A 113,832-nucleotide genomic window follows, 5' to 3' on the forward strand; every position below is an offset into this window, starting at 1 on the left:
TGGCGGCACGAACTAGCGCCGCATTTCCAAAGTCCGCAACGACAGCGCGCTGGATCGCCATTCCAGAAAAGCCGTTCTATCCGGGCAACGAACTCTCGGAACATTCCCGGCATGAAGTCATTTCCGGCTGGTTGATAGACGATCTCCTCGACCCATTGCGCGGCGATCTCGGAAGGTTGGCCCCTGGCACACGCGTACGCGTTCGACCGATTGTCGCGTCGTCCCTGGCGCCCGAAGAGGTATGTGCGGGTATAGGAGAAAGACTTCGGGATTGGTTCCCTGACCTTTCCATAGCCATGTCGAAGGAGACCGACGCGCTCACGTTGTCCAACATCGACGCGTGGGCCGATGATCTTTCGCCAGCCCAAGCTCAACTGCTCGTCGCAATCCAACTGCGCCGGGCAATTAGTGAAGAGCTCCCCGAATGTTCCGCGGAAGCCGGTGTCGCGCTGCTCATCGGTCCACCATCCGATGACGTGTCGACTGCCGCCGGACTGCATCTGCACCGGCCCGCCATGGGCGATGCGACATCCGCAAGTGAGGTCAGTGCTTTGGCGACCCGATGGGGCCGGAGCAATGCCACCGACATTGGCGTCGTTTGGAGCAGTGCATTGACGAGCGAAGTCATGACACAACTCCGATCGACATCTGTTGCAGGTGACAACGCCACCTGGATCGATCTGCACAACACCATTGGTGACTGCGGCTACGCGGCGCCGTGGTTAGGTGTCGCGCTGGCCGCCGACCGAGCTGCACGGACGGGATCCTCCCAACTCTTTATCGCCCAGGAAGGCGACCAAATCACCGCACTTGTGTGCCGCAAGCAATCATGAACTCATCCAGGTCGTCAGGTGTGACGATTTACCTTCGACTCGCGATACTCGCCCTCTTCAGCGCCGTGGGCGCTGCGGTTTGGTTTGAAGGTGCGCGGCTCGGCTTGTCGCCGCTCCAAGCCAGAATGGCAGTCGGTGCCTTGGCGACAGCATGCGTCGTATCTCTGATCCTCGCTAGCTATTACGAGTGGGTCTTGCTCAAGGTACAGGAATTGCACGCCCGACTCGGGAGGCCCGATCAAGCGAGCGACCCGCAGATGAAGAGTTCCTCGCCCCCCTCTCGGGGCGACATCGCACAGGAGAGCGGGCTCCACGCGATGGTCAAAGCGCTTCAAGAGGAGCAACGTGACTGGCGCTATCACAAGCCGTGGTTCCTGCTCGCCGGCGATGCGCTAACAGTCAACCGGCTGCTTCCTGGACTTGTTCAGCAGGGCTGGCATAGTTCCGACGCGGCGGTCCTCTTGTGGAATCAAAGCAGCAAGGGAGGTGAACCTGACGCAGCACGGCTCAAGCAACTTCGGAGACTACGCCGTCGCCGTCCGCTCGATGCCGTCGTTATTGTGAGAGAGGGCACTCCCGAGAGCCAGAAGCGATGTATCGGCGGATTCGGTCTTTCGCGCATCGCCGAGCGTCTCTACTGGTCCGCGCCCGTCTATACACTCGAGGTCGCTCAGGCACCCGCCACTGATAAGCCGGTCTCGGTTGTTGGCTTCGACCTTCCCGCTCGTTCAAATTCCGTCGTAATCAACGCGGCGATCTTGAACCTACGCCACACCCTCGCCCGTCGCGGCACCACCCAACTGATGGCCGATCCCGCAGACAGCTACATCGCAACGCTGTCCCAGCAACTCGACAAGCGCATCAACGACCTGACCGAATGGGCGACAGGGTTGGCAAATTCCCGCAGCAGCCCTGTTCCGCTTGCCGGGATGGTGTTTTCTCCCTATCCAAACTCCGATACCACCACCCACCTCCCCCTCTGGCAACACATCGCCGATTCCGCCCGCCGTCATCCCGGCCGGCGTGTCGGCTTCCATCCCGTTACCGTGCTCTCGACCATCGCCCTCGGCGCCATCGGGCTGTGGACGGCCGGGATGCTCCTTTCAGGCTTCCAGAACGCCCGCAACATCCACGCCACGCAGTGGGCTATCGATGCCAACGCATCCGAGTTGAGCCCAGCCGGGCGCCTCCGCTCGCTCGTCGCCCTCCAACACCAGATCGAACGCTACGAACCGCGCCCCGGTCATCACGCGCCGCTCACCACCCGCTTCGGCCTGAACCGCGACGCCGCCCTGCTTGCGGCCATGTGGAAGCCCTATGCGGCGGCCAGCCGCGAGCTTCTCGTCAGTCCGATTCAGCAGGATCTGGAGGATGTGCTCGTCGATCTCTCCCAGATGCCGGTGGATGGGCTCGACGCGCAGGCCAGCCAGTGGGCGCTGGACGGCCATCACACGCTCAAGACCTATCTGATGCTGGCCAACCCGGAGCGTGCCGAGCCGGACTTCCTCGCGCCGCAGCTGGTCCGACACTGGCAGACGGAAGCCCGCATCACGCCCGGCGAGCGGGACGATCTGGCGGAGCGGCTGCTCACGTTCCATGCCGCCCGCGTCAAGGCCCATCCCGACTGGCGCATCGAGGCGAGCCCCGAGCTGGTGGCCGGCGCGCGGCGCACGGTGCTGGCGGTCATCGGCCAGCGCAACGCGCAGGACACGATCTACCGCCAGGTGATCGATGGCATCGGCAACAAGTACGCGGATCAGACGCTGGTGTCGCTCACCCCCGGCACCGACGCGCGCGGGCTGGTCCGAGCCAATGCGCTGGTGCCCGGCGCCTACACCCGGCAGGCCTACGAGGGCCACGTGGCCGAAGCCATCGCGCGGGCCGCCAAGCGCACGGAAGTCGCCAGCGATTGGGTGCTGTCAGACGGCGATGCCCAGCAGTCGGCCAGCCCAAATGACTTGCAGGCCACGCTCACCGCCCAGTATTTCGCCGATTACGCCGAGCAGTGGCAGCGCTTCATGAACAGCCTCCAGTGGGAGCCCGCGCCCACGTTGCCGGCAGCCATCGACCAGTTGAAGCTGATGGCCGATGCGCGCCAGTCGCCCGTGATCGCGCTAATGAAGTCGCTCGATTACCAGGGCGGCGCGGGCGCGCGGAAGGACTCGCTGTCCGACACGCTCGTCGCCAAGGCGCAGGACATGCTCGGCAAGAAGGCAGCCAGCGCCGGGATCGTCAAGCCCGACACCGCCGGCCCGCTGGGCTCGACCTTCGGACCCATCCAGCGGCTGATGGCCGTTGGTGAAGGTGCCGGCGGCGACATGAGCCTGCAGCGCTTCCTCGATCGCGCGACGGCCCTGCGGTTGCGGCTCCAGCAGGTCAGCCACAGCCCGGACGCCGACGCCCAGGCCCGCCAGATGGCGCAGGCGCTGTTCCAGGGCAAGGGCTCGGAATTGGCCGATACCCAGGCGTACGCGCAACTGATTGCCGCAAGCCTCGGCGCCGAGTGGGCCGGGATGGGGGAGGCGCTGTTCGTGCGTCCCATCGCCCAGGCGACCCAGACCGTGCTCCAGCCGGCGCAGGCCAGCCTGAACGCCGCCTGGCGAGACAGCATCGCCATGGCATGGGGCCGCGCCTTCGCCGGCCGCTACCCGTTTGCGGATACCGCCAACGACGCCTCGCTGCCGGAACTGGCCCGCTTCCTGCGTCCGCAGGGCGGGCTGATCCACGGCTTTCTCACGGCCCAGCTCGCCGGCGTGCTCGAACTGCAGGGCGATGCGTGGCAGCCGGCGGCGTCGGGCGGGCACGCGCTCGCGTTCGATCCGGCCTTCCTTGCGGCGATCAACCGGCTCCAGCGCATCGGCACGCGGCTGCTCACGCAAGGCGAGCCCCGCTACCAGTTCGAGATGAAGCCGATTCCCACGCCGGGCCTGACCGATACGCTACTGACCCTCGACGGCCAGACCCTCCACTACTACAACCAGCGCGAACACTGGCAAGCCATGACGTGGCCGGCGAGCAACCTGGAGAACCCCGGCACCCGGCTCCAGTGGCAGGCCGAGACGGCCGGCACCAACAAGCACTATGAGTTCACCGGACGATGGGGCCTCGTCAGGATGCTCGAGCGGGCCAGCATCGAGCCGATCGACAGCGCCACGTTCCAGCTCACATGGCAGGGCCAGCCGGATAGCCCCGTCGTGGCTGCGGCGCCGGACCCCGACAGCCTCACCGCGCGCCCGGCCATGCAGCCGCCGGCCAAGGACGTCACCTACCCCATCCGCTACCAGTTGCGCACCGAGCTTGGCCATGGGCCGCTCGAACTGCTCTCGCTGCGCGATTTCGTGCTGCCGTCCCGGATCTTCCTCGACAAGCCCCAACCATCCACCACCAAGGGGAACGATGTTTAACCAGTTGCTCAACGCGCTGTTCGGCACGCGCGCGCCGTCGGATCTGGCCCGGGCGGCCATCGCGCGATGGGAACCGTGGCTGCGGCCCATCCGCCCCGATGCGCCCGCCGGGGACGACCCCGGCTACGACGACGATTTCCTCGCCATCAAGGACGAAGTCGCCAAGCTGTCCGATGTCAACGACACGCTGATTGTCGAGACGGCGGAGCGTCTGCTCCAGGGCACCGCCAAGGATGCGCGGCTCGCCGCCTACTATCTCTACGCGCGCATGCGGCGGGACGGTGCGGAGGGCATCGCGTCCGGCTTCGAGCTGCTGGCGGCGCTGGTGGACCGCTTCGGCACGCAACTGCTGCCCGTCCGGGCCGAAAGCCGCAAGGCGTCGCTCGAATGGCTCGCCAGCGCAACGTTCACGGATCGGCTCGATCGCGTGCACGGGCTGACCGGGCTGCCGCTGGAGCGCACGCTGTCGGCGCTGGCGCTGATCCTCGAGCGCACCGCGCAGTGGCCGGAGGCCGCCCGGCCGGCGCTGGACGCCCTCTTCCGGCGCTTCGAGGGCCGCGTGGAATCGCCCGCCGCCCATGACACCGGCGCCGAGGCCGCCCCGTCCGCGACGCCAATGGCGCTGCCCACGGGCGATGTCTCCTCCTCGCGCGACCTGCTGGACCGCGCGCGCCAGATGGCCACGTTCCTGCGCGAGCAGCCGCAGGGCTATCTGGCCGCGTACCGGCTCATGCGCTGCGTCCGTTGGGACACCCTGACGGAGGCGCCGCCGCACGAGCCCAGCGGCAAGACGCGGCTGGTCGCCCCGCGCGCCGAGCTACGCGCCCAGCTCAAGCGCCTGCTGTTGCAGAAGCAGTGGCCGGAGTTGCTCGATCGACTTGAACGCGCCTTTGCGGAGGGCGCCAACCATTTCTGGCTGGACCTCCAGTACTACGCCTTCACGGCGCAGGATCAGGCCGGCGGCGACTACGCGCGCGTCCGGGACCTGCTGGCCACCGACTGCGCGCTGATGCTGGAGCGGCTGCCCGGCATCGAGCAACTGAGCTTTGCCGATGGCACGCCATTCGCCGACGACACCACGCTCGAGTGGATCGCGCGCCACGCCACCGTGCGCGATGTCGAGCGAGGCGAGGCCGTCGCGCCGGTGTCGGTCTCATCCGCCAGCACCGACTGGGCGGAAACCGAGGCCCAGGCCATCGATCTCTCCGCGCAGCAGAGTCTGGACGTGGCGTTCGCGTGGCTGCAAGGGCTGCCTTTGCCCGATGGCGAGCGCGACCGCTTCATCCGTCAACTGGTGATGGCGCGCGTGGCCGCCCGCGCGGATCGCGCCGATACGGCGCTGCACCTGCTCGCCACGCTGGAAGCCACCGCCGCGCGCTTCCAGCTGGCCGCGTGGGAGCCGGGCCTCGCGTTCGAGGCCAAGCAGCAACTGCTGCGGTTGCTCCGGGCGCGGCTGTCGCGCAAGGACGCCGACAAGCCCGCCATCGCCCACCGCATCGACACCCTGCTGGCCGATCTGATCGCCATCGACCCGGCGCGCGCCATCGCCACCGCCTAGCCTTTCCGAGACATGAAGCACCCGACCCAAGACAACGAGATCCTGCGCTACTACGAAGCGGAGATGCGCTACCTGCGCGAAGCGGGCACCGAGTTCGCCCAGGCCTACCCGGACCGCGCGCGCATGCTGAACCTGGACCGCATCGGCGAGCGCGACCCGCACGTCGAGCGGCTGTTCGAGGGCTTCGCCTTCCTGATGGGCCGCCTGCGTCACAAACTGGACGATGAACTGCCGGAATTGACCGAGGGCCTCGTCAGCATGCTGTGGCCCCACTACCTGCGCATGATCCCGTCGCTCTCGATCATCGAGATGTCCCCGGCCATGGGCACGCTGCAACGCCACGAGGTGCTGCCGGCCGGGCTGGAAGTCGTTTCCGACCCGGTGGCGCTCGGCGCGCAGCCGGGGCAAGGCCAGAGCAGTCAGGCCGACAGCGTTGCCTGCATCTACCGCACCACGCAGGCTGTAGACCTGTATCCGCTGCGCCTGACCGAAGCGGCCACCTATACCCGCGAGGACGGCCGCTCGGTGATCCGCCTGCGGCTGGCGTTGCAGGCGCAGGCCAAGATCGCGCTGCTGGAGGTGCCACGCCTGCGGCTGTTTCTCCATGCCGACCGCCCCTTGGCGCTCGCGCTCTATGCCGCGCTGACCGCCCAACCGGTGGCGATGCACGTCCGGGTGCCGGGTCACCCGGCCGACCGCCCCGGCACGCCCCTCCCGATGCCGGGCCTGTCGCTGCGGCCCGCCGGCTTCGCGGCCGACGAGCGGCTGTGGCCCAAGCCGGACAACGCCTTCGGCGGCTACCAACTGATGCTCGAGTACTTCACGTTCCCCGAGAAGTTCATGTTCGTGGACCTGTTCGGGCTCGACCTCCCCGCCATCGCCCGGCTGGCGCCGGAGGCGGAACAGTTCGATGTCGAGGTCGTGCTCGCCCGGCCGTTCCCGGACGACCTGCGCTTCTCCGCCGAGAATGTGCGGCTGCATTGCGCGCCGATCATCAACCTGTTCGAACTCGAGGCTGACCCGGTCACTCTTACGCACTGCGAGACCGAGTACCGCGTGCGGGCGATGGCGCAGCATGGCCGGCATGTCGAGGCGTACTCGGTGGACACCGTGCGCGGCTTCGAGCCCGCCAGCGGCGAGCGCTTCGAGTACGCACCATTCGCGGCGTTCCGGCATCGCGGCGGCATGCTGCGGCACGAGATGCCCGAGCGCTACTTCCACACGCGCGTGCGGCGCGGGCCGTCAGGCCGGGTGGACACCTGGCTGGTGCTCGGCGGCCATGCCTGGGAGCAGCAGGACACGCTGCCCGAGGAAACGCTGTCCCTGTCCGTCACCGGCACCCACGGCATGCTGCCGCGCAAGGGCCTGCGCGAGGCTGGCATCACGCAGATGCGCGGTGGCTTCACCAACGTGGCGTCGATCCGCAACCTCACGGCGCCGACGCTGCCCGTCTATCCGCCCACCGGCGACCGCTTCCACTGGCGCGTGCTCTCGCATCTGGCGCCGAACTACCTCTCGCTGCTCGACGCGGAGGTGCTGCGCGGCACGCTGGCGCTCTATGACTGGACGGACGGCGAGACCAACCGGCAACGGATCGACGCCATCGCCGAGGTGCGGCACCGCCCCTTGCAAAAACTGGAGAGCGGCGGCCTGCTGCGCGGCGTGGAGATCGAGGTCTGGCTGGACAGCACGCGCTTTGCCGGCGCGGGCGACCTCGAACTGTTCGGCGAGATGCTGAACCGCTTCCTGTCGCTGTACGCCACGCTCAATCTCTACACGCGGCTCGTGATTGTCTCGCAACCGTCCGGCCAGCGGCTGGCGTGGCCGGACAGCAAGGGCCAGGGGGCCCCGTTTTGAACGCACCGGACAACCGGGCGCCCCGCCCGCTGAGCGAGGCATTGCTGGCCGATGCCCCACGCATGAACTTCTTCCGCCTGTGCGAGTTGATCGAGCTGGCGGCGCCAGGCCACCCGCCGCTCGGCACCACCGATTCGCCGGCCAATGAGCCGGTACGCTTCCGCTCGAACGGCCGGCTCGGCTTTCCGGGGCGCGAGATCGACGCCGTGGAGCGTGACCCGGACCACCCCGGCGCCCCGCCCGTAGTGCGCACCAACTTCCTGGGGTTGTATGGCGTCGATGCCCGTATGCCATCGTATTTCGTCGACGAAGTGGCCCAGCGGCGCGATGGCGCGGAGCCGCTGGCGGCCTTCCTCGACCTGTTCCACCACCGCATCGTCACGCAGTTCTATCGTGTGGCGCGCAAGTACCGCTACCCGCTGGGCTTCCGGCGCGACGGCGGCGACGAGGTATCCCGCTACCTGCTCAGCCTGCTCGGGCTCGGTCTTGGCGGGTCCGCCGTCAGCAACACCGTGCCCACCCAGAAGCTGCTGTCGATGCTGGGGCTGGCCAGCCAGCGCACCCGCACGGCCGAGGGCCTGGCCGGCGTGCTGCAACACGCGGTGCCCGACGCCGGCGTGCGCGTGGATGAGTTCCATCCGGTCTGGACCCGCCTGCCGGCCGGCGCCGACGAACGCCGGCCGCTCGGGCAGAACTGCGTGCTCGGGCGCGGTTTTTTCGATCGCGCGAATGCCGTGCGGGTGGTCATCACGCCCCGCACGGCGGACCTCGTGCAGGGCCTGATGCCCGGCCACGCCCAGCACCGGGAGGTGATGGCCCTGTTGCGCTTCTACCTTGGGCACACCGCGCATGCCTGTATCGAAATGCACGTGCGCACGTCGCTGATGCCGGCGCCGGCGCTGAACGACGGGGCGGTGCGGCTGGGCTACTCCACCCAGCTGCCCGCGCCCGAGGAAGCCGTGACCCGGGTGCAACTGGGCATCTGGAACGGCATCGTCCAACCCGCCGCGCGCCCGGAGCGCCACCCCTCCAGCCACCACTAATCATGAGGACAAACACGATGAGACAGCCGTTCCGCACCGGGGCGATGTGCCTGTTCGCCACCCTCGCCACCAGCCTTGCCGGCTGCGGCATCGGCCAGGCCGTGAAAGACAACACCGTGGACGCCGCGAAGTGGGCCTTCACCACGCAGGTCAAGACGATGAATCTCGACCTCGCCAGCCGGTCGTCGCTGAACGCCACCGACGCCGGGAAATCGTTGTCGACGGTGGTCCGGGTCTACCAGCTGAAGACGCCCGACGCCTTCCGCGAACTGAGCTACGCCCAGATCCAGACCAACGACCTGGCAGCGCTGAAGCCCGACCTGCTGGCGCAGCGCGATGTCGTCCTGCGCCCGGACGAGCGGGTCAGCCTGGCCGAGCCGATGCATGCCGATGCCGAGTTCGTCGGCATCGTCGCCCTGTTCCGCAACCCGGACGAGGCAGCCGGCTGGAAGCTGGTGGTGCCCCGGCGGCAATGGAAGCAGACCGATCCGGTCAGGGTGGAAGTGCGCGCCAATACGCTGGCGCTGACTGCGCCGGCGAAGGGGTAGTTAGCGGATCGCTAAAGGGTAGCCCCCGGGCGGCGGCCATGTATCCCCCAATGTCCGCGTATCATCGACGCTCTTCGCCCCCCTGATGCCCCCGGATTCACCATGCCTGACCATTCGTTGCTGTCTGCCCTGCTCATCTTCGGACTTGGAGGGCTGCTCGGCGGGGTCGGAGGCTTGTTCGGCATCGGCGGCGGGCTGATCGCCATTCCGGCCCTCGGCCTGCTCTACGGGATGGACCAGCAGCTCGCCCAGGGCACCTCGCTGGTGATGATCGCGCCCAACGTGGTCATCGGCTTCTGGCAGTACCGCAAGCGGGCCGATATCGAACTGCGCACCGCCATCGTGCTCGGCCTCTCGGCCGTGCTGGCCACCTACTTCTCCGCCCGGCTGGCCACCGCCATGGACGCCCAGCTACTGCGCCGGATCTTCGCGATCTTCATGATCGGCCTTGCCCTGTATTTTTTGTGGCGCCTGATGCCCGGCCGGGCCGTGACCCAGCAGCAGGCGCGGCTGTCACCGCGCTGGATTCCGGCTGTGGGCGTGGTGGGTGGGCTCTTCTCGGGCTTCTTCAGCGTGGGCGGCGGCGTGGTAGCCGCGCCGGCGCTGGTCGGCCTGTTCGGCATGCGGCAGGCCGCCGCGCAGGGGCTGGCGCTGGCGCTGGTCACGCCGGGCGCCGTGGTCGCGCTGATGACCTATGCCCAGGCCGGGCATGTCGACTGGACCAGCGGCATCCCGCTCTCGCTCGGCGGCATGCTGACGATCTCCTGGGGCGTGGCGCTGGCGCACCGGATGCCGGAGCGCCGCCTGCGCGCCGCGTTCGCCGTCTGCCTGATCGTCACGGCGGTGATCATGCTCGTGCGCGGCTAGCCTGCCGCCGGCTTGCGGAAGACCAGGCTGAAGTTGTTCGCCGGCATCGGGATGGGCGCGTCGCAGGTCATGCCTTGGACAGCCCCGAGGGCGATCACCGCTTCCATGTCGCGCACGCCCCATTCGGCATCGGCGGCACGCAGCTGCGCGTCGAAGGCTTCGTTGCTGGGCGCCGTGTGGGCGCCGTCGCGCTTGTAGGGGCCGTAGAGATAGAGCACGCCGCCCGGCCCGAGCCGCTTGCCGGCGCCGGCGAACAGCGCCTCGGCGGCCGCCCACGGCGAGATGTGGACCATATTGATACAGACGATGGCGGCCACGGCGTCGATGCCCCAGGGTTCCGCGCGCACGTCGAGGGCCAGCGGCGGCAGCACGTTCGTCGCCCCGGCGTGGGCCGCCCAGGCCGCGATCGACTCGCGCCAGGTGGCATCGGGGTCGCTCGGCTGCCAGGTGATGCCCGGCAGCGCGGCGGCAAAGTGCGCGGCGTGCTGGCCGGTGCCGCTGGCAATCTCGAGCACCGTGCCGCTGGCCGGCAGCACCTGGCGCAGCACGGCAAGGATCGGCTCCCGGTTGCGCTCGGTGGCAGGCGCCATGCGGCGCGCGGCGAGGTCGGGGGACGGGCGGTTCATGGGCGCTCCTGTTTTCGCGGGTGACAGGCGCAAGGGTAGCAGGCGCGGCGCCCCGGCGCGGTCAGACCCGGACGGCGCAGCGCCCCGGCTGCGCTACACTCCCCTCCTGCCCAGTCACCCCGCCGGTTTCGGCCGATTTTCGCCGCCTTGCCCACCTACACGCTTGCCACCCCCGTCCACTCGGACCTCGAGATCCGCAAGAGCCGCTTTATCGGCCTGGCCACGCCCGTGCCGGACCGCGAGGCCGCCATGGCAGTGCTCCAGGACCTGCGCGCGCAGCACCCGGGGGCCACGCATGTGTGTTGGGCGCTGCTGGCGGGTGGACAGTCGGGCATGTCCGATGACGGCGAGCCGTCTGGCACGGCGGGCCGGCCGATCCTCGAAGTGCTGCGCCACCATGATCTCGATGGCGTGCTGGCGGCGGTGATCCGCTACTACGGCGGGGTCAAGCTCGGCGCGGGTGGACTCGTGCGCGCCTATACCGATGCGATCGCCGCCGCGCTCAAGGACGCCGAGCGCGTCGAGCGCATCGCCTACGCCACGCTGGATGTCGAGGTGGACTATGCCGACGAACCGCGCGTGCGCCGCTGGATCGAATCGATGGCTGGCGAGGGCTGCATGCTGGCCGACACCCAGTACGGCGCGCTGGCCCGGCTGGTGATCCGCCTGCCGGCCACGCTGCGCGATTCCGCCATCGCCACCCTGCGCGACGCCACCCATGGCCGCGCCCAGTTTCCGGAAGCCGATGCCTGATCCGGACGACATCACCACCCACGACAGCGCCGAATTCACCGCCCGCGTGCTGCCCGGCGAGACGCACTACGCCGCGCCGGCCGCGCTGAGCCTGTTGGAGGCGGCCTTGCTCGAAGGCGTCGCCCTGCCCAGCTCCTGCCGCAACGGCACCTGCCGGGCCTGCATCAGCCAGCTTCACGCGGGGAGCGTGCGCTATCGGATCGAATGGCCGGGACTCAGTGCGGATGAAAAGGACGAGGGCCTGATCCTGCCGTGCGTGGCGTGTCCGACCAGCGACGTGGCCTTCGAGCCGGTCGGCACGAACTAAACCCCGGGGTAAGTCACCCCATCAAGCCAGCCCGCGCCCGTTCACGGAGAAGAAGCGCAGGGCGATCTTCAGCGCATCGGGGCCGGTCGGGTCGGCGAAGGCCTGCCCCGGCGCGCCACCGCTCCAGGCGTGGCGCAGCCCCTCCACCTTGACCAGCCGCATAAAGGGCCGCACGCCGGCCTGCCAGTCGAAGACATCCACCGCACGCCGGGTGCCGCGCCGCACGCGCCGGGGCGGCATGGCCTTGGGGGCGGGCGCGCCGGGCGGCAGCAGCTCCAGCCACAGTGCAGCGGCCGACGTGGCGTTGTCGTAGGTGACCACGGTGTCGTCATCGCCATGCAACAGCAGCAGCGGGGGCGGTCGCCGGCCCGCCAGCGCCAGCCGGGCCGCCACGGCGTCCGGTACGCGCTCGCCGCGCATGGCTCGCGGGGCCTGGGCCGCGTTGACGGCGCTGTAGGGCACCGCGCCCGAGTGCGAACCCACGGCGGCAAAACGATCCGGATAGCGCAGGCCGAGCATCATCGCCATCGCCCCGCCCGCAGACAGCCCCAGCGTGCAGACCCGTTCGCCGATGATGGCGTAGCGCCGGCAGACATGGTCGATCATCGACATCAGCAGCGCCGCCTCGGATGCGCCCCGGGCGTCCGGCCGGAACCAGTTCCAGCAGCGCTGCGAGTTCGCCTGCACCGACTGCTCGGGCATCAGCACCACCCAGCGCGCATCGCGCGCCACGGTGGTCACGCGCGCGCAGGCGGCAAAGCTGGCGGCGTCCTGCCCGCAGCCGTGCAGCAGCACCAGCAGCGGCGCGGGTCGCGCGGCGCTCACGCCTGGCGGCACGAAGATCCGGTAGCGCCGCTGGCCCAGCGCGCCCAGGCCAAGGGTGAAGCCCCAGACCCCCTCCTCCCAGACCCCGCCGCCCTTGCTGACCGGCGACGGCGCCGGCGTGACCACGCCGGTCAGCGCCCTGTGCGCAGCCTTGCCCACGGCGCGGCCCACGGCCTCGCTGACCGCACTGCTTTGTTGCTTGGCCGTCTTCAGCACGGAATTGGTCACCGTGCGTTGCAGGCGCCGGGCGCTACGCGCCGCCTGCTTGCCCAGCGTTGCCCACAGTTGGGTAGTACCCCTGCGCCGTGTCATGCCGCATCGCCCTTTCGTCGTCTGGTGCCGTGGCGGATGCCACGCTGCGATCCTGCACCAGTATCGGGGGCGATTGTGTCAGGTTTTCATGCCATGTCCGGTCAGACGATGCCGCGCAGGGCCAGATCCGCCCCCAGCAACAGCAATCCGCAGAAGAACAGGCGCCGGAAGCGCTCCGCGCTGATCCGGTGCCGCAGCCACTGGCCGAGGAACATCCCGCCCAGCGCGGGCACCAGCGCCAGCAGCGAGGCCCCGAGCACCGGCGTATGGAGCAGCGCGCCGCCCAGCGCCAGGCTCACCGCCAGCGCGATGGTCGAGACCGTGAACGACAGCCCCAGCGCCTGCACCATGCTCTCCTTGTCGAGGCCGAGCCCCTGCAGGTAAGGCACGGCGGGAATGACGAAGACCCCGGTCACGGCGGTGATCGCCCCCGTAACCAGCCCGGCCAGCGGCGCCATCCAGCGTTCCGCCCGGGGCGGCACGACCAGCCGCACGGCGGCGAGGCCCATCACGGCATAGACGATCAGCGCCACGCCGAGCGCGTTGGTGGCGTGGTCCATCATCCTGGCCGGCACCAGCGCGGCGCAAAGCCACGTGCCGGCGCAGATGGTGACCAGCATCGGCCACAGCCGCAGCAGCAGCTGACCGAAGCGCGGGCCGCTGAACAGCTGCACGACGTTGGTCACCATGGACGGCGCCACCAGCAGCGCGGCGGCCTGCACGGGCGGCATGACCAGCCCGAGCAGGCCCACCGCCACGGTCGGCAGGCCAAGGCCCACCACGCCCTTGACGAAGCCGGCCAGCAGGAAGGTCAGGCCGATAAACGCGAATTCAGGACCTACGTGGAACATCGACAAACTCCTTCAGCGGGGGGCGGGCATGCCGGTGGGCACCTCGGCGTGGACCGCCCGGCTGTCCGCCGGCGCCTCGTCGCGCTCGTTCAGGCCGTAGTCGCGCAGCACCTGGGCCACGCGCAGCCGGTAGTTGGCGAACACGCCGCCGCGCCCGGCCGCCTGCGCCTGGCGGTGGTCTAGCGTGTTGCGCCATGCCATGACCGCCGCTTCGTCGCGGAAGAACGAGAGGGACAGCAGCTTGCCCGGCGTGGTCAGGCTCTGGAAGCGCTCCACCGAGATAAAGCCATCGATGGCCTCAAGCGTCGGCTTCAGGTGGGCGGCGATGTCGAGATAGGCGTCCTGGCGGCCCGGCGCGGGTTCGACTTCGAAAATCACGGCAATCATGGGGGCTCCTCTATTTATTAGTGGGATGGTGTGAACAGCGGAATGCGGGCGTTCACGGACGGACGATAGCGCAAGCCGGCCAGCAGGCGGCGCGGGTCGACATCGCGCTGGAGCAGGCTGTCGACGGTGGTTGCTGCTAGAAGACGCGCCAGCGCGTCGCCGGGGCAGCCGTGGCGGCCGGTGCCGAAGGTCCAGGGGCGGTCGGGGCGCGCCCCCGCCGGGTCGTGCGATGCGGCGGCCAGCAGCACCAGCACGGCATCGCCAGCCTTCAGGGATTCGCCGCAGAGCGTGGCGTCCGCCGCCGGGAAGCGGCGCGTGTTCTGCACCGGCGGATCGGTACGGGCGACGTCCGCGACAAGTTCGTCCAGATCGCCCGATGCTTCGCCCAACCGCCCCAGCCGCACCAGCGTATTCCCAACCAGCCCGGCCGTGGCCTCGCACGCCTGGATCATCAGGCCGATGGCGTTGGCCAGCAGCGTGGCGGGGTCGATATCGGCGTCGATAGCGGTGTCGATAGCGGCCTGCGACATCGCCGCGAGCAAGCCGCCGGGGGCGGCATGCTCCCCCGCCCAGCGCGTCAGCCATTGCGCGGCCACGGCGCCCGCCTCCACATCGGCAGGCCGGGCGAGCGGTGACATGGCCGCGGCGAACGTCGCCACGAAGCCCGCCACCCGCGTGGACACATGGCCGGCTTCGTCCCGCTCCAGCGGCAGCCCGAGCAGGTCCGCCACGCAGAGCACGGGCAGCGTGAACATCCAGCGATTGGCCTCGTGGGCGTCGTCCGCCTCCGCGCGCGGCAGGTGGGCGGCCAGCGCGCGGGCGCGGGTGCGGGCATCCGGAAGGTCGATGCCGGCCATCGCCCGCATGACCACGGCCTTGAGCGCCGCATGGGGCGCGCCGTCGGTCATGCGCACCAGCCGGCCGAACAGGGCGCCCGCCGGGGTGCCGGCCAGCGCGGGCGGCACCGGCTGGGCCACCGGGCGGACCCGGCAGTCGGGATGGGCGAGGACCTCGGCGGCCGCGTCGGCGCTGGCGGCCACCCACAGGCCCAGCCCGGCATCGTGGTGGAACGGCCGCGTGGCGGCCAGGTGCCGGTAGTACGGATAGGGGTCGGGATCGGTGACGGCGGCAATCGGATCGGCAACGTACATGGGGACGGCTCCGTGGCGAATGGATGCAGTGTGCGTCACGCCGTGCCGCCGATGCTTCATGGCGACGTGAAACGTCGAATGCCGGCGGGCAGGCCGGGCGAGGGCGCAGGCGGGCGCGGGCGGGCTCGGGCATGTTTTGTGCGCCGCTCTGCCCGCACTGGCAGCCGCCCCGCTCGGCCGGCCCGCGCCGTGTAATAACTGCGCGCAACCGTCGCCACATTGCAATTTCTGGCGTCCCCGCCCACGGACGATAACAAGGACCCCACCCCATGGAAGACTTCCGCGACCATCAGCCTCTCAAGCTATCGCGGCGCGAACTGCTCAAGGCGAGCGCGGTCACGGTGACCGCCGCCGCCGTGCCGGGCGCCGCCACCGGCCAGCCCGCCGCCGCGCCCTCCCCCGCCACCACGCGCCCGCCCATCTCCCACAAGGTGTCGCTGATCGTCAACGGCCAGCGGCGCGACCTCGACCTCGACACCCGCACCACGCTGCTGGACGCCCTGCGCGAACACCTGCACCTGACCGGCACCAAGAAAGGCTGCGACCACGGCCAGTGCGGCGCGTGCACGGTCATCGTCGATGGGCGCCGGCTGAACTCCTGCCTGACGCTCGCCGTGATGCACCACGAGGCCAAGATCACGACGATCGAGGGTCTGGGCACGCCCGAGCGCATGCATCCGATGCAGGTGGCCTTCGTGAAGCATGACGGCTACCAGTGCGGCTACTGCACGCCCGGCCAGATCTGTTCCGCCGTGGCCGTGCTCGACGAGATCCAGGCCGGCATCCCGAGCCACGTCAGCGCGGACCTCAACGCGCGCCCGCCCCTGAGCGCCGAGGAGATCCGCGAGCGGATGAGCGGCAACATCTGCCGCTGCGGCGCCTATTCCAACATCCTCGACGCCATCGGCGACGTCGCCGGGAGAAAAGCATGATCCCCTTTACCTACGAACGCGCCCAGTCGCCGGCGCAGGCCGCCGCGTCCGCCACGCGCATCCCGGGCAGCCGCTTCATCGCGGGCGGCACCAATCTGCTCGATCTGATGAAACTCGGCATCGAGACCCCGCTGCACCTGATCGACGTGAACGGCCTGGCGCTGGACAAGATCGAGGCCACCTCCCAGGGCGGGCTGCGCATCGGCGCGCTGGTCCGCAACACCGACCTCGCCGCCGACCCGCGCGTGCGGCGCGACTACGGCGTGCTGGCGCGCGCGCTGCTGGCCGGCGCCTCCGGGCAGCTGCGCAACCGCGCCACCACGGCGGGCAACCTGCTGCAACGCACGCGCTGCCCCTATTTCTACGATACCGACCAGCCCTGCAACAAGCGCGTGCCGGGCAGCGGCTGCGCGGCCATCGGCGGCGTGACGCGGCAGCATGCGGTCATCGGCGCCAGCAATGCGTGCATCGCCACGCATCCGAGCGACATGGCCGTGGCGATGCGCGTGCTCGACGCCTCGGTGGAGACTGTCAACCCGAAGGGCGCCGTGCGCGTCATCCCGATCCTCGATTTCCACAAGCTGCCGGGCAACACGCCGCATATCGAGACCGCGCTGGAGCCGGGCGAGCTGATCACCGCCGTGACGCTGCCCCCGCCCATCGGCGGCGCGCAGTTGTACCGGAAGGTGCGCGACCGGGCCTCGTACGCGTTCGCGCTGGTGTCCGTGGCCGCCATCGTGCAGCGCGACGGCACCGGCCGCGTGGCCGTGGGCGGCGTGGCGCACCGGCCGTGGCGCCTGGAAGCCGCCGAGACCGAGTTGCCGCGCGGCGCCCAGGCCGTGACCCAGCGCCTGTTCGCGGACGCCCGGCCCACCCACGACAACGCCTTCAAGGTGCCGCTGTTCCAGCGCACCCTCGCCGCCGTGCTGGCGCAGGCCCGCACCTGACCGGAGGAGACGGACGATGAAATTCGACACCCCCGCCACCACCAATCCGATCGACCAGCTTCGCGTGGTCGGCAAACCCACGGACCGTATCGACGGTCCCCACAAGGCCACCGGCACGGCGCCCTACGCCTACGAGCGGCACGACGTGGCGCGCAACCAGGCCTATGGCTATGTGCTGGGCGCCGGCATCGGACGCGGCCGCATCGTGTCGATGGACACCGCCACCGCGCGTCGCGCGCCCGGCGTGCTGGCCATCGTCACAGCCGCGAATGCCGGCAAGCTCGGCAAGGGCCAGCGCAATACCGCGAAGCTGCTCGGCGGCCCGGAGATCCAGCACTATCACCAGGCCGTGGCGCTGGTGGTAGCGGAGACCTTCGAGCAGGCCCGCGCGGCGGCGCAGATGATCCGCGTGCGCTATACCGCCGAGAAAGGCGCGTTCGACCTGGCCGCCGCGCGCGATACGGCCGTCGCGCCGAAGGGCGATGACTTTTCGGGCAAGCCGGAGACGGCCGTCGGCGACTTCGCCGGCAGCTTTGCGGCAGCGCCGGTGCAGCTGGACGCCACCTACACCACGCCCGACCAGTCGCACGCGATGATGGAGCCGCACGCCTCCATCGCCGCCTGGAACGGCGACAAGCTCACGTTGTGGACGGCCAACCAGATGATCGCCTGGGGCCGCGAAGACCTGGCGGCCACGCTCGGCATCCCCAAGGAGAACGTGCGCGTGATCTCGCCCTATATCGGCGGTGGCTTCGGCGGCAAGCTGTTCGTGCGGGCCGAGGCGCTGCTCGCGGCGCTGGGCGCGCGCGCGGCCAAGCGGCCCGTGAAGGTGGCGCTGACGCGGCCCCTGATGTTCAACAACACCACGCACCGGCCAGCGACGATCCAGCGCATCCGCATCGGCACCACGCGGGACGGCAAGATCACGGCCATCGCCCATGAAAGCTGGTCGGGCGACCTGCCCGGCGGCGGGCCCGAGACCGCCGTGCAGCAGACGCGCCTGCTCTACGCCGGCGCCAACCGGATGACCGCGCTGCGACTGGCCACGCTGGACCTGCCCGAAGGCAACGCCATGCGCGCGCCGGGCGAGGCGCCGGGCATGATGGCGCTGGAGATCGCCATCGACGAGATCGCCGAGAAGGCCGGCATCGACCCCGTGCAGTTCCGCATCCTCAACGACACGCAGGTCGATCCGGAGAAGCCGGCGCGGCCGTTCTCGCAGCGGCAGTTCGTCCAATGCCTGCGGCTGGGCGCCGAGCGCTTCGGCTGGCAGACGCGCAATCCCAAACCCGGTGCGACCAAGGCGGGGCAATGGCTGGTCGGCATGGGCGTGGCGTCGGCCTTCCGGAACAACCTCGTCATGAAGTCCGGCGCGCGCGTGGGGGTGGACAAGGGCGGCCGGGTCATCGTGGAGACCGATATGACCGATATCGGCACGGGCAGCTATACGGTCATCGCCCAGACGGCGGCCGAGATGCTGGGCGTGCCGATCGAACAGGTGGTGGTGCGGCTGGGCGATTCGTCGTTCCCGGTGTCGGCGGGGTCCGGCGGGCAGTGGGGCGCCAACAGTTCGACGTCAGGCGTCTATGCCGCCTGCGTGAAGCTGCGCCAACTGCTGGCCGAGCGTGCCGGCCTGAGCGGCACGGACGCGGTGTTCGAGGGTGGCCAGATTCGCGCCGGGGGCCGCAGCGTGCCGCTGGCACAGGCGGTGGGGGACGGCGTGACCGCTGAGGACACCCTGGAATTCGGCGATCTCGACAAGAAGTACCAGCAATCGACCTTCGGCGCGCATTTCGTCGAGGTGGGCGTGGACATGGCAACCGCCGAGATCCGCGTGCGCCGCATGCTGGCCGTCTGCGCGGCGGGGCGGATCCTGAATCCGAAGTCGGCACGCAGCCAGGTGATCGGCGCCATGACGATGGGCGTGGGCGCCGCCTTGATGGAGGAACTTGCCATCGACAAGCGCGTGGGCTTTTTCGTCAATCACGACCTCGCCGGCTACGAGGTGCCCGTGCACGCCGATATTCCCCACCAGGACGTGATTTTCCTGGACGAGGTGGATCCCATTTCCTCGCCGATGAAAGCGAAGGGCGTGGGAGAACTCGGCATTTGCGGGGTGGGCGCGGCGGTGGCCAATGCCATCTACCACGCCACCGGCGTGCGGGTGCGCGACTACCCGATCACGCTGGACAAACTCCTGGCGGGGATGCCGGCGATGGCCTGATTCGTCGCCATATGCCCGTCCACCCGTCCGTCAGGCCTTGCGCGACGGACGGGCATTGCGCAGTGCCGAAGGCCGCACTTCCTGCAGCGATCGCAGCGAGCGCTGTGCGTCCTCCACCGCTTCGAGCCCCTCCCGCAGCCGCGTGCAGGCGTAGCCAAGGCGCGCCTGCACCTCGGTATCCAGTGAAGACAGACGCTCCAGGGCGTCCAGTTCCGTCTGCAAGTGGCCAATCATTCTTCGTAATTGCGCCGTGCTATGAGATGCGAGTGACTGGATGGCCATTCGTAATCCCCTGTGGCTAAGGATGCAAAATGAGAAGGGCAGTGCCCATCCTAATACCCTAGGGCGAGCCACCCAGAATTCCAGCGCTGTTACATATATGTTGGGAGCGCTCCCCGGGTAATCCGGCATTGCGCTGGGAGTGAGCAGCCCCTTTCGCTGTCAAGCCTGCTGGCTCTGTATTTCTTGCATGGTCGACCGGCACATGGATAATAAATGACAATCGCGAGATTGCGTTATGTCGATCGGGAAAATAAATATCAGACTCCGCAGGAAAATAAATCCCCCGCCCTGACATTAATCCACTTTCCCAACCCCTTCGCATCACATACACTGCCCTTCAAATCCACCCGATAATCCTCTGATAATCCAATATCACCCATTATCAAACATATTGGATTCAGTTTCCGATCCATGGGAAATTGCCGATGCCCGTTCCGTCCCGAGTTCGCATCGCTGTACTCCTGTTGTTCGCCACCGCCTTCCGGCCCCTTCATGCGACTGACCTGACGAGTTCGGAGGTGGGCTACAAACTGAGCCGCGCCGACAACCCGTTCGTCGTGGTACCCGGCGCGATCATCGACACGCGTGGGAACGGCGCCGTTGCCATCGACGCATCGGGCAGCTCCGGCTGGGCACTGACCAACAACGGCACCGTCTATGGCGGCTACAACGCGGTGCACCTCCCCCTGGGCACCTTGACCAACTTCGGCGTGCTGGCGAGCCCCGGCACCACCGCGGTGGCGATGTTCGCTGGCGGCACCGTGGTGAACCACGCCGGCGCGGTGATCGCCGGCAAGCTCGACGGCATCTACCTCGGGCAGTCCGGCAGCATCGTGATCAATGCCGGCGACATCGCCGGCGATGTGTTCGACTACTCCAGCACGCAGGCCGCCATCCATTTCGCCGAGAGCGGCACCGTGGTCAATCTGGCGACGGGCCGCATCGTCGGGCATGCGCACGGCATCCTGGCCACGCCTGCCCTCACCCTCGACAACGCCGGCTTGATTGCGTCGGACGAGGGCGCAGCCATCGACCTGCACTCGGGCCCCAGCGCGCCGGCCTCCATCGTCAACAGCGGCACGATCAACGGGCGCAGCGGCGTGGCCATCGCCTTCGGCCCGGCGGACGACCGGCTCGAGATCAGCGGCACCTCGCGGATCACCGGCGTCGTGGACGGTGGCGCGGCGGGCAGCGCCGGCAACATGCTGGTGCTCGGCGGCGCCGACGCTGGCAGCTTCGACCTCTCCGCGCTCGGCCCCGCCGCGCAGTATCGGAACTTCGGCGTCCTCCAGAAACAGGGCACCAGCATCTGGACACTGACGGGCGCGAACCTCGACGAGCAGGCGTGGCAGGTCGGCGGCGGCGGCTTCGTGGTGGCCGGGCAGCTCACCGGCAGCCTGACCGCCCAGCCCGGCGTCACCGGCCTCTATATAGAAGTGGCGCGGGGCGGAGTGCTCCAGTCGCCGACAACCAGCGCCATCACCCTCAACGGCGGGAGCCAGATCGTCAATGCCGGCACGATCACGGCCAGCGGCGCGGGCGTCCCGGCCATCCGGATCGGTGGCGCGGATGGTCCCGCCAGCGTGGTCAACCAGCCGGGGGCGACGATTGCCGGCAGCCAGGGGCCGGCCATCGTGGCGGGCGCCAACGTCGCCATCGTCAACGCGGGCACGCTGAGCGGCAGCGGCGTCGCCGTGCAGTTCACCGGGGCAAATAGCACGTTGACGCTCGATACCGGCAGCGCCTTATCGGGCGACCTCGACGGTGGCAACGGCGCCGGCAACGCCCTGATTCTGCAGGGCAGCGGCAGCCTGCCCGGCCGCGCCTATAGCTTCCCCAATTTTTATATGCGCGGCACGGACTGGTTGCTCGACGGCACCGCGGAGATCGGGACATCGGCCACGGTCGAGACCGGCACCCTGCGCGTGAACGGCACGCTCGCCAGCCCGGCCGTGGCGGTGTCGCCCGGCGCGGCGCTGGCCGGCACGGGCACGGTACAGGGCGCCGTCAGCGTGCAGGGCATCGTCGCGCCCGGGAACACCGTCTTGCCGACTACGCCGAGGGCGCCGCTGTCGGTCGGCACGCTGTCTGTCGTGGGCAGCTACAGCCAGGCGGCCGGCGCCGTGTATCAGGTCGATGTCTCGCCCACCAGCAACGACCTGATCGACGTCACCGGCCCCGCCGCGCTGGCCGGCGGCATGGTGCAGGCCCGTCTGCGCGCGCTGTCGCTGCGTCCTGCCGATACGTACCGCATCCTGTCGGCCTCGGGCGGGCTGACCGGCACGTTCGCGGGCGTGACCACGCTCAATCCGTTCGCCACGCCGTCCCTGGCCTACGATGCCGGGAATGCCTACCTCGTGGTCGCACGCGGCTTCGCCCTGGCCGGCGGTACACCGAACGAGATCGCCGTGGAAACTGCCCTGGACCGCGACGCCTTCGCCGCAGGCACCAACAACGCGCCGAGCCGGGACTTCCTGTCGGTGGCGGTCGAACTGTTCAATCAGGAAGGTGCAGGAGCCTACGCGGCGATCAACCAGTTGAGCGCGGAAGCCTACGCCGCGCTGCCGAACGCCCACTACGCGGCGGCGCGGGCGGGCATGAACGCCATCGACACCCGGCTTGCGGACAACACCTGCACCGGCGCGGCACCGGCGGCGCGCTTCTGCGCATGGGCCACAGTGCTGGGCAACACCGGCCGCATCGGCGGGTATGACACGTGGCTGTCGCAGGACATCAACCTGGCGGGCGTCATGGCCGGGGTCGACTATCAATGGACGCCGGCGTTCACCGGCGGGATGGCATTCGGCTACCTCCACGGCAATACCTTCACCCACGGCCTGCCGGTGCACGGCCAGTTCGACAGCTATCAGGCCGTGCTCTATGGCCGCTACACAGCAGGCCGTTTCTGGTTCCGGCAGGCACTGGGCTACGCGCGCAATATCGACGATATGCGTCGCGACATCACGTTCACCGAGGTGCCCCGTACGGCCACGGGCGGCGCGCACGGCAATCAGTTCTTCACCGCCCTGCGCACCGGCGTGGACCTGCCGCTGGCCCTGCCCGGCGTGCTGTCACCGTTTGCCGGCGCGGAGTTGCAGTCTGTGAAGTTGTCCGGCACGGTGGAATCCGGGGCGGACAGCGTCAACCTTGTGCTGCCTTCGCGCACGACGCATTCGGTCCGGTCGCTGCTCGGCACCGAGTGGCGCCATCTGTTCGACGGACCGGGCGGCGCGTGGCGTATCGACGCCGCGGCGGCCTGGGTCCACACCTTCGGCACGAACACGCTGGCCATCAACGCGCGCTACGCCGGCGCCCCCGCCACCGACTTCACGGTGCACGGCAGCGGCCAGAACCGCAATGCCGCTCAACTGCGGCTGGGCATGAGCGTCAGTCCCACGCCGCGTAGCCGATTGTCCATTCGCTACGACGGCGAACTCGGCACCCACGGCAGCACGCATGGCGGCGCGGTGGGCTTCTCCTATCACTGGTAGGTCCAGCGACTCGCAGATTATTCAAATCGATGTCGACGAAGGGGGTGGCCTGACAGCAGAGAGATTGCATTTTCAGGAAACAGCGATGGTGACATCACGGCTAAGCGGCTAACGTAGGCCAACGGTGTTCACACAGATCGCATATGCAAACAAATATTCCGCTGGAGGTTGAGACAGACCATCCGAGCCACCTCGGCACCCATCCCGCCGAGATGGAGGCTGCCCTGCTCAGGAATCGGTACTGCAAGACCATGGCCGAGTTCTTCGAAGCACCGGCCACCGTATCGCTATCGCGCGTGGCGCGGGCGATGTACCGACTGGGCCGGGTTCGCCAATGGCAGGCCATCAATGCCACCGCGCGCGGTGCGCCCGCGCCGAATACGGCCAGCCTGCGGTCCGGCGTGCTCGAAAGCCTGGCCGGCTCGCACGCCATGGTCGTGCACCGCAAGCACTGGTACGGCACCCACTATAACAAGACCGATCTGTCCGATCTGGCGCTCCAGGTGGCGATGCTGCTTGCGCTCGACTGGCGCGATCTGGCGGCGTTCGCGCTGCGGGAATGGTTTGGCGAGCACTCCGAACTCGACAATCTCTACCAGCCCACGCTGAGCGGCGTCACCGGCATGATCATCCGGGTGGCCGGGCAGGCGCTCGATGTCGAGGTGCCCGGGGCCGCGTTCCGCCCCACGGAATCGCCGCTTGCCGATATGGCCTTGCACTGGCGCGACAACGAAACCGCGTTCGTGGAACTGGCGCTACAACTGGCCGACCGCCATCTCGCGCAAAGCCACGGCCATTCGCCCACGGCACTCGCGGACTTCGACCAGCCCATCGAACAGGCCGTGCCGGTGGAACTGCTGATGCTGCTGCGCCTGCGCGGCTATGCGGCCACGCCGCGCTGGCTGGCCGTCCATCCGGCGCTGGCGCATCCGGCCGCGGTGCTGTGCACGGCGGCCTCCCCGGTGCCCTCGCAGCGCTGCGAACAGTTCGTCATGCAGATGGTCCGCCTCCTGCCCGAGTACCAGGCATTGCGCACGGCCCTCGCGGCGCAGCAGGCCAGCCTGCGCGCCAATCGTCCCCGATAGCTCTCCCCCTCACCCGCCGGCCGCCACGCGCCGGCGGGGCCTTGACCACGCCAGCATGACCTGTTCGGAGACAACGTTATGACCTTGATGGCCAATCGCATCGCCGTCGCAGACGACCACCCTCTCATCCTCAAGGCATTGCATGACTGCCTCGCCGCCACGCCTGGGTTCGAGGTGATCTGCGCATGCGCAAACGGCGGCGCGTTGATCCATGCGCTGGCCGATGCCGAACTCGACATCATCGTGACAGACTTCGCCATGGGGCAGGCAGACCGCAGTGTCGACGGCTTCAACCTGCTGCGGCAGCTCATCGCGCGCCATCCCGACGCCCGCATCGTGGTGATCAGCGGCCAGATGAACCCGGGCATCGTGGCCCGTGCCATGCACCTCGGCGTGCGCGCGTTCGTCAGCAAGCAGGATGAACTCGACGAGGTGGTCCAGGCCTGCGTGCACGTGACCACCACGGACGAGTGCTTCTATTCCTCGACCATCCGCACGCTGCTGAACGCCTCCGGCGCCATGAAGAAGGCAGTCCACGACCTGACCCTGCGCGAGACGGAAGTGGTGCGCCTCTACGTCCAGGGCTTGCAGTTACAGGAGATCGCCACCCGGGTCGGGCGGTCGATCAGCACCGTCTCATCGCAGAAATCCACGGCCATGGACAAGCTCGGGGTCAAGAAGAACACCGACCTGATCCGCTACGCCTACGAACACGGTGTGATCTAGGCGCCGCGCCCTGCCGCGCGTTCCTGCAGGAACGCGATCAGCGTGGCCACGGCGCGCGTCTGGTAGCGCGCCGGCATGTAGAGCAGGTACATGGTGGTCCGGAGGAAAGATAAATCCTCCGGCGGCAGCGGCAGGCGCAGCAGCGCCCCCGTGGCGAGGTCCTGATCCACCATGTAGTGCGGCACCAGTCCCACCCCCAGCCCCTGGAGGATGGCATCGCGCAGGAAGAAGAAGTTCGCCGACATCAGCCTGGGCCGAATGTCGAGCTGCCGGCTTGCCGGGCCCGGCCTCCCCGCCGCGTGCAGCTTCTGGCCCGTCAGCTCCGAGGTGATCAGCGGCAGGTCCTTGAATTGCTCGAGGGTCTGCGGCATGCCGTAGGTGCGCACCAGATCCGGCGTCGCGCAGGCCACATATTCGACGTCGCCCAGGCTGCAGGCCACGGCGTTGGTGGGCGCGTCGCCCATCACGCGGACGGAGAAGTCCACCGCGCCCTTGATCAGGTCGTCGATGTCGTTGTCGAACACCACGTTCAGCGTGATGGCCGGATACAGGTTCATGAACGCGATGAACCACGCGGACATGGTGTGCTGGCCGAAGCCGCTCGGCACGCTGAGCCGGACCGTGCCGCTCAACCGCTTCCCCAGACTCTGGACCGACTCCTGCGCCGCCATCACTTCGTGGCGGATGGCCCGGGCATGCTCATACAACTGCCAGCCGAGTTCCGTCGGTTCCAGCTGCCGCGTGCTGCGTCGCAGCAATTCCGCGCCAATCTGCCGCTCGAAGTGGTTGAGGCGCTTGCTGACGTTGGCGCGGCTCATGCCGAGTTGCGCCGCGGCGCGGCTGAGATTGCCGGCCTCGATGATGTCCACGAGCAGGGACAGCCCGTTCAGGTCCATTGTCAACTTTCCGTAGTCATATGCGTTGCGGATTGGTAGCAATTGTCAAGCATACGGAACATATAGACAATGCGCTGACAGGAGACACAGACAATGGAATTACAGAATCAGGCCGCGCCGTTGCCGTTGGCAGGCGTGCGCATCCTTGACCTCTCGCGCGTACTGGCCGGGCCGATGTGTGCGATGGCGCTGGCAGACCTCGGCGCCGATGTCATCAAGGTCGAGCACCCCGCGCGCGGCGACGACACCCGAGACTGGGGCGTGCGGATCGGCACGCGCAATACCTCCTATTTCAATAGCGCCAACCGCAACAAGCGCTCGGTCACCCTGGACTTGCAGAGCGAAGAGGGCGTGCAGCTGGCGCGCCAGCTGGCCGCGCGCAGCGACGTGGTGATCCAGAACTTCAAGGTCGGTGGCGCCGAAAAGCTGGGCCTTGGCTACGAACAGCTCAGCGCGGACAATCCGGGCCTCGTCTATTGCTCGATCTCCGGCTACGCGCGCTTCACGCCGGAGGCCGAGCGTCCCGGCTACGACCTCGTGGTGCAGGGCGAAGCCGGCGTAATGGCCACCAACGGCGAGGCCGGGCAAGGTCCGCTGAAGTTTGGCGTCGCGGCCGTGGACATGTTCACCGGCATGTACGCCGGGCAGGCGATCCTGGCGGCGCTGTTCGCGCGCCACGCCACCGGACGCGGACGCCATGTGCAGATGGCCCTCTATGACTGCGGGCTGATGATCACGTCGTACTACGGCATGGAAGCGCTGCTCAAGGCCGGCGATCCGCCGAAGTTCGGCAACGCCCATCCGTCCATCGTTCCTTACGGCGTCTTCGAGGCCGCCGACGGCCCGCTCGTGATCACCGTGGGTAACAACGGCCAGTTCCAGCGATTCTGCCGCGAAGTCATCGGTCGTCCCGAATGGGCGGAAGATCCGCGATTTGCGACGAACACGACGCGCTCGGCCCATCGCGACACCCTACTGGCCGCACTGCGCGAGACCCTGCGGCGCTTCACCCGGGCCGAATTGCTGCAACGGCTGACCGCCGCGCAGATTCCGTGCGGCGAGGTGCTGGGCATGCTCGACGCGCTACAGTCCCAACGCACCGCCGACGCGGGGCTGCTGCACCATTTCCACGACACCGAGGCCGGCGCGCAGGCCGTGCTGGCCCCGCCCTATGCGATGGATGGCCAACGCCTGCCCGTGCGGCGCCCGCCGCCCCATATGGGCGAGCACACCACGGAAATCTTCAAGGAAGTGCTACAACTCGACGACAACGCTATCGCGGGCCTGCGATCCCGAGGCGTGATCTGATCCCGATATTTCGATTCAAAACTGGAGACAAAACCCATGACCAAGCTGCGACTCAGCCGCCGCCAGATCCTCAAGGCCGGCGCCGCGGCCTCCCTGGCATCGATGATGCCCGCCGTGCTCGCCAAGACCGGCTGGCCGGAGAAGTTCATCAAGATGACCGTCGCGTTCCCGGCGGGCGGCCCCACGGACACCGCCGCCCGGATCGTGGCCCAGAAGCTGTCGGAGCGGCTCGGGCAGCAGGTCATCATCGAGAACAAGCCGGGTGCGTCGGGTTCCATCGGCACGGCCAGCTTTATCAAGAGCCCGGCCGATGGCTACAGCCTGTCGATGTTCGGCATGCCGGCCCTGCTGGCACCGCTGATGTACAAGAACAACGCCTATGACGTGAAGAAGGACTTCCTGTCCGTGGCCACGGTCTATGTGCTGCCGATGGCCATCGTCATCAATCCCGCCGTGGTGCCCGGCGTGGAGACCCTGCCGGACCTGATCCGCTTCGCCAAGGCCAGCAAGACGCCGCTGAACTACACCAGCTCGGGCACCGGCAGCTTCGGGCACCTGGCCATGGAGCAGCTCAAGGACCTGGGCGGCTTCGACATGCAGCACGTGCCGTACCGCGGCAGTGCGCCGGCCGTTGCGGACCTGCTGGGCGGACAGGTGGGCATCATGTTCGCCGACGTAGTGGCCGCCCTGCCCCACATCCGCGCCGGCAAGCTCAAGGCGATCGCCCTGAGTTCGCCCAATGCCAAGGTACTGCTGACCGGCGTGAAGACGGTGTCCGAACAGGGCTTCCCGGGCTTCGACTTCGACTCCTGGGGCGGCCTGATCGCGCCGCTGGAGACGCCGCAGGCCATTGTGGACCGCATTGCCCGCGAGACCCGCGACATCGTCACCAGCGACAAGGAACTGCAGCAGAAGCTGGTAAGTGCCGGCGCCATCGCCTCGTTCCAGGACGGCAAGCAGATGCAGGCACGCCTGAACAAGGACTACGACCGCTGGAGCGCCATCGTCAAGGCGAAAAACATCACTGCCATGTAAGGCGAATTAAGCTGGCATCGCCCCGCCATCCACGGCCTCCGGGGAAAGCTGCTCGGCGTTTCGGATCCCGAACGGGATATGGACGCATGGCAGGGTCCCGGCGGCCGGTTCCAGATGCAGGCGCTGGTCGTCGAAAAAAATGTGCGGCTGGAGCACTTCCAGGACGAGCCGCTTCTCCACCCCGCCCAGAAAGAACGCCTCGTTGACCGAGATGCCCCAGTGGCGCATGGTGTTGACCACGCGTTCATGCGCCGGCGCGTTGCGCGCGGTGACGATCGCCACGCTCAACTTCTGCTTGTACTGCGGGTCCCGCTGCACGCGCTCGCTCTCGAGCGCCTGGATCACCGCCAGTTTCTTCAGGAACGGCGCCAGGGGTCCCGGATTGTGGGGGATGTCGATGTGTTTCTGCTCGTGCTGAAGGAATGCGTCGAGCTGGCCGTTGTGGAAAACGGCCTCGGCCGCATCGTCGGCAATCACCCCGTCAAAGTCGAAGGCCAGCCGTAGCTCGTCAGACTCCGTATCGGCGGGCAAGGTGCCAGCCAGAACCTGGCCGGCCGCATGCCCAGCCAGGATCGCCTGGCGGACATCGGTCTGATTTGCGGAAAGGAACAGGCTGATGTTCAGGGCTTCGATATAGCGCTGCGGCGCGCCGCCCTGCAGAAACAGGGCACGACTGATATCCAGCCCATGAGCCTTGATCGACTCCATCACCCGCATGCCGGTGTCGGGATCATTCCTGGAGAGCAGGATCACCTCCACCAGCGGATCACCCGGACGCAGTTCGTTGAGCGATAGCAGTCGTCGAATGAAGGGAAATGCCACGCCCGGGCGCAACGGCACGTGCTGGTGCTTGCGTTGGTAGTCGCGGTAGGCTTCCTCGCCGTCGCCGCGGAAAATCTTGTCGGACTCGTCGAGATCGAACAGCGCACTCGACGCGAGCCCCAGTACCAGCCGGTTGGTCAGATCGTAAGGCATAGGTGATTGTTGCTCGCAAGGGGTCAGGCCCCGCCGTGAAATCGAAAGATGCTAAGTCTATCCGGACAGCAAGCGCCATCAGTGCGAGGAGACGTACTCAGCGTCATGGAACACCGGGGGGACCGCAAACCCATCTCGCATTCGCTTCGCCTCCGCCGCCGGGGTCAAGCCAAAAAGTCTTCTAAATTCTCTGCTGAATTGTGATGGACTTGTGTAGCCCACGGCACGGCCAGCCGCTTCTGCGGTCAGATCTTGACGCACCATTAGCAGGCGAGCCTGATGCAGGCGCGTCGACTTTAGATACTGCATGGGTGACGTCTGCGTGATCTCCTTGAAATGGCTGTGGAAGGTAGGAATACTCATGCCGGCTTCCAGTGCGAGTTGCGACAGGTCGAGCGGTTCCGCGTAATCGGCGTGAATGCGGCGCAGCGCCCGGCCAATCTTTCCATACTGACCTTTCATCGCAAGCGCCTCTCGCATGGCGCTTCCCTGCTCCCCGGTGAGTACCCGGAAATACAGTTCTCGCAGCAGACCGGGACCCAACACGGCTGCCTCGAGCGGTCGGTTCATCGCCTCCAGGAAGCGCAATACCGATGCGCGCATGTCCGCATCCATTGGACTTGACATCATGGCCTGCGGTGGCTGCGCGCGCTCGGCCACCGACTGCCGGTCGATTTGCAGCATCAACTCGGCGGCGACCGCAAAATCCAGGTGCAAATACATCGCGAGAAGGGGATGCGCCGGCGTCGCGTCCGTCTCCATATCGAATGGAACGGGAACTGAGACGGCGAGGTAGTGCTGCGCGTCGTAGACATAGCGCTTGTCACCGAAGTAACCACGCTTGCGGCCCTGGCAAACGATGACAATTCCCGGATCGTAAAGAACCGGAGTACGCGACAAGGCGCGATCGGAGCGCAGTATTCGGACCCCGGGGAGCGCAGTGAGGTTGTATCCCTCGTTGTGCGCCAATGCGCCGAGCAGATCGACCAATCGTCGTTGCCCGCCGTCTGACGAAGACGGATGATTACCCGTATCACTCTTCGAATACATAGTTTTAGGCAAGAAAAACAGGAGATTGGCGCTTATATCACTGATTTCTGCAGAATAACATGCGCTCTCCAGTCTACCGAACGGAGAAGCTCAAATGGCATCCAGCAAACGCTTGCTCATTACCGGCGTCAGCAGCGGCTTTGGTCGTGCGCTCGCTCAAGAGGCGCTAGCGGCCGGCCACCGCGTGGTCGGCACGGTGAGAAGCGCGCAAGCGAAGCAAGACTTCGAAGCGCTATCCATCGACAGGGCTTTCGCCCGCATACTCGACGTGACCGAATTCGACGCCATCGACGGCGTCGTTGCGGAGATCGAATCGAACGTCGGCCCCATCGATGTCCTCGTCAACAACGCGGGCTACGGGCATGAGGGCATTCTGGAAGAGTCGCCTTTGTCCGAAATGCGCCGACAGTTCGACGTGAACGTGTTCGGCGCAGTCGCCATGATGAAGGCCGTGCTGCCTTTCATGCGTGAACGCCGGCGCGGTCATGTTCTTAACATTACGTCTATGGGCGGCTACATCACGATGCCCGGTATTGCTTACTACTGTGGGAGCAAGTTTGCTCTGGAAGGCATCTCGGACGCGCTTGCCAAGGAACTGCAGCCCTTCGGTATTGCGGTTACCGCTGTCGCGCCGGGCTCATTTCGCACCGACTGGGCGGGTCGATCGATGACCCGCACGCCACGCTCAATCCCCGACTACGACGCTATCTTCGAACCGGTTCGCGAGGCACGTATCGAGAAGAGCGGAAAGCAGTTGGGAGATCCCGCAAAGGCAGCGCGTGCGATGCTCGCCGTGATCGATGCAGATCAGCCGCCCGCGCATCTTCTGCTTGGTAGCGACGCACTCCAACTCGTGCGAAGCAAGCTGTCTGCTGCAGCAAGCGAACTCTGCGCCTGGGAACACGTCACAGTGTCGACCGACGGTTGAGCGGCCTTGAACGGGTCAACTCAATTCCTTGCCAGATATTCGCCAGTGCGGCTCGTCGCCACGCTGGTGATATCGGTGGGGCGGCCGCTAGCCACGACGCGGCCGCCCTGCTCTCCGGCGCCCGGACCCATGTCGATCACCCAATCCGCCTGGGCCACGACACGCATGTCGTGCTCGACAACGACCACGGTATTGCCCGCATCCACCAGCTCCTGTAGTTGCAGGAGCAGGCGGTCCACATCGGCCGGATGCAGTCCGTTGGTGGGTTCGTCCAGCACGTAGAGCGTGTCGCCGCGCTGGGCGCGCTGCAGTTCGGTGGCCAGTTTGATCCGCTGTGCCTCGCCACCCGACAGCTCGGTGGCCGGCTGCCCCAATCGAAGGTATCCCAATCCGATGTCCTGCAACGCCTTCAGCGATCGCATCACCGAAGGCTCATCCGCAAAGACTTCGCATGCCGCATCGACGGTCAGGTCGAGGATCTCGGCAATATTCCGGCCTTGCCAGGTGATTTCCAGCGTCTGCGCCTGATAGCGCGTGCCGTGGCAGGCGGTACACGGCGCATACACACTCGGCAGGAACAGCAGCTCCACGCTGACGAAGCCCTCGCCTTCACATGTGGGGCAACGGCCTTGGGCGACGTTGAAGGAAAAGCGTCCCGGCGTATAGCGCCGCTTGCGCGCGGCGGGGGTGTCGGCAAACAGCTTGCGGACATGATCGAACAGCCCGGTATAGGTAGCGAGGTTCGATCGCGGGGTGCGGCCAATGGGTTTCTGGTCGACGCGCACCAGACGGCGCACCGCCTCCAGGTCGCCCGCCACGCGCCCACTTGTCGGCGTATCCGTCACCGCGAACAGTGGATCGCGCTCCTCGTCGGCATCGCTATCGTTGGCGCGGCCAAGATGCCGGTTCACCAGCTCCGGCAGGGCCTGACTGATCAGGCTCGACTTCCCCGATCCCGAGACACCCGTCACCGCCACGAAGCACCCCAGTGGTATCGCCGCATCGATCTTGTGGAGATTGTTGCGGGCGACATGCACGAGCTTGAGCCACCCAGCGGGTTCGCGGGGTTCTCGCAGCGGCACCTGTTGCTCGCCAAACAGATACGCTGCGGTACGCGATGCCTGCACCGCGGCAAGCCCGTCGAGCGGCCCGCTGTAGAGCACGTGGCCGCCGCCCTCGCCAGCGGCCGGCCCCACGTCTACGATCCAGTCCGCGTGACGCATGGTCTGTGTGTCATGTTCGACCACGAACAGCGAGTTGCCGGCGGCCTTCAATCGTCGCAACGCCACCAGCAGCGCTTCGCCATCGGCGGGATGCAGCCCGGCCGAGGGCTCGTCGAGCACATAGACCACGCCGAACAGTTGGGAAGATAGCTGCGTGGCCAGCCGCAGCCGTTGCAATTCGCCCGATGACAGCGTCGGCGTGCTGCGGTCCAGCGACAGATACCCGAGCCCGAGATCGATGAGCGTGGAAACCCGCTCCATCAGCTCTTCCGCGATGCGCTGCGCGGCCAGCCGCTTTTCGTCGGAGAGGTTGGGCGTGCGTCGCACGTCGGGCGCCGCCTTGTGTGCGGATCCCCCTGCCGCCACGCGCCGCGCCGTGGCGGCGCGCATCGCCTTCGTGCTCAGCACCGCGCCGGAGATTGCCTCGGGGCTCGCCCACTCGCCGTGCGCAATCGGCCGCATGATCTCCGCCACGCGGGCAAGCGGAAGGTTCGCGAACGTGCCGATGTCCATGCCCGCAAACGTCACCGATAGCGCTTCCTTCTTGAGCCGCTTGCCGTGACAGGCCGGGCATTCGCGTCCAATCATGTATTGCGAAACGCGCTTCTTCATCAGCGCGCTCTGCGTCGTGGCGAAGGTCTGCAGAACATAGCGACGGGCGCCCGTGAACGTGCCCTGATAGCTCGGCTCCATCTTGCGCTTGAGCGCGGCGCGCACCTCCTTGGGCGTGAATCCTGCGTACACCGGCACCGTGGGCTGTTCTTCGGTGAACAGGATCCAGTCACGGTCCTTCTTCGGCAGCTCGCGCCACGGCTTGTCCACGTCGTAACCGAGCGTCACCAGGATGTCGCGCAGGTTCTGCCCGTGCCATGCGGGCGGCCACGCCGCGATGGCGCGCTCGCGTATCGACAAGGTATCGTCGGGCACCATCGACTGCTCGGTCACATCATAGATGCGCCCCAGACCATGGCACGTGGGGCAGGCGCCCTCCACCGTGTTGGGCGAGAAGTCCTCGGCGTACAGCATCGGCTGCCGGGACGGATAAGTGCCCGCGCGCGAATAGAGCATGCGGACAAGACTCCCCAGCGTGGCGACGCTTCCAACCGTGGAACGTGCATTCGGCGTACCGCGCTGCTGCTGGAGCGCGACGGCGGGCGGCAGCCCTTCGATCGCATCCACCTCCGGCACGCCAACCTGCTCGATCAGCCGTCTGGCATAGGGGGCCACCGACTCGAAGTAGCGCCGCTGCGCTTCCGCGTAAAGCGTACCGAATGCCAGGGAGGACTTGCCGGACCCCGAGACCCCGGTAAATACGACCAGCGCGTTGCGTGGGATATCGACATCGACGTTCTTGAGGTTGTGCTCACGGGCCCCGCGCACGCGGACGAAGTTGTCCGCCGCGTGACCGGACGCGGCCGGAAACGTGTCGTCGGGTGTCAGTGGGTGCCGGCGGTATTCATCCTTCATGCGATTTGTCTGTCTGAAAGCGGCGCCCTTGCAGAAATTTCCGACTGAATCTTCATCTTTCCTGCGGATCCGAGAGGGCGCTTGGCGATGGTCTCAACAAGGCAGGAAACATGCCAAATCGGTGGAGTGAAGAGACCGCCGCAAAGACGCCTGCTCGACATCTACTGCGGCCTGCCCCTACTCCTCGTCCATTTCGGCAAATCTCTCGACCAAAAACTCGATCAATGCGCGTACGGCTGGCAAAACGCCGCGCCGGGACGGGAATACGACGTGAAGCAGTTCGGCGCGAGGTGCCCAGTCCGGCAGGAGCCGTACCAGCTGCCCCGCGTTCAACTGCTCACGTACCATCATCACCGGCAGCTGGCCGATACCGACACCTGCCAGTGCTGCGGCTCGCAGTGCAATCATATCGCCTGTCACCAGGCGCGGGCGATGTCGCACCACCGCCTGCGCCCCATCCGGACCAAACAGCGTCCAGGCGTATTCCGCCTGCGTTGCGCCCAGTGCAAGGCTTGGCAGGTCGGCGAGATCAGCCGGCGCGCGTGGCAGCTCGCGCTGCCCTTCTACCAGGGCGCTACTGGCCACCAGACATTGCCTGCGTTCCGCCAGCACGCGGATGACAAGGTCGCTGTCTTGCAATGGCGCCGGCCTGACGCGGATGGAAACATCCACAGCATCGCCGACCGGATCCACGCGCCGATTGGTCGCTTCCAGATGCACGATCACCTGCGGGTGCGCGGCCATGAACCTGGCCAGCATGTCGCCGACGTGCGCGTGCAGCAATGCCACCGGACAGGTCACCCTGACGGTACCGCGCGGCTCGGCGCGCGTCAGCTCCACGGCTTCCTGTGCAGCCTCGGCCTCCATCAGCATCGCCTTGCAATGCTCGTAGTAGGTGCGGCCAATCTCGGTCATGGTGAAGCGGCGCGTCGAGCGCTGGATCAGCCGAACGCCGAGTCGTTCCTCCAGGACGGCGATGCGCCGGCTAAGCCGGGACTTGGGCATTCCCAGTGCGCGGCCAGCCGGCGCGAATCCGCCGTGCTCAACCGCCTGCACATAGAAGTAGAGGTCATTTAGGTCCTGCACGCCACTTCCTTCTCCCTTCATCGTTCACCAGATAGGACTATGACGTCCAATCTAGCACTCTAGTGCGTCCCGCGTCCCAATCCTATGCTTTCTCCATCCGACGAATGGTCGCGAGCGGCCAGACCTTCCCCACGGTGCGATGCCACCGCCCCTTACCCAGGAGACCCATCATGTCCCAACCCGCCAACTTCAACGGCAAGCGACCTGTCATCGACCCGGACGACTCGGCGATGCTGCTGATCGATCATCAGAGCGGTCTCTTCCAGACCGTAGGCGATATGCCCATGCCGGAACTGCGCCAGCGCGCCGCCGCCCTGGCAAAGATGGCGACGCTGTGCAAACTGCCGGTCATTACTACGGCTTCCGTGCCACAAGGGCCCAATGGCCCGCTGATTCCGGAGATTCACGAGAACGCACCGCACGCGAAGTACGTCGCGCGCAAAGGCGAAATCAATGCATGGGACAACCCCGAATTCGTCGCCGCCGTGGAAGCGACAGGCAAGAAAACCCTGATCATCGCCGGCACCATCACGAGTGTGTGCATGGCGTTCCCGTCCATCAGCGCCGTGGCTGACGGGTACCGGGTTTTCGCCGTAGTGGATGCTTCCGGCACCTACTCGAAGATGGCGCAGGAAATCACGCTGGCCCGCGTGGTGCAGGCCGGTGTGGTACCGATGGATACCGCCGGCGTGGCCTCCGAACTGCAACGCACGTGGCATCGCGATGACGCGCAGCAATGGGCGGAGATCTACACGAAGATCTTCCCGGCCTACCAGTTGCTGATTGAAAGCTACGCGAAGGCGCAAGACGTGCAGAAGAAGGGCGAGGCGCTGGACTCCGCGCGCTAAGCGTCGGAACCGGCATGGGCCTGGCGGCCCTGCCGGTTCCTTGATCGCAGGGGTGGTCAATGTCACGCATGTCGATAAGAGCGTCCGCGCCGCCGGTGGTACTGGCCTGCGTTCTCGCGGGCATGTCGTCCAATGGATGCGCCCAGCCGTCACCGCCCCCATACAATTTTCTTCGCTACGACGAGGATTACAGCTATCTGCGAGATCCGGCGCGCCGTAGCGACCCCTGGGACCCGATCAAGTATCGGCCGCTCGGTTCACCGGACATCTATCTGAGCCTGGGCGGAGAGATTCGAGAGCGCTTCGAATCCTACTCGGCGCCGAACTTCGGCGTGCCGGGCCCGTCGGCGGACGGCTACCTGTTGCATCGCCTCCTCCTCCATGCCAACGTGCATGCTGGCGACTATCTGCGCGCATTCGTGCAACTCGGCAATCATCTGGCGCCGGGCAAGGAAGTCGCCATACCGCCTTACGAAGACCGGGTGGACGTGCAACAGGCGTTTGTCGATGTGCATGTGCCGAAGGCAGGCAGCACGATGGACACCGCCTTGCTGCGGGTCGGGCGTCAGGAGATGGCATTCGGCGCGCAACGGCTGGTGTCGGTGCGGGATGCGCCAAACGTCCGGCGCGCCTTCGATGGTGTCCGCGTGGGTGGTGCTACAAACAGCGGTGTGAAGATCGATGCGTTTGCCACGCGGCCGGTGCTGCTGAAGGCGGGCGATTTCGACGATCGGCCCAATCAGTCGCAGGCCTTTTGGGGCGTCTACTCGACCTTCCCCAAAACCTTTGTGCCGTCATCGGGCATCGACGTCTACTACCTTGGCTTCGAGAACAACCACGCGCTGTACAGCATCGGAACCGGCGTGGAGCGACGGCATTCCGTTGGTGGGCGGGTCTTTGGCACGCACGGTCAGTGGGACTGGGATTGGGAAGCCCTGGGACAGTTTGGCAGTTTTGGCGCGCAGGACTTGCTTGCCTGGGGCTTCTCCACCGACACCGGCTATGGATTTTCCGTCGCCGACTGGAAGGCGCGTGCGGGCATCAAGGCCACCATCGGCAGTGGTGATACCAATCCGCGCGACGGAAAGCTGGGCACGTATGGCGGCCTGTTTCCAAAACTCGCGTACTTCAATCAGGCAGGACTACTGGGTGCATCGAATGTCATGGACCTACAGCCGTCCCTGACGCTAAAGCCGATTCCGCGACTCAAGCTGACCCTGTCCTGGGACTTTATCTGGCGACAGACGACCAACGATGCCGTCTACACGAGCGTGGCCACGCCCATTCCCGGCACGGCGGGTCGCGCCGGGCGCTACACGGGCAGCCAACTTGCCTTTGACGTGTACTGGCAGGTGGACCGGCACATTGTCATGAATGCCGGCCTGGTGCATGTCGACGTGGCAAAAGTCCTCAGCGCCGTGGGCGGCCACAATACAAACTTCGTCTACCTGTCGGCGGCGTACACGTTCTGAACCGTCTGATGGCCCCGCTGCGGGGTCAATGCGACTTTGCCTTGTGTTCCAGATGATCGAAAGCGACGTCCTCCACGCGGGAGACCTTGTTTGCCAGTCGGAACTGGAACCAGAAGAGGGCAACTACCGCCAACATCGCAAGGCCGCCAAGTGCAAATCTGAGCCACATCTTTATCCTCGATTGATATCGTACGGTGACAAATCAAGCGTATGCGGACTCAGATACAAGCTGCATCAAGATGGCGTCGAGCGCGATAAAAATCCTGTTAAGTTTGTCTCAATGCATCAACAAGCCGCGACAGAGCACCGAAACGCCGCTGATGCAGAGAAGGACCAAGAGCGCGCGACGCACCGCGTCGGGCGAGATCCGACGACGCAGGCGAGAACCTATCGCCAGGCCGACGAGGCCGAATGGCAGGGCGAACACGGCACTGCGCAGCAGATCACTCTGAAACAGCAATCCGCTGTATGCAAATGCTGTCAGGCGCACCAGCGCACTCACCATGATGACAGCCGCGATGGTCGAGCGAAACTCGTCGATCCGCGGAAGTCGCCGGGACAGGTACATGGTGTAGACCGGACCTCCGGTGCCGAACAATGCGCTGAACACACCGCCCACGACGCCGGCCGGCACTGACCACCCCCTCGCCGCCTCTTCCTCCCGATGCGCGCCGCCAAGGAGCGTCCGCCCCGTCATGATGAGCACAAAGAGTCCCAACCCGACAAGCAGCCAGCGGGACTCGACCTTGGCCAGTACGGTCGTACCGAGCGCCACGCCCACCATCATGAACGGGATCAGGCGGGACAGCTCTTGACGAGACACAGCGCTCCAGTTGCGCAGGCCAACCATTGTGGTCGTCACAAGATCGAGCAGAAGCAGCAGCGGCACCACGAACTGCAGCGGGATGAACTGCACCAGGATCGGCACGGCGACCATCGCCGCACCGAAGCCGGTGAGTCCGAACACCGTGTAGGCGCCAACCACTGTTGCCCCGAGGGCTGCGTAATGTTCAGTGCCCATGCCCTGTGCCCGTCCTAGTTGGCGGAGATCTTTCGCTTTGTCACCAGCGGCTTCCAGCGCCCCGATTCCTGGGCAATCTCCTCGGGAAGACGACCTTTCGGCGTGATCGTCCTGGCCATGCCTTGCGCGGCCAGATAGCGCTGCATGCCCGGTTCTGCAGCGGCGCGCTCCAGGTCGGCATACATTTTCGCCGTCAACGCCTTTGGCGTGCCGGCCGGCGCCATCAGCGCGAACCAGCCATAGAACGTAAAGCCCTCCAGCCCCGCCTCCGCGACAGTCGGCACGTCAGGAAGCAGCGCGGACCGTTCGTTGCCCGTCACGGCAAGCGCGCGAAGGCGGCCGCCCTTGAGGAGCGGGGAGATGGCATTGATGTTCCCCACTGTCATGTCTACCGTGCCCGCCATCAGGTCCGCATAGGCCGGTCCTTCGCCCTTGTACGGCACATGCACGACGTCGATGCCGGCAGCGTCGGCAAACGCTTCACTGGCGATATGCACCTGGCTACCGTTGCCTGCCGACGCGAAGGTCAATTTGCCCGGGTTGGCCTTTGCATAAGCGATGAGCTCGGTCATCGTTTTCGCCGGAATCTTCGTGTTGACCGTTACCACCATCGGCCCACTGGCGATCTTGCTGATCATCTCGAAGCTTTCAGCCGAGTAGGGAAGCTTCTGATAGATGAACGGGTTGACCGTGAACATGCTGCCGGAGGCGAGCAGCAGCGTGTAGCCATCCGGCACGGATTTGGCTACGGCTTCCGCGCCCACGGCACCGCCTGCACCCGGGCGGTTGTCCACGACAACGGGCTGCTTCCATTGCTTGCCCAGTTCCACGGCCACCGCACGTGCAAGCAGATCGGTCGCGCCGCCCGCGGCAAACGGCACTACCAGACGAATCGGCTTGCCCGGCCATTCCTCCGCGTGAGCCGGCACCATGGCTAGCGGAGCAATCGCAAACGCAAACATGGCTGCCGCGGTCGATGTGTTGTATCGCCTGGCGTCCGCATCGCCGCACAGCTCTTTCACAACGGGATGCTGACGTATCCGGCTCAACCCGTGCCGCCCTCGTCCAAACCAATGCCAGATGGCCTTGCCAGTGCTTGCTGCGTTCATCGTTGTCTCCTTTGTGTGGCGTCGCTTTCGTATGCGACTTTCGTATACGTCCTTACCGCATGCGTCAGCCCTTCTGCACCAGCTTCGGGCGGCCGTCGTCCGGTGTGCTGGCGGGTGTCGTGACAGCGGTCAATGCGTCCAGCAGCAACCTCGACAGATGCGCACGGGGGTTGTCGCGCGGCACCAGAATCCCGATGCGACGCATCAGCGGCGGCGAGCCGAACGGAATGGTGCGAATCGACGCCGGAAATTCGTTCTCGACGCCACGGGCCGGCACCACTGACGATCCCAGGCCGTTGGCGACCATCGCGATGACGCCTTCGAGCGTGTCGATCTCCATGGTCGAGCGGACGGCGATCTGTCGTCGCACCATTTCTTCCTGAACGAGCAGGCCCACGCGCGCCGTGCGATTGAATCGCACATAAGGCGTGGTTTCCAGCACACCCTTGTCCGAATCGCCGCGCGTAGTGGCGTGGGTGATCACGACAAACTCTTCGTTGAAGAAAGGCATGAACTGCAGGTCCAGGCGTGGAACCTCCGGCTCGGTGACAACGGCGACATCGAGTTGCCGCCGGTGCACCGCCCGTTCCAGATCGTGTGTCAGGCCCGTGGTCAGGTGAATGTCGATGCGATGACCCTGCTGGTGCAGGCGCTTCAAGGCCAGCGGCAACACCCCGGAGACGCAGGTGTGAACCGAGCCGAGCTTGAGCACACCGCCAGCCGCATCGCGCTTGAGGGCCGCGCTCATGCTCTCCCAGTGGGTCAGCAGGTCTCGGGCGCGGTTTGTGAAGGCGAGGCCGGCATCCGTCAACACCGGCGGCCTGCGGCTACGATCGAAGATCGTGATGCCCAACTCTTCTTCGAGCGAGCGCATTTGCATGCTGACGGCCGATACCGTCAGGCCGATAGCATTGCCGGCCTCCGCGAAGCTGCCCCGGTCGGCGATGGCTACCAGCGTGTAGAGCGTCTTGACGTCCATGTCGAACTCTAGATGCCCAGCAGGCGGCGGGCGTTGCCACCCATCACCTTTTCGAGGTTCTCGGGACGGATCGGCAATGTTTCGAACCACTGCTTGTAGTCCCGTACCGGGCAGAATGGGAACGAGCTTGCGTACAGCATGCGGTCTGCGAGGAAGGAATCCGCGGCCTTGACGTATTCCTCCCAGCCTGGCATCCGCGAGAAGTACATGTCCGGCGAAAGGTACATATTCGGGCGGCGGAACGCGATATGCAGGATCTCGGTCACCCAGGGCCAGCCGCCGTGCGCAACGACGACCTTCAGCTTAGGGAAGTCCGCCAGCACGCGATCAGTGCGCACGGGGTCGGAGTAGCTCAAGTCCGGGCCGGCTGTTCCGCCTACCATCATGATCACCGGCACCTCCAGATCCTCGCAGTGCGCGTAGATCGGATAGAGGCGTCGATCGTCCGCGTACATGGGAACCGGGTAGGAGCCGGGCTCGATATTGATGGCCTTGAACCCGTGGGCGACCGCGTCCGAAATGGTCTTGCACGCCGCCACGCGGTTCGTCGGATCGATCGAGGCGGCACCGATGAAGCGCTCCGGATAGTCGCCCACGATGCGTGCGACGTCTTCATTGGAGACGCTTCCCAGCGTGCCGGCAAGGCGACCGACCACCACGCCCTTGTCGACCCCGCCTTCGTCCATCTCCTTGAGCAGCAGTTCCATGGACTGTCGTTGCGCTGCGGGGGAAGGCTCGAAGCCAACCGTCCGGGTAAAGCCGTCGCGCCGCTCGCCGGCCGAGTACATCAACGTGTCGAGAAAGCCGCCGACCGGCGGGCGGAGTCTGAAATCAATGATCATGTCGTCTTCCTGGCTGGTTGGATGCGGGAATGGCCTTACATCACCTCGTTCTTGCGATCGTCGGTCTCGCCGTACCTGTGCAGCGCCGGCGGCTTGAGGCCGGCGTAGAGCTTGTCGATCCCGGCGTTGATGACCTCCGCGTGCTGCGCAAACAGCGAATTGCCTTCCAGGTCGCTCTCGACGATAAACGGACCGAAGTTCTCGACGTCGAACATCCACATCGCCTGTGCAATGCCGAGTTCATCCAGCCAGAACACGTCCTGCACACGCTTGATGCCGCGCCCAAGCAGCGCGCCCGTGCCATAGCCGACGGTTGTGAGGTAGATCGCCCCGCCGGGCGCCAGCACGCGCTTGTAGTCGTCGGCGGGCATGCCACCCTTGCCGATAAAGATGCGGCACCCCGTCTTCTCCATCCACTTGGGAATCCATTTGGAGAAGCGGAAGCTTGCCGTCGCGGTCACCGCGCCTACGTTGTAGCCGCCGTCCTCGTTGGGCGCCGCAGCCGGTGAACAGTGGAAGTTCACGTTGCTGAGCCCGCGCAGTTCCACCGGTGCCTCCACGCCCTCATCGAGCACCTTCTTGTAGATGCCTTCCCGGGCGGTATAGACCAGGCCGGTCAAGTAGACGGCCGAGCCCAGCTCAAGTCTTGCGAGGTCTTCCGTCGTGGCTGGCAGATTGATGTGGAAGACCTTCAGTTCATCGTCTTGGGGGCTTACCATTCGACCGTCTCCCTGCGCAGGTATGGGGTGAACCACTGGGGGTCCGTGCGATATTCGATGTTGCCGTCCGAGTGAATCCGGGCCGTTGCCCGCCGCGACGACAGGCAGAACGTGTGGAGGCTGATCGGCATCCCGCCCGTGTGGGTGTGGCCTACCTCGATATGGCAGTCCACCACCATCGACGAGCCCACGAAGCCCATGGCACCCATGCCGATCGAGTTGCCCAGCGTCATCAGTTCGCGCTCGAGTTCGGCGATCTTGGGATCGGGATTGCGGTCGCCCACCACGCGCAGGCAGGCCGCCTGCTTGCCAAGCTGCATGCAGGTATCCTTCGAGCCGCCCAGGCCGATGCCGACGATGGCGGGCTGGCATGCCAGCCCGCGCTTGCCGAAGGCAATCAGCGTATCGAGCACGAATCGCTTGATACCGTCGATGCCGTCGCCGGGGAACAGCATCCGGTAGTCGGTGCCGAACAGCCCGCCCTTGTGCACGGTCGTGATGTCGACCCAGTCGGCGTCGGGCTCGAACGACCACTCGATCTCCGGCGCATTGATGCCGACGTTATTGTTGTTGTCCGTGCGCCAGAGCGGGTGCACGCGATTGGGCCGCAGCGGCACCGCCAGCGTGGCATCGGCCGTGGCCTTGCGCAGCGCGCGCTCGACCGCGACGAAGCCGCGCTGCACCGAAGCGTTGTTGCCAACCTTGACGTAGTAGCGTGGGAGCCCGGTATCGGCACACATGGGGCGCCGGTCCTGGTCCGCCGCTTCCCAGTTGTCCTGCATGGCGTGGATCACGAAGCGCGGCAGCTTGCCGGTCTCGGTCTTCTGCAACGCCTGGATGCCTTGCTTGTAGTCCTTGGGGATCTCGATCGCCGCGCGTTTCATGATCTCGAACGCGGCTTCCTCGACCCGATCGATGGAGATGGTCATCGTAGCGGTCCTCTATGCAGCAACTTTTGGGGGTTGACCGGCCTCACCGGTAATCAGGGACGTGCCTGGCGTCACGATGTCGAACTTCACCGGCACCATATCCAGACGAATATCGTCGCCGTCCGCGGTCACTCGGGTGTAGCGGCTGCCGTGCAAATCGCCGGGCTCCGGGAAGTCCTCGCGGAAGTGGGCGCCCCGGCTGTTCTCGCGCGCCAATGCGGAAACGGTGATCACGCGGGACATGTCCACGAGGCTCTGCAGATTGAGCCAGTCATGCCAGGTGACGTTGTAGCGGCGGTCGCCATCCGGAACGCCCATGGCCAGCAGCGCCGCGTTGTGCGAAGCGATGGAATCCAGTCCCCGGCGCATCGCCGCCTCGTGACGCAGTACGCCGACGTCGTCCCACATCGTCTGGGCGAGCGTATCGCGCAACTCGTGAATGGCGCCGGGAGCCTTCGAGAACGGATACTCGGCACGCTCGATACCGCGCAGGATGACGCGCTTGTCCGGCTCCTTCCAATGCTGCACACCGGTGGCATACGCAGCCATCGAATCGCCGGCGATGCCGCCGAATACCGTCGAGTTCGCCACGCCATTGCCGCCCAGGCGATTGGCGCCGTGCACGCCGCCGCAATCCTCCCCGGCCGCAAACAGTCCCGGCGAAGCCGTGCTGCAATCCACATCGAACTCCACGCCGCCCATCAGATAATGAGCGGTGGGCACCACCTCCACGCGACCGCCGGCCAGGTCAAAGCCACAATCCTTGCAGCGGTTGACCATGCCGGGGAACGTCTTGGCCACCTTCTCGGGTCCAAGGTGGCTCATCTGGATGTAGATCCCACCCATCGGGCCGGTCCGGCCTGCGCGCATTTCGGCGTAGATGCCCCGGCTGACCACGTCGCGCGTCGCGCGCTCGCCGCGTGCGTCATAGTTGGTCATGAAACGGTCACCGTTGCCATTGACCAGCCAACCGCCGGCACCGCGCAGGCCCTCTTCGAGCACCGTGCCGGTCATGCGGGTATCCGGGCCTCCCAGCAGTCCCGTCGGGTGGAACTGCACCATCTCCATGTCGCGCAGGCTCAGCCCGTAGCGCATGGCCATCGCCAGGCCGTCGCAGGTCTTGTCGCCGGATGGCGTGTGGTAGCGGTACATCGTCGGGCCCGCCCCCGTGGCCAGCAGCACCGCCTTGGCCTGTACGAAGCGGTAGGTGCCGCGCCGCATGTCGATGAACAGCACGCCGGCGATGCCGGAGCCATCGGCGGCCGGGATCAGCTCGATGGCGCGGTGCTCCTCCAGCTCTTCCACATCCAGGGCCCGCACCTGTTCCATCAGGCGATTGATGATCTCGATGCCGGTCAGGTCCGCCTTGTGGACGGTGCGGTCAAAGCTCTGGCCCGCGAAAGCCTTCTGGTGCAGCGTGCCGTCGGGGTTGCGGTCAAAGAAGCAGCCGATCTCGTTCTCGAGTTCCCGCACGCGCTCGACCGCGCCTTCGACCAGCCGCCAGGCCAGATCCTGGCGCGGCAGCCATTTGCCGCCCTCGATGGTGTCCATGAAATGGCGTTCGACCGAATCGCCTGTGGACAGCGCCACGTTGTATCCGCCCTGCACCATCCGCGTGCAACCGCACTTGCCGAGCAGGCCCTTCACCGCCACGGAAACCTTGAGCGCAGGATTGGCCTTCTTGGCATGCAGGGCGGCAAACAGCCCTGCCCCGCCCGTGCCAAGAATCAGGATGTCCGTCTTGTGGTTCTCGATCTGCATTTCAAATAACCCCCAGGGCAAAGATCACGCCGACGCACAGCGACAGCACACCACCCCAACTGATCCACGACAGGCGCGCGTCTCGGGTGGTACTCCATGGCAGGAGTTCAAGCGCCAGCAGTCGCAGGCCAAAGCACATGTGGATGGACAACAGCAGCACCAGGCCCCATTCGCCGAACTTGACGGCGCCCATGTCGGCGAATTTCAGGAACGCGTCCATACGCGCCTGTTGCTCCAGCGCGAGTCCAAGGACATAGAAGTGCGCGGGCAGGAAGACGCCAAGCGCCAGCCCCGACAGGCGGTGACCAAGGAAGGCCCAGTAGGCGCGGTGGTTTCTCGGAGACTTCATGACAGCAGGCCTCCCACTGCGGCAACCGCGCGCAGGCCCATCGACAGCAGCAACAGGCCGAAGAGGAAGCAGCACACCGACGCGGCGCCGCGGCTCAGGCGCGCCCATTCGATCAGGATGTTGCGCAGCCCGATCGGCACGTGCACCGCCACGCTGATCACGAACAGGGAATAGAACGGAATCCAGAAAAGACTGCCCTGCGTGCGCGCGAGAATCTCGGCGGCGGTCAGGCCGCCTCGCACTGCATAGAGGATGATCCCCAGATGTACCAGCACGAACGGCGCCATGACCATCGCGCTGAGGCGCTGAAGGGCGAACAGACGCTGCTCCATGATCAGTCCCCTCCCTTCAGGAATTGCAGCAGGGCATTCTTCTTCAGACCGGCAATGCTTCCCGTCGGGCTCAGGCTGACCGGGCAGTGCGTCATGCAATTGCCCTGCGTATGGCAGGAATTGCAGCCGCTGCCGGAAGTCGCCTTCTTCAGCACGTCCTTGGGGTCCGCATGACGTTCGTCGTTGAAGAGGGTCCATGCGCGATTCAACGCGGCGGGACCGAGGTACTCCTTGTCCCATGCCACCACGTCGCAGGACGCATAGCAAACGCCGCAGTTGATGCATTCGATGGCAGCGTCGGCCATCTTTCGCTTCTTGCTGGTCGGGGATACCGCGGCCGGGGGCTCATGGCGCGTCGCGGTGCCCACGAAGGTGCTGCCGGCCTTCTTCCATTTGTCGAAGAACTCCGACATGTCGACCACGAGGTCCTTGATGCGCGGCATGTTGCGCAACGGCTCGATGACGATCACGCCATCCTCTTCTACGCGGCTGACGTGGGTGCGGCATGTCCAGCGCGGCTTGCCGTTCACCGTCATCGCGCAGGATCCGCATACCCCAACCCGGCACGCGAAGCGGTAGGACAGGGTTGGTTCGATACGCCGCTGCACTTCGGTCACCACGTCGAGAACGGTCTGGTTCTCGCGCCATGGCACCTCATAGGTCGTGAAATTGCCGTCCTCGGTGCCGCGGGCAATACGTACCTTCAGCGTGCGTTGCGCGGGCTTTGTCGCCTCCATCACTTTTCCCCTGAGTCTTTTGTGGGTGGGTGTTGAAGCGAGTTTAAGTAATCGATATTTCTGAATCAATATTAAATAACTTGATATTTTTTGAACTAAAAGGCCAAAAGCGCCTTGTAGTCGACGTATTGCGCGACGCGCGTCAGATCAGGGTTGGGCGCGTTGAGGTAAACCCTTGCGCGAAGGACTCTCGCAAGTACTCCACGAAGACTTGCGAGACCCGCGAGGCATGCGCGGAGTAGGGGCGGATGGCGTAGAGCCAATCCCCGAAGGCACCCGCTGAACGCCATTCCGGCAGGACCTCGACGAGCCGTCCGGTTTCCAGCGCCGATTGGGCGCTGAAGTCCGGAAGCAGCGCGATGCCCAGGCCTTCGATTGCGGCATCGCGCAAGGCTTCGCTGTTATTCACGGACAAGGGACCCGTCACCGGCACCGTCACGGGATCGGCATGTCGGACATTGCGCTCCGCCACCGCAGGAACAAAGGTCCATGTGGCCGCGCCCTGCAGCCGTGGATAGTGAAGGCATGCATGGCCCATCAAGGCTTGCGGCGTCTCCGGCGTCCCCCTGCTCCGCAGGTACGCACGGCTTGCCACCAGCACCGAGCGCGTGGCCGCGAGGGTCCATGCGACGTGGGTCTCCGGCGGGGTCGATGTATGCCTGACGGCGATGTCAAAGCCCTCCTGCGCCAGCGGCCGCAATCGATCCGACATATCCAACTCAAGCTGGATCTGCGGATAACGGCGCAGGAAATCGGGCAGACGAGGTATCAGTTGTTGCCTGGCAAAAGCCACTGGCGCCGTCACGCGAAGAAACCCCCTGGGTGCGCCCGCCAGGTCGCGCACCTGGGCGTAGCCCGTTGCGATCTGCTCGAACGCGCCACGCATGGACTCGACCATTTGCCGCCCCGCATCCGTCAACGAAGCGCTGCGGGTAGTCCGCTGCACCAGGGTAATGCCGGCGGCCTTCTCGAGATCCGTAATGTGCTGGCTCATCGAGGCCTTGCTGACGCCAAGGCGTGCGGCAGCTTTGCTGAAACTGCCTTGCTGATGCAGCACCACAAGCCAATGCAGGTGCTCCCAAAGGTCCTCCACGTGGTCCTTGCGCATCCAGACACTCCTTAATCGGCACTTTTTTGATGGGACCTTTTCGTATCTATAACATGGCAGTGGCTAAATTTCCTGAACAATATGTTCGGCGGTGGGTGACTACCCCGCGGGAGCGGCCATCCATACACTCCAGTCATCGATCACGCGGCGGGTATGTCGATCCCCGCCCGACACTGACAGGAGATGACCATGACTGCGCCCTATACCCACCCCGCCGAGGTGATTCACTTTGTTTCCGGCGAACCGTATCAAGGCAACGGCGAGCGGTCGCAGGCCGTGTTCAATCCTGCTACTGGCGCGGTCGCGCGCCAGGTTCGACTGGGCACGGCGCAGGACGTCGATGTAGCCGTCGCATCCGCCGCCGCAGCGTTTCCAAAGTGGGCCGATACCCCGCCGATTCGCCGGGCGCGCGTCATGTTCAAGTTCCTCGAACTGATGAACCGGCACAAGGACGAACTTGCCGCGATCATTACCGCCGAGCACGGCAAGGTGCTCAGCGATGCGGCCGGTGAAGTCAGCCGCGGCATCGACATCATCGAATTTGCATGCGGTGTTCCCCAACTGCTCAAGGGCGACTTCACCGACCAGGTCTCCACCGGCATGGACAACTGGACGCTGCGCCAGCCGCTGGGCGTTGTGGCAGGCATCACGCCGTTCAATTTCCCTTGCATGGTGCCGTGCTGGATGTTCCCGGTCGCCATCGCCACCGGCAACTGCTTCATCCTGAAGCCAAGCGAGCGCGATCCTTCGGCATCGCTCTTCATGGCCCGCCTGCTCAAGGAAGCCGGACTGCCCGATGGCGTTTTCAACGTCGTGCAAGGTGACAAGACGGTGGTCGACGCCCTGCTCCATCACCGGGAGGTCAAGGCCGTGAGCTTCGTCGGCTCGACGCCGATTGCGAACTACATCTACGAGACGGGCGCGCGGCTCGGCAAGCGGGTGCAGGCCCTGGGCGGTGCAAAGAACCACATGGTGGTCATGCCCGACGCCGATATCGACCAGGCCGTCGATGGACTGATCGGTGCCGCATACGGCTCGGCGGGCGAGCGCTGCATGGCCATCTCCGTGGCCGTGCTCGTCGGCGACGTGGCGGACAAGATCATGCCGAAGCTGGAAGCGCGCGCACGGGAACTCATCATCAAGAACGGCATGGAAGCTGACGCCGAGATGGGCCCCGTCGTGACCGGCCAGGCGCTCGAACGCATCGAGAACTACGTGGCGCTCGGCGTGCAGGAAGGCGCGAAGCTTGTTGTCGATGGCCGCAACTACAAGGTGCCCGGCCATGAGCAGGGGTTCTTTACCGGCGGAACGCTGTTCGACAACGTCACTCCCGAAATGCGTATCTACAAGGAAGAGATCTTCGGCCCCGTGCTGTCGTGTGTGCGCGTAGACGATTTCGCGCAAGCGGTAAAGCTGGTCAACGAGCACGAGTTCGGCAACGGCGTGGCCTGCTACACGCGGGATGGGCAAGTGGCGCGCGAATTCGCCCGTCGTATCGAAGTTGGCATGGTCGGCATCAACGTGCCGATCCCCGTGCCGATGGCGTGGCACGGCTTCGGCGGCTGGAAGCGCTCGCTGTTTGGCGACATGCACGCCTATGGCGAGGAAGGCGTCCGGTTCTACACCCGGCAGAAGAGCATCATGCAACGCTGGCCCAACGACACCGCGCGCGGCGCCGAGTTCGCCATGCCCACTGCAAACTGATGTCGTCTGCCTAAACGATCGCATCGTCCATGTCTATCCAGGCGGGACGATGCGCTCCCCATCGAAAAACCGGCACATTGGCCTGCGTCTACTTCCACTCCCCCTTCTCCTTTTCCTCCCCCTTCTCCGACCCCGCTCACGCGTGGCTGCTCGCGCAGGTGCGCGCCATGGTGCCTGGCGACTGATTGTTCGGCTGAAAGCAAAACGAAAGCCATCGACAGATAACGATAGGCAATCTTATTCGTTGGCATCCCGCACACCCGCGCCTACGATGGCGCCTTCTTAAGTGTTGCACGGCTGAAATCGCGCGTTGCGGTCACGCGCTGACCAATCCGCGCTGCAGCGCTGTTTTAAGCATCGAGAAGACATGACGCGCGACGGGATTGACCGCATTGGGACGTGCCCAAAGGTAATAGGTGACATCGGGCAACCGCGGCAGGCCGTCGGCTTCGCCGAGGATGCGCATGTCCGCCGCCAGCAGGTCGATGCTGCGTGCGGTGATGCCCAGCCCGCCGCGCAGCGCCGCCTTGATGCCGATCAGGCTGGGCGCCAGATACGCAATGCGCCAGGGCACGCCGGCCTGCGTCAGCGCTTCGAGCGACAGCTTGCGAAACAGGCTCGGCTCGTCGGCCAGAATCAACGGCACCGCCGTACCACGCTCGTAGACGAAATCCGCCGAGCAGACCCAGATCGTCGGGGTGGTCCGCAGCACGATGCCGTCGAGCGTGTTGTCTTCGCGCGTGGAAACCGTCAGGTCGATCTCGCCGCGTCGCAGGGAATCCATCAGGAATGGGCTTCGCCCCACGTGGATCTCCAGCCGCAGGGCGGGAGAGGATCGCGCGATGTGCGACAGCAGCCCCGGCAGGATGGTGTCGGCCACGTCATGCGGCGCGCCGATGCGGAGGGAGCCAGTCAGGTCGCCCTCGCGCAACATGCGCAGGGCTTCGTCGTTGATCGTCAGCAACTGCCGCGCGTACTCCAGCAGCTTCTTGCCATGACGCGTCAGGTGCTTGCCACGCCCCTGGCGTTCGAACAGCGGCAGCCCGATCTGCTCTTCCAGCCGCTGCATCTGCTGGGTCACGGCCGATTGGGTGCGCTGCACGGTTTCGGCGGCAGCGCCAAAGGTCTCGTGGTCGGCGATGGCCACCAGGGTGCGAAGCAAGTCCAGGTCAAGATTACGCATTCATTAGACCTGCTAATGGATTTTCGTTGCGCATTAAGTGGTTTTCAGGACAGGTGTTCATTACAGTGAAACTCGACACACCGTTCTACCCGTCAAAAACAACGATTGCAAGGATTGATCGCAACATGTCCATCGCACAACAGCGCCAGGCAGCCGTCGGAGACACCATTGAATCCATTAGGAACATCGTAGACAGGGGCGGCGTGACTCGCGCCAGTCTGGCCGATGTCCTGACCCATGTGGAAGACCTGGCCGCGCACACCGAATTCTGGGCCGAGGCCGATTACCCGCCCCCGGAGCCCGGCGAGCGCCAGGCGCGCTACCTCATCGCCGAGGATCCGGACAAGACCTACGCGCTTTACCTGAACGTCATGCGCCCCGGCAAGCGCATTCCGCCGCACAACCACACCACATGGGCCTGCGTGGCCGGCGTCAGCGGCGTGGAATTCAACGACGTCTACGCGCGCACGGACGATGGCAGCCAGCCAGGCGTGGGCACGCTCGAGCACTCGCGCACGGTAGAGGTGGGGCCGCGCCACGGCATCGCCCTGCTGCCGGATGACATTCACTCGGTCGAGATCCGCGGTGACGACGTCATCCGCCACCTGCATATGTACGGCCGCGCGCTGGAAACGCTGACCGACCGGCTGACGTTCGACCTCGAGACCGGACGCTGCCAGATCATGAACATGGGCGTACAGACCCGCCGGTAACCACAGCCGCCTGAGGGGGGCCTGCGCCAGACAAGGCCGCCCCCCGACTCCTGACACAGCACGCCGAATTTTCCTCTCTGCGGAGAGGACGGCCCCCTATCGCCCGGAATTTCATGAGCCATCCACACCACACCGCTATCGACGCCGCCACCCTGAAAGGCTGGCTGCACGATGCCGACGAAATCGCGCTGTTCGACGTGCGAGAGCACGGCCAATACGGCGAAGGCCATCCGTTCTACGCCGTGCCGCTGCCATTCAGCCGCCTGGAACTCGATGTCGGGCGACTGGCGCCGCGCACTGACGCGCGCATCGTGCTGGCCGACAATGGTGACGGCGTGGCGCAAGCCGCCGCCAGTGCGCTGGCGCGGCTCGGCTACACGGCGCTGTTCGTGCTCGACGGCGGCATGCCGGCATGGCAGGCCGCCGGCTACACCCTCTTCGCCGGGGTCAACCTGCCTTCGAAGACGTTCGGCGAACTGGCCGAGCATCACTACGGCACGCCGCGCGTCTCGGCGGCCGAGCTTGCCGCGATGCAGGCCGGCCCGAACGCCCCGGTTGTGCTCGATGGCCGCCCGATCAGCGAATTCCGCAAGATGAACATCCCGGGCGCCATCTGCTGCCCCAATGGCGAGCTGGCCTATCGCCTGCGCGATCTGGTGCCCGATCCCGCCACGCCGATCGTCATCAATTGCGCGGGACGCACGCGCAGCATCATCGGCGCACAGTCGCTGATCAACGTCGGTGTCAGCAACCCGGTCTACGCGCTCGAAAACGGCACGCAGGGCTGGTATCTGAACGACTTCACGCTCGAACACGGCGGCACGGCCCGGTATCCGGACAACGCCACCCCGCGCGACCTCGACGCCGCGCGCCATGCCGCACAGTCGCTGGCCGCGCGCTTCAACGTGCCGCACATCGCTGCGGCGCAGGCCATCGGCTGGCTGGCGGACCGGTCGCGCACCACCTACCTGTGCGACGTGCGCACAGCCGAGGAATTCGCTGCGCAGACCCTGCCCGGCGCGCAGCACACGCCGGGCGGCCAGCTGATGCAGGCCACCGACCAGTACGTCGGCGTACGCCGGGCGCGGTTGGTGCTGTTCGATGCGGAAGGCGTCCGTGCGACGGTGGTGGCGAGCTGGCTGCGCCAGATGGGCCACGACGCCGTGGTCCTCGATGGCGGGCTGCAGGCCGGGCTGGCGGCCGGCGTCAAGGCCGCGCAAGGGCCCACGCATGGAGCGATCTCGCCGGAGGCCGTCAGCGTTGCGGCACTGGCCGCCGGTCTCGTGGACCGGTCGATGCTGGCCATCGATCTGCGCGGCAGCATGAGCTTCCGCGCCGGCCATATCGCCGGGAGCCAGTGGACCACGCGCGCGCGGCTCGCGCATGACCTGCATGGCGTGCCGCACGACACCACACTGGTGCTCGTCGGTGATGCCGATGGCGACGATCCGGCCGACATCGCCGTGCGCGACCTCCATGCGCTCGGCTATCCCGATGTGCGGCGCCTGCAAGGCGGCCTGCACGCATGGCGCGCCGCTGGCCTGCCGACCCATCAGGGCGCCGACACGCTGCCCGATGCGCGCTGCATCGACTACCTGTTCTTCGTCCACGACCGCCACGACGGCAACAAGGCCGCCGCGCGCCAGTACCTGGCGTGGGAAACCGGCCTGATCGCGCAGCTGGACGCGCAGGAACTGGCCACATTCCACTTCCCGCCCATCGCCTGATTTCATCTCACCCCTGCACCGCCGCCCTAAACCTGCCATATAAGAACGAGGTCGCCCCATGTCACGCCCGATGTCATCCCGTCTTTCGCAGTACCTGGTTGCAGCACTCGCCGTCACCGCCGCTGCCACGACGAGCCTTGCGTCGGCACAGCAGCCGCTGGCCCCGGTGAATGGCTTCCCGACGCAGCCGCTGCGCATCGTGTCGCCCTTCCCCGCCGGCGGCGGCAACGACGCCGTTTCGCGCGTGGTGGCCACGCGCCTGTCGCAGGTGCTGGGCCAGAGCGCCGTCATCGACAACCGTGGCGGCGCAGGGGGCAACATCGGCACGCGCTATGCGGCGGAATCGAAGGCGGACGGCTATACGGTGCTGACCTCGCAAGTGTCGATCATGGCGGTGAACCCGACGCTCTATCGCTCGCCGGGCTTCGACCCCGTCAAGCAGTTCATCCCGGTCACGCAGATCAACGCGGCACCGCTGGCTATCGTGGTATCGGCCAACGCCCCGTGGAAGACCTTCGAGGAGCTGGCCACCCAGGCCAAGGCGCAGCCACAGAAGATCACTTACGCCACGCCCGGCAACGGCACGCTGTCGCATCTGGTGGGCGTGGTGCTGGACAAGGACAGCAACGTGTCGCTGCAGCATGTGCCGTACAAGGGCGCGGGGCCGGCCATCAACGACCTGCTTGGCGGACAGGTGGATGTGCTGATCACGTCGACCTCCTCGGTGGCGGGCTTCATCCAGACCGGCCGCATGCGGGCATTGGCCGTCACCAGCCCGCGCCGTCTCGGGGTATTCACCAAGGTGCCGACGCTTGAAGACCTGGGCTATCGCAATGCACGATTCGAGGACTGGTACGGCTTCTTCGTGCCGGCCGGCACGTCGCCGGAACGCGTGGCGCTGCTGAATCGCGCCATCGTGCAGGTGCTGCAGATGCCGGACGTGGTGAAGACAATCAACGAAGGCGGCAGCGACGTGGTGGGCAACACGCCGGAGGCCTTCGCGGCGCAGTTGAAGCTGGACATCTCGCGCTGGTCGCAGATCGTCAAGCTCTCCGGCGCGCACGTCGACTGACCCCCGATCCGGCATTAGCACAACAGGGCACGGTCCTTGCGACGTCCCGTACAACCATGAGCCATCCCCCCAGGCCAACCATGACACCATCGCTTCCTACCCGCCTTGCCCATGCCGGACGCACATATGCCGTGCAAGGCGGCCAGCCCGTGAACCCGCCGGTGGTGCGCGCCAGCACCGTCCTGTTCGATTCCGTGGCGCAGCAACGCGAAATGCGTGCGCGCCGCGATACCGAGCGGCTGTTCACCTACGGCGCGCGCGGCAATCCGACCAACTTCGCGCTGGAAGACATGGTGACCATGCTCGAGGGCGGCTATCGCACGCGGCTGTTTCCCTCGGGGCTGGCCGCTGCCGCGATGACCATCCTCGCCTACGTGCGGCCGGGACAACATGTGTTGCTGCCCGATTGCGTCTACGAGCCCGTGCGCAACCTGGCCAACGGCTTCCTGCGCCAGCACGGCATCGCCACTGATTTCTATGCGGCGGATGGGTCCGATCTCGACGCGAAGCTGCGGCCCGAAACGCGACTGGTCTATGTGGAAGCGCCCGGCTCGCTGGTCTATGAGATGTGCGACCTGCCGGCACTGGCCGCCCGTGCCCACGCCCATGGGGCGCTGGTTGCGGCGGACAACACCTGGGGTTCTGGCCTGCTGTACCGGCCGCTGGAACTCGGCGCCGATATCTCGCTGATGGCGGCCACCAAATATCTCGGCGGCCATTCCGACGTGATGATGGGCACCGTCTGCACCACCGAGGCGGCGTGGCCGGAACTGGCGACGATGGCCGATGCGTTCGGCATCACGGTGAGCCCGGACGACGCGTATCTGGTGCAACGCGGCATCCGCACGCTTGGCGCCCGTCTGGCACAGCATCAACAGAGTGCCCTCGCAGTGGCCCACTGGCTGCTCGATCGTCCCGAAGTGGCCGACGTCTTCTGCCCTGCCCTGCCGCACGATCCCAACCATGCCCTCTGGCAACGCGACTGCCACGGCACCAACGGCCTGCTGTCGTTCACGTTGCGCTCGCAGGCACCGGTGGCGCCGGAGCGGTTTGTCGACAGTCTCAAGCTGTTCGGCATCGGCGCCTCGTGGGGCGGCTTCGAGAGCCTGGCCGTGCTGGCCGACATGCGCCGCGCGCGCAGCGTCACGGACTGGGCCGCCCATGGCACCGTGATCCGCCTGCACATCGGCCTGGAAGGCGTGCCCGACCTGCTGGCCGACCTCGACCAGGCCTTCGCCGCGATTGCCGATATAGCCGATCTACCCCTCACACATCAGGAGTCTTCCCATGCCCATCATCGGTGACTGGCTGCGCCAGCAATCCGGCCCGGCCCGCACCAGCGGGCAACTTCCCGTTGGCTCGATGGCCTCGGGGATGTCCGTCACGCTGCCCTATGTCGCGGTGCGCGGCGCACAACCGGGCCGCACGCTATGGCTGCACGGCCAGGTGCATGGCGACGAAATCAACGGCATGGTGGCCGCACTGCGCTTCGCGCGCAGCCTCGATCCCGCCACCCTGCGCGGCAATGTCGTGGTGACGCCCACGGGCAATCCGCAAGCGCTGGACGCGCGCCGCAAGCGCAATCCCTACGACAAACTCGATCTCGACCAGACATATCCGGGTAACGCCGGTGGACTCGTCTCGGAACGTCTCGCCCATGCCCTGATGAGCGAAATCCGTGGCGTGGCGGACGTGCTGATCAACCTCCATACGATGAACCCGCTGTTCGACGCGCGGCCCTACACGGTCTACAAGGTGCACCCGGACAGCCGCGTCACCGAGGCCGATGTACTGGCCGCAATGGCGCCGTTTCATCCGCATGTTGCCTGCCAGCAGGACGTCGGCGGCAAGGGCGAACTTCCCGGCAATATCGCTGGCGCGCTCGACTATCAGTGCCTGGCCGCCGGCGTCTGCGCGTTCATGCTCGAACTGGGCAGCGGCAGCCGCTTCGAGGCCGACAACATCGCAGTGGCGGAAACCGGCTTCCACACACTGGCCGTGCAGATGGGCATCCTCGATGCCACGCCGGACAGACCGGCCAAGCCGGCTGCCACCAGCCTGCGACGCGTCAAGCGGCGCGGCTGGATCACGGCCGACGAAGGGGGTCTGTTCCTTCCGGCTGCGCGCGCGGGCGATCTGGTCGCGGAAGGCGCATCGATTGGCGACACGCTGAAGCTCGATGCGTCGCTCACACCCGTGAAGCCGCTATCACGCGATGGCGTGCTGATCGGCCTGCGTAGCGATCCCGTCGTCCATACCGGCGAGCGCCTGGCGTTCGTGGGCTGGGAATGGGACACGGTGTCGATTCCCTGACTTGCAGCGTCCCGCCATGCGGCGAAGTGAAGTTTTACTGGTTGACCGGAGTTTGATCATGTTTGCACGCGCGTTGCGCCTTCTCGTTCCCTTCCTTGCCGTCACCGCGCCGCTCGGCGCCCATGCGGCCTGGCCCGATGCATCGAAGCCAATCCGCGTAGTGGTGGGCTTCCCGCCCGGCGGCGGCGCCGATGCGCTCGCGCGCGCCATTGCGCCCGCGCTGTCGGAGCACCTCAAAGCCAATGTCATCATCGACAACCGTCCCGGCGCGGGCGGACTGATCGCCACGGATCTGGTCGCGAAGTCCGCGCCGGACGGCTATACGCTGTACGTCGCCACGCCGGGCTCGTTCACGATCTGGCCGAACCTGCGCAAGCTGAACTACGACCCGCAGAAGGACTTCGCACCGATCAGCGTGCTGGTCACGATGCCCAATGTGCTGGTCACAGGCGCCGATGCGCCCTACAAGGACGTACACGGCATGCTCGCGGCCCTGCGCAGCGCCAATGGCAAGTTCTCGTACGCGTCGGGTGGCAACGGCACCATCGGCCAGATCGCGGCCGAGCAGTTCAAGATGCTGACGGGGCTGCAGATGCAGCATGTGCCGTACAAGGGCACCACGCCCGCGCTGACCGATGTGATGGGTGGCATCGTGCCGATCACGTTCTCGGATCCCTCGGCAAAGCCGCTGATCGCCTCGGGAAAGCTGCGTGCGCTGGCCGTGACCACCGCCACGCGCTCGCCGCAGTTCCCCGGCGTGCCGACCGTCGCGGAATCGGGCGTTCCCGGTTATGACGTCACCAACTGGTACGGGCTGGTGGCGCCCGCCGGCACGCCGGCCGAGGTCATCGCGCAGTTGAACAAGGCACTCGTGAAAGTGATGGCCGATCCGGACATCCGACAGCGTCTGGCGGTTTCCGGCATGGACGCCACGTCGGACACGCCGCAGGAGTTCGCCAAGCTGCTGAATACGGAGCGCGCCAAATGGGGCGACCTGATCCGCAAGGCTGGCATCCAGGGCGATTGAGACCGTGACGATTCGCCGCTACCCGCAACTGGCGCATTGGGGCGCCTTCACGGCAGTCGTGGAAGACGGCCGGTTGATCCGCTGCGAACCGTTCGCGGCGGATCCCAACCCCTCGCCGTTGCTCGAATCGATCGCGCCGATGGTCTACTCGCCCACCCGCATTCGCACGCCGATGGTGCGGCGCGGCTGGCTCGACAAGCGCGAGGCTGCCGATGGCCACGCACGCGGACGCGATGATTTCGTCGAAGTGTCGTGGGATGTGGCGCTCGATCTCGTCGCCAGCGAGATTACGCGGGTCCGCGACGCCCATGGTCCGTCCGGCGTGTTCGGTGGATCGTACGGCTGGTCGTCGGCAGGCCGGCTGCACCATGCGCGCTCACTGATCCGCCGGTTTCATTTCAGCGGCGGCGGCTGTGTCGATCAGGTCGGCAACTACAGCTGGGGCACGGCGCAGTTCCTGTTGCCGCATGTGATTGGCACTGACCGCCCGCTGACCGGCCGCGTGACCGCATGGCCCAGCCTGATCGCGAACACCGAGATCTTCATCGCCTTTGGCGGGCTGGCGCTCAAGAATGGCCAGGTCTCATCCGGCGGCGCGGCCGAGCACACGCAGGAAGGCTGGCTGCGCAAGCTGGCTGCCAGTGGCGCCACGGTCATCAACATCAGCCCCACCCGCGACGACTGCCCCGACTTTCTTGGCGCCGAATGGATTCCGATTCGCCCGAACACCGATGTTGCGCTGATGCTCGCGCTGGCCTACGAGTTGCGCCGCGCCGATGCGCACGACACGGCGTTCCTGCAGACGCACTGCAGCGGCTGGGCTGAACTCGAAGGCTATCTGCTCGGACACAGCGACGGCTCGCCAAAGACACCGGCCTGGGCCGCTGCCATCACTGGCATTCGCGCGGAGCGCATCGAACAACTGGCGACGCAGCTCGCGGGCAAGCGTAGCTACATCACCTGCAGCTTTGCCGTGCAACGCCAGCACCGCGGCGAGCAGCCGTACTGGATGGCCATTGCGCTGGCGGCCATGCTCGGCCAGATCGGCCTGCCCGGCGGCGGCTTCGGCTTCGGCCATGGGTCCATGAACGGCGTCGGCAATCCGCGCGTGGCCACACCGGGGCCGGAGATGCCGGTCGGGCGCAACCCGGCCCAGCTGGACATTCCCTGCGCGCGGCTCTCGGACATGCTGCTCCATCCGGGCACCCCCTATCGCTTCCGCGGCGACACCCGCCACTATCCCGATGCGAAGCTGATTCACTGGGCCGGCGGCAATCCGTTTCATCATCACCAGCAGCTGTCGCGGCTGCGTGAGGCGTGGGCGCGGCCACAGACCGTCATCGTCCAGGACATCTGCTGGACTGCCACGGCGCGCCATGCGGACATCGTGCTGCCCGTCACCACGGCGCTCGAGCGCAAGGACATTGGCGGATCGTCGCGCGATCGATACGTGCTGGCGATGCATCAGGCCATTGCGCCGCTGCATCAGGCGCGCAGCGATCTCGACATCTTTACCGATCTGTCGGACCGGCTGGGGTACCGCGAAGCCTTCACCGAGAACCGCGACGAGAAGGGTTGGCTCGCCGCCATCTACGCGCGATGCCGGGACGCCCAAGCGCAGGCCGGCATCGAACTCCCGGCATTCGAGCAGTTCTGGCGCACCGGCTACGTCGCGCTGCCGCCGCCGACGGAGGACTTCGTGCTGTTCGACGATTTCCGTCACGACCCCGCCGCGCATCCCTTGCGCACGCCGAGCGGCCGCATCGAACTCGCCAGCCCGACCCTCGGGACCCTGTCGGACGATTGCGGCACACATCCGAACTGGCAACCGCCCGTGGAATGGCTTGGCGCCCCGGCGGCCGACACGTATCCGCTGCATCTCGTTTCCGTCCAGCCCGCCGATCGGCTGCACAGCCAGCTCGATCCTGCGCCGCTGGCGCAAGCCGGGAAGATTGCGGGGGCGGAGCGGATTACGCTCCATCCCGGGGATGCGGCGGCGCGCGGATTGCATCCCGGCATGCGGGTGCGCGTGCACAACGCGCGGGGCGCGCTTTCCGCCGGACTGGCGATCAGCGACGGCGTCACGCGCGGCGTGGCCGTGATGGCCACCGGCGCCTGGTACGACCCCGATCCGGATGGCGTGGACCGCGCCGGCGCCGCAAATACCCTCACGCTGGACATCGGCACATCAGACCTGACGCAGGGACCCAATGCCATGAGCTGCCTGGTGGAGGTGTCGCGGGATAGCTGAAGCGGCGGCGCCTCGTCAGTCCTGGATACTTCGTTGCCGTCGGCATTCCAGGCCCCCAGTTGTCGTTGACCGTCAATTCCTTGTCGGCCGAGTCGACGACGAACACAGCCAGCAGCTTCGCGGGCTTTGTCTTGCTTGCATTGCGGCTTACCGGATGACGTGAACCCGGCGTCTCGAAGAAGCTCTCCCCCGCCTTGTACACACGTTCCGGCTCGTCATTCACCTTGCTCGCAATGCTGCCCGAGACGACATATGCATAGATGAACGACGACTTGGCGTGGCGCAAGGCCGGTCGCCGCACAGGCGCGTTCGGTCGAGACGGCCTGGACGAGCCCTTGACCGTGGCGGCGCTGGACGCGCTGACCAGGGTGTGGGGCTAGCATCGGCGCACTGTTGCGGGATGCATTTCGCATCATGTGCTGCCGCGCGGCACGACCTCGAAGCCCAGGTCTTCCGTCATCGGTTGCGCGCGCTCGTCCTCCTGCCGGGACACGATCAGCTCCGCACTCCGGACGCCGATGCGATAACGAGGAAAACGCACCGTTGTGATGGGCGGCACCATATGTTGCATGAGGTCGTTGTCGTCCGACCCCGCGATGGCAATATCCCCCGGCACGCGCAAACCTCGGCGCGTGCACTCGAGGATGGCGCCGGCCGCAAGCACGTCACCGGCCAGGAACAGGGCCTGTACCGAGGTGTCCCGGCGCATAAGTTCCGCTAGTGCATGGCTGCCGTTTTCCAGGCCCTCGCCCACTTCCAGCACCATCGCCGGATCGATCTCGATGCCCGCCGCGCGCAGTCCGTCGAAAAAGCCGTCGCGCCGCTCGCGCAAACGCTCGTTATCGCTGATGGGAAGACTGGCAAATCCAAACCTGCGATATCCCCGCGATAGCAGATGGTTCGCCATGGCCCGCCCCGCTTCCCGATTCGAGTAACTGACGGCCATATCGATCGGCTGCGTCGTCAGGTTGCCGGTTTCCACGCAGGGCACGCCGGCATCCTGGAGCAGGTGGCGGGCCGCTTCCGTATGCGTGGTGTTGTGCAGGATGAGGCCACATGGCCGCTGGGACAGGTAGGCCGAGATCAACGCTTCCTCGCGCTCCAGCGAATACCCGCTGTCCGAAATCATCAGGTGCAGGCCGTGGCGCTGCAGGACATCGGAGATGCCCTGGATCGTCTCCGCATACAGCGCGTTCCTGAGGCTGGGGACGATCAAGCCGACCAGGCTGGTGCGCCGCGAAGCCAGGCTGCCGGCCACGCGATTGGGTACATAACGCACCGCGCGGATGACGGACTGCACCTGCTCGAGGGTCTCGGGCTTCACGAGGTGCGGCGCGCTGAGGACACGCGAGACGGTCATCGGCGAGACGCCGGCCAGGCGTGCCACCTCCTTCATGGAGAGTTGCCCCGTCGGCTGGGGCTGCGTTGGGTCAACTGGGGCAGACATTGAGATAGTGGACGTTAGACCGCTTGCGGCTTTCGCAGTGTAGCAGCAAGGTTTATCGGGAAATCACTTATATGGTAGCGCTACCAACTCTTCCTATGATAGCGCTACCATTCCCTATACACCGGAGCTTTCCATGAGTCGCAACCAGCGCTTCCGAGCCTTGTTTCAGGCCGGCGACCCCTTTGTCTGCATGGGTGCCTACGACGCGGTTACCGCGAAACTGGCCGAAGCGGCCGGCGCCAAGGCGTTGTTTGTCAGCGGCTTCGTCGCGTGTGGCGTCGAAGCTGGCGAACCGGATATGGGGGCGCTGTCCCAGCGCGACATGTTCGAGCACATCCGCCGTGTTTGCCGTGCCACCACCCTCCCCGTCTTTGCCGACGCCGACACCGGTTATGGCGGCATGCTCGATGTGCAGCGCACCATCCGGCTCTGGGAGGAGGCCGGCGCCTCTTGCCTGCACCTGGAAGACCAGTCGCTCCCGAAGAAATGTGGCCACTTCGCGGGCAAACAGCTCATCAGCCGTCACGAGATGGTGCAGAAGCTGCGCGCCATGGTCGATGCACGGCAGGATCCCGATTTCTTCATCGTCGGGCGGACCGACGCCATTGCGGTCAATGGCCTGGATGACGCCATCGCGCGCCTGATCGCCTATGCGGAGGCCGGGGCAGACGGACTCTATGCCGATGCGGTCGAAAGCACGGAGCAGATGCGGGAGATCAGCCGCCAGCTCAAGCCGCTTGGCAAGCCGCTGTTGTTCAACATGGTCACGTCGGGCAAGAGCCCTCGTCTCACGCTGAAACAGATTGGGGAACTCGGCTTCGGGTTCGCACTGTGTCCCGTCGAGCCGCTGCTGGCGATGCACAAGGCCGTGAAGGACATGATGGAAACGTTCCTGCGCAGCGGCGGCGACGTGAGCGCCATCGCCCACATGCTCACGCCATTCGAGGAATACAACGTTTTTGTTGGCTTGCACGAGGCAATCGCGCAAGAAGCTCGCTACACCGAGGGCTAAAGCCCCATCGACCGAGGAGACAATGTATGAAGAATGCCCTGATGCCAGCCGTGCTCGCGGGCGCGATGCTCGTCAACTTTGCTCCCGGCGTTGCGGCCCAGGAGTGGCAACCCACGAAGCCCATCCGGATGGTGATTCCGTCCACCCCCGGCGGTGGCACAGACTTTATCGGACGCACCCTCAGCGCCAGGCTATCCGAAGTCCCTGGGTGGCGGGTGGTGCCCGAAAACCGCCCGGGCGCGGCCGGCACCCTTGGGTTGGCCGAGGCCGCGCGCGCGCAGCCGGACGGATATGAGCTGGTCATTGGCCAGACCGCCAACGTCGCGCTGGCGCCCTGGTTGATGAAGCTGACGTTCGACCCGGTAAAAGACCTGACGCCGATCGCCTTTGCCGTGGAAGCGCCGATGGTGCTGCTCGTCAACGCTTCGTCGCCGTACAAGACCTGGGCCGAGCTTGCGGCTGCCGCGAAAGCAAGCGGCAAGCCAGTTTCCTTCGCGACATCCGGCACCGGCAGCGTAGCGCACGTGGCCGGGGTGATGTTGCAGAACACGGCGGGCATCAAGCTTCAGCACGTGCCGTACAAGGGCTCGTCACCCGCCATTGCCGACCTGATGGGCGGGCATGTCGACCTCGCGGGAACGTCGGTGGCATCGGCCATCAGCCTTGTCCAGTCCGGCAAGGTGCGCGCGCTCGCCGTGACATCGCAGAAACGCAGCCAGGTCCTGCCAAACGTGCCGGCGCTGGCCGAACTCGGCTACCCGAATTTCCATCAGGTCGAGTGGTACGGCGTGTTCGCGCCACCAAACCTGCCGCCGGCGATTGCGGAACGCCTCAACAAGGAGATCAACAGGGTGCTGCAGGACCCGGACGTGCGCAACACCATTGTGGTCCAGGGCCAGGAACCGCGAACGGAAACCCGCGCGGCATTCGGCGCGTTGGTGCGGAACGACAGTACGAAAGCGAAGGAGATCGTCTCGCAAGCCGGCATCAAACTCGAATGAACACGGCACTGCCGTGGCCGCGCCCAGGCTTGGATCCGTTCATCGTGATGAACGGCGCAGGTAACACTACGAGCGGCCGTCCGGTCAATCCCTGCAGTAGCCTTCGCCCTGGCGAACCGTCAGACAGTTCTTCTTCCCGGCGAGCCATTTCATACCGGTCTCGGCGCCGTTGGTGGCGCGAATGACCTCCTTGGTCCCGTCGCGCTCGAATTCGATCGCGCCGTCGGCATACCGGCCCTCGAACTGGCGCGGGCCATCGAGGTTCTGCACGGTGACGTCGTACTTGCCATGGCCGCCGGCAAGCTCGAGTAACGTGCCTTCGGGGCCCGTCCACTTGCCGAGCCATTCATCGGTGCGCGGTGCGCTGGCCGTAGCTGGCGTGTCTGCCGTCTTCTGTGAAGACGCGTTGCGGTCCGAGCATCCTGCCACGGACACGATGGCGATCAGCAATGCGGCGAGGGATAGATGGGTTGTCTTCATCAGTCGATTGACGTGGGAATGCATGCGCGAATTCTCGCACGGCTGAAAACGAGATGATGCGCGTCTACCACTTGCGGGCGAGCCATCTGACACTGTATATTTATACAGTAGTCACGACACCCCGGAAAACTGGCCGCCCAAGCCCAGCCCGAGCGTCGTCTCCGCTTTCCCCCCACATCGAAAGGCAATCATGTTCGTGGACCGCACCGAAATCATCAACGCCGCTAAGACACTGCGCGCCAGCCAGGAAGAATCCAGGTACAGCAAGCTCGTCGCGCTCGCGAACAAGCAGCTCAAGGCTATGCAGGCAGCGATCCAGAAGGGCAAGGAAGAATTCGAGACCACTCTGGTACTCGATATCAACGAAGACAATCCGCAGGCAGTGGTGGAACCACGCGCGCAACGGCTGGCCGACGACCTCCGGGCACAGGGCTACACCGCAATGGTTACCACGTTTGCGGACGCCAGCACCGACCGCAAGGACTGGATGCCCAATATCACGATCGTCATCGGCCTGGGCGACATGGGCGCCGAAGCCGATAACGCGATCGCCGAAAGCACGGTGACCGAGGCAACCGAAGCAATGTCCTGACAGTTGCCGGGCGATGCAGGATGCCTGTTCCCTGCTGCTTCGATCCCAGTTCTTACGCCTGCATGCCTCCTGCTCTTCTCGGCTTGACGGGATAAAAAACGGCGCCAATCGATGGCGCCGTGAGTACTGCATGGTTCTGCGATTATCGGATCAGAACCGATGACGCATGCCGAGAAACACCCCAACGCTGTCGTCATGTCCGCCGTACGGGCCGTTCATGCTCGCGCTGACCTTGTTGTAGGTCGCCGCGAGGTAGGTGTCGGTCCGTTTGGAGAAGAAGTAGTCACCAACGAGGAATGCGGACAGCTTGTGGCCGCTCCCTCCCGCCGCGTTGACGTTGTTGGCGGCATCGTAGATTGCGGCCGCCTTCACGACCACGGCTTGCGTGACCTGGTACGTGGTGCCGAACTGGAACACGTGGTCCGTTCTTGCCGCCGTGCCAGTGCCGATGTTGGTGATACCCGGGTTGGCGTAGAACTGCGCATTGGTGCCGTAGGTCGGCGCGAAGTCCTGGCTGGCGGATGGGGCGAAGGCTGCATCCCGCCGCGTGTAAAGGTAGTAGCTGTGGAGCGTAACGGGACCCATCACGTATGACGCGCCAACGCCGGCGTTGGTCTGCTTGTTCCTGGCGGGATCTCGCGCCTGCTGGCCCACCAGACCCAGACCGAGCGGCCCGCGGGTATAGCCCACGCCCGCCGCATAGGTCGAACCCGCCGATGCACCGCCTGCAAGTTCGCCAGCCGAGTAGGCCGCCTCCACCTTCAGCGGTCCTACGACCTGCTGATATTTGAGCGAGTTGTCGAGCCGCGAGCCTTCCAGCAACTGCACCCAGACGTCGCTCGCGCCGGTATTGCCCCAGCCAATGGTGTCGAACGGGAGCAGGATATCGAACGGCACGCTGTACTGGCGACCGAGCGTGATCTGCCCGTAGTCTGCATTGAGCCCGACCCAGGCCTGACGGCCGAACAGCCGCCCGCCCTGCAGCGACACCCCGGCGTCCGGGCTAAACCCCGACTCCAGCCTGAAGACCGCAGAAGTACCGCCCCCAAGGTCCTCGCTGCCCAGAATCCCCCAACGCGATCCGTTGAAGAAGCCCGGCACGACGCCCACAGCGCCGCCACTGCCCGTGGCGCGCCCCGCCGCGTTCGTCGCAGCCACCTGATGCGATTGATAGGCAATCGCCGTATCGATCAGTCCGTATAGCGTGACCGATGTCTGAGCATGCGCGGCGCCCGCAACCGTCAGCATGATGCCAAATGTGGAAATCTTCTTCATGACGTCAGCCCACCCGTCGTGCTGGCCTTTGTCATGGCTCCCTTGCCGTCCATTCCGTCTCCTCCTCTTGTTTTACCGCCCTTGAATTGGTTTCCAATGTAAATTACATGATGGACATCGTCAACTATATGGGCGTGGCAATCTGTCGCTTGCCGTGGACAATGCAGTTAGAATCGTTGACAGATTCAACTAACGGGAGCCTTCGCCAATGAGCGCAACGAAACGCAACGCCGGTGCCGCGCCGCGGATCATTACCGACCTGCTTTCCTCACGTCTGCACAACCTGGCAGGCCTCTCCGCCGCGAGCGCATCGTTGCGCGTGCAGCGCAAGTTCGGGCTGACACTGCTGGAATGGCGATCGATTGGCATGCTCGGCGCGCACGCACCGCTTTCCTTGAAGGAGCTCGCACGACGCGCCGCATTGGACAAGAGCTATGCCAGCCGCACCGTATCGGGTCTAATCGAGCGCGGACTGATCGTCAGCGAGCGTAGCGATACCGATGCCCGCGCGGTGCTGCTGAGCCTGACCAAGGCCGGCGATGCGCTCTACCGAAAGGTGATCGTTGACGCCAACGCGCGTAACGAGCGGCTGCTGAGTCCGCTCAGCGCCGAGCAGCGCAAACAGTTGATGGAAATGCTGTCGATGCTCACCACCAGCGCGCGCGACGTGCTGGACGAAGAGCGGCGGGCCGCTGCGGGAGAGACCATCGACGAAGCGGAGACCCCGGCGCCGGCGGCTGACGCCGCCACGGAACAGGGTGGCGGCGCCGACCTCGATCTCGCCGAAATCCGCTCGCTGGTATCGCGCCTCAACCGGCTCGTGGGTGGCTCAGGCGGAGTGTAATACGGCGCGTAGCGGGTTCAGGCCGCTACGCAACACCCGGCTGTGCAACGGTCGACCGAGCACGGCTTCGCATTGCTTCGCAACCGCCAGCATGCCGTCCAGATCGATGCCGGTTCGGACGCCCATCGCGTCAAGCAGCGCCACCCAGTCCTCGGTGCACACGTTTCCGGTATGTCCGCCCCCGTACTGTACCTTGGCGGGATGACCGCCCACGCCGCCCATCGCGCAATCGAAGTGAGTCACCCCGGCTTCCAGCGCGGCAACATAGTTGACCAGGCCAGTGCCACGTGTGTCATGGAAATGCGCAATCGGGGTAACGTCCGGGAAGGCCTTCCGCATGGCGCGGAACAACGCACGCACGGTTAGGGGCGTCGCCATGCCGGTCGTGTCGCCGAGCGTCACGAACCTGACACCGGCATCGCGAAACCGCCCCACATCGCGCAGGACTTCCTGCGGATCGACATGGCCCTCGAACGGGCAGCCGAACGCGACCGAGATTGTGCCGATCATGCGGAAGCGCCCGCGCGCCGCATCTGCCATCGCGCGAATGTTCAACCACTGATCGTCCCGGCTGCGCTTGAGGTTGCGCTCCGAGTGCGACGACGAGGCCGACACCAGCAGGCTCACCTCGGTGGCCCCGAAACCGGCCTCCAGGTCCGCGAGCGCGCGTTGCACCGCGTGGCCGTTAGCGCATGTCGCCTTGTACATCACGCCTTCTCGGCGTGGCAGCGTATGCAGTAGCTCGGTAGCATCCGCAAACTGCGGCACGACCTTCGGATTCGAGTACGACGTGGCCTCCACGCGGGGAAAGCCGATGGCCGCAAATCGATCGACGAGGGCCACCTTGGTTTCGGTGGACACAAAATCGGGCTCATGCTGCAACCCGTCGCGGGCAAAGCACTCACAGAGGACGACTTCGGCAGTCATGGATGTCTCCGACGCGGGATTCATGGGTTCGACGGGTGAAACAACGCGATGGCGTGCTCGCGCAGCTTGTTCTTCTGCACCTTGCCGCTGGCGGTCATGCCGATGCGCTCGAAGTCCGTCACGATGGCGGCGTAGCGCGGGGTACGGAAATTTGCCATGCGCGGCCTGGCCCATGCCAGCAACGTCTCGGCATCCAGCGTCGCGCCGGCCTTGAGCGTGACGAACGCGGCCGGCACTTCGCCCAGCCTCGCGTCGGGCACCCCCACCACCTGGGCTGAAGCCACGGCGGGATGGGACAGCAGGGCCTGTTCCACTTCGGCAGGCGCCACGTTCTCACCGCCGACGCGGAACACGTCCTTGAGCCGGCCGACCAGCCGCAGGCGTCCATCGGTGCGCAACGCCCCAAGATCGCCGGTGCGCAGCCAGCCGTCCGCGGTGAATACCTTGGCGTTCGCCTCGGGCTGCTTGTAGTAGCCCCGCATGACGCCCCAGCCCTTGACCTGGATCTCGCCCACCTCGTCGACGCCACAGACGACGCCCGACGCCTCATCGATGATCCGCACCGCCACGCCTTCATGCGGGAGCGCGAACCCACCCACGCGCAGCGCTGCATCGTCGCGCCAGTCATTGATCACGACGTTGGGCGACGCCTCCGACAGCCCATACGCCCAGCAAATCGTCTCGATGCCCATCTCGTCGATGATGCGCTGCATCGTGTCGGCGCCTGCCGCGGCCCATCCACCGCGCAGATGCAAACGCGAGCGGTCGAACGACGGGTGGGAGATCAGCATCTGGAACAACGTCTCATTGCCCGAGATGAACGTGCAGCGCTCCCGCTCCATCATCGCCAGCGCGGCGCCGGCATCGAACGTCGGCAGGGTGGCGATGCTCGCGCCCGCGCACAGCGCGCAAAGGAGGGACAGCGTGGAGCCGGCCACATGAAAGAACGGCCGACAGTTGAAATAGCAATCCGATGCTTCGATGCCAAGCCGCTGCCCGACAGCCGAGGCGTTGCGCAGCATATTGTCGTGCGTGAGCATCACGCCCTTCGGGTACGCCGTGGTGCCCGACGTGAACTGGATCAGCAGCAGGTCATCCGGCGTCACGGCGCGCATGGCATCCGCGAGCGCTTCATCGCTCAGGGCATCGCCGGCGGCGAGAAATGCCTCCCAGCCGAGCCCAGCGTGCGGCACATCGTTGCCGACCACCACCACGTCGCCGAGCAGTGGCAGCGCCTGCCCCGGCAGTTCATGGTCGACAGCGGGTTCCACCTCGCGGAGGAAACCCATGAAATCGATCTTCAGGAAGCGGTCCGCCAGGATCAGCAGCCGCACATCGGACTGGCGCAGGCAGTACTCGATTTCCGCAGCCTTGAAGCGGGTGTTGACCGGCACGGTCACGGCACCGATCAGCGCAGCGCCGTAGAAGCTCGCCACCCAATTCACATCGTTACCGCACAGCAGGCCGACGAATTCTCCGCGCTTCACGCCGCGCGCCAGCAGCGCCTTGGCAACGCGGCGCGATTGCGCTTCGAGGTCGCGCCACGTGGCGGCCCCGTCAGGCGTGACCAACGCGCGCCGCGCCCCACCCAGGCTGGCCTGCTGCGCCAGCACTGCTGCCAATGTGCGAGGTTCCCACGTCATGCTCTACCTCCAAATCCACCAATTCCCGCCCGCCAGTCGGAGCGGGCCAGGTTCTCTTCGATTGCCAGAAGTTCTTCCGCCAGCGCACCGCGCGGGCCCAGCTCGATGCCGCGATCGATGCAGCGTTTGGCCAGGCGCATGCCCAGCGGCGGTGCCTTGGCGATGCTTGCCGCCATGGCGGCCACTTCGGCGTCCAGGCTCTCAGGCGCGACAATGCGCGTGACGAGGCCGACGTCCTGCGCTTCCGCCGCCGTCAGTCGTCGTCCGGTGAACATCATGTCCTTGGCCAGCCGCTTGCCGACGATCCGCGCCAGTCGCTGGGTTGCACCCACGGTGCCCCACTGCGCCTCAGGCGTCCAGAACGTAGCGTCGGGCGTGGCAACTGCAAGGTCGCAGGCCGCAGCAATCTCCACGCCAGAACCGGCCGCCGAACCGGCTACCACCGCGATCACTGGCATCGGCAGGCGTTCCAGCGCGTCGTAGGCAAAGAATCCACGCATGCGGCGGGCCAGCACCTGCGCTTCATCCATCGTCTTGCGCTCCTTGAGGTCGGCGCCGGCGCAGAACGCCGGACCGGCAGCGCGCACCAGCACCACGCGCACGTCCGGATCGGCGGCAGCCGCCGTGGCGGCGGCCTGCAACCCCTCGCACATGGCCAGGTTCAGCGCATTGCGGCTATCCGGCCGGTTCAGCGTGATGGTGGCAACGCCGCCTTCCACCGCGTAGAGCACGGCGGGGGCTGTGCCCGTTTCGTTCGATTCAGTCATGGTTATCTCGATACGCCTCGGTCTGGCTACACCTTAGATGGCCTTGGCTTCGCGCAGGGCCTTCACGCGTTCGGCGTCCATGCCCAGCCAGTCGCGCAGCACGTCGCCCGTATGCTCGCCAAGCAGCGGGGGCCGTCCCACCTCGGGGTTGTCCCAGCCGTCGAAGCGCAGCGGCACTGGCAGCGCCTGAAACGTGCCGATGACAGGATGATCGAATTCCGCCACCATGCCCCGCGCTTGCACATGGGGATCGGACAGGACTTCATCCACCGACTTGATCGGGCCGGCGGGCACACCCGCGTTGTCCATGGCCTCGCACAGCGCGGCACCCTCACACGCCGCGATGGCCTCGGTCAGCCGCTGCATCACTTCATCGCGCCGGCGCACGCGGCCCGCGTTCGTCTGGAGTTCCGGATCGGCGCCCCATGTCTCGAGTTTCAGCACCTGGCAGAGCGGCACCCAGTGCTGGTCGCTCGCCGTAATATGGAGCCAGCGGCCGCACGCAGCCTGGAAACTCGCCGATGGCACGCGGCCGGGGTGCTCCGTGCCCATGCGCGGCGGCACTTCGTGCAGCGTGAACCAACGCGCCGCCGCCAGCGTGAGCAGGCTGACCTGTGCGTCGAACATCGAAAGATCGATGTGACAGCCCTGCCCTGACGCACTGCGGCCTTGCAGCGCCGAGAGCACGGCGATGGCGGCCCACAGGCCGGACGTCAGGTCTGCCATCGGCAAGCCGGGCTTCACGGGCCCACCGCCGCGCTCGCCGGTCAGGCTCATCAGCCCGCCCATCGCCTGGAACACGGTGTCGTAGCCCTTGCGCGCGGCGTAGGGGCCGGTCTGCCCGAACCCGGTACAGGAAAGATAGACCAGCTTCGGATTGATCTCGCGCAGCGTCTCGGGGCCGAGTCCATAGCGCTTGAGCGTGCCGACCGGGAAGTTCTCGATCACCACATCGACCTTGGCCGCCAGATCCCGCACGATCTGTTGCCCCGCCTCATTGCGCAGGTTGATCGTGATCGACTGCTTGCTCCGATTGAACGCCATGAAGTAGGCGCTTTCGCTCCCCCCCTCGGCCTCCACCTGCGGTTCGAAACTGCGGGTCTCGTCACCGGCGCCGGGCTGCTCGACCTTGATCACCGTGGCACCGAGTTCCGCAAGGATCATCGAGGCGAACGGGCAGGCCAGCACCCGCGAGAGGTCGAGAATCGTGATGTGTTCGAGTGGCTTGTTCATGGCGCGCTACCGCTCCGTCCGCACGAAGCTGCGCATGCGCTTGTTGGCTTCGCGCCCGACCTCCAGACCCGCTTCCAGCGGCAGGTCCACCACGCGGTGGAACGTCTGCTTGGTGGTGGCCATGGCCGCACGACTGACCTCTGCCAGACGACTGGCCAGCGCCATGGTCTCCTCCATCAGCAGGTGGTCGTCATGCACGGCGTTGACCATGCCCAGCGCGACAGCGCGCTCCGCATCGATCGATTCGCCGGTGGCCACGAGGTGAAATGCCGCCTTGCGGCCAATCTGCCGCGTCAGATTGGGCAGGACGATCGCGGCCACGATGCCATGCTTCACTTCCGGATAGCCGATGCGGGCCGAGCGCGCGGCGAGGGCCAGATCGCATGCAATGGCCAGCCCTGCACCACCGCCCATCGCGAAGCCGTTGATGGCGGCAATCACCGGCTTGCTCATCCGCGAGACGCTGAGATGCAACTGCATCGTCAGCGCGGCGCGCTCTTCCACGCGCGACATCTGGTCCGAGGTCAGGTCCTTGAACTCGCCGATGTCGGCACCGGCGCAGAAGGCCGAGCCATTGCCCGTGAGCACGACGACGTGCACGGCATCATCGGCTTCGGCCGCCGCCAACGCCTCCACCAGCCCACGCGTCAGGGCATTGTTCAGCGCGTTGCGCTTTTCCGGGCGGTTCATGCGCAGCACGCGCACCTGGCCGACATCCTCAATCTGCAGTTCGCTCATGTCCCCACCTCTCTACTTCCATTGATTTGCCATACGCGCCATCGCTTCGCGCGTCTCTGCCGCAATGCGTTCGACCAACACGCCGGCGGGCACTAGCCCATCGATCAGCGCGGCGCTCTGGCCCGCCTCGACCTTGCCCTGCTCGACATCGCCATCCAGGGCGGCCATCTTGAGCGACCGGCTGCCGAACAGCGCCTCGAGCGCCTCGCGCGGCTGACCTGCCCGTTCCGCCGCCTCGTACTCGTCGGTGAACGCATTGCGCACCGCACGAATCGGCAGGCCACGCCAGCCCACGAGCGTGGTATCGCCCACCCCGGCCGCCAGCACCTTCTCCTTGTAGGCGTCGTGCAGCGAGGCCTCGGGGGTCAGGAGGAAGCGTGTCCCCATCTGCACGGCATCCGCGCCGAGGCAAAGCATGGCCGCAACGCCCGCGCCATCGGCAATCCCGCCGCCGGCCACGATCGGCAAGTCAACGGCACGCGCAATCAATCGCACCAGCACCAGCGTGCTCGTACCGCTGGGCGGCGGATGTCCACCCGCCTCGCCGCCCACCACGACCAGCCCATCGACGCCGGCGGACGCCGCCTTGCGCGCATGGTCGGGATGCGCCACCACGTGTAGCCACTTGACCCCGGCGGCCTTGAAGCGGTCGATGTGTTCGCGCGGACTGCCTTGCGACGCGATGAGGATCGGCACGCCTTCGTCCAGCACGATCTGCAGATGCTCGGCCGCCCGTTTGTTGTACAGGGCGACGTTGACCGCGAACGGCGCATCGGTGATCTCGCGCACTTCGCGAATCGCACGGCGCAGGTCGTCGGGCCGCATCGGGCCAGCCGCGATCACGCCCAGGCCGCCGGCCTTCGACACCGCCCCGACGAGCGGAGAACTCGACGACGCCCAGCTCATGCCCGCCTGGATGATGGGGTAGCGGATCCCAAGCAATTCGGTGATTCGCGTCTTGATGCTCATCTGTTGATTCCTCTGCAAAAGCGGTTACTCCGCGGTGATGCCTGCTGCCTTGATCACCGGCCCCCATCGCCCCTGCTCGGACTTGATCAGCGCGCGGTAGGCGTCGGGAGTGCTGGACTGTGCGATACCGCCCTGCTCGGCAAACTTCTCGATGAGGTCGGGGGTACGCAATGCGGCGGTGACGGCATCGACGATCTTGCGGGACACATCGTCGGGCAGGCCACGTGGCGCGACGATGCCGTACGCCCCTGCGGCAAGCACCTTCGGCAAGCCGGCTTCGGCCGCCGTGGGCACATCGGGAAGCGCCGCGAGCCGCTTGGTGTCCGTCACCATCAGCGCGCGAAGCTTGCCGCCCTTGATCAGGTGCGCGACCGCCGGGACTTCGGCGATGAACATGTCCACCTGTCCGCCCATCAGGTCCTGCACGGCGGGCGCGCCGCCCTTGTATGGCACGTGGCGCAGGCGGATGCCCGCTTCGCGCTGGAATAGCGCGCCAACCACGTGCGTGCTGCTACCCACGCCCGCAGACGCAACGGTGAACTTCTCCGGCTCGCGCTTGGCCGCTGCCTGCAGATCCGCGACCGATTTGAAGGGAGAGCTGGCATTGACCACCAGCAGGTTCGGGGTGGAGACCATCGTGCTCAGGTAGGCCACGTCCTTGAGCGGGTCGAATGGCATCTTGGGAGAAATGAACGGTGCGTAGACCATCGCGCCCGTACCGGCCATGCCCAGCGTATAGCCGTCTGCCGTGGCACGCGTCACGCCCGAGATACCCACGAGCCCCCCGGCGCCGGGCCGGTTCTCCACGACGATCGTCTGCCCGATCCGCGTGGTCATGGACTTGGCGAGCGTGCGCGCCATCACGTCAGCCGGCCCGCCGGCCGCGAACGGCACCACCAGAACGATCGGCCGGTCCGGATAGGCCGCCTGCGCAGGGCTGACCGTCAACAGGGCAGCCGTCCACAGCGAGTACATCATCAGGCGCAACATCATGTCTCCTTTATTAGAACTGCCTGGATATTTGTGGACATAGTATTTTATATCGTTGCGTTTGTCCACTATATGGTTGTACGCATCTCGCTCTATACTTCATCCGTCGTTTCACTCCGCACTGAACTATGGAATACGCTCCTGGCATCAGCCAGCTTGCTGGGCTGCTGGCCGACCCCGGCCGTGCGGCCATGTTGTGGGCGTTGATGGATGGCAGCGCGCGGCCGGCCGGCGAACTGGCGATGATTGCCGGGCTGTCGGCCTCGTCCACCAGCGGCCATCTCGCCCGCATGTCCGAAGGCGGCCTGCTCGCCGTGGAGACGCGTGGGCGCAATCGCTATTACCGGCTGGCCACGCCGGAAATTGGTGTGGCCATCGAGGCGCTTGCGTCGGCGTCGCTGGCCAGCCAGCCGCCGCGCGTGCGTGCCGTGCCGGTCTCCCGCACGGCGCCGCCGGCGCTGCGACAGGCTCGCACCTGTTATGACCATCTGGCTGGGGAACTTGCGGTGGGTCTTTTCGAACGAATGTCCGAAGCGGGCTGGCTGATCGTGTCGGGCAGCGCCGTCGACCTCAGCGCCCCCGGCGCGGAGGCGATGGGGCAGCTTGGCATCGACCTGGGCGCCACCCGCCGCAAGCGCCGGCAGTTCGCCTGCACCTGCCCGGACTGGAGCGAACGCAAGCCCCATCTGGGCGGGGCGCTCGGCGCGGCGCTGCTCGACAGCCTGCTGGCACGCGGATGGATCGAGCGTACGGACACGTCGCGCGCCCTGCGCGTGACGCCTCGCGGCCAGCGCGAAATCGTGAACGTGGCAGCCTGACGGATATGAATACCGAAGCCAGAGGAGGAGCAGATGGCAATTGAACTGGACGACGACGCGCAAGACGCCATCAGCCGGCTATTCGCGCTGATTAACCTCGGCGACAGCGCCCAGACCAGCCGGCAGTTTTCGCTGTTCGAGGAAGCGCTGGAAGACGCCGAGGAAGACGAGATCGATGCCGCCGGCCTGCTGTGGCAGGTCAAGGACATCATCGATTGGGAATCCGGCTTTTATGTCGACTGGAAAGACGCCGAGTCCTTTATCGGCTGCCTGAACCAGCTTTGCGAGCGGATCGACCTCGAGGTGGACTGGGGCACCGAGGACACCGAGGACGAAGACTTCCTGGAGGGCACGAGCGTGCCCGAGCTGATGGAGATCGTCGCCACGCAGCTACGCATGGCCGGCTACACGCTCTGGAACTGGGATACCGGCGGCGACGCCTACGGCGGCTGGATCACGCGCAGCGAAGACGACGAAGAGATACTCGAGATCGCCGACACGCTCGGCTTCGACATCCGTCCCGGCGACCAGCCCTACTGACCGACCGGCTCGCCTGGAAACTCAGTCGAGCCCGATCACCACCGCGCCGCCGTCACCGTCCGGGGTATCGGCGATGTCGGCGCTGTCCGATCCATCCGTGCCCCCCAGCGCCTTGGCGCGCGGTGCCGGGCGCCGGGTCTCCGGCACGCCCAGCGTTTCCTCGAGCACAGTGAGGAAGGCCCGCACGCTCGGCGGCATCAGCTTGCGCGCGGGCATCAGCACGTACACCTTCAGCGGCGACGACGTATAGCCGGGCAGCACGCGCACCAGTTGGCCGTGCACCAGATGCTCGTGCACGAAGCGGGGCGACATGCGCGCCACGCCCAGCCCATCCAGCGCGGCCTTGAGCCGGACTTCAGCGTTATGCGTGGAGATGCGCGGCGAGACGTCCATGGCGAAGGTTTCCACCCCATCGCGCAGGAATTCCCATTGCACATCGTCGAGGTTGCCGAGCGTCGGCCAGCCCTTCAGGTCCTGCGGCGCGCGCGGCAGGCCGTGCTCGCGGATCAGCGCGGGCGCCGCATAGAACGCACGCTCGATCAGCACCACGCGCTTGCTCGCGAACGAGCTGTCGTGGAGGTTGGTGTCGGTCATGACGAAGGCGAGGTCATAGCCGTGGCGAATCAGGTCGGGCTGGTCCCAGCTCATGTCCAGTTCCACATGCAGCGACGGGTGCAGCTTAAGTAACCTGGAGAGCGAGGCGGACAGGTGCTGCGAACCCACCTCGTAAGGCGTGGCGATGCGCAGCGTGCCGCTGACCTCGGCACTCACCGAGGCGGCCTCGGCGCTGATCTCGCGCAACTCGCCAAACAGGGGCGCCACGCGGTCATAGAGCTGCTGGCCGCGCTGGGTCACGCGCACGCGCCGCGTGGTCCGCTCGAACAGGCGCACACCAAGCTGGGTTTCCAGCCGGGCAACCGCCGCGCTGGCCGATGACTTGGGCACTTCCGCCAGTTCGGCGCCCTGCGTGAAGCCGCCCCCTTCCACCACGCGGCAGAAGATTTCCCAGTCTTTCCAGTCGATCGATTTCATGCAGACACCTTCGTCACCCACGCCCTGTGGGCGAGGCGGAATTGTCCCACAGCCCGGACAATCCCGCTGCCGACGTTCACGCCGATAGCCGCCGCGCCGGGCGGCGCGCACGGCATTTGATGCAGGTCATCGTGCGGGAAAACATTGATTGGGAATTGTTCTTGTTACCGCGTACGATTCCGGCATCCGCCCCGGATGGGGCTTCTTGCGGGAGCTGCAATGCTGAAAGTGGCCGTACTTCTCATCGCCGGTGCGTTTTCCACGGGGGCCTTCGCGGGCGCCAAGTGCGACAAGCATCCGAAGTCCGAATGGATGCCCGAGGCCGACGCCAAGGCCAAGATCGCGGCCCAGGGCTACAACATCAAGAAGTTCAAGGTGGACGGCAACTGCTACGAGATCTATGGCACCACCAAGGACGGCAAGAAGGCCGAGATCTACTTCGACACGAAGACGCTCGACATCGTGAAGTCCGAGATCGAGAAGTAAGCATGTCGGTGCCGGCCGGCCAGCTGCGCAATACCACCACGCTCCGCGTCTGGGACGTGGTGGTGCGGCTCACGCACTGGAGCGTGGCGGCCATCGTCTGCTACGACCTCATCGACGATTCCGGCGACCAGATGCACCGCGTGCTGGGCTACGTGGCCGCCGGACTTGTGCTGTTTCGCATTCTCTGGGGCTTCATCGGCAGCGAACACGCGCGCTTCCGCGCCTGGCTGCCGCGCCCCGCCGGCGTGCTGGCCCATGCCCGGGCCATGGCCCGACGCCGCACGCCGCGCTTCATCAGCCACACCCCGCTCGGCGCGGTGATGATGCTGGCGATGTGGACCCTGATCCTGCTGCTCGCCGTTACCGGCTGGCTCTCCCGCTTCGACGCGTTCTGGGGCGAGGACTGGCCCATCGACATCCATCGCTGGCTCTCCAACACGCTGCTCGGGCTGGTGGTGGTGCACGCGCTGGTGGCCATCGTTACCAGCGTGGCCGGCAAGGAAAACCTGGTCGGGGCGATGATCACCGGCCGCAAGCCGCGCGACCTCGACTAACCTGGGGTTGCCGCGCCGGCGCCGCCCGTGGCATAGTAGCCCCGTCATACCGCATCACCCGCCATACCCGTTTTACCCGCGTTATCGGGAGAGACTGTGCCTGCCGCCCGGCAGGCCGGCGCCGAAGGAGCAACCGCCCCGGAAACTCTCAGGCCAAAGGACCGGTAACGCCATTGCACTCTGAAGAACCCCGGCTCGCGTCAGCCGACGGTACCGAAGGAGCAAGCGATGCGCCCGCGCGCATCGTGAATCTCTCAGGTCAAGGACAGAGGGGGCGTGCGTCGCGCATGGTGCGCCACGTACCCCCCATCCACGACGTCCTGGAAGACCTGACAACATGAAGACAATCGCTGTCATCGGCGGTGGCATCACCGGCGTGACGACCGCTTACGCCCTCGCCAAACGTGGTTTCGCGGTCACACTGCTCGAGCGCCATCGCTACGCCGCCATGGAAACCTCGTTCGCCAATGGCGGCCAGCTCTCCGCGTCGAACGCCGAGGTCTGGACCCACCGCTCCACGCTGGTCAAGGGCATCAAGTGGATGCTCCGCAACGACGCGCCGCTGCTCGTGAACCCCCGCCCCACCTGGCACAAGCTGAGCTGGTTCGCCGCGTTCATCGCCGCCATGCCGCACTACCGGGCCAACACGATCGAGACCGCCCGCCTGGCCATCGCCGCCCGCGCACACCTGTTCGACTGGGCCGAGGCGGAAGGCATCGACTTCGATCTCAAGCGGCAGGGCATCCTCCATATCTACCGGGACAAGGCCGGCTTCGACCATGCCGGCGAGGTCTCCACGCTGCTGGCCGAGGGCGGCCTGCCGCGCCGCGCGGTCACACCCGAGGAAATGCGCGCGATCGAGCCGACGCTGGCCGGCCAGTACTACGGCGGCTACTACACCGAGAGCGACGCCACCGGCGACATCCACAAGTTCACCTCCGGCCTGGCCGCGGCGGCCCAGCGGCTGGGCGTGGTCACGCGCTACAGCCAGGACGTGCAGTCGGTCAACTCGGACGGCCGCACGGCCACCATCACCGTCCGCGACGGTAATCAGACAAGTTCGACAACCTTCGACGCCGTAGTGGTCTGCGCCGGCGTGGCCAGCCGGCAGTTCGCCACGCAACTGGGCGACCGCGTGAACATCTACCCGGTGAAGGGCTATTCGATCACGGTGAACTTGCCCGACGCCGCCAGCCAGGCTGCGGCGCCCACGGTCAGCCTGCTCGACGACGAGACCAAGCTCGTGACCAGCCGGCTCGGCGTGGACCGTTTCCGCGTGGCCGGCACGGCCGAGTTCAACGGCATCGACCGCGACATCCGCGCGGACCGCATCCGGCCCCTGATCGACTGGGTCAACACCTGCTTCCCCGGCGTGAGCACGCGCAGCGTGGTGCCGTGGGCAGGGCTGCGGCCGATGATGCCGAACATGATGCCGCGCGTGGGGCGCGGACGGCAGGCCAACGTGTTCTACAACACGGGCCACGGGCATCTGGGGTGGACGTTGTCGGCGGTGACGGCCGAGATGGTGGGCGATGTCATCCGGCAGGCGGCGGTACCGCGTGCTTTCTCCCCTCTCCCGCTTGCGGGAGAGGGGTTGGGGGAGAGGGCCGGCGTGACCGGACGCGATATCGCTGCCTGAACCGCCAGCCCTCTCCCCCGCCCCTCTCCCTGAGGGAGAGGGGCGACAACCATCGCGCCAACGAAAAAGGCCCCGCTTGCGCGGGGCCTTTTTCTTCAATCTTGGTGCCCAGGAGAGGACTCGAACCTCCACAGTGTTGCCACCGCTAGGACCTGAACCTAGTGCGTCTACCAATTCCGCCACCTGGGCAAGGTGAGCGGCGCATTCTACAGGAGCTTGCGGATTTTGCAAGCCCCTGCGCGTGCCACTATGCCTGCAGGCCCATGTAGATCTTCCCGTCCTGGACGAAGCGATTGCGCCCGGCGCGCTTGGCCTGGTACATCGCGCTGTCCGCGCGGTGCAGCAGCGGCTCCAGCCGTGGCGCGTCCGGCACCGTACAGGCCGCGCCCACGCTAATCGTGACGAAGGGCTGCACTGGCGTGCCGTTGTGCGGGATCTCCAGGTCGCGCACCGCCGCCACCATGCGGCGCGCCACGTTGCGCGTCTCGTCCTGCGAGGCGTCCGGCAGCACCACCGCGAATTCCTCGCCGCCCAGCCGCGCGCAGAACTGCTCGCCCACCAGCACGCTGGTCAGCGCGGTCGCCACCCGGCGCAGGCAATCGTCGCCGCAGGGGTGGCCGTACAGGTCGTTGTATTGCTTGAAGAGGTCCACATCGAGAATCAGCAGCCCGATCGGCTCGCCCGCCTCGAAGGCCCGGGTCACGGCCAGCAGCGACTCGCGCTGGAAGAAACGCCGGTTGGGGATGCCGGTCAGCGCGTCGATGTCGAGGTCCGCCTCCACGCGCGAGAGCTTCGCCTCGGTCTGGCCGAGCTGGGCCGTCAGCGCCAGTTCGCGCGACTGGTAGCGGCTGATGTCGCGCATGAAGACCAGCGTGCCGATGCGCTTGCCGTCCAGCCGCATCACCGGCTCCGCCGTCACCTCGTAGTGCGCGCCCTGGGGAATGTAGGGGATGGCGCCGACGTCGGCCCCCGCCTCGCGCGGCTGGCGCAGCGCCTCGTCCCATACGGCCGGCATCGGCTGCCCCCGGCGCAGGTCGGGCACCAGCCGCAGGGCGGCCGGGTTGAACTCGACGAGCCGCCCCTTCGCGTCGACGATCACGCAGCCGTCGCCAATCGTGTCGAACACGCGCAGCCGCGCGTAGTGGCCGATGTCGTCCAGATGGGTACGCAGCGCACAGATCCAGACCACCACCGTCATCAGGGAAAACGTGGCCGGGGTCAGGTCGCCGCCGAGCGGGCTGGTCCAGCGCTGCAGGTAGGCCATGTGGGTGAGCAGCGGCAAGGTGAGGCTGCTGGCCACGATGGCCCGGCCCCGCCGGGTCAGCGCCGCATTGGGCACCTCGGCCGTGAGCAGGAAAACCAGGCTTAGCAGCAGCATGAAGTAGGTCCACGCCGCCACCACCACGTAGCCGGGGCCATGGTGGAAGATCGCGCCCGGCGAGACGCCGGCCGGCATCAGGTCGATGCGCGTCCAGATCAGGTGATGCCGCTCGTTGGTCAGCACCATCACCACCGACGCCACGGCGGCCAGCACCGGCAGCCACAGGCGCGACCACGGCACCACGTAGCGCGGCCGGCTCAGGTGGATCATCGCCACCAGCCAGCCGATGGGCACCATCACGATGCCCGCGTACTGGGCCTTGGCCCAGAAGATGCGCCCGTCCAGATCGGTCGAGCTGACTTCGAGCAGCCGGCCGCCGCTCCAGATGGCCACGCCGCCGGCCAGCACGAGGAAAGCCTTGATCGTGGGATCGTCGCGGCGCGGCCAGGTGGCGATAACCATGCCCACGCTGCACACCACGGCTATGGTCAGGCAAAGGACAAGAGGGTACGAGGGCATGAGAACGGCGGGGAACCTGATAATAACCGCCGCGCCCGACATGGCGGAGGCGCCCCATTATAGGGGCTAGCCGGGGCGCCACCCCATCGCCCTCACTTACTTGGAGCGGCTGCGGTCCCCGCCGCGCGAGTCCATGATGATCATGGTGCGGTCCAGCACGCCGGCGTCATCGAAATAGACGCTGAAGTGCGCCGGCAGGTTGCCGGCCATGTACATCCGATAGCTCCATGCCTCGCGCTTCATCAGGGCGAAGTACTGCACCGGCTCGCGCGGGAGGCCGAAGCGCTCGGCGATGTCGCGCTTGGTCCAGACCCCGGGGCGCGCCTCGTAGATCTCCTTCTCGGTCAGGGTCTGGCGGAAGCCGGCCAGCTTGCCGGCGGCGTCGAAGTCGGCCGCGTAGACCTCGAAGCCGTAGGGCTGCTTGGAATAGATCCAGCGCTGGGTGCCGTCGGCCAGTTGGTAGGTCTCGGTCGGGTTGCCGAATGTCTCGCGTACCGAGCTTTGCGGGCTGCCGAGCATCGACTGGGCGGTCTGCACCGGCTGGAGCGTGGCGCAGCCGCCGAGGACCACGGCGGCCAGGGCGGCAAGGAGGGCGACGCGGACGGCGCGCCCGGAAATCGGGTTGGGCATGGCATGTCTCCAGAGTCCATGCCAAGCATAGCCCAGCCGGCCGAACTCAGCGTTGCGGCTGCGGCCAGCCCGCGCGGACGATCTCCCGGTCGTCGATCGGCCAGTGCAGCGCGGCGGCCACCACCCCGAGCGCCATCGCCCCCATCCACACCAGGTCGTAGGAGCGCGTGGCCTCAAACACCACCCCGCCCAGCCAGACCCCGAGGAACGAGCCAAGCTGATGGCCGAAGAACACGAAGCCGAACAGCGTGGTGATGTAGCGCACGCCGAAGACCTGCGAGACGATGCCGCTGGTCAGCGGCACGGTGCCGAGCCAGAGGAAGCCCATCACCGCCGCAAACCCGTAAAGCGTGGCGGCGCTGAGGGGCAGCAGCACGAACAGCGCCATCGCCGCCGTTCGTACTAAATAGATACCGGCCAGCAGATACTTGCGCGAATGCCGCCCGCCCAGCACGCCGAACCAGTACGTCCCGGCGATATTGGCCAGCGCGATGATCGCCAGCGCCGCCATGCCTTCGGACGGCTGCATGCCCTTGTCCCGCAGGTAGGCCGGCAGGTGATTGGCGATAAAAGCCAACTGAAAGCCACATGCGAGGAAGCCGAGGTTGAGCAGCCAGAAGCCCGAATGGCGGAAGGCCTCGCGCACCGCCCCGAGCAGCGGCGGCTGGGCGCCCCCGGCACCGGCACCGCTGGCGGGGTGCGTCCGATCCTGGAATGGCAGCGCCAGCGGGAGCATGGCGGCGGCGGTCACGGCCAGGATCACCAGCGCGCCGCGCCAGCCGGCCTGGAGGATCATCACCTGCGCGCCCGGCACCAGCAGGAACTGGCCGATGCCACCCATCGCTCCGGCGAGCCCCAGCGCCCGGCTGCGCTGCGCCGGCGCGATCATCCGGCTCAAGGCGCCGTAGACCACGCCGAAGGTGGTGCCGGACAGCGCCACGCCCACGCACAGCCCCGCCGACCAGACGAAGGCCGCCGGCGTGGCCGCCTGTGCCATCAGGAACAGGCCGACCGCGTACAGCGACAGCCCGGCCAGCATCACCCGGGCGGAGCCGAAGCGGTCCGCCACCATGCCCGTGAACGGCTGGGCCAGCCCCCAGGTCAGGTTCTGCACGGCCATGGCGAAGGCGAAGGTCTCGCGCGTCCAGCCCCGGTCCGTGATGATCGGCAGCATGAACAGGCCCTGCACGTGGCGCGCACCGAGCGCCAGCCCCATCACCAGCCCGCCGGCCAGCAGCAGGAACCAGGCGGTGCGCCACCAGGGTGGCGAACCGGTCGGCAATGCGCCGGCGGCATGGGAGGCGGGGCGTTGGGTCATGTCGGGAGGATGGGACGATCGGGTTGGGAGATCGCTCTATTTCAGGCGATCGGGGGCGCAGGCTCAAGCGACATTTCCGCCCTCCTGCCATGCGTGGTGGTCATGGCAGCGGGGGCCGAGCCGTGCTTTAATCCCAACACCTTCCCCACCCATCCCGCCATGTCCGTCCCGCTCGCCCGGCTGTTCCCGCTCGATCTGCTCAAGGGCTTCGTGGCCGTGGGCCGGCGCATGAGCATCACCCAGGCAGCGGACGACCTGTGCCTGACGCAGTCCGCCGTCAGCCGGCAGATCCGCGCGCTGGAAGACCACCTCCAGGTTCGGCTGTTCGTGCGCCAGCATCGCGGCGTGGCCTTCACGCCCGAAGGCGAGCGGCTGTTCCGCAGCGCAGATGGCGCGGTGCAGCAACTCCAGGACGTGGCCGGCGAACTGCGCAAGCGCGATGGCCGCCAGCCGGTGACCGTGACGGCCAGCATCGGCGTGGCGGGGCTGTGGCTGCTGCCGCGCCTGGGCAGCCTGCAGCGCGCCCATCCGCAGTTGGACGTGCGGCTCTCCGCCAGCAACCAGATCAGCGACCTGCGCGCGGACGGCATCGACCTCGCCATCCGCTATTGCCGCGAGGCCGACGCCGCGGCGGACGCGATCCGCCTGTTCGACGAGACCATCGCCCCGGTCGCCCATCCCTCGCTCGGCGCGCACCGGCTGACCGCCGTGGAAGACCTCGCCCAGCTGCCCCTGCTGGAATTCGATGACCCGCGCCCGTGGCTGCACTGGCGCAGCTGGCTCGGCGCGCACGGCTACCGGCAGGCCAGCCGGCGCGGCATCCTGCGATTCAACCAATATGACCAGATGATTCACGCGGCGCTGGCCGGCCAGGGCGTGGCGCTGGGGCGGCTGGAACTGATCCAGCCGCTGATCGCGGGCGGGCAACTGGCGGTCGTCGATATGCCCGGCGCCGCGCTGGCCAGCCCCAACGCCTTCTGGCTGATCCACGCCACCGACCACCCACGCGAAGACGTGGCGCGCGTGGCCGCCTGGATTCGCGCCGAGGCGGCCCGGGTGGCGCCCGCCTCAGCGCAGCGGCAGGCTGTGCCAGCGCCACCGGGCCCGTAGCGGCGGGGCAGGCGGGGCGATGACCCGGCACACGGTCACGGCGCCATGGCCCAGCGCGGTCAGGAAATAGGTGGCGTCCTCGGTCACGCGGTGCCGCTGGCCAGCCGTCAGCACGATATCGGGCGAGCGCCGCGGCCGGGCACCTTCCAGCGTCAGCCACAGCGTGCCCCCGGCGCAGGCCAGTTCGGCCCCGGCGCGCAAGGCCATGGGCAGGCAGTCATTCTCGATCATCAGGGTGTAGGTCATCATGGGCTCCGGCAACGCTTTTATCGTCGCCGACCGGCCGGGCCGGTGCCATGAGGGTTGCGGCGCGCTGGCATGACTTTCGCGCCGACTTTTACGCTGACTTTCGCGCACCGGCTGTCAACTTCCGGCTGGAGATGCCGATAGAATGCGGTGTCGGCGCGCATTCCGCGCCGTCTTGCCACCGATTGCCATGGACCCGATTTCGTTCGAATTTGTCACCGTCGAGGAAGCCAGGAAGATTCTCGACGGCGAGGTGCCGACTACCGGCACCGTGGACTGGCGCGACGCCCGCCAGCCGCCGGACCCGGCCACGCAGGCGCTGACGCCCGCCGCGCTGAAGTGGCTCGCGCAACTACCGCGCGAGGTGCGCCCCTTCGAGCTGTTCCACACCTATCCGCGCATCGCCAACCAGCTTGCCGCGCTGGCTGGCCAGCAGGGCTACCCCACCCCGGTCACGCTCTTCCTGGCCGACCTGCTGATCGACAAGCGCGGGGGCCGGCAAGGCTTTCCGGGCGGCATCGCCCCGGAACTGTCGCGGCTGCAGGAGCACCTGCTCCAGTCCGCCGAGCCGCCCGGCGCCGATCCCACCCTAGCCCTATAGCTGATCCTCCACCGGCAGCACGCGCAGGATGCCGATGCCCATGTGCTGCCACACGCTCATGCCGGGCTCGCTGTCCACGGTGGAGAGCTGCCCCTTCTCGCGCGTGGTCCAGGTCATGGACTCCCCGCCGCCCTCGCTCTTGCGCAGTTCCACCTTGTAGGCGATGTCGAGCAGCCCGTCATCCATGCTCTTGACCAGCCGTTCGGCCAGCGCGGGGCTGTCCAGCACCACGCCCATCTCCGTATTGAGCTTGATCGAGCGCGGATCCAGGTTCAGGGAGCCGATGAACAGCAGCCGCCGGTCCACCACATAGGTCTTGGCGTGCAGGCTGGCGCGGCTGGAGGCGAACATCCGGCTCTTGCGCGCCTGGCTGCGCGCCAGTTCGGCGTTGGCGGTGGGCTTCAGTTCATAGAGGTCGATGCCGGCCCGCAGCAGCGCCTTGCGCCGCGGCGCGTAGCCGGCGTGCACGGCGGCCACGTCCGTGGCGGCGAACGAGTTGGTCAGCACGCGGATCTTCACCCCCCGCTTGGCGATGCCGGCCAGCCAGGCCATGTTCTCGTCGTCGGGCACGAAATAGGGCGACACCAGCACCAGCTCGCGCTCCGCCTTTTCCATCATCGCGCGCAACTGCGGAATGGCGTGGGAGGTGGGGTCGTCGGGGTCTTCCTCCACCTTCTCGGCCTTGTCCGAGATGACGCGCGCTCCGCCCCAGTAGCCGGGCAGATGGCCCAGCTCGATGCCGCGCACCAGCCCCGAGTCGAGCAGCTCCTGCACGAACTCGCTGGCGCGCACCTGGTCTCCGCGCGCCTCGATGGCCTTGCGGAAGGCCCGCAACTCGTCCGGCGCCTCCTTGCCCTCGGGCACCAGCGTGGCCACCGGGTAGGCGCTCTCGCTGTTCCAGTATTCGTCGAACACGGCGCTCGCGGCCGGCACGGCGGGGCCGGCCACCATCACGTCCAGATCGCTGAAATCCATGTCCGGCTTGGCCGAGAAATAGGCGTCGCCGATATTGCGCCCGCCGACGATGGTGACGAGGTTATCCACCGTCATCTGCTTGTTGTGCATGCGGCGGTTGAGCCGGCCGAAATCAAACGCCAGTTCGAACCAGCGCGCGCGGCGGCTGGCGAACGGGTTGAAGATGCGCACTTCGATATTGGGATGGGAATCGACCGCCGCCCAGGTCTTGTCCTGCTTCTCGGTGTGGATGTCATCCATCAGGATGCGCACGCGCACGCCCCGGTCGGCCGCGTCGATCAGGTCGCCCATCAGCACGCTGCCGGTTTGGTCGATGTCGAAGATGTAGTACTGGATGTCCAGCGTCTTCTGGGCGGCGCGCGCCAGCGCCATGCGGGCGGCCAGCGCGTCCGGCCCGGCGCCGAGCGGGTAGAAGACCGACTTTCCGGGGTTCTGCGCCAGCCGGGGCGCCAGGGTGCGGGCCAGCAGCGTGCCGCTGGTGTCCTTGGCCGCGTAGCTGGGGGTGCGGCCGGCATTGGCAGGCAGGCTCGCGCAGCCGGCCAGCACGGCCAGGCAGAACGAGGCCAGCAGCAGCGCCACCAGCGAGCGGCCGCGCCGCCAGCCGGTCCAGTCCGGCCCGCCCACCCCGTCCATCCAGAGCCTCAGCATCGGCGCCATGGTCCGCTCTCCTAGAAGATCCCCGTCAGGCCATCTTGCTGCATTGCGGGATCGGCTCTGCGTCCGAACCCTTTTCATCTTCCTTCCACCTTATACCGCCGCCTCCGCCTGCGGGAGGGTGCACGCGCGGTAGTAGCCGCGCACGATCTGCTGGGCCACCGGCAGGCGCGCGCTCACGGGCACCGGGAACCGTACGATGGCGTCCACCCGCTCCGCGTCCACGGGATCGAACAGCACGCGCGGCTCGAACTGCGACAGGTCCACGAAGCGCATGTCGCCGTAGCGGCGCAGCGTGCGGCCGGCCTCTTCCATGAACGGCTCGCACGCCTGGCGCGCCACGGCCAGCAGCTGCGCCTCCACCACGTCCGGGTCCATGCCCACCGCCAGCGGAATGCGCACCATGTCCAGCGTGTACTTGCCGGCCTGCGAATGGTTGCGCACGGCCGTGGTCATCAGCAGGCTGTTCGGCACCTGCACCGTGAAACCCGTGTACTGGCGCGTGGGCGCCACCTCCACCAGCGTGGTCGACATGACATCCATGTCGATGACCTCCCCGCCGAACGGCCCGATCTCGACCAGATCGCCCAGCTGGTAGGGGCGCGTGATCATTCGCATGAACGCGCCCAGGAAACACATCACCAGTTCCTTGCCGACCAGGATCAGGGCCGCCGCGAACGCCGCCAGCGAAATGGCCACGCTCTTCAGCTCCGACACCCAGATGCCGAGCAACAGCAGGAACATCACCGCCGCCACCACGTTGCGCGACGCCACGGTCCAGGCGCGATAGGCGCCCCGGTTGTCCGCCTGCAGCCGCCCCGAGAAGAAGCGGTTGATCAGCTTGACCACCAGCGTGCCGGCCAGGACCACCACCATGCTGGCAACCACGTTGATCAGGAGACTGTCGTTGGCGTTGAAGTGCATGGGGGCGTCCGGGGCACGCGCCGATGGGGTCTGTAACACATTGTTGCAAACCGCGGCGCGGGGGCGGCGCCAGCTAATCCGATGCCGATGCCGCCCACCCGGATTCTATCCACACGCCACTGTGCCGGGCGCGCGATGGCGCCGACAGGGGTCGGCGTCTGGTTTGCGTGTAGGCGTTTTCTTAGGTGCGCCAGCCCAGTCCGAGCGCCTTCTGCAGCGAGACGTAGTCCTTGAGCAGGTTGGCATCGCCCGAAATCCGGTCCTGCTGGGCCACCACGCGGGTGCGCTCCACGTCCAGCCATTCGAGCATGCTGGCGGTGCCCGCCCGGTAGCGCTGCTGCTGGAGCGTGGAGGCGCGCTCGGCGGACGCCTCCACGCGGCGCAGCACCACCACGTTGTCGCGCTGGTGCCCGTAGCGGGAGAGCGCCACGTCGGCGTCGCGCAGCGCCTTGAGCACCACGCTTTCGTAGCTGGCCTCGGCCTCGTCCCGGCCGGCCTCGGCGTTATCGACGCTCGCCGCCACCCGGCCAAAATCGAGGATGTTCCATTGCAGGCGCGGCAGCGTCAGCCACGTGCCGTTCTCCTTGCGGACGAGGTGGCCGGGGTCCATCGCACTGAAGCCGAGCGAGCCCAGCAGCGATACCTTCGGGAACCAGTCCGCCTTGCGCTCGCCGATCTGCGCCGTACGCGAGGCCAGCCGGCGTTCGGCCACGCGGATGTCCGGCCGGGCCTTGAGCAGCGTGGCGGGATCGCCCACGGCCACGGTCTCCGGCAGCACCGGCAGGTCGCGCGAGGGACCCAGCGCGGTGTCGAGCGTGCCGGGCGGGCGGCCGGTCAGCAGTGCAAGTTGATCGAACGATTCGATCAAACCCGCTTCCACCGGCGCGATGCGGGCGCGCGTGTTCTCCAGTTGCGTCAGCAGCCGTTCCACTTCCAGTTCGGAGGCCACGCCGCGCGCGCGGCGCTGGCGGGTCAGGTCGAGCATGTCGGCTTCCAGCGTCTCCGACGCGCGCAGATGGGCCAGGCTGGCCTGCTGCTCGCGCAGCGTGACGTAGGCCTGCGCCACTTCGGCGGCCAGTTGCACGTGGGCGTCGGCCAGATCGGCATCGGCGGCCTCGGCCTCGGCGGATGCCGCTTCGATGGCGCGGCGCGTGCCGCCGAACAGGTCGAGTTCCCAACTGGCATCGAACCCGGCGATATAGAGCGACAGCGGCCCCCGGCCGCCGCCACCCCCACCTTCCCCGCCGAACGAGGCGAGGTCCGGCTCGCGCGTGCGCAGCATGGCGGCGCTGGCGTTCACCTTCGGCATCAGGTTGGCGCGATTGCCGGCCAGCCCGGCGCGGGCTTGCCGCACGCGGGCGCGCGAGGCGCGGATGTCCGGGCTGTCACGCAGCGCGGTTTCGATCAGGTTGGCCAGCAGCGGGTCGCCCAGCGCGCGCCACCAGTCGGCCACGTCAGGCTGGCGAGCCTCGGCCAGTTTCGGTGCGTGCGGGAAGGTGCCGGCCGCCACCGCATTGCCGGCCACTTCCGGGGCGGTGCGGTAGTCGGGGCCCACGGTGCAGCCGGCGGCGGCCAGGGCGGCAACAAGGAGAACCAGCGCCGGCCGGGCGGCGCGAAGGGGTGCGTACATATTAGGTACCGCTTTATTTATCGATTTAGTGACCGGCTTCGACCGGGGCTGCGCCCGGACGAGGCGCCTTCAGCAGCAGCGCCAGCGGCACGCAGCACAGCAGCGCCAGCCCGAGGGCATAGAAGGTTTCCGAGAACGTCATCACCGCAGCCTGCCGGGCGATCTCGCCGGACAACTGCGCCACGGCCTGCAGGCTGGCGTGGGCGTAGTCGCCGCCCTGCGCCACGAAGCTGGCGATGCTGGCGGACATATGCTCCTGCCCGATCGAACTATTGGCCGTGACCGATTCGCGGATCACCGCGTCGTGGTAGGCGTTGCGGCGGTCGATCAGCGTGCCGAGCAGCGCCAGCCCGATCGAGCCGCCCAGGTTGCGGGCCATGTTGTAGAGCCCGGCGGCATCGCCAGCCTCATGGGTGGCCACGGCCGCCATCGACGCCTGATTCAGCGGCATCATCGCCAAAATCTGCCCGAAGCCGCGCAGGATCTGCGACAGCGTGAAGTCATGCCCCACGCTGTCCGTCGTCAGGCTGATGTCGAGCATGCAGCTGCCGAAGAAGCACACCAGCCCGGTGATGACCAGCCAGCGGCTGTCCACCTTGCCGAGCAGGCGCGGCAGCACCGGCATCATCAGGAACGCCGGCAGCCCGGACAGCAGCATGATCCCGCCGGCCTGCTCGGCGTTGTAGCCGGCAATCGTCGCCAGGAACTGCGGCAGCAGGTAGGACACGCCGTACAGCCCCGCCCCGACCACCGAGACGATCAGAATCACGCTCGCGTAATTCTTGTTCAGCAGCAGGCGCAGCCGCACGATGGGCGTCTTGGCCGTGAACTGGGCGACGAACATCATCCCCAGCCCGATGGCCGACAGCGCGGAGAGGTAGACGATAGTCGCCGACTCGAACCACTGCTCGCGCTGGCCCTCCTCGAGCACCACGGTCAGCGAACTGAGGCCGATGGCCAGCCCGATAATGCCGAGCCAGTCCGCCTTGATGAACGCCGACAGGTCCGCGCGTTCCTGCTTGAGCCCGAAGTACAGCAGCGGCACCAGCACGGCGGTCACCGGCAGGTTCAGGAAGAAACACCAGCGCCAGTTCACGTTCTCGGCCAGCCAGCCGCCCACCACGGGGCCCAGCAGCGGCCCGAGCAGCACGATCAGGCCGAACATCGACATGCCGATCGGCATCTGGTGGCGCGGCAGCCGGGTGCGGACGATGGTCTGCGCGGTGGGGATCATCGCCCCGCCGGCAAAGCCCTGCCCGATCCGGCCGATGACCATCTCCGGCAGCGAATGGGACAGGCCGCACATCATCGAGAACGCCGTGAACAGCAGCGCGTTCCACATCAGGAAGCGGCGCAGCCCGAACACCCGCGTCAGCCACGCGGTGAGCGGGATGATGACGATCTCGGCCATCAGGTAGCCGGTGGAGACCCACGTGCCCTCGGTGCCGGCCGCGCCGATCTGGCCCTGGATCTGTGGCAGCGCCGAGTTGGTGATGGAGATGTCGAGCGTGGCCAGCAGTGCGCCGAGCGAGCCGGCGGCCACGGCGATCCAGTCGGCGGCGGTGGCGTTGGCGGGCTTGTCGTTCGGTGGCGTGGCGGGGGCAGCCCCGGCGGGGAGCGCCGCTTCAGCCATGGCGGGCCTCGCCGGCGCGGGCTTGCACCGGATGCATGTCGCGCGTATCGACATCCACCACCACGGAGAGGCCCGGCATCAGCACCGCGCGCGCCTCCGGCGTCACATCGACATGAATCCGCACCGGCACGCGCTGGACGATCTTGGTGAAGTTGCCGGTGGCGTTCTGCGCCGGCAGCAGCGCGAACTGCGAGCCGGTGCCGGGCGAGAGGCTGTCCACCACGCCGTGGAGGTCTTCACCGGGCAGCGCATCCACATGCAGCGTCACGCGCTGGCCGGGACGCATGCGCCCGACCTGCGTTTCCTTGAAATTGGCGGTCAGGTAGAGGTCCTGCACCGGCACCACGGTCAGCAGGCGGGTGCCGGGCTGGGCGAACTGGCCCACGCGCACGCCCTTGTCGGCCACGCGGCCGGCGTTGGTGGCGCGGACCACGGTGTCGTCCAGGTCGAGCCGGGCCTGCCGCGCGCTGGCCTGTCCCACCTCCAGTTGCGCCTGCGCCTGCTGGAGCCGCGCCTGCAGCGTCACCACCTGGCTCTGCTCCACGCGCAGCGCGGCCTCGTTGGCAGCCAGCGTGGTACCGGCGCGGGTCTGGGCGTTGCGCAGTTCGGCGGTGCGTTCCTCGGTCTCGGCACCGGACTTCACCAGCGGCGCGTAGCGCTCCACCTGCGAGGCGGCGTAGCGGGCGTTGGCGCGCGCGCCTTCCACCTCGGCGCCGGCCTGGGCGATGCGGGCCTTCTGCTGGGCGAGGTCAGCCTCGGCCCGCGCCACGTCCGCCTGGCGCGAGGCCACGGTGGCCTGCGCCTCATCGAAGGCAGCCTGGTACTGGCGATTGTCCAGCCGCACCAGCGCCTGGCCGGCGATGACCTGCTGGTTGTCGCGCACGAAGACTTCGGCCACGTAGCCGCTCACCTTCGGCGCCACCGTCACGCTGTCCGCCTGGAGGTAGGCATCGTCGGTGCTTTCGATAAAGCGGCCTACCAGCCACCAGCGCACACCGAACACCACGGCGGCCAGCAGCGCGAGCGCGCCCAGGGCGAGCAGCACGGTGCGGCGGCGGGAGACGGCACGCGGCTTGCGCGTGGAAGATCCAGTGGATGCAGGGAGGCCGGCAGCCGGATGGGCGGCGGCAGAAGATTGGGGGGCGGACATGGGGCGCGGGGCTTCGACAGCACTATTGAGGGCGATCGCGCAATTATTCCACTTGGAATAAATGTGTCAACTGATATATTTCTGCCTGCCCACGGACTGAGGAAAACGCAACATGGCCCGACACAAGCCCGCAACCGAAGGCGGCTACCAGCGCGGCGAGGAAACGCGCGCGCGGATCATCGACGCCGCGCTGCGGCTCTTTGGCGCGCACGGTTTCGACGGGGCCTCCACGCGCGACATCGCCCGCGAGGCCGGGGTCAACGCGCCCGCGCTCCAGTACTACTTCGACAATAAGGAAGGCGTGTACCTGGCGTGCATCGACTACTTCGTGGACCGCGCCTGGGGCCTGCTGGCCGATGTGGTGATCGCCGCCGAGGCCGTCGTGGCCCGTCCGGACGCCACCGACGCCGAGTTGATCGATGCCTACCTGGGCCTGCAACTGCGCTTCACCACCTTCCTGCATGAATGCCCGGACACCGACCACTGGCGCCAGTTCATGGCGCGCGAGCGCGCCGGGCTCGGGCCGCCGGCCGCGTTCGAGCGCATCGACGCGGGCATCAACCGCCGCATTTTCGCGGTGACGTCGCAGGTGATCGGGCGCCTGACCGGTCAGCCGGCCACGGACGAGGCGACGCGCATCCGCACCATCGCCATCGACAGCCAGGTGGCGGCCTTCAAGGTCATGCGCCGCCACGTGCTCAAGGCGCTGCACTGGGAGTCCTTTGGTGAAGCCGAGACCGCCCGGGTGCAGGAAGTGATCCGCGAGCAGACGCAAACGTTGCTCGAAGCGCTCGTTGCGCAGCGCAATGCAAGGGATCTACGAGGCTAGAGCATTTACTCTAATCCTCGACGTGGCAGGACGGAACCTTTATGATTATGTATAAAAATCAATGACTTAGGTCGTCACACCATCCAGCCTGCCTGGGCAAATCGCCCACTTTTCGAAGGAAATACGATGGCGCGGCGCAAAAAGTCCTTGCTTGTCTATCTAGTAGTAGATAATATTCGAGCCATGGACAGCGCTGCATCACCCGGCAAACAGAAACAAGCCCCGCGATGCAGTCCCGGTCCACGCAGTACAAGTAGTCAATCAGTACCGGAAGGCGGTCTTTTTTTTAGCCCTGATCCTCTACCTACCAGTAGATAGCAGCAAAGAAAAAGCCCCGCCACAACGCAGCAAAACAACGCAGCACCGACGGCCCCGCGATCCACCTCCAACCGAGATCGCCCGGCCCAAACGAAGACAAGGAGCCACACCATGAACGCCAAGACCATCCTTACCGCCGCCGCCCTCGCCGCCGCCTTCGTCACTGGCGCTGCGCAAGCCGCTCCCGCCAACAAGACCGGCGAAGTCTACGGTTACAGCTACCGCGTGAACGACGCCCGCAACGCCTTCACCGATGGTGCCCGCGCCAGCGGCGTGAACGAACCGCGCAACCCGTATGTCGATGGTGCCCGCGTTGGCAAGGCTGACCCGTTCACCGACGGTGCCCGCACCGTTGCCGGCCTGGATCGTACCGGTGTCTCGGCCAGCCCGGCCCGCGCCGCTGATCCGTACCTGGATGGCGCCCGCCAAGGCAAGTTCGACCCGTTCAACGAAGGCGCCCGCACCGGAGCAAACAAGGATCGTACCGGTGTCTCGGCCAGCCCGGCCCGCGCCGCTGATCCGTACCTGGATGGCGCCCGCCAAGGCAAGTTCGACCCGTTCACCGAAGGCGCCAACGCCTGAGTCCCGCCCGATGACGGCGGATTGGAAGTACGTCAGACAAACGGAGCAGTAGCCTCGGGGCTCCCCGAGGCGGGCTCCGGGTTGTCATTCCTGGAGTCCATCATGACTTTCCGTAACAGTGCAGCAATCGTAGGCGGCTGGGTGGCCGTCGTCGTGGCGAGCGGTTCCGCCGCCGCCGTGGTCGCGCAGACGCTGATCTGAGCGCCAGCGTGATTTGCTCCCCTCTCCCTCTGGGAGAGGGGAAAAAGGCATCAGCCCTGCAAGACGCCGAGAAATGCCGGCAGCGCGTAGGGCTTGCGCAGCGTGACCGCGTTTGGCAAGGCGGCACGCTGCACGGGCGTGAGCACCACGTCGTAGCCGCTCACGAAGATCACCCGCAGCGCCGGTTGCAGCCGGCAGGCATCAATCGCCAGGTCCACGCCCGAGGCGCCGGACAGGCCCACATCGGTCAGCAGCACATCGACCGGCCCTTCGCGCAGCACGGCCATCGCTTCGGCATCGGTGCTCGCTTCCACCACACTTAGTCCGAACGTCCGCATCAGCTCCGCGGTGCTGGCGCGCACCAGCGCGTCGTCCTCGACGAAGAGGATGCGTTGCGGTGCCAGTTGCACCACGGGTGGCATCTCCGGCATCGCCAGTTCCGGCGAAGCCAGTGCCTCCGCCGGCGCCGGCCCCAGTTCGGCCCCGCCGCTCACCAGCACGTGGCGCACCTTGCGCGCGAGCGCTTCGCGCGTGTACGGCTTGCTGAGCAGTTCGATGCCCTCGTCGAGCCGCCCGCTGTGGACGATGGCATTGTCCGTATAGCCCGAGGTGAACAGCACCGCGATGCCGGGCAGCCGTTCGCGCACCTTGCGCGCCATTTCCGTGCTGCGCAGCGGGCCGGGCATGACCACGTCGCTGAACAGCAGGTCCACCGGCACGCCGCTTTCGACGATGGCCAGCGCGCTCAGCGCGTCGCGCGCCTTCAGCACGCGGTAGCCCAGGCTGGCCAGCATCTCCACCACGGTCGCGCGGACGTCCTCGTCATCCTCCACCACCAGCACGGTCTCCGTGCCGCCGCCCGCCGGGCCGGCCTCGACATCGGTCTCGAGGTCTTCCTCCTCGCGCACGCGCGGCAGGTAAAGCCGCACCGTGGTGCCCTGCCCCGACTCGCTGTAGATCTTCACATGCCCGCCGGACTGCCTGACGAAGCCGTACACCATGCTCAGGCCCAGCCCGGTGCCCTGCCCCTCGGGTTTGGTGGTGAAGAACGGCTCGAACACCTGCGCCTGGATCTCGGGCGACATGCCCGTGCCGGTATCGGTCACCGCCACCATCACATACTGGCCGCGCGCCACGTCGGCATTGCGGCGCGCGTAGTCATCGTCAAGCACCGCGTTGCCGGCCTCGATGGTCAGCCGGCCGTGGCCGCTCATCGCGTCCCGCGCGTTGATCGCCAGGTTTAGCAGCGCGTTTTCCACCTGGAACGGGTCCACCAGCGTATTCCACAGGCCGCCCGCCACCACGGTCTCGATCTCGATGCCATCGCCGAGCGCCCGCCGCAGCATGTCGTCCAGCCCGCGGATAAAGCGGCCCAGGTTCACCACCTTCGGCGCCAGCGGCTGGCGCCGGCCGAAGGCCAGCAGTTGGGACGCCAGCTTGGCCCCGCGCGCCACCCCGGCCAGCGCGTTGCGCACGCGTGCCTCGGGGCGCTCGTTGCCGGACACATCGCGCGCCAGCAGTTGCAGGTTGCCGCCAATCACCTGGAGCAGGTTGTTGAAGTCGTGCGCCACACCGCCGGTCAGCTTGCCGATGGCTTCCATCTTCTGCGCCATGCGCAGCGCCTCGTCGGCATGGCGCAGCGCCTCGGCCGCTTCCTTGTCGCTGGTGACGTCGCGGCCCACGCCGTGGATGCGGCCCGTGGCGGGGTCCACCGTAAGCGTCCACGCCACCCAGCGCAGCCCGCCATCGGCCCGCGCCATGCGGCATTCGTAGCGCACCGCCGTGCCATCGTGGCGCAGCGCGATCATCTGCTCGGTCACGGCCACGAGGTCGTCCGGGTGGACGAAAGCCATGCACGAGCGGCCCAGCAGCGCGCTGTCCGCATAGCCGAGCGTGCGCCGCCAGGACGGGCTGAAGCGCTCCAGCACGCCGTCGAAGCTGGCCACCATCAACAGGTCTTCGCTCAGTTCCCAGAGGCGGTCCCGGTCTGCCACGGTCTCCGCTACGCGGCGTTCGAGCGAGTCGTTCAGCTCGCGCAGCGCCTCCTGCGCCCGGGTGCGCATGGCGATTTCCTCGCGCAGGCGGCGTTCGGTGGTGCGGCGCAGGTGCGACAACTGGAGATTGCTGGCCACACGCGCCAGCAACTCGCGCGAGGTGAACGGCTTGGTCAGGTAGTCGTCCGCGCCGGTGGCCAGGCCGCTGACGCGCGCTTCCTCGCCCGCGCGGGCGGAGAGCAGCACCACGGGGGTCTCGCGCAGCGCCGCGTCGGCGCGCACGGCCTGCACCAGGCCGAAGCCGTCCAGGCGCGGCATCATCACGTCCGAGACGATCAGATCCGGCGCGCGCGTGCGGGCCATGTCCAGCGCCTCCTGGCCATCGGCGGCCACCTCCACCGTGTGGCCGGCCCCGCCCAGGATGCGGCGCATGTATTCGCGCAGGTCGGCGTTGTCATCGACGATCATCACATGTCCGCGCACCGCGCCGGGCACCGCTTCCTGCGGGGGGGTGAGCATGGCGAGCGCCGCAGCCGGCATCACCTCCGCCTCGGGGGTCCAGCGCCGCGCGGCTTCCACGTAGGCCAGCGCCTGCTGGCTGGCGTGGGTCGACAGGTTTGACGCAGCCCCGGGCGCGGCGGGCTGCGGCGCGGCCGCCCGGGCCGTGCGCGGCAGGGTGACCACGAAGCGCGTGCCTTCGCCCAGCTCGCTTTCCACGCGGATCACGCCGTCGTGCAGGCGCACCAGTTCCAGTACCAGCGCCAGGCCGATGCCGCTGCCCTCGATCGACCGGCCCACCGCGCCGGACACCCGGTGGAAACGCTCGAACAGCCGGGGCAGCTCATCGCCCGCAATGCCGATGCCGGTGTCGCGGATGCTCAGTTCCACGCCGCCGTCCTCCGCCTCGCGCACCGCCACCGCAATCGCCCCGGTGTAGGTGAACTTGAACGCGTTGGAGAGCAGGTTCAGGACGATGGTCTCCCACATGTCGCGGTCCACCGCCACCGGGAAGCCCAGCGGCGCGCATTCCACCACCAGCTGCAGGCCGGCGCCCTCGATGGCCGAGCGGAACAGCGAGGCCAGTTCGGCCGTGAACGCGGGCAGGTCGGTGGGCTGGGGATGCTTCTGCACCCGGCCGGCCTCGATCCGCGAGAAATCGAGCAGTGCATTGACCAGCTTCAGCAGCCGCAGGCCGTTGCGGTGGGTGATCTCCACCAACTGGCGATCGGCGTCGTCAGGGCCGGCGGTCTCGTCCGCACGGTTCAGCAGTTCCTCGAGCGGCCCGAGCATCAGCGTCAGCGGCGTGCGGAACTCATGGCTGATATTCGAGAAGAAGGTGGTCTTGGCGCGGTCGATCTCGGCCAGCGCCTCGGCGCGGCGGCGCTCTTCCTCGTAGGCGTGCGCGTAGCTGATGGCCTGGCCGATCTGGCCCGCCACGAGGTCGAGGAAGGCGCGGTAGCGGTCGCCAAACAGCCGGCACGGGTTCAGGCCCACCACCAGCACGCCGCTGCGCGTGGTCTCGCCCGAAGGCGTGACCGGCACCACGGCCGCGTGGCGCGGCGTGAACTGCCAGGCGCCGCCGGGCAGCGTCGCCCCCCCGAAGCGCGTGGACAGGTCTTCCACCAGCATCACCTCGCCCTGCGCCAGCACCTCGGCAAACGGCCAGGGGCCGCCGCCGGTGCGGATCTCGGCCGGCGCGGCCGGGTGGCCCACCTCGATGCCATGGTGGCCGCACAGCGTGGCCGTGCCGGCGCCGCGCTCGCCCAGATAGAGCAGCGCGAAGGGAATGTCATAGGGATTGGCGCCCAGCGCGCGCAGGCTCAGCGCGCAGGCTTCGTCCCAGGAACGGGCATTGGTGGCCGACGAGGCCAGTTCGCGCAGCAGCTTCAGCTGGCGCTCGGCCACCACGCGCTCGGTGTCGTCGCTGTTGGCGCAGATGATGCCGCCCGTGCCGCCGTGGTCGTCGGGCACAGGGCTGTAGGAGAAGGTGTAGTAGGTCTCCTCCGGGTAGCCGTTGCGCTCCATGATGAGCAGCTTCTGCTCGACGAAGCTGCCCTCGCTGCCCTCCATGGCCGTGGTCAGCATCGGCCCGATCTCGTGCCAGATCTCGCTCCAGACGCGCTCGGTCGGCTCGCCCAGCGACGCCGGATGCTTGCCGCCGATGATCGCCTTGTACGGGTCGTTATAGAAGAAGCGCAGATCGGCGCCCCAGCCCACCCAGATCGGCTGGCGGGACGTCAGCATGATGCGGATGGCCGTCTTCAGGCTTTGCGGCCACGTCTCGGGCGTGCCCAGCGGCGTGCGCGACCAGTCGAAGTCGCGGATCAGTGCGCCCATCTCCCCGCCACCCGCGAGGAAGGCAGGGGCGATGCCCTCGGCATGCAGCGGCGGCACATTGCCCACCGTGTTCTTCATGGAACCTCCGGATTCCGGCATGTATCTTTTTCTTCACTTTCTCGGCATGCGCCGCATGGTGCATTGTCAGCGTGCGGGCGCTTCTATAGTCTGCCGGGAAACACTGCGTCAGAAAACCACCCTTGCCGACTATGGAAGCCACGGCCTCCCCATACCTGATCGCCATCCTGATCACCGCCACGCTGACCATTATCTGCGTGGCTGTGCACTACGAAGCCCTGCGCCTGATCTCGGCCATGCACCCGCGCCACTGGAGCGGCAAGGTCAACATCGGCGTCATGATCCTGCTCATCATCCTGGCCCACGTGCTGGAAGCCGTGCTGTTCAGCACCGGCTACTGGCTCGGGGCGGACGTGTTCGGTATCGGCGAACTCAAGGGCCTGCACGATCATGGGGCAGCGGCCTATGTCTATTTCTCGCTGGAAACCTTCACCACGCAGAGTATCGGCGACGTCATCCCGATGGGCCAGTTGCGGCTGCTGGCGTCGGTGCAGCCGCTGGTGGGGCTGATGCTGATCGGCTGGTCCACCTCCTTTACGTTCCTGGTGATGCGGCGCGACTGGCGTACGGACGAACTGGCTGACCGCGACTAAGATGCGGCCACGGTGACTGGATGGTAGGCAACGGGGGCCGCCGGTGAAATCGGCGTCCTTCCTACACGCTTGTGGGATTCGAGGAAGTTGCGCGGGCGGCGCGCCGGTGAAAAGATGATTTGCCGTCATGCGAACCACAACAATCAACGGGAGGACCCTGACGTGTCCAGACATCCGGAAGCCCACACACCACCGCTGGCCGGGTGGCTCGCCGCGCTGCTGCTCGCGCTGGCCCTGCTGCACGCGCCGGCCGCCCGGGCGCAGACGCCCGCGCCGCTGGCCGAATGGCAGTACTCGGTGGGGGTGCCGCTGGTGGAGATGTTCCAGGGCCAGCCCGAGGGCTGGAAATTCCGGCTCGGCGCGGCCATGACCGTGCGCCCGCGCTACGACGGCGCGCACGACTACTACGTCTTCGGCGGGCCGACCATCGACATCCGCTACGCCGACAAGTTTTTCGCCTCCACCGGCGAAGGGCTGGGCTGGAACATCGTCTCCAATGACCACTGGCGCGCGGGCATCGCCCTGACCTACGACCTGGGCCGCCGCGAGAAGAAGGACCACGACAACCTGGCCGGCATGGGCAATATCGGCATGGCGGCGGAGACCAAGATGTTTGTCGACTACGTGGTGTCGAAGTCGTTCCCGCTGGTGATCCGGGCCAACGCGCGGCGCCAGTTCGGCGGCGCCAACGGCTGGATTGGCGACCTGGGCGCCTATATGCCGCTGCCGGGCAGCTCCGAGAAATTCTTCTGGTTCGCCGGCCCGACCATGACCGTGGCCGACTCGGCCTACATGGGCCGCTGGTTCGGCGTGACGCCCGAGCAGGCGGCACGCTCCGGCCACCCGGAATACCGTGCCAGCGGCGGGATCAAGTCCTATGGCGGCGGCGTCTCGGCCATCTGGTTCATCAACAAGCACTGGTTCGCCACGGCGGACTTCGGGGTATCGGCGCTTGTCGGCGATGCGAAGAACAGCCCGATCGTGCAGCGCACGACCAACCTGACCGGGGATATTTCGGTGGTTTATCAGTTCTGAGCGAGGGGAGGCGCCTGCCCTCTCCCCCGGCCCCTCTCCCGGGGGGAGAGGGGAGGAACACCCTCGGTTTGCTCCCCACTCCCGCCTGCTGGATACGTGGGTTTGCTCCCCTCTCCCGCCTGCGGGAGAGGGGCCGGGGGAGAGGGGCAGCGCGTCAGACGAAGTCAGCCCGCCCGGCGCAGGTAGCCCTCCACCACGCGGCGCAGGCCCGGCAGCTTGCCGGTGAAGAAATGCCCGGCGGCCGGCAGGACCACCACCGGCAGTTCCTGCGGCCGGGCCCAGTCGAAGACATTGATCAGCGGCACGCGCTCGTCGCGCTCGCCATGCACCACCAGCGTGTGGGCCGGCACGGGCGGGGTGTCGTAGCGGAGCGTCTCGGACAGCGCGCCAGCCGGCATGCCGGTCAGGATCAGATGCTGGATCGATTCCACAGCCGAATCTCCCGCCTCGGTCAGGCGCGCCACCATCAGCGTCTGCACGAAAGCGCCGAACGAGAACCCGGCCAGCGCCACTGGCAGGCCCGGATATTCGGCCTGCAGATGGCGCAGCACGGCTTCCACATCGGTGGACTCGCCGGGGCCGCCATCGTAGGCCCCTTCGCTCCGCCCCACGCCCCGGTAGTTCGGCCGCATCGTCACGAAACCATGGGCCTGGAGCGTGCGCGCCAGCAGTTGGGGAATCTTGTGCTCGGCGGTGCCGCCCTGCCCCGGGTGGGGGTGCGCGACCACGGCAATGCCAACGGGCGGGCCGGCGGGAGTGTCCAGCAGGGTTTCGATCTGGCCGGCGGGGCCGGCAATGAATAGGGAGGTGGAAGCGGACGTGGTGTAGGCGGAAGACATAAAAGCGGGGGCGACGGATGGATGTGCATCCGCAGCATACCCGGTCCCGCCGGGAACGATCAATGGTGCTGACTGGCCTTGACCACCGACGCGATCTCCTGGCGCCGCACGCTGACCACGTCGTCCAGCTCCAGGCCTTCGGCCACGACCAGCATTTCGGCACCGCGCGTGATGGCATGAATCACGCCGTACCACAGCTCCGGTCCGGCCACCGCCGTCAGGCGGACGCTGAACTCGGTTTCCATATCCTGGCTGCAAACCGTCACCAGGTCGCCGACCTCGGGCATGGCGGCCTTCTCCGCCAGCAGGGATTCCCGGGCCGCCACCGTCAGTGGCATCTGCGCAATGCCGCGCGCAAACCTCGCTTGCATGGCTGTCTCTCCTGCGCGTTGTTTTCCCTACAAGAATATATAGGCGTGTCCCGAAAAGGCACGGTAAACCGTCACGCGCCGGACATAAGCGATGCGGACGCCGCCCCCCGGCGGGTGCCCGGCGCCTTCCCGGCGCCTCTCAGGTGGCGTGTCAGACGGCGCCGGATTGTGCCCTGCGCCATGGCATCCATAATGGAAGGATCATACGATCCAGGAGAACCATCATGCAGACCAACCTCCATGTCGTGCCGCACGGCACCGGTTGGGACGTGATCCATGAGGGCGCCCGCTACGCCGAGTCGCACCATGCCACGCAGGATGAGGCCATCCAGGCCGGCACCGGACTGGCCCGGCGCCAGAAAGTGGAGTTGCTGATCCATGGCGTCGACGGCAAGATCCGCGCACGCGACAGCTACGGCCATGATCCGAGGGAGGTGGCTGGCTAGGCCGGCTGGAAGGTTCCCTGCGTCCCGCAGCACGCGCGGGGCAGCGTCACAGTGAACACCGTGCTACCCGAGGCCGCCGACGAGGCGGCCTCGACGCTTCCGCCGTGCAACGCGGCCAGCTCCCGCGAGATATAGAGCCCCAGGCCCAGCCCCTCGGCGCTGTCTCCGCCGCCCGAGCGGAACGCTTCGAAGACATGCGGCAGGGTCGCCCCATCGATCACGCCGCCATTGGTCACCGTCACCGTCAGGCGCTCGGCGGCCGTGCCGTCCACGGCCACCACCACCGGCACCGCCGGGTCCCCATGATGCAGGGCGTTGCTGACGAGGTTCGACAGCACCTGCGAGATCAGGTCCGGATCGATGGTCGCCAGCGTATCTCCCACGGTTTCCAGTACCACGCGTTCCTTGCCGTGAGACGCCTCGCATTCATCGACGATGGCCGCGCAGATCGCGCGCAGGTCTTCCTGGCGCGGCTCCAGCTTGACGCGCCCGCCGTGCAGCCGCGCCACGTGCAGCAGCTGGTCCACCATGCGTGCCATGCGCTGGCTGCTGCGCGAGATGCGGTCGGTGGCCGGCTTGAGCTTCTCCTCGCCCCCGAACCGCCCCAGGAACGACGCCGACGCGATGATCGCCGACAGCGGCGTACGCAGGTCGTGCGCGAGCACCGCCATCAGCATCTCGTTGGTCTTGAGCAGTTGCTGGGCGGTTTCGAGTTGCTCGGCCAGTTGCTGCTTCTGCTGGGCCAATTGCACGAATACATCGACCTTGGCCGCCAGCACGCGCGCGTCGATCGGCTTGAACAGGAAGTCGACCGCGCCGGTGGCGTAGCCGCGGAACGCCCGCGCGCTGTCCTCCCCGGCCGCCGTCAGGAACAGGATGGGGATATGGCTGGTGCGCTTGCTGCCGCGCATCAGTTCGGCCAGCTCGAAGCCGTCCATCTCGGGCATGTGCACATCGAGGATGGCCAGCCCGAAGTCGTGCTCGAGCAGCAGTTCCAGCGCCTGCGCGCCGGAATTGGCGTGGACGATCTGTACATCGGGCTTGGCCAGCACGGCATCGAGGGCCGTGAGGTTGGCGGCGATGTCGTCGACGGCGAGGATCTTGATCGGAGCTTGCATGGTCAGGGTCATTCAGAAAACTGGGCCAGGCGTTGGCCGATTTGTTCCAGTGTCAGCACGCGGTCTGCCGCGCCACGGTCGATGGCCTCCTGCGGCATGGTTTCCACGGCGGCACTGCCGGGCGACTGCACCCACGCCCGGCCACCCGCCGCGCGGATCATCGCCAGGCCGCGCGCGCCATCGTCGTTGGCGCCCGAGAGCAGCACGCCGAGCACCCGGGCGCGCCACGCCACCGCCGCCGACTCGAACAGCACGTCGATGGAAGGCCGCGAGAAACGCACCGGCGGCTCTACGGAGAGCGCCAGTTCGACATCCTCCGGCGCCTCCGGCACCCGCTCCACGAGCAGGTGGTAGTCCGGCGGCGCCAGGTAGACGTGGCCCGGCCGCACCGGCATCTTGTCCTCGGCCTCGCACACGGGCAGCGCGCAGCGCGCGCCGAACAGCTCGGGCAGCAGGCTGGGCTGGTTCGGATGCTGGTGCATCACGATCAGCAGCGCCGGCCGGAAGCCCGCCGGCACCATCGGCAGCAGCACGGACAACGCCTCGACGCCACCGGCCGACGCGCCGATCACCACGGCGTCGCACCCTTGCGTATCCATCAGCCCTGCCATCGCGCCTCCTTCACAGCTTGCGGTACAGCCGCTCGCGCGGCACCAGTGGCTCGAAATCCCCGGCGTGGGCGCTGAAGTGCAGGCTCTCCTTGCTCCCCAGCCCCAGGAAGCCGCGCCGCGCCAGCGCGTCGTGGAACAGGCCGATGGCGCGGTCCTGCAGCGCGCGGTCGAAATAGATCAGCACATTGCGGCACGAAATCAGCTGGGCCTCCTGGAACACGCTGTCGGTGGCCAGGCTGTGGTCGGCAAACACCGACTGGCGGATCAGCCCGGCGCTGAACTTGGCCTTGCCATAGGCTGCATGATAGTAGTCCGAGAGCGAGCGCCGCCCGCCCGCCGCCAGGTAGTTGGCGCCGAACGCCCGCAGGCGCCCCGCATCGTACACACCCGCCCGGGCGATGGCCAGCGCGTCGGGGTTGATGTCCGTGGCGTAGAACACCGTGCGCTCGGCCAGCCCCTCCTCCTCGAACAGGATGGCCAGCGACCACAATTCCTCGCCGCTGCTGCACCCGGCCACCCAGACATTGATCGACGGATAGGTCTGGAGCACCGGCACCACATGCTCGCGGATGGCGCGGAAGTAGGACGGGTCCCGGAACATCTCGCTGACCTGCACCGTCAGGTACTGCAGCATGCGCGCGAACAGTGCCGGGTCGCGCAGCATGCGGTCCTGGAGTTGCGACAGCGTCGCAAAGCCCAGGTCGTGCAGCGCCTGCTGCAACCGCCGCCGCACCGAGGCCCGCGCGTAGTGCCGGAAATCGTGCTGGTACTTGCGGAAGATCGCCTCCAGCAGCAGTTCCAGTTCGATCTCGAAATTGGCGTCGGGCAGCGCCGTCTCGCCGTGATCCACCACCGGCACGGGCAGCGGTAACGACAGCGGCGGCAGCGGCGCGGTGTCCGGGGTCTTCAACTTTCGTGGAGCCATACGCGGCACAGGGACAGCAGTTGATCCACATCAATCGGCTTGGCGATGTAGTCGTTCGCCCCGGCGCGCAGGCACGCCTCGCGGTCGGACGGCATCGCCTTGGCGGTCAGCGCGATGATCGGCAGCCGCCCGTACTCGGGCATCTGGCGGATATGGCGCATGGCCGTGATGCCGTCCATCTCCGGCATCATGATGTCCATCAGGACGAGGTCCACGTCCTTGTGGCGCGCCAGCATGTCCAGCGCCTCGCGCCCGCTGCGGGCGATCTCCACGGTGGCCCCGAGCGGCTCGATCACCTTGGACAGCGCGAAGATGTTGCGCGCGTCGTCCTCCACCAGCAGCAGCTTGCGGCCGTCGAAGGCGTCGTCACGGCTGCGCGCGGCGCGCAGCATGCGCTGCTGCTCGGGCGGCAACTGGGACTCCACGCTGTGCAGGAACAGCGTCACTTCGTCCAGCAGCCGGTCCGGCGAGCGCGCGCCCTTGATGATGATCGACTTCGAATAGCGGCGCAGGCGCTGCTCGTCCTCGGCCGACAGCTGCCGCCCGGTGTAGACGATGACCGGCGGCATCTGCGCGGCGCCATCGCTGGCCATGTGGGCGAGCAGGTCGTGGCCGGTGCCGTCCGGCAGCACCATGTCCATCACCACGCAGTCGAACGCGGCGCCGGCCAGCGCCTCGCGCGCGCCGGCCACGGTGCCGGCGGTGACGATCTCGGCCTGGACCGATTGCAGCAGCGCGCGGATGCTCTCGCGCAGCGCCGGGTCATCCTCGATCACCAGCACGCGGCGCTGGCCCGGCGCCATGCGCGCCTCCAGCCCCCGCATCACCTCGGCCAGCTTGTTGCGCTCGCTCGGCTTGAAGGTGTAGCCGATGGCGCCGCGATGCAGCGCGGCCTCGGCGTGGTCGCTGACCGAGATCAGGTGCGTGGGGATGTGGCGCGTGGCCGGATCGTGCTTGAGCCAGTCCAGCAGCGTCAGGCCCGACTGGTCCGGCAGCGCCACGTCGAGCAGGATGCCGCAGGGCTGGTGGTGGCGCGCCAGTTCCAGCCCGTGGCTCGACGTGGTGGCGTGGATGCAGTCGAAATCCAGCTCGTGGGCCAGGTCGTAGAGGATGCCGGCGAAGTCGATATCGTCTTCCACGACCAGGATCAGGCGGTTGCCGCGCGTGCGGTGGTCGCGGTCGTCGGCAATCGGCTGCGGATAGCCGGACGGCGATGGGCCCGGCCCGCCTTCGGACGCCTCCGGGGCCGGCACCGGCGCTGCCCGGGCGGCGGGCGAGAGCGGCATGGCCTGTGACGGCGGGGCCTGCACCTGCTCGGGGGCGGCCGGCGGCGTGACCAGCCCGGCCTGCGTGGCGGCATCCGCCACCAGCGTGCGCGGTACGGTCAGCGAGAACACGCTGCCCTGGCCCGGCTCGCTCGCCACGGCAATCACGCCACCCAGCAGCCGCGCCAGCTCGCGCGAGATCGACAAGCCCAGCCCGGTACCGCCGTAGCGGCGGCTGGTGGTGCCGTCGGCCTGCTGGAAGGCTTCGAAAATAACCTGCTGCTTGTCTCGCGGAATGCCGATGCCGGTGTCGCGCACCTCGAATCGCATCGCATCGTCGCCCTGCGCGACCAGCGCCAGCGTGACCGAGCCCTTCTCCGTGAACTTGAAGGCATTGGATAGCAGATTCTTGAGGATTTGCTGCAGGCGCTGGCTGTCCGTGACGATGGCGTCAGGCAGGCCCGGCATCCGCTCCACGCGGAAGGCCACGCCCTTCTGCTCGCCCACATGGTCGAACATCTGCGAAATCCGGGCGGTGAAGGCGTCCAGTTCCACCGGCTCCGGCTCGATGGTCAGGTGGCCGGCCTCGATCTTGGAGAGGTCGAGGATGTCGTTGATCAGGTTCAGCAGATCGGTATTGGCCGCGTGGATGGTGGCCGCGTAGCGGACCTGCTCGCCGGTCAGCGTGCCGTCCTTGTTCTCCTGCAGCAGCTTCGCCAGGATCAGCGCGCTGTTCAGCGGCGTGCGCAGCTCGTGCGACATATTCGCCAGGAATTCGCTCTTGTACTGGTTCGAGCGCTCCAGCGCCCGGGCGTTGGCGGCCAGTTCGGCCTGGAAGGCGAGCATCTCGCGCTTCTGCGTCTCCAGCCGCTGGGTGTGCTCCTCCAGCTGGACGTTGGTCTGTTCGAGTTCCGCCTGCTGGGTTTCCAGCCGCGCCTGGGAGTCCATCAGCGCACGGCCGCGCTCCTCCAGTTCCTCGTTGGAGACGCGCAGCTCCTCCTGCTGGACCTGCAATTCCTCGCTCTGGCGCTGGGTTTCGCCGAGCAGGTGCTCCAGCCGGCCCCGGTAGCTCGCGGCGCGCAGCGTCATGCCGACTGGCTCACCGATGCGCTCAAGCAGTTCCACCACATCGGCAGTCCCGCGCCGGGACGTGATAAAGCCCAGTTCGATCACCCCGACGACCTCGCCCTCGGCGGTCAGCGGCGCGGCCACGATCTCCGTGGGAGTCGTGCGGCCCAGCGCGGAGGCCACCGGCAGGTAGTCGGGCGGCAGCCCGCCCACGGCGATCACCCGGTTCTCGGTCACGGCCTGGCCGGCCAGCGTCTCGCCGGGGGCGAGGGTGGCCGGCGCGCGGTCAGCATCGGCCAATGCCCAGGTGGCCAGCCGGTGCAGGCGGCCGTCGTCGCACTGATAGACCACGCCTACGCGGGCGTCGAGCGCCGACGCCAGCGCACGCACCAGCGCATCGCCGACATTGCCGGCCGATTGCGCCGAGCGCACCTCCTGGTGAATCTTCACCTGGGCCTGCTGCACCCACATCAGCCGCTGGATGGCGCCCTGGCCCACCAGGTAGCGGTAGATCACCACGGCCAGGAACCAGTTCACCAGGAAGCCGATGGACCGGTTGGTGATGGCGATGATGGGCGCGGCGCCGGGCGGCGAGACCACGTAGCCCACCGCCAGCAGCAGCGAACTGACCGCCGCCACGATCAGCGGCAGGCGCGGGTTGTCCGCGTAGATCGACAGGCAAATCGGGATCAGATAGAACAGCCACGCGGCCAGGCCGAGCGGCGTGAACGCATCCGCCGCGAAGACCACTGCAAGCGAGACGGGCACCAGGATCGTGCCAAACAGGAAGCGTTGCAGGGAAGTCGGTTGCATACCGGCAGGATCGATGGGATGAAAGCGGGCGGGCGCGGCGGCAGGCGTCCCGGCCCCCCGCCAGCATGGATGCCGGCCAGGGCGCCTTATCGTACCTTGCGACGGGCGCCGTGGCTGTCGGTGTCGCGCCGACAATTGCTGCACCGCAGCGCCGCTACAATCGGCCGATCGCCGCCTTGCCGGCACCCCCGGATCCGCCAATGTTCCCGGACGACCCCGCCGCCCACGCCTTGGCCCATGTGGCCGCGCGCAGCCACGGCGCGCCGCTGCACCCAGACTGGCGCGTCACGCTCAATTTCCACCCGGACCGGCTCCACGCCGGCGTGCCGCTGCTCGCGGCCATGGCCGCCGACGGCGTCTATCGCTCCCAGTTCGAGACCGGCACCAGCAACGGCGGGCTGACCGCCCACCCCGGCGGGGACCGCTGGCACTGGGAAAGCCGGATGTTCGGCCAGGCCTACGACGCCGCGCCGCCAGCCGACCGCCCCAAGTACGGCGCGCTCAACCATCGCCATCGGCCCGAAGGGGGCTCGCCGCGCTTCGGCGCCTGCCACCTGCGGCTGGCGGCGGACGTGCTGGCGCGGACCACCTTCTGTTACCCGGACAGCGTGTTCGATCCGGTGCATTTCGGCGTGGCCGGACGGCTGGATCTGGTAGACCGGCTACATGCCGCGCCGCCGGACGATCCGCTCGACCACTATATAGAAGCGCATGTGCACGGCCCGCTGCGGCTGGCGCGCGACGTGGAGGCGCTCGTGCTCGATCCGTCGTTCCGGGGCACCGAGACCGAGACGCTGGCCCGCGCCCTGCCCTGCGCCGTCGAATGGCACGCGGGATTCTCGGCGAATGCCGATGACTTGCGGGCCGAACGCGACTATCGCGACTATCGCGGCGCCCACATCGCCGAACTGGCCACGACGCTGGCCGGGAGTGAGCCGCTCACCCCGGCCCGGATCGGCGCAGCCGCCCGCGCGGGCCGCCACGATCCCCAGTTGCTGAAGAAGGTCTGGCACTGCCTGGCGCGCTTCGGGAATCGGAATTAGTCACATCACCAGCAGCACCACCCCGCAGATACCCAGCGCCGCCGTCCAGATCCAGTCGAGATTGACCCAGCCGGTCCGCAGGAAGGCCACGCCGACGCGGTCGTAGACCAGCAGCGCCACGGCGCAGATGGCGGCGAGCATCGTTGCCGTGTGCAGGCCCAGCGCCAGCATGGCCGGGCCGAGCGCGTCGGCGGCGTCGAACTGGGTGGCGCCCGGCGTGGCGCAGATCGGCATCAGCGCCGGCACCAGCATCAGCCCGGCCCCGTGCATGCCGGCCATCAGGAACGACCACGCCGCCAGCCCCAGCATGCCAGCCCGCATGCCCACGCGCGGCCGCATGCGGTGCCCGCGCACCATGTGCCAGATCGCCCAACCCAGCAGCACCGCCCCGGCCACCCGCGCGAAGCCGGTGTGCGGCAGCACGCTGCCCAGCCAGAGTGCCACGCCCACGGCCAGCGCCACCGCCGCCGCGTGGCCGAGCGCAATCGGCACCAGCGACCACAGCACCACGCGGCGCTGGCCCCGATGCAGGCCCAGCGCCACGGCGAACAGCCATCCCATGGCCGGGTTCAGGCCGTGGAACAGGCCCAGCGCGGCAATCGTCAGCCAGGGCCACCAGGCAGTCCATGTCGCCGCCCAGGTTGGCGTCCACGTCAGCATGCGCGGCCCCCGCGAAGGCTAGGGAAAGCAGTAGGAATCCGAGGAGCAGTCGCCGCCCTGCAGGCGCACCTGGTGCGGACGATGGCTCTTGGGCCAATCGAGGAAGAAGCGCGGATCGAAGGCGATGCCCCCGTCGGGCGCGGCATCGAGCTTGACCATCCAGCCGTCCAGCCCCTCGGGGTAGAACTGCGGATCGACCGCGCCATAGAGAGAATTGGTGAAATAGACGCGCCGGCCGTCCCGGCTGACCTCCACCATCTGCGGGCCGCCGTTCAGGCTGCGGCCCGGCGCGCCCGGATGCCCGGCCCGCGAGACGATGCCGCCGATCCGCACCTTGCCGGTCAGCTTCGGGGTGAAGGGGTCGGAGACGTCGTACTGGAGCAAATCCCCTGTGCCCCAGCAGGACACGTAGAGGAAACGGTCGTCCATCGACAGGTCGATGTCCGTGACCAGCGGCGGCACCGCGCCAAACCCCTTGAGCATCGGCGGAAGCTGGTCCGGGTCGGCCGGCTCGGCGGGGATGTCGATGATCTTCTTCACCGCCCATTTGTCGCCATCGCGGTACCAGGTCCAGATCGACGAGGACAGGTCCTTCAGGCACAGCACGCAGTTGACGAAGCCGTACGCCTTGGTCGGGTCGTGCGCGGGGCGCAGTTCGAAGACCAGCTGGTAGTCCGGGCCGAAATCGATCTCCTGAAGATGCTTGCGCCCCGTGAAATCCCAGAAATGGAGCTTCCGGCCGTAGCGCGCGCCGAGCAGGATGTCGGCGACCAGGCCGTCCTCGATCATGTCCGGCGTGCCCCACTCGCTTGTCACGAGCGTGTCATAGCCCAGGTGCCACCATCCGTCATAGGCGAAATGCTGGGGACCGCGCTCCACCTCCCATTGGCCGAGCGGGTCGAAGCTCTGGGCGTCCAGCATGGCGATGCCGCCCGGCCCCTTGCCCTCGGCATTGCCCAGCGCCGTCACATAGATGCCGCCCGGGCCGCAATGCACCGTGTGGGGGCGGCTGTAGCCGGTGCGCTCGGCCAGTTCCTCGGGCTCGATCACCCGGCTGATGACGGGCTGGCGCGGGTCCGGGCCGGTATCGAGGATATAGATACGAGAGGAACGCAGGCCCGGCACCACGAGGTAGCGCCGTTCCATATGAGGATGCGGCGCGTTGGGACACAGGCAGGACGAGCAGGCATTCCACCCGAAATGATGCAGTTCGTCGCCGGCATGGGTCATGGTCACCTGCCCGACGATCTGCGCGTACGTGGCCGAGTCGGGGTCCACGTCCACCACGGCGATGCCGTCCGGCTGCTGGCGCCCGGGGTCGAACATCGCCACGTAGGCCAGGGTCTCGGGCGGCGCCTTGGCGGCCAGCCGCGGAGACGGGTAAAAGCTCGGGTCGGGCTTCCAGGTGGCCATGATTCGCCTCCGGTGGACTGCGGGCTTGAACTATAGGACATGGCCGGCCCATGTGACGCCCATGATCCTTGGGTTCAGACGGCCTATCCCAAGGTGTTATGGCGGGTATCGACCCTTTCTCTGCACCATAGGCGTTCTCCTAATTTGCTGAAATCGCGGATCGAAAAGACTGACACCTATCGCCTTTATTGATCAATACGATATGACTTGTCGTAGTCGTTCTGCGATAGTGCTTTCAACACCCCCTGCCCACAAAGGAATTGTCATGAACAAGCTTACGACCGCTTTCGGCGCGCCCGTCGTCGATAACCAGAACATTCAGACCGCTGGTCCGCGCGGACCGGCCCTGTTGCAGGACGTATGGTTCCTGGAAAAGCTGGCCCACTTCGACCGCGAGGTCATCCCCGAGCGCCGCATGCACGCCAAGGGCTCGGGCGCCTATGGCACGTTCACGGTCACGCATGACATCACCCAGTACACGCGCGCCAAGCTGTTCTCCGAAATCGGCAAGAAAACCGAGCTGTTCCTGCGCTTCTCGTCGGTGGCTGGCGAGCGCGGCGCGGCCGATGCCGAGCGGGATATCCGTGGTTTCGCGATGAAGTTCTATACCGAGGAAGGCAACTGGGATCTGGTGGGCAACAACACCCCGGTCTTCTTCCTGCGTGACCCGCTGAAGTTCCCCGACCTGAACCACGCCGTCAAGCGCGACCCGCGCACCGGCCTGCGCAGCGCCGACAACAACTGGGACTTCTGGACCGGCCTGCCCGAGGCGCTGCACCAGGTCACCATCGTCATGAGCGATCGCGGCATCCCCAGTTCGTGGCGCCACATGCATGGCTTCGGCAGCCATACCTACAGCTTCATCAACGCCAACTATGAGCGCCACTGGGTGAAGTTCCACTTCCGGACGGAGCAGGGCATCCAGAACCTGACCGACGCCGAAGCCGCCGAGGTGACTGGCCGCGACCGCGAGCACCACCAGCGCGACCTGTACGAATCCATCGAGCGTGGCGAGTTCCCGCGCTGGAAGCTGTACATCCAGATCATGACGGAAGCCGAGGCGGGCAAGTACCGCGTCAACCCGTTCGACCTGACCAAGATCTGGTCGAAGAAGGACTTCCCGCTGATCGAAGTGGGCGTGATGGAGCTGAACCGCAACCCCGAGAACCATTTCGCCGAGGTGGAGCAGGCCGCGTTCGCGCCGTCGACCATCGTGCCGGGGATCGGCTTCTCGCCGGACAAGATGCTGCAGGGCCGCCTGTTCTCGTATGGCGACACCCAGCGCTACCGCCTGGGCGTGAACCATTCGATGATCCCGGTCAACTCGCCGAAGGCCGCCAAGTTCGTGAACAGCTATCACCGCGACGGCCGCATGCGCATCGACGACAACCAGGGCGGCAAGACCTCCTACGAGCCGAACACGCGCGGCGAGTGGGTGGAGCAGCCGGACTTCCGCGAGCCGCCGCTGACGCTGGAAGGCACCGCCGACCACTGGAACCATCGCGTGGACGACGACTACTTCTCGCAGCCGGGCGACCTGTTCCGACTGATGACGCCGGCCCAGCAGCAGGTGCTGTTCGATAACACGGCCCGCGCCATCAAGGGCGTGTCGCGCCATATCCAGCAGCGCCATATCGAGCACTGCACCAAGGCCGACCCGGCCTACGGCCAGGGCGTGGCGGCTGCGATCGAGCGGATCGAAGGCCAGAAGTAAGCGCTAACCGGGCTACCGGACGATCGGGCACTCCGGGGCTGCGGCCCCGGGCTCCCCGGACACCGCAGGACAGGACAACAGGACAATGCCATGGACCAGACATCGACCCCACCCACCGGCACCATGACGGCGGAAGAGGAATCCCGCATGGTGGCCGCGCTGGGCGAAGTATTCGACCTCGCGCGCCAGGGCGACGCAGCGGCGCTGTCCGCGCTGATCGCGCGCGGCATGCCGGCCAACCTGCGCAATGAAAAGGGCGACAGCCTGCTGATGCTGGCCGCCTACCACGGTCATGTGGACACCGTGCTGGCGCTGCTCCAGGCCGGCGCCTCGCCGGACCTGCGCAATGCGGCCGGGCAGACGCCGCTGGCAGGCGCTGCGTTCAAGGGTTTCAGGGAAGTGATCGAAGCACTACTTGCGCATGGCGCCGATGTGGAAGGAGCCTCGCCGGACGGCCGCACCGCGCTGATGACGGCGGCGATGTTCAATCGCACCGAAATCGTCGATCTGCTGATCGCGCACGGCGCCAACCCGGACGCGCGCGACCACCGCGGCCTCTCCGCCGCCGATGCCGCCGCCGTCATGGGCGCCGGCCGCGCGGCCACCCAGTTGGGCGGGCCGCACCACTAGGTCTTATCGGTCAATCTGGCTCAGCCACGGCCGACGAACGGCATCTTGGTGGCCATCACGGTCATGAACTGCACATTGGCCTCCAGCGGCAGGTTCGCCATGTGCAGGACCGAACTGGCGATGTGCGCCACATCCATCAGCGGTTCCGGGCGAATCTCGCCATTGGCCTGCGGCACGCCGCGCGCCATGCGGTTGGCCATGTCGGTGCCGGCGTTGCCGATGTCGATCTGTCCACAGGCGATGTCCCAGGCGCGGCCATCGAGCGACAGGCTCTTGGTCAGCCCCGTGATGGCATGCTTGGTGGCCGTGTAGGGCACCGTGTTCGGGCGCGGGGCGTGGGCCGAAATCGACCCGTTATTGATGATCCGCCCGCCGCGCGGGTCCTGCGACTTCATCAGCGCGAACGCGCCGCGCGCGCACAGGAAGGCGCCGGTCAGATTGGTATCGACCACGGCCTTCCACTGCTCGACCGACAGTTCATCGATGGAAATGGCCGGGGCGTTGATGCCGGCGTTATTGAACAGCACGTCCAGCCGGCCGAAGCGCTCGCGCACCCGGGCGTAGAGCTGGTCGACCGAGGCCGGGTCGCTCACATCGCACTGCACGGCCAGCGCGGTCTGGCCAGCGGCGGCGGCTTCGGCCGCCAGCGCCTCGAGTGTGGCGGCGGTCCGGCCGGCCAGCACCACCTGGTAGCCGTCGGCCAGCAGCGCCTGCGCCACGGCCTTGCCAATACCCCGGGCCGCGCCCGTGACCAGTGCGACTTTGCTTCCTTGCGTCATACCTTGTCTCCTGTTTTCGTAGCTGCCGATGATAGTCCGACGCGCCTGAAAATGCCTTGGGAGCCATTCCCGGCGTCGCATTTTCGTGATGATCTAAAGATATAACAACAAAGCATTTGGCCGGCGGGGCGCCTTCCCGTAGCATGCGGCAGTCTTTTCTTGCGGACAGGGCCGATTGCGCCCGGTCCACGCGCAATTTTCTTTCAATCGCCCCCAATCAATGTCTGCCGATCTTGCCCTGTCGCCCGCCGCGACGCAGGCCGCCGCCCAGGCGGCCGCGCCCGCCCGTGCGACCATCCGTTCCGCCGCCGATGTGGCCAAGCTGGTCAACCAGGGCGGCGCCGCCGTCAGCAATGCCCGCATCGTCGTGGCCATCGCGCTGGGCGGCATCTTCCTCGATGCCTATGACCTCGGCGCCCTGGCCTTCGGCCTGAAGGACGTCACCCGCGAATTCAACCTGTCGCCCGCCGGCACCGGCATGGTGGCATCGGCCATCACGTTCGGCGCCATCGTCGGCGCCTTCCTGGGCGGCTATTTCACCGACCGCATCGGCCGCTACCGCGTGTTCATGGCCGACATGGTGTTCTTCGTCGTGGCCGCCATCGCCTGCGCGTTTGCCCCCAACGAATACGTGCTGGCCGGCGCGCGCTTCGTCATGGGACTGGGGGTCGGCATCGACCTCCCTGTCGCCATGGCCTTCCTGGCCGAGTTCTCCAAGCTCCAGGGCAAGGGCAACAAGGCGTCCCGGGTGGCGATGTGGTGCCCGACCTGGTACGCGGCCATCTGCGTGTCCTATCTGTTAGTGCTGCTCTGCTACTCGGTGCTGCCGGAATCGCACAGCAACCTGCTCTGGCGCATCATCCTCGGCTTCGGCGCCGTGCCGGCGCTGGTCATCATCGCCGTGCGCAGCCGCTACATGAGCGAATCGCCGGTGTGGGCCGCCAACCAGGGCGACCTGGAAGGCGCCGCCAAGATCCTGCGCCAGTCCTACGGCATCGACGCCGTAGTGGCCCCGGACGCCGTGGCCGAGCCGCCCAAGCGCCCCGCCTCCTGGCGCAACTACGGGCTGCTGCTCAAGGGCGTGTACGCGCGGCGCACGGTGCTGGCCACGGTGATGTCGATTGCCTCGTCGTTCGCCTATAACGCCGTGGCGTTCGGCCTGCCGGTGATCATCGCCAGCTTCCTGGCGCAGTCGATGCTGACCACGATCCTGGTCTCGCTGGCGCTGAACCTGCTGTTCGCCTTCGTCGGCGGCCTGATCGGCGTGCACCTGGTGCCGAAGACCGGCGCCTGGAAGCT

Annotated in this window: 101 protein-coding genes, 1 tRNA gene, 1 pseudogene and 1 riboswitch (2 of these 104 cut by a window edge); of the genes and pseudogenes, 48 read left to right on the plus strand and 55 right to left on the minus strand. The window is 66.9% G+C overall.

The window, feature by feature from the left end; genetic code table 11:
* From BM115_RS27080 to BM115_RS10775, 7 genes are all read left to right on the plus strand, one after another.
* On the plus strand, positions 1-833 hold the 3' portion of the coding sequence (locus BM115_RS27080) for a hypothetical protein (protein ID WP_143093875.1). Its footprint begins 403 nt before the window's first position; 833 of the gene's 1,236 nt are visible here — the last part of the coding sequence; the start codon falls outside the window, past its left edge; it ends in the stop codon at positions 831-833.
* Positions 834-1,591: 758 nt separating this feature from the next.
* Complete coding sequence (locus BM115_RS10750; protein ID WP_255370770.1) at positions 1,592-4,237, plus strand: ImcF-related family protein; 2,646 nt, start codon at positions 1,592-1,594, stop codon at positions 4,235-4,237.
* On the plus strand, positions 4,230-5,795 hold the full coding sequence (gene tssA, locus BM115_RS10755; RefSeq protein ID WP_092293517.1) for a type VI secretion system protein TssA: 1,566 nt from the start codon (positions 4,230-4,232) through the stop codon (positions 5,793-5,795). Before BM115_RS10750 ends, tssA begins: the two co-directional genes overlap by 8 nt.
* Before the next feature lie 12 nt (positions 5,796-5,807).
* The gene (gene tssF, locus BM115_RS10760) at positions 5,808-7,652 is read left to right on the plus strand and encodes a type VI secretion system baseplate subunit TssF (RefSeq protein ID WP_092293519.1); all 1,845 of its coding nucleotides are present in this window, start codon (positions 5,808-5,810) and stop codon (positions 7,650-7,652) included.
* A 62-nt stretch (positions 7,653-7,714) separates the two neighbouring features.
* A complete protein-coding gene (tssG, locus tag BM115_RS10765) occupies positions 7,715-8,695 on the plus strand; it encodes a type VI secretion system baseplate subunit TssG (RefSeq protein ID WP_092293521.1) in 981 nt (326 codons plus the stop codon).
* Positions 8,696-8,712: 17 nt separating this feature from the next.
* Positions 8,713-9,243 (plus strand): type VI secretion system lipoprotein TssJ, encoded by a 531-nt coding sequence (gene tssJ, locus BM115_RS10770; protein ID WP_092293523.1) that lies wholly within the window; start codon positions 8,713-8,715, stop codon positions 9,241-9,243.
* A gap of 102 nt (positions 9,244-9,345) precedes the next feature.
* Positions 9,346-10,110, plus strand: a complete 765-nt coding sequence (locus BM115_RS10775) for a sulfite exporter TauE/SafE family protein (RefSeq protein WP_092293525.1) — start codon at positions 9,346-9,348, stop codon at positions 10,108-10,110.
* On the opposite strand, the gene BM115_RS10780 is transcribed toward BM115_RS10775, so the two are convergent.
* Positions 10,107-10,736, minus strand: a complete 630-nt coding sequence (locus tag BM115_RS10780; RefSeq protein WP_092293527.1) for a DUF938 domain-containing protein — start codon at positions 10,734-10,736, stop codon at positions 10,107-10,109. The genes BM115_RS10775 and BM115_RS10780 overlap by 4 nt on opposite strands.
* 147 nt (positions 10,737-10,883) lie before the next feature.
* Here BM115_RS10780 and BM115_RS10785 point away from each other — a divergent pair, with 147 nt between their 5' ends.
* Positions 10,884-11,489, plus strand: coding sequence for an IMPACT family protein (locus BM115_RS10785; RefSeq protein ID WP_092293529.1), 606 nt, complete (start codon positions 10,884-10,886; stop codon positions 11,487-11,489).
* Positions 11,482-11,796, plus strand: a complete 315-nt coding sequence (locus BM115_RS10790) for a 2Fe-2S iron-sulfur cluster-binding protein (RefSeq protein ID WP_092293531.1) — start codon at positions 11,482-11,484, stop codon at positions 11,794-11,796. Before BM115_RS10785 ends, BM115_RS10790 begins: the two co-directional genes overlap by 8 nt.
* Before the next feature lie 21 nt (positions 11,797-11,817).
* Here the strand turns inward: BM115_RS10790 and BM115_RS10795 are convergent, their stop codons facing one another.
* The 4 genes from BM115_RS10795 to BM115_RS10810 all read right to left on the minus strand — a co-directional run bounded on the left by BM115_RS10795 (position 11,818) and on the right by BM115_RS10810 (position 15,322).
* A complete protein-coding gene (locus BM115_RS10795) occupies positions 11,818-12,933 on the minus strand; it encodes an extracellular catalytic domain type 1 short-chain-length polyhydroxyalkanoate depolymerase (protein WP_092293533.1) in 1,116 nt (371 codons plus the stop codon).
* 101 nt (positions 12,934-13,034) lie between these two features.
* Positions 13,035-13,784: a sulfite exporter TauE/SafE family protein gene (locus BM115_RS10800; RefSeq protein ID WP_369823406.1), complete on the minus strand. Its 750-nt coding sequence runs from the start codon at positions 13,782-13,784 to the stop codon at positions 13,035-13,037.
* 12 nt (positions 13,785-13,796) lie between these two features.
* The gene (locus BM115_RS10805) at positions 13,797-14,171 is read right to left on the minus strand and encodes an antibiotic biosynthesis monooxygenase family protein (RefSeq protein WP_092293536.1); all 375 of its coding nucleotides are present in this window, start codon (positions 14,169-14,171) and stop codon (positions 13,797-13,799) included.
* Between the two features lie 17 nt (positions 14,172-14,188).
* Positions 14,189-15,322 (minus strand): cytochrome P450 family protein, encoded by a 1,134-nt coding sequence (locus BM115_RS10810; protein WP_092293537.1) that lies wholly within the window; start codon positions 15,320-15,322, stop codon positions 14,189-14,191.
* A 269-nt stretch (positions 15,323-15,591) separates the two neighbouring features.
* Here BM115_RS10810 and paoA point away from each other — a divergent pair, with 269 nt between their 5' ends.
* The 3 genes from paoA to paoC are packed head-to-tail and all read left to right on the plus strand — an operon-like array spanning position 15,592 to position 19,425.
* Positions 15,592-16,254 carry an aldehyde dehydrogenase iron-sulfur subunit PaoA gene (paoA, locus tag BM115_RS10815; RefSeq protein ID WP_092293538.1) on the plus strand — a complete coding sequence of 221 codons (663 nt, stop codon included), beginning with the start codon at positions 15,592-15,594 and terminating at the stop codon, positions 16,252-16,254.
* Positions 16,251-17,201: an FAD binding domain-containing protein gene (locus BM115_RS10820; RefSeq protein WP_092293539.1), complete on the plus strand. Its 951-nt coding sequence runs from the start codon at positions 16,251-16,253 to the stop codon at positions 17,199-17,201. Before paoA ends, BM115_RS10820 begins: the two co-directional genes overlap by 4 nt.
* Before the next feature lie 16 nt (positions 17,202-17,217).
* Positions 17,218-19,425: an aldehyde oxidoreductase molybdenum-binding subunit PaoC gene (gene paoC / locus BM115_RS10825; protein ID WP_092293540.1), complete on the plus strand. Its 2,208-nt coding sequence runs from the start codon at positions 17,218-17,220 to the stop codon at positions 19,423-19,425.
* A 30-nt stretch (positions 19,426-19,455) separates the two neighbouring features.
* On the opposite strand, the gene BM115_RS10830 is transcribed toward paoC, so the two are convergent.
* Positions 19,456-19,659, minus strand: a complete 204-nt coding sequence (locus tag BM115_RS10830) for a hypothetical protein (RefSeq protein WP_255370771.1) — start codon at positions 19,657-19,659, stop codon at positions 19,456-19,458.
* A 566-nt stretch (positions 19,660-20,225) separates the two neighbouring features.
* On the opposite strand from BM115_RS10830, the gene BM115_RS27555 reads away from it, so the two are divergent.
* The 3 genes from BM115_RS27555 (at position 20,226) to BM115_RS10845 (ending at position 25,009) form a co-directional block, all read left to right on the plus strand.
* Positions 20,226-23,198, plus strand: a complete 2,973-nt coding sequence (locus BM115_RS27555) for an autotransporter outer membrane beta-barrel domain-containing protein (protein ID WP_092293543.1) — start codon at positions 20,226-20,228, stop codon at positions 23,196-23,198.
* Between the two features lie 143 nt (positions 23,199-23,341).
* Entirely contained in the window at positions 23,342-24,283 is a 942-nt protein-coding gene (locus BM115_RS10840; protein ID WP_143093876.1) for a hypothetical protein, read from the plus strand.
* 78 nt (positions 24,284-24,361) lie between these two features.
* Positions 24,362-25,009, plus strand: a complete 648-nt coding sequence (locus BM115_RS10845) for a response regulator (protein ID WP_092293547.1) — start codon at positions 24,362-24,364, stop codon at positions 25,007-25,009.
* Here BM115_RS10845 and BM115_RS10850 read toward each other — a convergent pair.
* Complete coding sequence (locus tag BM115_RS10850) at positions 25,006-25,905, minus strand: LysR family transcriptional regulator (protein ID WP_092293549.1); 900 nt, start codon at positions 25,903-25,905, stop codon at positions 25,006-25,008. The genes BM115_RS10845 and BM115_RS10850 overlap by 4 nt on opposite strands.
* A 93-nt stretch (positions 25,906-25,998) precedes the next feature.
* Between BM115_RS10850 and BM115_RS10855 the strand changes: the two genes are divergently transcribed.
* Positions 25,999-27,213, plus strand: coding sequence for a CaiB/BaiF CoA transferase family protein (locus BM115_RS10855; protein ID WP_092293551.1), 1,215 nt, complete (start codon positions 25,999-26,001; stop codon positions 27,211-27,213).
* A 36-nt stretch (positions 27,214-27,249) separates the two neighbouring features.
* The gene (locus tag BM115_RS10860; RefSeq protein ID WP_092293553.1) at positions 27,250-28,248 is read left to right on the plus strand and encodes a Bug family tripartite tricarboxylate transporter substrate binding protein; all 999 of its coding nucleotides are present in this window, start codon (positions 27,250-27,252) and stop codon (positions 28,246-28,248) included.
* A 6-nt stretch (positions 28,249-28,254) separates the two neighbouring features.
* On the opposite strand, the gene BM115_RS10865 is transcribed toward BM115_RS10860, so the two are convergent.
* The gene (locus BM115_RS10865) at positions 28,255-29,223 is read right to left on the minus strand and encodes a 5'-nucleotidase (RefSeq protein WP_092293555.1); all 969 of its coding nucleotides are present in this window, start codon (positions 29,221-29,223) and stop codon (positions 28,255-28,257) included.
* 78 nt (positions 29,224-29,301) lie between these two features.
* Positions 29,302-30,273, minus strand: a complete 972-nt coding sequence (locus BM115_RS10870; RefSeq protein ID WP_092293557.1) for an AraC family transcriptional regulator — start codon at positions 30,271-30,273, stop codon at positions 29,302-29,304.
* A 94-nt stretch (positions 30,274-30,367) separates the two neighbouring features.
* Here BM115_RS10870 and BM115_RS10875 point away from each other — a divergent pair, with 94 nt between their 5' ends.
* On the plus strand, positions 30,368-31,201 hold the full coding sequence (locus tag BM115_RS10875; protein WP_092293559.1) for an oxidoreductase: 834 nt from the start codon (positions 30,368-30,370) through the stop codon (positions 31,199-31,201).
* A gap of 20 nt (positions 31,202-31,221) precedes the next feature.
* Here the strand turns inward: BM115_RS10875 and BM115_RS10880 are convergent, their stop codons facing one another.
* Complete coding sequence (locus BM115_RS10880; protein ID WP_092293561.1) at positions 31,222-33,891, minus strand: excinuclease ABC subunit UvrA; 2,670 nt, start codon at positions 33,889-33,891, stop codon at positions 31,222-31,224.
* A gap of 177 nt (positions 33,892-34,068) precedes the next feature.
* Positions 34,069-34,977 (minus strand): LysR family transcriptional regulator, encoded by a 909-nt coding sequence (locus tag BM115_RS10885; protein ID WP_092293563.1) that lies wholly within the window; start codon positions 34,975-34,977, stop codon positions 34,069-34,071.
* A 170-nt stretch (positions 34,978-35,147) separates the two neighbouring features.
* Here BM115_RS10885 and BM115_RS10890 point away from each other — a divergent pair, with 170 nt between their 5' ends.
* Positions 35,148-35,825 (plus strand): hydrolase, encoded by a 678-nt coding sequence (locus BM115_RS10890; protein ID WP_092293565.1) that lies wholly within the window; start codon positions 35,148-35,150, stop codon positions 35,823-35,825.
* 59 nt (positions 35,826-35,884) lie between these two features.
* Positions 35,885-37,297 (plus strand): alginate export family protein, encoded by a 1,413-nt coding sequence (locus tag BM115_RS10895; protein ID WP_092293567.1) that lies wholly within the window; start codon positions 35,885-35,887, stop codon positions 37,295-37,297.
* Between the two features lie 277 nt (positions 37,298-37,574).
* Here the strand turns inward: BM115_RS10895 and BM115_RS10900 are convergent, their stop codons facing one another.
* From BM115_RS10900 to BM115_RS10950, 11 genes are all read right to left on the minus strand, one after another.
* Positions 37,575-38,318 (minus strand): sulfite exporter TauE/SafE family protein, encoded by a 744-nt coding sequence (locus tag BM115_RS10900; protein WP_092293569.1) that lies wholly within the window; start codon positions 38,316-38,318, stop codon positions 37,575-37,577.
* A gap of 14 nt (positions 38,319-38,332) precedes the next feature.
* Positions 38,333-39,427 carry a Bug family tripartite tricarboxylate transporter substrate binding protein gene (locus BM115_RS10905; protein WP_092293571.1) on the minus strand — a complete coding sequence of 365 codons (1,095 nt, stop codon included), beginning with the start codon at positions 39,425-39,427 and terminating at the stop codon, positions 38,333-38,335.
* 64 nt (positions 39,428-39,491) lie between these two features.
* Positions 39,492-40,406 (minus strand): LysR family transcriptional regulator, encoded by a 915-nt coding sequence (locus tag BM115_RS10910; RefSeq protein ID WP_092293573.1) that lies wholly within the window; start codon positions 40,404-40,406, stop codon positions 39,492-39,494.
* 8 nt (positions 40,407-40,414) lie between these two features.
* Positions 40,415-41,248, minus strand: coding sequence for an amidohydrolase family protein (locus tag BM115_RS10915; protein ID WP_092293575.1), 834 nt, complete (start codon positions 41,246-41,248; stop codon positions 40,415-40,417).
* Between the two features lie 35 nt (positions 41,249-41,283).
* Positions 41,284-41,967: a fumarate hydratase C-terminal domain-containing protein gene (locus tag BM115_RS10920; protein ID WP_092293577.1), complete on the minus strand. Its 684-nt coding sequence runs from the start codon at positions 41,965-41,967 to the stop codon at positions 41,284-41,286.
* Positions 41,961-42,896, minus strand: coding sequence for a fumarate hydratase (locus BM115_RS10925; protein WP_092293579.1), 936 nt, complete (start codon positions 42,894-42,896; stop codon positions 41,961-41,963). The genes BM115_RS10920 and BM115_RS10925 overlap by 7 nt, the downstream gene beginning before the upstream one ends.
* A 12-nt stretch (positions 42,897-42,908) precedes the next feature.
* Positions 42,909-44,657, minus strand: coding sequence for an L-aspartate oxidase (locus tag BM115_RS10930; RefSeq protein WP_092293581.1), 1,749 nt, complete (start codon positions 44,655-44,657; stop codon positions 42,909-42,911).
* A gap of 1 nt (position 44,658) precedes the next feature.
* Positions 44,659-45,006 carry a succinate dehydrogenase/fumarate reductase transmembrane subunit gene (locus BM115_RS10935; protein WP_092293583.1) on the minus strand — a complete coding sequence of 116 codons (348 nt, stop codon included), beginning with the start codon at positions 45,004-45,006 and terminating at the stop codon, positions 44,659-44,661.
* Complete coding sequence (locus BM115_RS10940; RefSeq protein WP_092293585.1) at positions 45,003-45,338, minus strand: succinate dehydrogenase; 336 nt, start codon at positions 45,336-45,338, stop codon at positions 45,003-45,005. Before BM115_RS10940 ends, BM115_RS10935 begins: the two co-directional genes overlap by 4 nt.
* Before the next feature lie 2 nt (positions 45,339-45,340).
* Entirely contained in the window at positions 45,341-46,075 is a 735-nt protein-coding gene (locus BM115_RS10945; RefSeq protein ID WP_092293587.1) for a succinate dehydrogenase/fumarate reductase iron-sulfur subunit, read from the minus strand.
* Positions 46,076-46,217: 142 nt separating this feature from the next.
* The gene (locus BM115_RS10950; RefSeq protein ID WP_092293589.1) at positions 46,218-47,183 is read right to left on the minus strand and encodes a LysR family transcriptional regulator; all 966 of its coding nucleotides are present in this window, start codon (positions 47,181-47,183) and stop codon (positions 46,218-46,220) included.
* A gap of 189 nt (positions 47,184-47,372) precedes the next feature.
* On the opposite strand from BM115_RS10950, the gene BM115_RS10955 reads away from it, so the two are divergent.
* Entirely contained in the window at positions 47,373-48,887 is a 1,515-nt protein-coding gene (locus tag BM115_RS10955; protein WP_092293591.1) for a CoA-acylating methylmalonate-semialdehyde dehydrogenase, read from the plus strand.
* A gap of 316 nt (positions 48,888-49,203) precedes the next feature.
* Here BM115_RS10955 and BM115_RS10960 read toward each other — a convergent pair whose 3' ends face one another.
* Positions 49,204-50,070, minus strand: a complete 867-nt coding sequence (locus BM115_RS10960; protein ID WP_092293593.1) for a LysR substrate-binding domain-containing protein — start codon at positions 50,068-50,070, stop codon at positions 49,204-49,206.
* Positions 50,071-50,195: 125 nt separating this feature from the next.
* Between BM115_RS10960 and BM115_RS10965 the strand changes: the two genes are divergently transcribed.
* The 7 genes from BM115_RS10965 (at position 50,196) to BM115_RS10995 (ending at position 59,173) form a co-directional block, all read left to right on the plus strand.
* Positions 50,196-50,783, plus strand: coding sequence for a cysteine dioxygenase family protein (locus BM115_RS10965; RefSeq protein WP_092293595.1), 588 nt, complete (start codon positions 50,196-50,198; stop codon positions 50,781-50,783).
* A gap of 113 nt (positions 50,784-50,896) precedes the next feature.
* Positions 50,897-52,510: a rhodanese-like domain-containing protein gene (locus tag BM115_RS10970; RefSeq protein WP_092293597.1), complete on the plus strand. Its 1,614-nt coding sequence runs from the start codon at positions 50,897-50,899 to the stop codon at positions 52,508-52,510.
* A gap of 70 nt (positions 52,511-52,580) precedes the next feature.
* Entirely contained in the window at positions 52,581-53,582 is a 1,002-nt protein-coding gene (locus BM115_RS10975) for a Bug family tripartite tricarboxylate transporter substrate binding protein (RefSeq protein ID WP_092293599.1), read from the plus strand.
* 80 nt (positions 53,583-53,662) lie between these two features.
* Complete coding sequence (metC, locus tag BM115_RS10980; RefSeq protein ID WP_092293601.1) at positions 53,663-54,886, plus strand: cystathionine beta-lyase; 1,224 nt, start codon at positions 53,663-53,665, stop codon at positions 54,884-54,886.
* Positions 54,870-55,895, plus strand: a complete 1,026-nt coding sequence (locus BM115_RS10985) for a M14 family metallopeptidase (RefSeq protein ID WP_092293603.1) — start codon at positions 54,870-54,872, stop codon at positions 55,893-55,895. The genes metC and BM115_RS10985 overlap by 17 nt, the downstream gene beginning before the upstream one ends.
* Positions 55,896-55,953: 58 nt before the next feature.
* Entirely contained in the window at positions 55,954-56,922 is a 969-nt protein-coding gene (locus tag BM115_RS10990; RefSeq protein ID WP_092293605.1) for a Bug family tripartite tricarboxylate transporter substrate binding protein, read from the plus strand.
* Positions 56,923-56,926: 4 nt separating this feature from the next.
* Positions 56,927-59,173 (plus strand): molybdopterin-dependent oxidoreductase, encoded by a 2,247-nt coding sequence (locus tag BM115_RS10995; protein ID WP_092293607.1) that lies wholly within the window; start codon positions 56,927-56,929, stop codon positions 59,171-59,173.
* A 67-nt stretch (positions 59,174-59,240) separates the two neighbouring features.
* Here the strand turns inward: BM115_RS10995 and BM115_RS11000 are convergent.
* Positions 59,241-59,456: pseudogene (locus BM115_RS11000) on the minus strand (cupin domain-containing protein); the annotation flags it as partial.
* Between the two features lie 129 nt (positions 59,457-59,585).
* Entirely contained in the window at positions 59,586-60,569 is a 984-nt protein-coding gene (locus BM115_RS11005) for a LacI family DNA-binding transcriptional regulator (protein ID WP_177219895.1), read from the minus strand.
* A 184-nt stretch (positions 60,570-60,753) separates the two neighbouring features.
* On the opposite strand from BM115_RS11005, the gene BM115_RS11010 reads away from it, so the two are divergent.
* Together BM115_RS11010 and BM115_RS11015 are read left to right on the plus strand one after the other, a co-directional pair.
* Positions 60,754-61,632 carry an isocitrate lyase/PEP mutase family protein gene (locus BM115_RS11010; protein ID WP_092293611.1) on the plus strand — a complete coding sequence of 293 codons (879 nt, stop codon included), beginning with the start codon at positions 60,754-60,756 and terminating at the stop codon, positions 61,630-61,632.
* A gap of 26 nt (positions 61,633-61,658) precedes the next feature.
* A complete protein-coding gene (locus BM115_RS11015) occupies positions 61,659-62,633 on the plus strand; it encodes a Bug family tripartite tricarboxylate transporter substrate binding protein (protein ID WP_255370772.1) in 975 nt (324 codons plus the stop codon).
* 84 nt (positions 62,634-62,717) lie between these two features.
* Here BM115_RS11015 and BM115_RS11020 read toward each other — a convergent pair whose 3' ends face one another.
* Positions 62,718-63,137: a hypothetical protein gene (locus tag BM115_RS11020; RefSeq protein ID WP_255370773.1), complete on the minus strand. Its 420-nt coding sequence runs from the start codon at positions 63,135-63,137 to the stop codon at positions 62,718-62,720.
* Between the two features lie 166 nt (positions 63,138-63,303).
* On the opposite strand from BM115_RS11020, the gene BM115_RS11025 reads away from it, so the two are divergent.
* Positions 63,304-63,705: a hypothetical protein gene (locus BM115_RS11025; protein ID WP_092293613.1), complete on the plus strand. Its 402-nt coding sequence runs from the start codon at positions 63,304-63,306 to the stop codon at positions 63,703-63,705.
* A gap of 150 nt (positions 63,706-63,855) precedes the next feature.
* Here BM115_RS11025 and BM115_RS11030 read toward each other — a convergent pair whose 3' ends face one another.
* Positions 63,856-64,980, minus strand: a complete 1,125-nt coding sequence (locus BM115_RS11030; RefSeq protein ID WP_092293615.1) for a porin — start codon at positions 64,978-64,980, stop codon at positions 63,856-63,858.
* 208 nt (positions 64,981-65,188) lie between these two features.
* On the opposite strand from BM115_RS11030, the gene BM115_RS11035 reads away from it, so the two are divergent.
* Entirely contained in the window at positions 65,189-65,824 is a 636-nt protein-coding gene (locus BM115_RS11035) for a MarR family winged helix-turn-helix transcriptional regulator (protein WP_092293617.1), read from the plus strand.
* On the opposite strand, the gene BM115_RS11040 is transcribed toward BM115_RS11035, so the two are convergent.
* From BM115_RS11040 to BM115_RS11070, 7 genes are read right to left on the minus strand one after another with little or no spacing between them, the layout of a single operon-like run.
* Positions 65,810-66,751, minus strand: a complete 942-nt coding sequence (locus BM115_RS11040) for a hydroxymethylglutaryl-CoA lyase (protein WP_092293620.1) — start codon at positions 66,749-66,751, stop codon at positions 65,810-65,812. The two genes, BM115_RS11035 and BM115_RS11040, sit on opposite strands and share 15 nt — an antisense overlap.
* A 20-nt stretch (positions 66,752-66,771) precedes the next feature.
* Positions 66,772-68,394, minus strand: a complete 1,623-nt coding sequence (locus BM115_RS11045; RefSeq protein ID WP_092293622.1) for an AMP-binding protein — start codon at positions 68,392-68,394, stop codon at positions 66,772-66,774.
* Positions 68,391-69,161, minus strand: coding sequence for an enoyl-CoA hydratase/isomerase family protein (locus BM115_RS11050; protein ID WP_092293624.1), 771 nt, complete (start codon positions 69,159-69,161; stop codon positions 68,391-68,393). The genes BM115_RS11045 and BM115_RS11050 overlap by 4 nt, the downstream gene beginning before the upstream one ends.
* A 33-nt stretch (positions 69,162-69,194) precedes the next feature.
* Positions 69,195-70,394: a CaiB/BaiF CoA transferase family protein gene (locus tag BM115_RS11055; RefSeq protein ID WP_092293626.1), complete on the minus strand. Its 1,200-nt coding sequence runs from the start codon at positions 70,392-70,394 to the stop codon at positions 69,195-69,197.
* 6 nt (positions 70,395-70,400) lie between these two features.
* Positions 70,401-71,132 (minus strand): enoyl-CoA hydratase/isomerase family protein, encoded by a 732-nt coding sequence (locus BM115_RS11060; protein WP_092293628.1) that lies wholly within the window; start codon positions 71,130-71,132, stop codon positions 70,401-70,403.
* 12 nt (positions 71,133-71,144) lie between these two features.
* On the minus strand, positions 71,145-72,101 hold the full coding sequence (locus BM115_RS11065; protein WP_092293630.1) for an NAD(P)H-dependent flavin oxidoreductase: 957 nt from the start codon (positions 72,099-72,101) through the stop codon (positions 71,145-71,147).
* Positions 72,102-72,125: 24 nt separating this feature from the next.
* Positions 72,126-73,094 carry a Bug family tripartite tricarboxylate transporter substrate binding protein gene (locus BM115_RS11070; RefSeq protein WP_092293633.1) on the minus strand — a complete coding sequence of 323 codons (969 nt, stop codon included), beginning with the start codon at positions 73,092-73,094 and terminating at the stop codon, positions 72,126-72,128.
* A gap of 125 nt (positions 73,095-73,219) precedes the next feature.
* On the opposite strand from BM115_RS11070, the gene BM115_RS11075 reads away from it, so the two are divergent.
* Together BM115_RS11075 and BM115_RS11080 are read left to right on the plus strand one after the other, a co-directional pair.
* The gene (locus BM115_RS11075) at positions 73,220-73,909 is read left to right on the plus strand and encodes an ArsR/SmtB family transcription factor (protein WP_092293635.1); all 690 of its coding nucleotides are present in this window, start codon (positions 73,220-73,222) and stop codon (positions 73,907-73,909) included.
* A gap of 33 nt (positions 73,910-73,942) precedes the next feature.
* Complete coding sequence (locus tag BM115_RS11080) at positions 73,943-74,449, plus strand: DUF6630 family protein (RefSeq protein ID WP_092293637.1); 507 nt, start codon at positions 73,943-73,945, stop codon at positions 74,447-74,449.
* A gap of 21 nt (positions 74,450-74,470) precedes the next feature.
* Here BM115_RS11080 and BM115_RS11085 read toward each other — a convergent pair whose 3' ends face one another.
* A complete protein-coding gene (locus BM115_RS11085) occupies positions 74,471-75,481 on the minus strand; it encodes a LysR family transcriptional regulator (RefSeq protein WP_092293639.1) in 1,011 nt (336 codons plus the stop codon).
* 219 nt (positions 75,482-75,700) lie between these two features.
* On the opposite strand from BM115_RS11085, the gene BM115_RS11090 reads away from it, so the two are divergent.
* The 3 genes from BM115_RS11090 (at position 75,701) to BM115_RS11100 (ending at position 78,160) form a co-directional block, all read left to right on the plus strand.
* Positions 75,701-75,967, plus strand: coding sequence for a PepSY domain-containing protein (locus BM115_RS11090; RefSeq protein ID WP_092293641.1), 267 nt, complete (start codon positions 75,701-75,703; stop codon positions 75,965-75,967).
* A gap of 2 nt (positions 75,968-75,969) precedes the next feature.
* Positions 75,970-76,521, plus strand: a complete 552-nt coding sequence (locus tag BM115_RS11095; protein ID WP_092293643.1) for a cytochrome b/b6 domain-containing protein — start codon at positions 75,970-75,972, stop codon at positions 76,519-76,521.
* A gap of 75 nt (positions 76,522-76,596) precedes the next feature.
* A riboswitch (glycine riboswitch) is annotated at positions 76,597-76,695 on the plus strand.
* Positions 76,696-76,858: 163 nt separating this feature from the next.
* Positions 76,859-78,160 (plus strand): D-amino acid dehydrogenase, encoded by a 1,302-nt coding sequence (locus BM115_RS11100; RefSeq protein ID WP_092293645.1) that lies wholly within the window; start codon positions 76,859-76,861, stop codon positions 78,158-78,160.
* Positions 78,161-78,262: 102 nt separating this feature from the next.
* Here BM115_RS11100 and BM115_RS11105 read toward each other — a convergent pair.
* From BM115_RS11105 to BM115_RS11120, 4 genes are all read right to left on the minus strand, one after another.
* Positions 78,263-78,349 (minus strand) — tRNA-Leu (locus tag BM115_RS11105).
* 58 nt (positions 78,350-78,407) lie between these two features.
* Positions 78,408-80,000: a histidine kinase N-terminal 7TM domain-containing protein gene (locus BM115_RS11110; RefSeq protein ID WP_092293647.1), complete on the minus strand. Its 1,593-nt coding sequence runs from the start codon at positions 79,998-80,000 to the stop codon at positions 78,408-78,410.
* Between the two features lie 96 nt (positions 80,001-80,096).
* Complete coding sequence (locus tag BM115_RS11115; protein ID WP_092293648.1) at positions 80,097-80,630, minus strand: hypothetical protein; 534 nt, start codon at positions 80,628-80,630, stop codon at positions 80,097-80,099.
* 46 nt (positions 80,631-80,676) lie between these two features.
* Positions 80,677-81,948 (minus strand): MFS transporter, encoded by a 1,272-nt coding sequence (locus BM115_RS11120; protein WP_092293650.1) that lies wholly within the window; start codon positions 81,946-81,948, stop codon positions 80,677-80,679.
* Between the two features lie 159 nt (positions 81,949-82,107).
* On the opposite strand from BM115_RS11120, the gene BM115_RS11125 reads away from it, so the two are divergent.
* Positions 82,108-83,058 carry a LysR substrate-binding domain-containing protein gene (locus BM115_RS11125; RefSeq protein WP_092294343.1) on the plus strand — a complete coding sequence of 317 codons (951 nt, stop codon included), beginning with the start codon at positions 82,108-82,110 and terminating at the stop codon, positions 83,056-83,058.
* Here BM115_RS11125 and BM115_RS11130 read toward each other — a convergent pair.
* The gene (locus BM115_RS11130) at positions 83,017-83,307 is read right to left on the minus strand and encodes a DUF2917 domain-containing protein (RefSeq protein ID WP_255370774.1); all 291 of its coding nucleotides are present in this window, start codon (positions 83,305-83,307) and stop codon (positions 83,017-83,019) included. The two genes, BM115_RS11125 and BM115_RS11130, sit on opposite strands and share 42 nt — an antisense overlap.
* 187 nt (positions 83,308-83,494) lie before the next feature.
* Between BM115_RS11130 and BM115_RS11135 the strand changes: the two genes are divergently transcribed.
* Positions 83,495-83,905 carry a hypothetical protein gene (locus tag BM115_RS11135; protein ID WP_092293654.1) on the plus strand — a complete coding sequence of 137 codons (411 nt, stop codon included), beginning with the start codon at positions 83,495-83,497 and terminating at the stop codon, positions 83,903-83,905.
* Here the strand turns inward: BM115_RS11135 and BM115_RS11140 are convergent.
* From BM115_RS11140 to BM115_RS11160, 5 genes are all read right to left on the minus strand, one after another.
* Positions 83,900-85,528: a phospholipase D family protein gene (locus BM115_RS11140; protein ID WP_255370800.1), complete on the minus strand. Its 1,629-nt coding sequence runs from the start codon at positions 85,526-85,528 to the stop codon at positions 83,900-83,902. The two genes, BM115_RS11135 and BM115_RS11140, sit on opposite strands and share 6 nt — an antisense overlap.
* 99 nt (positions 85,529-85,627) lie before the next feature.
* Positions 85,628-86,458, minus strand: a complete 831-nt coding sequence (locus tag BM115_RS11145; RefSeq protein ID WP_092293656.1) for a mechanosensitive ion channel domain-containing protein — start codon at positions 86,456-86,458, stop codon at positions 85,628-85,630.
* Positions 86,459-86,639: 181 nt separating this feature from the next.
* Positions 86,640-88,088: an efflux transporter outer membrane subunit gene (locus BM115_RS11150; protein WP_092293658.1), complete on the minus strand. Its 1,449-nt coding sequence runs from the start codon at positions 88,086-88,088 to the stop codon at positions 86,640-86,642.
* 25 nt (positions 88,089-88,113) lie between these two features.
* Positions 88,114-89,721: an MDR family MFS transporter gene (locus tag BM115_RS11155; RefSeq protein WP_092293660.1), complete on the minus strand. Its 1,608-nt coding sequence runs from the start codon at positions 89,719-89,721 to the stop codon at positions 88,114-88,116.
* A complete protein-coding gene (locus BM115_RS11160) occupies positions 89,714-90,871 on the minus strand; it encodes an HlyD family secretion protein (protein WP_092293662.1) in 1,158 nt (385 codons plus the stop codon). Before BM115_RS11160 ends, BM115_RS11155 begins: the two co-directional genes overlap by 8 nt.
* Before the next feature lie 112 nt (positions 90,872-90,983).
* Between BM115_RS11160 and BM115_RS11165 the strand changes: the two genes are divergently transcribed.
* Together BM115_RS11165 and BM115_RS11170 are read left to right on the plus strand one after the other, a co-directional pair.
* Positions 90,984-91,700 (plus strand): CerR family C-terminal domain-containing protein, encoded by a 717-nt coding sequence (locus BM115_RS11165; RefSeq protein WP_092293664.1) that lies wholly within the window; start codon positions 90,984-90,986, stop codon positions 91,698-91,700.
* A gap of 429 nt (positions 91,701-92,129) precedes the next feature.
* The gene (locus BM115_RS11170) at positions 92,130-92,600 is read left to right on the plus strand and encodes a copper resistance protein CopQ (RefSeq protein ID WP_092293666.1); all 471 of its coding nucleotides are present in this window, start codon (positions 92,130-92,132) and stop codon (positions 92,598-92,600) included.
* Between the two features lie 251 nt (positions 92,601-92,851).
* On the opposite strand, the gene BM115_RS11175 is transcribed toward BM115_RS11170, so the two are convergent.
* Positions 92,852-97,210 (minus strand): response regulator, encoded by a 4,359-nt coding sequence (locus BM115_RS11175; RefSeq protein ID WP_255370775.1) that lies wholly within the window; start codon positions 97,208-97,210, stop codon positions 92,852-92,854.
* A gap of 131 nt (positions 97,211-97,341) precedes the next feature.
* Here BM115_RS11175 and BM115_RS11180 point away from each other — a divergent pair, with 131 nt between their 5' ends.
* Both BM115_RS11180 and BM115_RS11185 read left to right on the plus strand, forming a co-directional pair.
* The gene (locus BM115_RS11180) at positions 97,342-97,803 is read left to right on the plus strand and encodes an ion channel (protein WP_092293668.1); all 462 of its coding nucleotides are present in this window, start codon (positions 97,342-97,344) and stop codon (positions 97,801-97,803) included.
* Between the two features lie 114 nt (positions 97,804-97,917).
* Positions 97,918-98,838: a MipA/OmpV family protein gene (locus BM115_RS11185; protein WP_092293670.1), complete on the plus strand. Its 921-nt coding sequence runs from the start codon at positions 97,918-97,920 to the stop codon at positions 98,836-98,838.
* A gap of 164 nt (positions 98,839-99,002) precedes the next feature.
* Here BM115_RS11185 and BM115_RS11190 read toward each other — a convergent pair whose 3' ends face one another.
* Positions 99,003-99,677 carry an alpha/beta hydrolase gene (locus tag BM115_RS11190; protein WP_092293672.1) on the minus strand — a complete coding sequence of 225 codons (675 nt, stop codon included), beginning with the start codon at positions 99,675-99,677 and terminating at the stop codon, positions 99,003-99,005.
* 59 nt (positions 99,678-99,736) lie between these two features.
* Positions 99,737-100,048, minus strand: coding sequence for a hypothetical protein (locus tag BM115_RS11195; RefSeq protein WP_092293674.1), 312 nt, complete (start codon positions 100,046-100,048; stop codon positions 99,737-99,739).
* Positions 100,049-100,272: 224 nt separating this feature from the next.
* On the opposite strand from BM115_RS11195, the gene BM115_RS11200 reads away from it, so the two are divergent.
* The gene (locus BM115_RS11200; protein ID WP_092293676.1) at positions 100,273-100,494 is read left to right on the plus strand and encodes a DUF2188 domain-containing protein; all 222 of its coding nucleotides are present in this window, start codon (positions 100,273-100,275) and stop codon (positions 100,492-100,494) included.
* On the opposite strand, the gene BM115_RS11205 is transcribed toward BM115_RS11200, so the two are convergent.
* Genes BM115_RS11205 through BM115_RS11220 form a run of 4 tightly spaced genes read right to left on the minus strand, consistent with a single transcriptional unit; the run spans position 100,491 to position 106,294 of the window.
* Complete coding sequence (locus BM115_RS11205; RefSeq protein WP_092294351.1) at positions 100,491-101,612, minus strand: hybrid sensor histidine kinase/response regulator; 1,122 nt, start codon at positions 101,610-101,612, stop codon at positions 100,491-100,493. The two genes, BM115_RS11200 and BM115_RS11205, sit on opposite strands and share 4 nt — an antisense overlap.
* 8 nt (positions 101,613-101,620) lie before the next feature.
* Positions 101,621-102,223, minus strand: coding sequence for a chemotaxis protein CheB (locus tag BM115_RS11210; protein WP_255370777.1), 603 nt, complete (start codon positions 102,221-102,223; stop codon positions 101,621-101,623).
* Between the two features lie 10 nt (positions 102,224-102,233).
* On the minus strand, positions 102,234-103,133 hold the full coding sequence (locus tag BM115_RS11215; RefSeq protein ID WP_255370778.1) for a CheR family methyltransferase: 900 nt from the start codon (positions 103,131-103,133) through the stop codon (positions 102,234-102,236).
* On the minus strand, positions 103,130-106,294 hold the full coding sequence (locus BM115_RS11220; protein ID WP_092293680.1) for a response regulator: 3,165 nt from the start codon (positions 106,292-106,294) through the stop codon (positions 103,130-103,132). Before BM115_RS11220 ends, BM115_RS11215 begins: the two co-directional genes overlap by 4 nt.
* A gap of 200 nt (positions 106,295-106,494) precedes the next feature.
* Between BM115_RS11220 and BM115_RS11225 the strand changes: the two genes are divergently transcribed.
* On the plus strand, positions 106,495-107,337 hold the full coding sequence (locus BM115_RS11225) for a DUF3626 domain-containing protein (RefSeq protein WP_092293682.1): 843 nt from the start codon (positions 106,495-106,497) through the stop codon (positions 107,335-107,337).
* On the opposite strand, the gene BM115_RS11230 is transcribed toward BM115_RS11225, so the two are convergent.
* Both BM115_RS11230 and BM115_RS11235 read right to left on the minus strand, forming a co-directional pair.
* Complete coding sequence (locus BM115_RS11230) at positions 107,338-107,997, minus strand: hypothetical protein (protein ID WP_092293684.1); 660 nt, start codon at positions 107,995-107,997, stop codon at positions 107,338-107,340.
* An 18-nt stretch (positions 107,998-108,015) separates the two neighbouring features.
* On the minus strand, positions 108,016-109,410 hold the full coding sequence (locus BM115_RS11235; RefSeq protein WP_092293686.1) for a selenium-binding family protein: 1,395 nt from the start codon (positions 109,408-109,410) through the stop codon (positions 108,016-108,018).
* A gap of 265 nt (positions 109,411-109,675) precedes the next feature.
* Here BM115_RS11235 and BM115_RS11240 point away from each other — a divergent pair, with 265 nt between their 5' ends.
* The gene (locus tag BM115_RS11240) at positions 109,676-111,124 is read left to right on the plus strand and encodes a catalase (RefSeq protein ID WP_092293688.1); all 1,449 of its coding nucleotides are present in this window, start codon (positions 109,676-109,678) and stop codon (positions 111,122-111,124) included.
* 90 nt (positions 111,125-111,214) lie between these two features.
* Positions 111,215-111,754 (plus strand): ankyrin repeat domain-containing protein, encoded by a 540-nt coding sequence (locus tag BM115_RS11245; protein WP_369823408.1) that lies wholly within the window; start codon positions 111,215-111,217, stop codon positions 111,752-111,754.
* Between the two features lie 20 nt (positions 111,755-111,774).
* On the opposite strand, the gene BM115_RS11250 is transcribed toward BM115_RS11245, so the two are convergent.
* Entirely contained in the window at positions 111,775-112,533 is a 759-nt protein-coding gene (locus BM115_RS11250) for an SDR family oxidoreductase (protein ID WP_092293690.1), read from the minus strand.
* A 220-nt stretch (positions 112,534-112,753) separates the two neighbouring features.
* On the opposite strand from BM115_RS11250, the gene BM115_RS11255 reads away from it, so the two are divergent.
* On the plus strand, positions 112,754-113,832 hold the 5' portion of the coding sequence (locus BM115_RS11255; RefSeq protein WP_092293692.1) for an MFS transporter. The gene runs 385 nt beyond the window's last position; the window shows 1,079 of its 1,464 coding nt (coding positions 1-1,079); it begins with the start codon at positions 112,754-112,756; the stop codon falls past the right edge of the window.

This window comes from Cupriavidus sp. OV096, from assembly GCF_900115455.1.
Taxonomy (GTDB): domain Bacteria; phylum Pseudomonadota; class Gammaproteobacteria; order Burkholderiales; family Burkholderiaceae; genus Cupriavidus.

What these genes read in the sequence shown, in the direction of transcription:
- tssA (WP_092293517.1), top strand. Translation starts at nt 4,230, where the DNA reads ATGTTTAACCAGTTGCTCAACGCGCTGTTCGGCACGCGCGCGCCGTCG.
- tssF (WP_092293519.1), top strand. Translation starts at nt 5,808, where the DNA reads ATGAAGCACCCGACCCAAGACAACGAGATCCTGCGCTACTACGAAGCG.
- tssG (WP_092293521.1), top strand. Translation starts at nt 7,715, where the DNA reads ATGAACTTCTTCCGCCTGTGCGAGTTGATCGAGCTGGCGGCGCCAGGC.
- tssJ (WP_092293523.1), top strand. Translation starts at nt 8,713, where the DNA reads ATGAGACAGCCGTTCCGCACCGGGGCGATGTGCCTGTTCGCCACCCTC.
- BM115_RS10775 (WP_092293525.1), top strand. Translation starts at nt 9,346, where the DNA reads ATGCCTGACCATTCGTTGCTGTCTGCCCTGCTCATCTTCGGACTTGGA.
- BM115_RS10780 (WP_092293527.1), bottom strand. Translation starts at nt 10,736, where the DNA reads ATGAACCGCCCGTCCCCCGACCTCGCCGCGCGCCGCATGGCGCCTGCC.
- BM115_RS10790 (WP_092293531.1), top strand. Translation starts at nt 11,482, where the DNA reads ATGCCTGATCCGGACGACATCACCACCCACGACAGCGCCGAATTCACC.
- BM115_RS10795 (WP_092293533.1), bottom strand. Translation starts at nt 12,933, where the DNA reads ATGACACGGCGCAGGGGTACTACCCAACTGTGGGCAACGCTGGGCAAG.
- BM115_RS10800 (WP_369823406.1), bottom strand. Translation starts at nt 13,784, where the DNA reads ATGTTCCACGTAGGTCCTGAATTCGCGTTTATCGGCCTGACCTTCCTG.
- BM115_RS10805 (WP_092293536.1), bottom strand. Translation starts at nt 14,171, where the DNA reads ATGATTGCCGTGATTTTCGAAGTCGAACCCGCGCCGGGCCGCCAGGAC.
- BM115_RS10810 (WP_092293537.1), bottom strand. Translation starts at nt 15,322, where the DNA reads ATGTACGTTGCCGATCCGATTGCCGCCGTCACCGATCCCGACCCCTAT.
- paoA (WP_092293538.1), top strand. Translation starts at nt 15,592, where the DNA reads ATGGAAGACTTCCGCGACCATCAGCCTCTCAAGCTATCGCGGCGCGAA.
- BM115_RS10820 (WP_092293539.1), top strand. Translation starts at nt 16,251, where the DNA reads ATGATCCCCTTTACCTACGAACGCGCCCAGTCGCCGGCGCAGGCCGCC.
- paoC (WP_092293540.1), top strand. Translation starts at nt 17,218, where the DNA reads ATGAAATTCGACACCCCCGCCACCACCAATCCGATCGACCAGCTTCGC.
- BM115_RS10830 (WP_255370771.1), bottom strand. Translation starts at nt 19,659, where the DNA reads ATGATTGGCCACTTGCAGACGGAACTGGACGCCCTGGAGCGTCTGTCT.
- BM115_RS10840 (WP_143093876.1), top strand. Translation starts at nt 23,342, where the DNA reads ATGCAAACAAATATTCCGCTGGAGGTTGAGACAGACCATCCGAGCCAC.
- BM115_RS10845 (WP_092293547.1), top strand. Translation starts at nt 24,362, where the DNA reads ATGACCTTGATGGCCAATCGCATCGCCGTCGCAGACGACCACCCTCTC.
- BM115_RS10850 (WP_092293549.1), bottom strand. Translation starts at nt 25,905, where the DNA reads ATGGACCTGAACGGGCTGTCCCTGCTCGTGGACATCATCGAGGCCGGC.
- BM115_RS10855 (WP_092293551.1), top strand. Translation starts at nt 25,999, where the DNA reads ATGGAATTACAGAATCAGGCCGCGCCGTTGCCGTTGGCAGGCGTGCGC.
- BM115_RS10860 (WP_092293553.1), top strand. Translation starts at nt 27,250, where the DNA reads ATGACCAAGCTGCGACTCAGCCGCCGCCAGATCCTCAAGGCCGGCGCC.
- BM115_RS10865 (WP_092293555.1), bottom strand. Translation starts at nt 29,223, where the DNA reads ATGCCTTACGATCTGACCAACCGGCTGGTACTGGGGCTCGCGTCGAGT.
- BM115_RS10870 (WP_092293557.1), bottom strand. Translation starts at nt 30,273, where the DNA reads ATGTATTCGAAGAGTGATACGGGTAATCATCCGTCTTCGTCAGACGGC.
- BM115_RS10875 (WP_092293559.1), top strand. Translation starts at nt 30,368, where the DNA reads ATGGCATCCAGCAAACGCTTGCTCATTACCGGCGTCAGCAGCGGCTTT.
- BM115_RS10880 (WP_092293561.1), bottom strand. Translation starts at nt 33,891, where the DNA reads ATGAAGGATGAATACCGCCGGCACCCACTGACACCCGACGACACGTTT.
- BM115_RS10890 (WP_092293565.1), top strand. Translation starts at nt 35,148, where the DNA reads ATGTCCCAACCCGCCAACTTCAACGGCAAGCGACCTGTCATCGACCCG.
- BM115_RS10895 (WP_092293567.1), top strand. Translation starts at nt 35,885, where the DNA reads ATGTCACGCATGTCGATAAGAGCGTCCGCGCCGCCGGTGGTACTGGCC.
- BM115_RS10900 (WP_092293569.1), bottom strand. Translation starts at nt 38,318, where the DNA reads ATGGGCACTGAACATTACGCAGCCCTCGGGGCAACAGTGGTTGGCGCC.
- BM115_RS10905 (WP_092293571.1), bottom strand. Translation starts at nt 39,427, where the DNA reads ATGAACGCAGCAAGCACTGGCAAGGCCATCTGGCATTGGTTTGGACGA.
- BM115_RS10910 (WP_092293573.1), bottom strand. Translation starts at nt 40,406, where the DNA reads ATGGACGTCAAGACGCTCTACACGCTGGTAGCCATCGCCGACCGGGGC.
- BM115_RS10915 (WP_092293575.1), bottom strand. Translation starts at nt 41,248, where the DNA reads ATGATCATTGATTTCAGACTCCGCCCGCCGGTCGGCGGCTTTCTCGAC.
- BM115_RS10920 (WP_092293577.1), bottom strand. Translation starts at nt 41,967, where the DNA reads ATGGTAAGCCCCCAAGACGATGAACTGAAGGTCTTCCACATCAATCTG.
- BM115_RS10925 (WP_092293579.1), bottom strand. Translation starts at nt 42,896, where the DNA reads ATGACCATCTCCATCGATCGGGTCGAGGAAGCCGCGTTCGAGATCATG.
- BM115_RS10930 (WP_092293581.1), bottom strand. Translation starts at nt 44,657, where the DNA reads ATGCAGATCGAGAACCACAAGACGGACATCCTGATTCTTGGCACGGGC.
- BM115_RS10935 (WP_092293583.1), bottom strand. Translation starts at nt 45,006, where the DNA reads ATGAAGTCTCCGAGAAACCACCGCGCCTACTGGGCCTTCCTTGGTCAC.
- BM115_RS10940 (WP_092293585.1), bottom strand. Translation starts at nt 45,338, where the DNA reads ATGGAGCAGCGTCTGTTCGCCCTTCAGCGCCTCAGCGCGATGGTCATG.
- BM115_RS10945 (WP_092293587.1), bottom strand. Translation starts at nt 46,075, where the DNA reads ATGGAGGCGACAAAGCCCGCGCAACGCACGCTGAAGGTACGTATTGCC.
- BM115_RS10950 (WP_092293589.1), bottom strand. Translation starts at nt 47,183, where the DNA reads ATGCGCAAGGACCACGTGGAGGACCTTTGGGAGCACCTGCATTGGCTT.
- BM115_RS10955 (WP_092293591.1), top strand. Translation starts at nt 47,373, where the DNA reads ATGACTGCGCCCTATACCCACCCCGCCGAGGTGATTCACTTTGTTTCC.
- BM115_RS10960 (WP_092293593.1), bottom strand. Translation starts at nt 50,070, where the DNA reads ATGCGTAATCTTGACCTGGACTTGCTTCGCACCCTGGTGGCCATCGCC.
- BM115_RS10965 (WP_092293595.1), top strand. Translation starts at nt 50,196, where the DNA reads ATGTCCATCGCACAACAGCGCCAGGCAGCCGTCGGAGACACCATTGAA.
- BM115_RS10970 (WP_092293597.1), top strand. Translation starts at nt 50,897, where the DNA reads ATGAGCCATCCACACCACACCGCTATCGACGCCGCCACCCTGAAAGGC.
- BM115_RS10975 (WP_092293599.1), top strand. Translation starts at nt 52,581, where the DNA reads ATGTCATCCCGTCTTTCGCAGTACCTGGTTGCAGCACTCGCCGTCACC.
- metC (WP_092293601.1), top strand. Translation starts at nt 53,663, where the DNA reads ATGACACCATCGCTTCCTACCCGCCTTGCCCATGCCGGACGCACATAT.
- BM115_RS10985 (WP_092293603.1), top strand. Translation starts at nt 54,870, where the DNA reads ATGCCCATCATCGGTGACTGGCTGCGCCAGCAATCCGGCCCGGCCCGC.
- BM115_RS10990 (WP_092293605.1), top strand. Translation starts at nt 55,954, where the DNA reads ATGTTTGCACGCGCGTTGCGCCTTCTCGTTCCCTTCCTTGCCGTCACC.
- BM115_RS11005 (WP_177219895.1), bottom strand. Translation starts at nt 60,569, where the DNA reads ATGAAGGAGGTGGCACGCCTGGCCGGCGTCTCGCCGATGACCGTCTCG.
- BM115_RS11010 (WP_092293611.1), top strand. Translation starts at nt 60,754, where the DNA reads ATGAGTCGCAACCAGCGCTTCCGAGCCTTGTTTCAGGCCGGCGACCCC.
- BM115_RS11015 (WP_255370772.1), top strand. Translation starts at nt 61,659, where the DNA reads ATGAAGAATGCCCTGATGCCAGCCGTGCTCGCGGGCGCGATGCTCGTC.
- BM115_RS11020 (WP_255370773.1), bottom strand. Translation starts at nt 63,137, where the DNA reads ATGCATTCCCACGTCAATCGACTGATGAAGACAACCCATCTATCCCTC.
- BM115_RS11025 (WP_092293613.1), top strand. Translation starts at nt 63,304, where the DNA reads ATGTTCGTGGACCGCACCGAAATCATCAACGCCGCTAAGACACTGCGC.
- BM115_RS11030 (WP_092293615.1), bottom strand. Translation starts at nt 64,980, where the DNA reads ATGAAGAAGATTTCCACATTTGGCATCATGCTGACGGTTGCGGGCGCC.
- BM115_RS11035 (WP_092293617.1), top strand. Translation starts at nt 65,189, where the DNA reads ATGAGCGCAACGAAACGCAACGCCGGTGCCGCGCCGCGGATCATTACC.
- BM115_RS11040 (WP_092293620.1), bottom strand. Translation starts at nt 66,751, where the DNA reads ATGACTGCCGAAGTCGTCCTCTGTGAGTGCTTTGCCCGCGACGGGTTG.
- BM115_RS11045 (WP_092293622.1), bottom strand. Translation starts at nt 68,394, where the DNA reads ATGACGTGGGAACCTCGCACATTGGCAGCAGTGCTGGCGCAGCAGGCC.
- BM115_RS11050 (WP_092293624.1), bottom strand. Translation starts at nt 69,161, where the DNA reads ATGACTGAATCGAACGAAACGGGCACAGCCCCCGCCGTGCTCTACGCG.
- BM115_RS11055 (WP_092293626.1), bottom strand. Translation starts at nt 70,394, where the DNA reads ATGAACAAGCCACTCGAACACATCACGATTCTCGACCTCTCGCGGGTG.
- BM115_RS11060 (WP_092293628.1), bottom strand. Translation starts at nt 71,132, where the DNA reads ATGAGCGAACTGCAGATTGAGGATGTCGGCCAGGTGCGCGTGCTGCGC.
- BM115_RS11065 (WP_092293630.1), bottom strand. Translation starts at nt 72,101, where the DNA reads ATGAGCATCAAGACGCGAATCACCGAATTGCTTGGGATCCGCTACCCC.
- BM115_RS11070 (WP_092293633.1), bottom strand. Translation starts at nt 73,094, where the DNA reads ATGATGTTGCGCCTGATGATGTACTCGCTGTGGACGGCTGCCCTGTTG.
- BM115_RS11075 (WP_092293635.1), top strand. Translation starts at nt 73,220, where the DNA reads ATGGAATACGCTCCTGGCATCAGCCAGCTTGCTGGGCTGCTGGCCGAC.
- BM115_RS11080 (WP_092293637.1), top strand. Translation starts at nt 73,943, where the DNA reads ATGGCAATTGAACTGGACGACGACGCGCAAGACGCCATCAGCCGGCTA.
- BM115_RS11085 (WP_092293639.1), bottom strand. Translation starts at nt 75,481, where the DNA reads ATGAAATCGATCGACTGGAAAGACTGGGAAATCTTCTGCCGCGTGGTG.
- BM115_RS11090 (WP_092293641.1), top strand. Translation starts at nt 75,701, where the DNA reads ATGCTGAAAGTGGCCGTACTTCTCATCGCCGGTGCGTTTTCCACGGGG.
- BM115_RS11095 (WP_092293643.1), top strand. Translation starts at nt 75,970, where the DNA reads ATGTCGGTGCCGGCCGGCCAGCTGCGCAATACCACCACGCTCCGCGTC.
- BM115_RS11100 (WP_092293645.1), top strand. Translation starts at nt 76,859, where the DNA reads ATGAAGACAATCGCTGTCATCGGCGGTGGCATCACCGGCGTGACGACC.
- BM115_RS11110 (WP_092293647.1), bottom strand. Translation starts at nt 80,000, where the DNA reads ATGCCCTCGTACCCTCTTGTCCTTTGCCTGACCATAGCCGTGGTGTGC.
- BM115_RS11115 (WP_092293648.1), bottom strand. Translation starts at nt 80,630, where the DNA reads ATGCCCAACCCGATTTCCGGGCGCGCCGTCCGCGTCGCCCTCCTTGCC.
- BM115_RS11120 (WP_092293650.1), bottom strand. Translation starts at nt 81,948, where the DNA reads ATGACCCAACGCCCCGCCTCCCATGCCGCCGGCGCATTGCCGACCGGT.
- BM115_RS11125 (WP_092294343.1), top strand. Translation starts at nt 82,108, where the DNA reads ATGTCCGTCCCGCTCGCCCGGCTGTTCCCGCTCGATCTGCTCAAGGGC.
- BM115_RS11130 (WP_255370774.1), bottom strand. Translation starts at nt 83,307, where the DNA reads ATGATGACCTACACCCTGATGATCGAGAATGACTGCCTGCCCATGGCC.
- BM115_RS11135 (WP_092293654.1), top strand. Translation starts at nt 83,495, where the DNA reads ATGGACCCGATTTCGTTCGAATTTGTCACCGTCGAGGAAGCCAGGAAG.
- BM115_RS11140 (WP_255370800.1), bottom strand. Translation starts at nt 85,528, where the DNA reads ATGCTGAGGCTCTGGATGGACGGGGTGGGCGGGCCGGACTGGACCGGC.
- BM115_RS11145 (WP_092293656.1), bottom strand. Translation starts at nt 86,458, where the DNA reads ATGCACTTCAACGCCAACGACAGTCTCCTGATCAACGTGGTTGCCAGC.
- BM115_RS11150 (WP_092293658.1), bottom strand. Translation starts at nt 88,088, where the DNA reads ATGTACGCACCCCTTCGCGCCGCCCGGCCGGCGCTGGTTCTCCTTGTT.
- BM115_RS11155 (WP_092293660.1), bottom strand. Translation starts at nt 89,721, where the DNA reads ATGGCTGAAGCGGCGCTCCCCGCCGGGGCTGCCCCCGCCACGCCACCG.
- BM115_RS11160 (WP_092293662.1), bottom strand. Translation starts at nt 90,871, where the DNA reads ATGTCCGCCCCCCAATCTTCTGCCGCCGCCCATCCGGCTGCCGGCCTC.
- BM115_RS11165 (WP_092293664.1), top strand. Translation starts at nt 90,984, where the DNA reads ATGGCCCGACACAAGCCCGCAACCGAAGGCGGCTACCAGCGCGGCGAG.
- BM115_RS11170 (WP_092293666.1), top strand. Translation starts at nt 92,130, where the DNA reads ATGAACGCCAAGACCATCCTTACCGCCGCCGCCCTCGCCGCCGCCTTC.
- BM115_RS11175 (WP_255370775.1), bottom strand. Translation starts at nt 97,210, where the DNA reads ATGAAGAACACGGTGGGCAATGTGCCGCCGCTGCATGCCGAGGGCATC.
- BM115_RS11180 (WP_092293668.1), top strand. Translation starts at nt 97,342, where the DNA reads ATGGAAGCCACGGCCTCCCCATACCTGATCGCCATCCTGATCACCGCC.
- BM115_RS11185 (WP_092293670.1), top strand. Translation starts at nt 97,918, where the DNA reads ATGATTTGCCGTCATGCGAACCACAACAATCAACGGGAGGACCCTGAC.
- BM115_RS11190 (WP_092293672.1), bottom strand. Translation starts at nt 99,677, where the DNA reads ATGTCTTCCGCCTACACCACGTCCGCTTCCACCTCCCTATTCATTGCC.
- BM115_RS11195 (WP_092293674.1), bottom strand. Translation starts at nt 100,048, where the DNA reads ATGCAAGCGAGGTTTGCGCGCGGCATTGCGCAGATGCCACTGACGGTG.
- BM115_RS11200 (WP_092293676.1), top strand. Translation starts at nt 100,273, where the DNA reads ATGCAGACCAACCTCCATGTCGTGCCGCACGGCACCGGTTGGGACGTG.
- BM115_RS11205 (WP_092294351.1), bottom strand. Translation starts at nt 101,612, where the DNA reads ATGCAAGCTCCGATCAAGATCCTCGCCGTCGACGACATCGCCGCCAAC.
- BM115_RS11210 (WP_255370777.1), bottom strand. Translation starts at nt 102,223, where the DNA reads ATGGCAGGGCTGATGGATACGCAAGGGTGCGACGCCGTGGTGATCGGC.
- BM115_RS11220 (WP_092293680.1), bottom strand. Translation starts at nt 106,294, where the DNA reads ATGCAACCGACTTCCCTGCAACGCTTCCTGTTTGGCACGATCCTGGTG.
- BM115_RS11225 (WP_092293682.1), top strand. Translation starts at nt 106,495, where the DNA reads ATGTTCCCGGACGACCCCGCCGCCCACGCCTTGGCCCATGTGGCCGCG.
- BM115_RS11230 (WP_092293684.1), bottom strand. Translation starts at nt 107,997, where the DNA reads ATGCTGACGTGGACGCCAACCTGGGCGGCGACATGGACTGCCTGGTGG.
- BM115_RS11235 (WP_092293686.1), bottom strand. Translation starts at nt 109,410, where the DNA reads ATGGCCACCTGGAAGCCCGACCCGAGCTTTTACCCGTCTCCGCGGCTG.
- BM115_RS11240 (WP_092293688.1), top strand. Translation starts at nt 109,676, where the DNA reads ATGAACAAGCTTACGACCGCTTTCGGCGCGCCCGTCGTCGATAACCAG.
- BM115_RS11245 (WP_369823408.1), top strand. Translation starts at nt 111,215, where the DNA reads ATGGACCAGACATCGACCCCACCCACCGGCACCATGACGGCGGAAGAG.
- BM115_RS11250 (WP_092293690.1), bottom strand. Translation starts at nt 112,533, where the DNA reads ATGACGCAAGGAAGCAAAGTCGCACTGGTCACGGGCGCGGCCCGGGGT.